Below are 115,343 nucleotides of genomic sequence, written 5' to 3' on the forward strand. Positions count from 1 at the left end.
ATCCAAAGTACGTATAAATTAAACAAAATACGATACTTAAACTTGTTGCGACTAAATCTAAAATGCGTTTATTTGATGGTTTTAATTTATCGTATAAAATATCTACTTGGATGTGCTGATTGTGACGAAGTGCTAAACCGAAGCCAAGAAACGTTCCCCAAATAATTGCGTAACGTGCTAATTCTTCTACCCACGCTTGAGGTTCGTTAAAAATATAACGCATCATTACACCGTAGAAGATTAGTGCAATACCAGCTACGAAAAAGAATCCAGCAAGAATTTCCTCTAAATAGCCCCATACTTTATGTAAAACATTCATCCTGATGCCTCCTTAAAATATAAGATGATAAGATTTTTCTCCTATAAAGTAAAACGGGATTGTAAGCGATTTACTTTAAGAAAAAGAGTGAGTGTCGATTACTTATCGACACTCAGTCTAAAGAACTTATTTCAAATCACGAATACCATTAATTAATTCTTCCGTAATAGCTTTACCGAACTCTTCGTAAACTGGCTCAAGCTCAGCTTTAATAGCGTCTTTTTGAGCAGATGTTAATTCAATCACTTCAATACCAGAGTTCTTAATGTTTTCAAACGATTTTGCGTTTTCTTCAGCAGCTAATTCCCATGCTAAAGTTGTAGCTTCAGCTAAAGAATCCTCAACTGCTTTCAATAAATCAGCAGGGATCTTTTCCCAGAATGGTTTGTTAACAAAGATTGCATAGTCAAGACGACCGTGTTCAGATACTGAGAAGTACTTTTGAACTTCTTGGTATTTTTGTGTATCGAAGTTGTTGAATGTGTTTTCTTGTCCATCAACTGTTCCTTGTTGAAGAGCGGCATATGTCTCACCGAATGAAATCGTAGCTGAGCCAGCATGTAAAGCTTTAAATTGTGCTTCAAGTACTTTACCTGCCTGTGCACGGAATTTTAAACCTTTAAAATCTTCAACATTGACAAGCGGATGTTTGTTATTTGAAAAATGTTTAAAGCCATTTTCCCAGAATACTAAACCTTTAATATCATTTGCTGCTAATTGATCTGATTCAAGAATTGTTTTTGCTACATCTGATTCAAAGAACTTGCGAGCATGCTCTTCATCTTCAAAAAGGTAAGGCATGTCCACGTACTGCCAACGAGGGTCAATTTTCACCATTTTTGTAACAGATGGTGCAATCATATGTACGTTTCCAGATACTAAAGCATCAAGCTCGTCATTATCACCATATAATTGAGATGATGGATAAACTTCAACTTTTACTTTACCTTCTGTTTTCTCATCCACTAATTTTGCAAAAGCTTCAGAAGCTTTCCCTTTAACACTATCGATTGATGTTACGTGAGAAAATTTAATAACAAGTGGTTTTTCTTTTGTATAGCCACCATCTCCATCAGCTGCTGGAGCAGAAGCTGCTTCTTTTTTATCGCCACTACATGCAGCTAATGCAAGCATAAGCACAGTTATAAGTGACATTAAAAGCCATTTTTTCAATTCAAATCCCCCTTAAAGTTTTGATTATAGTTAAAAGGATCCCCTTTAAACCCAAGTTAGTGACGTGATTGGTTTTTTGGCAGCGCAAGTATGTATTTCTTGCTATAACTTTTGGCGTAATAATCATAGACTGGTTCAAATGCTGACTCCCATTTCTTAACATCCTCATCCGTGAAATAATGAATATTGATGCAATTACAAGCTTCCATTTCTTGCAAACGTTCTGCTGTAAGATTTTCTGCAAGTTGCCATTCCCATTCCTGTACCTCTGCAAGTGTATCGATAAGCAATGTTTGAACATCCTTCGGTAAGGACTGCCAAAATTCATTGTTCATGAGTAGTAAATAACCTAAATAACCATGATTACTAATTGTTAAGTAGTCTTGTAGGGAATGTAGATTTTTACTAGTAATATTCGTGAGTGTATTTTCTTGTCCATCTACATTTCCTTTTTGTAATTGATGGAAAACGGTATTGAAATCTATTCTCTTTGGGTAGGCGCCAACACTAGAAAACTGCTCAGCTAAAATATCACTTGGCATAATACGCATGCGTAAGTTTTTCAAGTCAGTGATATCATGAATAGGGCGGATACTATTACTAAACTGTTTAAACCCGCTATCCCAAACTCCGATTGAAAACAGATTATGGTCATTTAATTTCTTCATTAAAGATTGACCAACATCACTATCAACGTATGTATGCACTTCTTCTGCATTTTTAAATGCATAGGGTAAGTCCATAACTGACCACTCAGGTACGAGCGTTGTAATTTTTGAAATAGCTGGTGCGATCATTTGAATATCTCCACGTAAAAGTGCATTCATTTCTTCACCGTCTTTATAAAGAACCCCATTTGGGAAGACCTGAATTTCTACATGACCGTTACTGCGCTGCTTAATAAGTTCGGCAAATTTGATTGCCGCCATTCCTTTTGGTGTGTTTTCACCAACTACATGTGAAAATCGAATGACAATTTGTTCTTCATGACTTAACTGCTCATTATCAGTAGGAAAATCTTGTTGCTGACAGGAAACTAACAGAACTGTCAGTAAAATGAGAACGCTAACAAATTGCTTGTTAATATGATTGCGCCACATACAAATTCACCTCTAATCTATTTAAGATGTGAACGCTTCTTATTCTATTGTAAATATTAAAATACACAATATTATGGTATTAATGAACATTTTGGTATTTATGGTATATAACAATTTATTATTTTGAAAAACTGTTACAAAACAGCTACATTGCTATTTTTGTAAATTCTAGTAGGGTTGCTTCTATATAAAAAAAGAATCTGCTAATCTTCTATGGGAAATGAAAGCAAGCAAGGTGTGATAGGCAAAGTGTATACAGATGCCTGTTGCTTTCCCGTGAAAAGTGAACAGATTCTTGGTATTTAGCTATTATTGGAATGGTCAACAAAATAGAGCGATAATATACCAATTCATTATTATTTAATAGAATAGTATTTAGTTGGCCGTCCTACAGTTCCGTATTTTAATTCAATATGCACAGTACCTTTTGTAGCTAAAAAGTCTAAATACTTTCGTACAGTTACTCTTGCCATACCAACATTTTGTGCAAGCTGTTCAGAAGTAATCGGTGCTTGATGTGTCGTTAAATAACCTAAAATTTGCTCCATTGTAATGTTATTTAAGCCTTTTGGAAGTTCTAATATTTCATGTTGAATACCTAACCATTGATCGATATCCTCTTGATTAATAGTAGCTGTACTTAATAAATTTTTTGTAGAGTTTTTATATTGTAGCAAAGCCCTCTCAAAGCGATCAAAACGAAATGGCTTTATAAGGTAATCGATTGCACCTAGTCGAAGGGATTCTTGTACAGTGGGTGCATCTCGAGCAGCTGTAATCATAATAATATCTGATGGAATACGTTGTGCTCGAATTTTTAAAAACAATTCCATTCCTGTCATATCTGGCAAGAACATATCAAGTAAAATAAGGTTTGGTTTTTGAATAATGATTTTTTCATATGCATCACGTCCATTGACCGACTCCCCTATGAGTTGAAAGCCGCTCATTTTATTCAAAAACCCTTTGTTTACCTCAAGCACCATTGGATCATCTTCTACGATAAAAACTGTGATTTTGCTCATTGTTCTTCTATCACCCCTATATTAATTGTAATTGTTGTACCCATATGAACAGTGGATTCTACTTGAATCGTGCCGTTGTTGGATTCGACAATTTGTTTGACAAGTGCAAGTCCAATGCCATGTCCTTCTTTTTGTTTCGTACTAAATCCGTAATCAAAAATTCGTTGGGGTATGCCTTCAATACCTTTACCACTGTCCTGTACTTCTATAATTAAATAATGCTTATCACCAATGATTGTTAAGTGAACATCTTTGTGTTCACATTCAAAGCAAGCTTCCATTGCATTGTCCAATAAGTTGCCAATGATTGTAATAATATCGCCACTCGATAAGCCACTCATAAAATCAACAAGATTAGATTCTTCATCAATTGTGAGTTCAACCCCTAGTTCCTTAGCACGTGAGTATTTGCCGAGTAATAAACCTTGAATTGAATAATCCTGAAATTTATCATGCAAGCTTTGAATTAGTTCTTCTTCATCCGTAATTTCATCGATAATGAGGCTTAAAGCATCATCATTGCGCTCCAATTGAATAAGCCCAGCAATACTATGGAGACGGTTCATGTATTCGTGTTGCTGTGCTCGCAAGGAATCGACGAGCATTTTAATACCTGTTAATTCTTCAGCAAGCATATTTGCCTCTTTTCTGTCAGTTAACATGATAAGATAGCCAGCATTTTGTTCCATAATACGAATGGGGAATGTCCGAACTAAATACATTTGCTCGTACATTAAAAGTGGTCGATAAATCTCATGCTGTTGAATGGTGTCTTCAGCAAGCCATGTGTCTTTAAACAAAGTTTTTCTAGAAACTTTATGTCCAAAGTAATGCGTATACTGACGGGCCAAACGGTTAATAAATGTTACGTTTCCACTTTCGTCTGTAGCTAAAATGCCTATATCCATCGCTTGAATAATACCTGAACGTTCTTCCACTAAACGAGCGATTTCGTAAGGTTCTAAGTTAAAGGTTTGACGCTTTAAATGGTTAGCAACCCAAACAGATCCACCTAACCCTATTACTAGACCCCCAAAAAGGGAGACTAATATATCAAATTGATATTCGTCTAGAAGGTCATACCATTTTGGTGCTAGTAGCCCAACGGTAATAACACCGACTTGCTTCGTGCCTTCCTCGTTCATAATTGGTACGAATGCTCGTATGGAATAACCAAGTACACCACGTGCCTTAGATATGTATTCGTGCTGTGAAAAAGCTTCTATTTCGTCGCCCCCTTCAAAAACGGTACCAAGCTTACTTTCAGAAGGATGCGAATAACGAATGCGTTTCATATCGATGATGACAATATAATCAACATCTGTTGTTAATCGAATGCGTTCAGCAATCGGCTGAATAATTTCAAATCCCTCTTTAGTACCTACGTTTTTTTGTACTTCTGTAAGCTGAGAAACAGTTCTTGCTATAGCTATTGCACGGGCTCCAAATTCCTTCTCTAAAGCACCAGCTAAATTATGAATCATAATTGCCCCACTCGTAGTGATAGAAAAAATAACGATAATGAACGAAAATATAAACATTTTGAGTCGTAATGATATGTTTTTCATAACAATGAAAAGGAATGCCAGATTAGCAGCCTTTTTTTAATTCATCACCTCTATCTTGTAATATTTCAATATGTAGGAAAATCCTATTTTAATGGAGAGAAGCAAAACCCATTTTACTAGCAATGAACTAGGACTATCATTCTATAATAAAGTACCATAAAAGAATAGCTTGTTGTAATACAATAACAGCTATAAAGTATCTGTTTTAATTGTGTACTATAACAATTTGTTTTCTAATATCACATTAGTATTAGGAAATAAATAGGAAGTGGTATAGAAGTTTATTTTTTTTCAAAATAAAAATTTATATTTGAATAATAAAAAATAATTGGCTATTTATCTTTAGAATGAGGTTATACAAGATAATTTTAAGAAATAATTTACATTTAAATAATATAATGGTTTAACTTACTTATGTTATAGATACTTCAATTTTTTTGCGCAAAGAAAATTTGCTTTGTTATCGTTTTAAAATTCTCTTTCGTTCTTAATATTTCTGTATGTCGATTATTTCTATTTTTACGTAACAAACTAATTCCTATTTTTTATCTAGCTGTCTTATAGTGAGAAGTATTATTTTCTATGTGAAATTATGCACATATTTAATTATTTTAAGATAGTTTATTTAAATCGATAAAGTACAGTAGAAAAGTAATAATAGCTAAAAAATGTTGATGTTATTGTCCGATAAACGTATTTTTTCTTAGAGGCTGTAGTGATTTCTGTATTATTAATATATGGTGAACGATAAAAAACTTTTTAGAGAAATAATATTTTTTAGAAAAACATCTTGCATTTGAATAATTATAAGTGGTAAATTGTTTTACATGGACGTTCATAGAATTTTCACAGGTAGCAAAAGAGGGGAGAAATGAGAATTTATGAATAAAAATAGATGGTTAATTGCATTATCTGCAATCGCTATTCACCTTTCAATTGGTGGAGCCTATGCATACAGTGTATACAAGCTGCCGATTGTCACAGAAATGGGATGGAGTGAAACGAAGGTTACGATTGCCTTTACAATTATGATGGGGCTTGCAGGTTTTTCAGCAGCGCTATTTGGTAGTTTAGTAGAAAAAATGGGTCCACGTAAATCTGCTATGGTAGCTGCAGTGCTGTTTGGAGCAGGACAAGCAGGAGCAGGTGTTGCGATTTCTATGGATTCTGTAACATTGTACTGGCTAACTTACGGCTTACTAAGCGGATTAGGTATGGGGATTGGTTATATCGCACCTGTATCAACTTTAGTTAAATGGTTCCCAGATCGCCGAGGTTTAGCAACAGGTATGGCTGTATTAGGGTTTGGTTCGGGTGCACTTATTACTGCACCAGTAGCAGCGAACTTAATGGAAGCAGTCGGCATTTCTACAACTTACTTTATTTTAGGGGCATGTTACTTCACGTTAATGATTTTAGGGGCTTCATATATAGCACCGCCAAAACCAGGTTATATGCCTGCGAATATGAAAGCGGCTGCAGAAAAAGGCAAGAAAGTAGTGAAAACGGACTTAGCTGTTATGTCAGCTCGTGAAGCTGTGAAAACAAAGCATTTCTGGATGTTATGGTCAATGCATTTAGTAAATGTAACAGCGGGTATTATGATGATTTCTGTAGCATCTCCGATGGCACAGGAAATTGTGGGCTTATCAGTTGCGGGTGCCGCAGCAATGGTAGGAGTAATGGGGTTATTCAATGGTGGTGGCCGATTAATTTGGGCTGCTGTGTCTGACTATATTGGTCGTCCAAACGTCTTTGTTATTTTCTTTACAGCACAACTTATTACATTTATCGTATTACCACATACGACAAACGTTATTATTTTCCAAGCACTTATTTTCTTAGTAGTTAGTTGTTATGGTGGTGGTTTCTCAAACCTACCTGCATTCGCAAGTGATCTATTTGGTACTAAACAACTTGGTGTCATCCATGGTTATTTACTGACAACTTGGTCATTAGGTGGCGTATTTGGTCCACTTCTAGTGAGTACTATTAGAAATGCTTATGACAGTTACATTCCTGTCTTTTATATATTTGCAGGATTGATTGCCATTTCATTCATTATTTCAATAACGTTGCGTGCTGATGTACGTAAACAAACAGCGTTAAAAGCAGCATCACAAAAAGTTGGAGACGTCTCCGCTACACGATAATTTTCACTTTCAATTCGCACTTGAAGGTATAGCCGTATTAGTGTCATATCGCATATGACACTGATGCGGTTTTTATTTGTAGCGATTGTTATACAACACTTGATTAATCTCCGTCTAACATATAACAGCTGTTTGTTGATGTCAACATTATTATGGTAAATAAAGTGATTTTGGTACTAAAAGAGAATTTTTGCAACGATATTCTTTTATTGATGACAGCACATTGCTGTAGAAATAATCAAAATTATCGTAAATGAAGGTGTTCGTTCCGTTTGTCTGTTGAAAGTAACAAGAGTAAGTGAATCTTTTCGTGACATGCAACGTATATAAGGTAATAAAGAGGAGGAGATGTACATGTGGAAGTATTCATTGAACGACTTCGTAAACACGACACAACAAAATGATCATGTAAACGAATATTTTGAATTAGAAACGGAACGTGTACTAGAGGTTAACTTAGATGGTGAGGTCTGGTCGAAAATGGGGGCTATGATTTCATACATAGGCGATATTAAGTTTGAGCGGGAACGTGTTTTAGAGCATGGTCTTTCAAAAATGTTTAAAAAGGCACTGACAGGCGAAGGAACGCAACTTATGAAAGCAAAAGGGAAGGGACGTCTCTATTTAGCTGATCAAGGGAAAAAAGTGACTATTTTTGATTTGAAAGACGAAAGCATTTGTGTAAACGGAAATGACTTACTGGCATTTGAACCAACTATCAATTGGGACATTCATTTAATGCGTAAAATGGCTGGTATTATGTCTGGTGGATTGTTTAATGTAACATTACAAGGAAGAGGTAAGGTAGCCATTACAACTCATTTTGAGCCTTTAACTTTATTAGTGAAGCCTGGTGAGACGGTTTATACAGATCCACATGCTACAGTAGCGTGGTCAGGCAATTTAACACCTGAATTTAAAACAGATATTAGCTTCCGTACGTTTATTGGACGTGGAAGTGGTGAATCGATTCAAATGGCTTTCTCTGGCGAAGGGTTTGTCATTATTCAGCCATATGAAGAGGTTTATTTGTCTGGTGAAAGTTAAAAGAAGCGCTACGGTATCAGTAATTCACAGGTTGCAAAGAAGCAGAGACATAAGTGAAAAAGTGTTAGATTGATTGCCATCAATCTAACACTTTTTTGCAATGCCGTTGTTGTCCGCTACGGCGGTTGCTTTCCGCGGGCACACCGTAAGCCGCAACCCTCGCTAACGCGCGGTTTGTTGCGTCTTACGCTGCGTGCGTTCCCGCAGGAGTCACCGCCTTTGCTACCATCAACTAGTGCATTCTTCTAACATATTTTAAAGTTTTGTCCTGGCACCTTTGTCGTTACCAATTGAATCGAGTTATTTATAATGCGGCGTTCATTCCTGCAATTCGCCCTGTTACTAGTGCAGACGTAATATTGTAGCCGCCTGTATAGCCATGAATATCCAAAATTTCACCACAGAAAAATAAACCTGACTTTTTCTTGGACGCCATCGTTTTCGGTTCGATTTCTTTTACAGATACGCCACCACCTGTAACAAATGCTTTGTCGAGAGATTGCGTACCACTAACAGTCATTGTGAAATTAACTAGTAGATGTGCTAGAGCGCGGAATTTTTCTTGAGATAATTCAGTGCCAGTCATTTGAACATCAATGTTTGCACGGTCACATAAGAATAATAGCCAGCGTTCTGGTGCGACACCTTTCCAAACGTTTTTCACAGCTTTTTTCGGTTCTTCTTTAATAAGTTTATTTAAATATTGCAAACATGTTTCTTCATTGTAGTCCACAAGTGTTTGAATTCGCATTGTGACAGGCTTGTAACCAGTTTTCATCAACTCTTTGACAACAAATTGACTACAGCGTAAAACGGCAGGACCGCTTAATCCAAAATGCGTAAAGAGCATGTCCATTTGATGTGTTACAAGTGGCTTGCCTTTTTTATTGAGAACTGAAACCGCAACATCTCGTAATGCTAGTCCTTGGAGCTCTCTTGTTTGAATAAACTCTTCCTTCGATAAGATGGGTACTTCAGTTGGAAATAGTGTTGTCACATTGTGGCCAGCTCTCTCTGCCCAAGGATAGCCGTCACCTGTAGAACCTGTTTGAGGGACTGCCTTTCCTCCCACTGCAACAACAACGGCCTCACATCGTACTTCTATACCGTCCGCTAAGCGCACACCAAGAATTTTTTCTTCATCCATTAGTAATTTGTTAACAGGAGTATTTAAGCGAACTTCAACATGTAGTCGTTGCAATTGACGAATAAGTGCATCGACGACATCTTGCGCACGATTTGACACAGGGAACATACGACCATGATCTTCTTCTTTTAATGCAACACCTAGGCCCTCGAAAAAGGCAATAATATCTTCATTGCTATAAACAGTGAATGGGCTATATAAAAAACGACCGTTACCAGGAATATGTTTAACAATTTCTTCAACAGGTAGTCTGTTCGTTACGTTACAACGCCCACCTCCAGAGATTGCGAGCTTTTTACCAAGCTTTGTCCCTTTTTCAAGTAGTAAAACTTTCTTTTTTCGTTCTCCAGCAGCGATAGCAGCCATTAATCCAGAAGGGCCGCCACCAATAACGATTACATCATACATATATGTGAACTCACTTTCTTTTCATTTTTAGGAACTTTTCCTATTATACATGAAGTCTATATAGAGGGCGGCTACTTTACATTGAAAATTATAATAAAGTGCATTATAATTTTTTATCTATAATGACTGCATGAAATGAACGGCTTTTCGTGCTATGATGGTAGAGGTTATGCACTAAATTATGAGGTGAAAAAATAGATGTGCGGATTTATTGGCTATATTAATGGAACAAATGTGATTGATCATCACCAAACAATTGAAAATATGATGAATACGATTATTCACCGTGGACCGGACAGTGGTGGTATTCATAGTGACGATAAAGTAACGTTAGGTTTCCGTCGTTTAAGTATTATTGACTTATCAGACGTGGCAAATCAACCTCTTTATAGCCCAGATGGCGACATCGTGCTTGTTTTCAATGGGGAGATATATAATTTCCAAGAGTTACGTGAAGACCTTCAAGCAAAGGGTCATACGTTTAAAACTAAATCAGATAGTGAAGTATTAATTTTCGGCTATATCCAGTACGGTGTAGAATTCGTCAAACAGCTTCGCGGGATGTTCGCATTCTGTATATGGGATAAAAAGAAAGATTTACAATTTATCGCACGTGATGGCTTCGGCATTAAACCGTTGTACTATACGGAAAACACAACGGATGGAACATTTATTTTTGGTTCAGAAATCAAATCTTTCATGCCACATCCAGCTTTTATTAAAGAATTAAACAAAAATGCATTACGTCCTTACTTAACATTCCAGTATTCTTCAATGGACGAAACATTCTTTAAAGGTGTGTACAAATTACCACCAGCGCACTATATGGTCATTCAAAATGGACAAAAACAAATTGTGCAATATTGGGATAAAAAATTCCATGCTAAAGAAGCGCCAATTGAAAAATATGTGGAAAATATTCGTTCAACAGTGAAAGAATCTGTAGACGCCCACCAAATTAGTGATGTAAAGGTTGGTTCTTTCTTATCTGGCGGTATTGACTCAAGTTATATTACATCATTATTACGCCCTGATAAGTCATTCTCTGTCGGTTTCTCTGACTATGAAGATATGTTCAATGAAACAAACTTAGCAAAAGATTTATCAGATACATTAAACATTCAAAACGAGCGTAAATATATTTCGGCGGATGAATGTTTTGAAGCATTACCAAAAATTCAGTGGCATATGGATGAGCCACAATCAAACCCATCTTCTGTACCGCTTTACTTCCTATCAGAGCTAGCGGCGAAGGATGTAACAGTAGTACTTTCAGGTGAAGGTGCGGATGAAATTTTCGGTGGCTATTCTTGGTACCAAAACTCAGGTAGAATGCAAAAATACGAGAAGGTGCCATTCGGTATTCGAAAAGCATTACGTGGTGTTGCAGAAGCGTTACCTAAAAACCAGTACACGCATTTCCTTGTAAAAGGCGGTCAAACCGTAGAAGAACGATTTATTGGGGAAGCGGTTGTTTGGGATGAGGAAGATGCTTTAAATGTTCTAAAACCTGACTACAAAAACGGTCCTTCTGTCAAAACGATTACAAAACGTATTTATGATGAAGTACCAGGTGATGATGATATTACAAAAATGCAGTATTTAGATTTGAATTTGTGGATGCCTGGAGATATTTTATTAAAGGCTGATAAAATGAGTATGGCGCATTCTATTGAATTGCGTGTACCGTTTTTAGACAAAGAAGTAATGGAACTTGCAAAAGACATTCCATCAAAATATCGAGTAAATGATATCGATACGAAATATGTGCTTCGTCAAGCAGCGCATCAAGAGTTACCAGAAGAATGGGCAAAGCGTCCAAAGCTTGGATTCCCAGTACCAATTCGCCACTGGTTGCGTGAAGAAAAGTATTACAATATGGTGAAGGACATGTTTACAACTGACTTTGCCAATGAGTTTTTTGATACAAAACAATTAGTTGGTTATTTAGATGAACATTATGAGGGCAAAGCAAATCGTGGTCGCTATATTTGGACAGCTTATGTGTTCTTAGTATGGTATAAACAATTCTTTGTTGATATGTAACATAGAAGTAGCAGTTCAAAGAATCTATCCGATTTTTTGAACCGCTATTTTTTTGGGAATGTGCTAATTATTTAACATCAAATTAATCGATTGAAGTTTGGGATGTTGCTTCGAAAATTTTTCAGCGTAATTATGCATCTGTTTTCTTTTAAATATGTTAAGATAACAGTTGGTTTACTTATTTATTGTTTCAAAAGTGATGACGTTTGATCACTTATAAAAGCTTGATTTTACTAATGAATGGATGGATACGATGTCCAATTTAATGAAAGGTACAGCGATATTAACTTTAGGGATGTTTTTATCCAAGGTGCTTGGATTAATTTATATTTTTCCCTTTTATGCGATTGTTGGGCAAGAAAATATCGCGCTGTATCAATATGCATATATTCCTTACTCAATTATGCTAGCAATAGCCATTTCAGGCGCACCCATTGCTGTTTCTAAGTTTGTTTCTAAATACAATGCAATGGGAGATTATCAATCAGGTCGCAAGCTGATGAAGTCAGGTATACTCATTATGATGATTACGGGTATTGCGTCATTTGCTGCCCTTTTTATACTTGCAACACCGATTGGTGAGCTCGTTATAAAAAGTGATGAACAGAAATTTACAGTTGAGCAAATTGCTTCTGTTATCCGCTGGGTAAGTTTTGCACTGATTGTTGTGCCATTTATGAGTTTGTGGCGTGGCTTCTTCCAAGGCTATGACAAAATGGAACCAACAGCAATCTCGCAGTTAGTGGAACAAATTGTTCGAATTGTCGTGTTATTAGGCGGTTCTTTCTTAGTAGTAGTTGTGTTTAATGGCAAACCTGAAACAGCAGTTTCTTTTGCCGTATTTGCAGCCTTTATCGGTGCAATTGGTGGTTTAATGGTGCTCTATTACTATTGGAAAAAATATCAACCTGAATTTAATTTATTGCGTAGTCAAAGTGTTACTTCAACACAGCTACCAATGTCGAATATTTATAAAGAAGTGATAACATATTCGATTCCTATGGTATTTGTAGGGGTTGCCAATCCATTATTTCAATTAGTGGATATGCTAACGTTTAATGGAGCGATGAGTTCAATTGGCTTAGCGAAAGTTACAGATGAATATTTATCGATGATCAACTTTACAACACATAAAGTTGTAATTATTCCAGTTATGCTAGCTACTGGCTTTTCGATGGCACTAGTACCGACAATAACAAAATATTATACACAAGGTGAGTATTTATCGCTACGTCATGCGATGGATAAAACATATCAAATATTGATTTTCATTACCTTACCTGCTGTTGTTGGTATTTCATTATTAGCAAATGAAATTTACTTTATGCTTTATTCAGAAAGTGAGATGGGCGCAGCTATTTTAGCACATTATGCACCAGTTGCGATTTTATTTGCGTTGTTCCAAGTTACTGCTGCACTGCTACAAGGCATCGACTTTCAAAAGTGGATTGTCTTCAGCTTACTATCAGGTATTTTAGTCAAACTAGCACTTAATATAACGTTCATTCGTTCGTTAGAAGCAGATGGAGCTATTTTGGCAACTGCGATTGGCTACAGTGTATCCATTATTATTAATATGTTAGTCCTTAGAAAAACGCTTAATTATAAATCAGAAATGGTATTACGTCGTGTAATGCTTATTACACTTTTAACAGCTGCGATGGCAGTAGGTGTATTAATTGTCCATAAGCTATTAGAACTTGTAATGGGACCAGTGGATGGCAAATTCTCTGCGCTCGTATACTCTGTTATTTGTGCGGCAGTGGGTATTGCTGTTTATGGATATTTGTCATTACGTCTAGGCTTAGCACAAAAATTACTTGGTGAGCGATTGACACGTATTACAAGTAAATTTGGATTTAAATAGGAGGAACTATGCGTTTAGATAAATTACTAGCGAATATGGGCTATGGCTCACGAAAGGAAGTTAAGCAACTCCTAAAACAAAAGGCAGTTTCCGTTGATGGCACATATGTGAAGGATGCAGCAATGCATGTTGACCCCGACCAACAAAATGTTGTCGTCTATGGTGAACGTGTTGTATATACAGAATTTGTGTACTATATGATGAATAAGCCTCCTGGTGTTATTTCTGCAACTGAAGATTTACGAGATGAAACGGTCATTGATTTATTGGATCCGCTACACCAGCATTTTCAACCATTTCCTGTTGGGCGTTTAGATAAAGATACAGAAGGCTTGTTACTGTTGACGAATGACGGTGTATTGGCACATAATTTATTATCTCCAAAAAAACATGTACCAAAAGTGTACTATGCCAAAATTGAGGGCATTGTTACGCAGGAAGACGGAGAAATATTTGCTCGTGGTGTTGAGTTAGATGATGGCTATGTAACAAAGCCAGGCGAGCTAGTCATTTTGAAATCTGCACCGCAATCAGAAATTGAATTGACGATACAAGAAGGTAAATTTCATCAAGTGAAACGTATGTTTGAAGCAGTTGGTAAACATGTTATCTACTTAAAACGCCTTTCTATGGGTAGCCTACTACTTGATGAAAGTTTAGCATTAGGTGAGTACCGTGAGTTAACGTCTGAAGAATTAGCAGGTTTACAAAATAGAGATTAAAAAAATCCTCGATGCTGTACTTTTAGTATCGAGGATTTTTTTATACATGTTTGTCCCAATAACTGTATAATATAATATATCAATAAAATATTATAGGGGATTATAGCGTACCGAAAATTTTATGTTCAAATAATGATAGTGAAGATGAGTAGAGGACATGTTAATGAAAAAACTACGAATTAAATTATTAATATCTTTAATTGCCTTTGCGTTAATACTTGTTGCTGTAATTTCTTCTGTAAATAGGCAAATACTTGTGGCAAATATTGAAGACCAAGAAGCTAGTAATCGAACATTAATTGAAAATCATATTCTAACGGATATGCAAACTGTAGACAATGCACACTTTTATTTTGATAAAAATATTTCGGAAGACATGGAACAAGAACTGCAAGCATTAGCTATTTATTATAAGGAAAATCCTAATCTTGCTACGTGGGATTTACAGCAAATGAAAAGCAACCATGGCATGGATATATACATATTAGATAAAACGAATACCGTCATTTATACAACATTTGAAAAAGATAGAGGGCTGAATTTTTCCCTTTGCTGTAAAAACTTTTCTGCTTTATTAGATGAAAGAAGAGCGAGTGGACAGTTTTATACAGATGGCATTGATATTTCGACAACTACAGGTGAGTATCGAAAATTTAGTTATTTGGCAACGCCTGATAAAAAATATTTATTAGAGCTTGGCTTGAAATTAAGTGAAGTGCCTGTTTTTCAAACGTTCAATTTTGGGAAAACCGCTGATTATTTAATTGATAAATATGCTGATTTGCTAGATTTACGAACGATTAATGCAGGGGGTATTTTTTTCTCAGACACAGATCCCAGTCGAACTACTGTAAAAAACCAATCAAAAAAATTTCAGGAGCATTTTAAGTTAGCTCTTCAAACGATGGAGCCAGCTGAATATCAACAAGAGTTAGGCAATGGTTATATAGAGACATATCGTTTTATACCATATGAGGCAGAGGCTATTCGAGGTGCATCTACAAAGCGAGTAGTGTATGTGAAATATGGTAACGATACGAAGCTGACTGCACTTGCCAATAATACGAAACAGTTTTGGTTTGTTCTGATGATTGCATTAGTAACATCATTTATTATGCTGATGGTTATTAATAGATTGTTATCTAAAACGATACAATTAGCAACGTATGACCCACTAACAAATGTATTCAATCGTGCTACATATATAAGTAAAATGGATAAGTTATTAAGAAAAAGAAAAGCCAATACGCCTGGTTTATTATTAATAGATTTAGATAACTTTAAGCAAGTAAATGATCAATTTGGTCATGCAGAAGGCGATAGAATTCTTATTAAAACAGCCAATATTTTAAATGAAGCCGTGAAAAACAATGGCTTTGTTGTAAGATTTGGCGGCGATGAATTTGCAATTGTTTTATATGATACGAACGATGAGCTTATGGTGCAGTTAGCAAATGCCATTTTAGCGAAAATACGAAGTTTAAAGAATGTCGATAATATGAAATGGTCTGTAATTTCTGTTAGCATGGGCGGGGTAATTTGTGAAAAACCAAATGAAACAGAATTAAGTTTATTTGAACGAGCTGATAAAGCATTATATCTGTCAAAGAAAGCAGGTAAAGACCAATACTCCAGTTATGATGAAGTTGCATCGACAGAAGAAAAGTGAAAAAGCACGAGACAAGTAGGAACAGGTAAACTGCTGACCTACGTGACTCGTGCTTTTTTAAGTGAAGGGCATTGTTAGGAAACACCTTGTGTTTTGGAACGATAGAACAGGGAACTACATAAAACAAGGACAGCTATTACAACAAACATTGCATCAATATAATGCGTTAAAAGCCATCCGCCAATTATAGGACCAATAAAACCACCTAAATTTTTAAACTGGGATGCGCCTAAATAGGTTGCCTTTTGTGTATCTGGCGCAATTTCATCAATCATAACATTCATCGTTGGGAAAGCAAATATTTCGCCAATCGTAAAAATGACCATTGCACAAATGAACAGTGGATATCCCGTAGATAAGCCAAATAACGTTAAACCAACCGCAAAGAACAGGATACCAATAAGAAGGATGGTTGATGATGAAAAACGCTCTGAAAAAATACTAATCGGTAATTGTAGTAAAAGTACAACCGCCGCATTTAACGAAATGAGTAAAGAATAGAGCTTAGCACCATCTTCGATTTTAAGCTCAATAAGTTGCGGAAGTGTTGAATCAAATTGGGAGTAGCCAATATTTATTAAAATTGCCCCAAAAATAAAGCTCAGTAATACTTTGTTTGTTAAAAGAATCGTAAAGGTTTGAAGCACTTTTGTTTGTGTTTTAGCTTTTTGTTGCTGCATTTCATAACGATTCAAAACGAAAAATAAAAATATTGCATAAATAATGTACATAGCACCTGTCAGCATAAACGGAATGCTAGGACTGGATAACTGGGCTATATATACACCAATAAGAGGCCCTATAACTGCGGCTATATTAATGGCTGTATAGCGCAATGAAAACAATCTTTTACGTTTTTCTGCCGGAGTGAAATCAATCATTAATGCTTGTGTGGAAGGCTCAAAGAACGAGCGACATAAACCGTTCAACGCATTTAGTACGACGAAGAACCAAATCGTATGTGCTGTAGCAAAGCCGAAGAAAACAATACTCCAAACGAGTATCGTAAGTAAAATGACACTTTTGCGACCAAAGCGATCTGTTAAGTAACCACCAAAAAAACCGCCTACTGTGGAAATTAATGGTGCAATACCAATGGTCAGCCCTATTTGTAAAGGGGAGGCATCAATTTCGTTATGTAAATATATAGCTAAAAAAGGCATTGCCATAAAGCTCGCAATACGTGTAAATATAGTACCACCTAAAATAATCCAAACGAGTGGGTGGAACATCTTGGATAGTTGCATAAAAATCCTCCTCTCAACATGTAGAATGTTTCGAGTGTAACGGATTGTGAAGAGACTGTAAATAGAAAAAAAGAATGACCCCGACGAAAGGTCATTCTTTTTTTCTTACAAAAATGCTTTACGCAACGTGCGCAAAAACTAAGACGTCAATTTTACTTTTTTACTCGTCGTTGTCCATTTGCCTCGACTTGGACTCATCACCAAATCGTTAAAGGCTAACACGTTCAAATCTCTTTGAACGGTGCGAGGAGTGATGCTAAACTCTTCGACTAAATCCTGTGTAGACACGGTTCCTTTGTCTAAAATAAACATGTACACGTCTTTAATACGATTAAGCATTCGATCAGTAGTTGGTTTCATAAATGAACCACTCCTTCATCTTAATTCACTTGGCATAGACTAGCGGACGACACTATGTGCGGAGTGCACTGAGGCTTTTTAAATAGCTGCCTTAGACATCCCCTTTTCTAATTTTATGTTCAGAACAACAATTCTGATAACTCTATTATATAGAAAAACGAAGCAATTTTCTAGTGAATGCAATAGAAATTTACAATATATACATAAAGAATTGGCTGTATTTTGTGGACATTCGTGTAAAAGATGCTATATGTGGTAGTGTAAAGGGAAGATAGGTAAATGATAGTTAGAAAGACGATTGTATTTTTCTAAGTAAAGAGTAGAATAATCTTATTATAAAATGGAGGAGGTACATAGTATGGATTGGTTACACGCTGCAAAGGAAAGACAAGATGAATTAATAAGAGAGTTGCAAGAGCTCGTGCAAATTAATAGTGTATTGGATGAAAAAACGATAACAGCAGATGTGCCGTTTGGTGATGGACCGTTAAAGGCGCTGGAATGGTTGTTAGCAAAAGGTGAAGCTGAAGAGCTACAAACGAAAAATGTTGATAATTATGCTGGACATATTGAAATGGGCCAAGGTGAAGAATTGCTCGGTATTTTATGTCATGTTGATGTTGTGCCTGAAGGTGATGAAACGAATTGGACGTATCCACCTTTTAGTGGCACTATTGCCGATGGGAAATTATTCGCCAGAGGTGCTATTGACGATAAGGGACCAACAGTTGCTGCATGGATGGCGATGAAGCTTGTGAAAGATGCAGGCATTCAATTAAACAAACGTGTACGAATGATTATCGGGACGGATGAAGAAACAGGCTTCCGCTGTGTCGACCATTATTTTAAAAATGAGGAAATGCCAACATTCGGTTTTGCACCAGATGCAGACTTCCCACTCATTAATGCCGAAAAGGGCATCGCTGAGCTTGTGTTCTCTCAAAATAAAACTGGGGATGCGACGAAAGAACAGCTACTACTATTTAATGCTGGTAAGCGTCCAAATATGGTACCAGATTTCGCAAAAGCGACAATTCAATTCGTATCTGGACAATTCGAACAGAATTTTCAAACATTTTTAAGCAAAAATCAGCTAGAAGGCTCTTTATTAATAGAGGGTTCTCACTATATAATAACTATCAAAGGAAAAGCAGCTCACGCAATGGAACCTGAGAAAGGTGTCAATGCAGCTGTTTACCTTGCAGCATTTTTACAGCAAGAGTTGACGACAGAAGGAAGTAAGCAATTTGTCGATTTTATCGCAGATGTATTCCATCAAGACCATTATGGCAACGCACTAGCATTACAATTTGAGGATGATATGTCTGGTAAAACGACATTAAATCCGGGTATTGTAACATATGATGTGGCGCAAGGTGGCAGTATGGTAATTAGTATGCGCTACTCTGTAACTTATCCATTTGATGAAAAAATTACAGAGGCTCAACGCTTAGCTGCTAATAAAGGATTTTCACTCGATATTCAAGATGATTCAAAACCGCATTATGTAAGCGAGGATGACCCATTAATCCAAGCGTTAGCCGGTGTTTACCGCCGTCAAACAGGTGATAACGAAACACCGCTCCTTTCTACTGGTGGTGGTACGTATGCACGCGTTATGAAAAAGGGTGTGGCATTCGGTATGTTATTCCCTGGTGAGCCAGATGTGGCACATCGTGCGGATGAATTCGTTGTCATTGAAAATTTAGTAAAAGCTGCGGCTATTTACGCAGAAGCAATTGTTGAACTTGCGGGAAAGTAAATGTAATCAGCAAGAGAGTGATGTCTTGACGCGCTTAGATAGACAAGCGCTACGTGCAACGCTCTTCACTGAATAAGTACTTTGATTTCCTATTTCTAGTCTTACTTTATTGTGTAATAGGAAACACCGCACTTGTAAATGCGAAAAACAACTCAAAAATGAAAAGGATGTATGAACATGGCATACTCATTATGGAATGATCAAATCGTTGAAGAAGGATCTATTACAGTTTCACCAGAAGACCGTGGTTACCAATTTGGTGACGGTATTTATGAAGTAATTAAAGTTTATAACGGAAATATGTTCACAGCACAAGAACACATTGATCGTTTCTATGCTAGTGCCGAAAAAATTCGTCTTGTCATTCCTTATACAAAAGACGTTTTACACAAATTACTGCATGATTTAATCGAAAAAAATAACTTAGAAACAGGTCATGTTTATTTTCAAATTACACGTGGTACGACATCTCGTAACCACATTTTCCCTGATGCAAGTGTACCAGCTGTCCTAACAGGTAATGTTAAAGCTGGTGAGCGTTCAATTGAAAATTTTGAAAAAGGTGTTAAGGCAACATTGGTAGAAGATGTTCGCTGGTTACGTTGTGATATCAAGTCTTTAAATTTACTTGGAGCAGTGCTTGCAAAGCAAGAGGCTTCTGAAAAAGGCTGCTATGAAGCAATTTTACACCGTGGTGATACTGTAACAGAATGTTCATCTGCTAATGTTTACGGTATTAAAGCCGGTAAACTTTATACACACCCAGCAAATAACTACATCTTAAATGGTATTACACGCCAAGTTATTTTGAAATGTGCAGCAGAAATTAATTTACCTGTTATTGAAGAGCCTATGACGAAAGGCGATTTATTAGCAATGGATGAAATTATCGTGTCTTCTGTTTCATCTGAAGTAACACCCGTTATTGATGTAGATGGTCGTCAAATTGGTGCAGGTGTTCCTGGAGAATGGACTCGTAAATTACAAAAAGCATTTGAGGCGAAATTACCACTTTCAATCAACGCTAAATAACAGTAAGTAATTAAAAAGAGCTACCTAAAACTTGGTTAATAGCCGAGCTGCTAGGCTAGCTCTTTTTTATAGAACAAAATATGCATGTATTCTCCTGAAACGTCATGTAAAATGAAAAGGATAGAGCCTTTAATTGGTATTAGTAAAAACCGCAATGAGGTAAAGTTGATATGGGGCAGTAAGATTGGAGTGACCTAAACATGGCACAATTAGTGAAAATACAAGATTATATTTCACGTTATCAAATTGATTTAGCTAGATATCCTACACAGTTTGTACGCTTAAAAAAAAGTCAATGGGAGCGTATTAAACGTCAATGGGAATTAGGAGAAGATATTACCGAATGGCAACATACTGAGAATGAAAAAGACAATGATTCATTTGATGAAAAGGAACGCTTCTCATTATTTAAAAAGATTTTTGCAGGGCGCCAAAAAGAAGAACTACAAGAAGATATTGAGCAAGTAGATATTACGAACGAATTTGCCAATGAGGAAGATATAATTCCGGAAGAAGAAACAACATTATCATTTGAACCTAATATTGTTTATGCACCTCAGTCCATCCATGAACTGAAGCGGATGTTTATTGACCAGTTTTTTCATTTTCAAATGAAATGGGCAAGCTCCACATTGCGAGAAAAATCGTATGTAGACCCTCGATTTATGCGTGATTCTTTGTTACGTACGTTGCTGCAAAACTTACCAGATAACTATTTAGTTTTTTACTATCCGATTTTACAGGTGAGAAAAGCACCAATCGAGTTAGATGTTGTGTTAATGTCACCGACAGAGTGTATTTGTATTACTGTGCTTGAAGCAGAGAATCAGGCGGTTTACGTAGGTGGCAGTGAACGCTTCTGGGTGAAAAAAGTTGGAACAAAGGATTCTAAAATACTGAACCCGATGATTAGCTTAAGCAGAATGGAATCTGTCTTAACACAATTATTTAAGCAAGATCAAATAGACATGCCGATTCGCAAGGTCATTTTAACACGTAACGGTTATTTTGATTACCCTGGTTCATCTTTTAGTGTTCGATTAGTCGATCGTCGTAATTATCATGAATGGATGCAATCATTGAAAAATGTTTCCTCTCCTATGAAACATATGCAAATTCGGGCAGCACAAACAATTTTAAATAACGTGCAAACGACGTCGTTTAATCGTGATATTTGGCAACAGACATCTTCAAAAGCTGAGGACTAACAAATGCGTGTATTATTTATTGTTAATGAGTGTGCAGGGAATGGAAAAGGTAAAATTGTTTGGAATAGACTACAGCAGCATTTAACCATTGACTATCAAGTCGTGCTCACACAATATGAAGGGCACGGTCAAGAAATTGCTAAGCAATGGGTGCAAAAAGACCAAACAAAAAAGTTAATCATAGTAGTTGGCGGGGATGGCACCGTTCATGAAGTTGTTAGTGGCATTGTACATAATAATTTAGTCGTTATTGCCGTTGTTAGTGCAGGCTCTGGTAATGATTTTGCACGTTATTTTCAAACATTTAAAAATGCGAATCAGATTGACACATATGTAAAAACTGAAATGCCTTCTACTATGATGGATATCGGAAAGCTGCAGCTAGGAGCTATTCAACACGAAGTGTTCGTCAATAATGCAGGCATCGGCTTTGATGCCTATGTCACAAGGCAAATAAATAAGTCACGTCTTAAATACTATTTCAATAAAATAGGACTAGGAAAGCTATCATATGCTGCTGCGGTTGTTAGAGGGCTATTTCGCTTTACTTGTTTCGATGTTACAGTTCTTGCGCAAAATGAAACGCTCCACTTTCAAAATGTCTGGTTTGTTGCTACGAGCAATCAACCGTATTTTGGCGGTGGTATGAAAATTTCACCTATGTCTAAAGCAGATGATGGCAAAATTGAGTTAACTATTGTTCACAATATTTCAAGAGTAAAGCTACTATTAATTTTCGCCACTGTTTTTTTTGAAAAGCATACTAAGTTTCGAGAAATATCTTTTTTACAAAGTGAACAATTTGAGATTATTGTGCATGCGAATAGCGTTGATTGTCATACTGATGGGAATTATATTGGCGCGATTGGGCATGATGCGGTTGTGCGATGTACAGTGCAACAACATGCGTGGAAATGTATAACATTGGAAAAACCGAAAAACGTCATTTCGCAATAATTTTATGCGAATGTGACGTTTTTACGTTATACTAATAAAAAATCAATAATTTAACTATTAAGAAATGAGGAAGAGAATTGAGATTAAGAAATAAGCCTTGGGCAGAGGAAATGATTACAAATCATCCAGAGGTGATTATTCCAAATCCTGAAGACTTTAAAGGAAATTGGCAAGCTGCTTTTGGTAACGATCACCCACTACACATTGAAGTAGGTACTGGGAAAGGTCAATTTGTAACTGGAATGGCCCTACAAAATCCAAATATCAATTATATCGGTATTGAGCTTTATGATAGCGTAATCGTTTGCGCATTAGAAAATATATTAGAAGCTAAATCTCCAGCGAATTTACGTTTGTTAAAAGTAAATGGCGCAGATTTATATAAATTTTTTGAAAAAAATGATGTAGACCGTGTGTATTTGAATTTCTCAGATCCTTGGCCGAAAATACGCCATGCAAAGCGTCGCTTAACGCACGAGGGTTTTTTGAAATTATATGAGTCGATTCTAGTGGATAATGGGGAAATCCATTTTAAAACGGATAACCGTGGTTTGTTTGAGTATTCGTTAATTAGTATGTCTGAATATGGTATGTTATTAAAGTATGTATCACTCGACCTACATGCAAATATGCCAGAAGATAATGTTATGACAGAATATGAGCAGAAATTTTCTGCAAAAGGACAGCCGATTTATCGTTTAGAATCGCAATTTATTAAAAAATAGTAAATAGTAGGGGGAGTATGGATGGATCAGTTACAGTTTCACAATATGTCATTATCATGGCTAAACGGGGGTGTCACTTGCCTTGATGGCGGTGCAATGTTTGGCGTAGTACCAAAACCACTTTGGTCACGCAAATATCCAGTAAACGAAAACAATCAAATCGAATTACCTACAGAGCCTATCTTAATTCAATATGATGGGAAAAACTATATTATTGATACGGGTGTTGGTTTTAACAAATTAAATGAGAAGCAATTGCGCAACTTTGGCGTAACAGAGGAATCGACTCTAGCTAATAGTTTGCAAGAGCTTGGCTTAACAACAGCTGATATCGATGCAATATTAATGACGCATTTACATTTCGATCATGCAGGTGGTCTTACGCAATGGGAAAATGAAGTGTTAGTCCCTACATTCCCTAATGCAAAAATTTATGTAACAAAAATTGAATGGGATGAAATGCGTGAGCCGAATATTCGCTCTAAGAATACGTATTGGAAAGAAAATTGGGAGCCTGTTCAGCATTTAGTAGAAACATATGAAGGTACGTTAGAGGTTGCTTCTGGCATTGAAATGATTCACACAGGTGGACATAGTGATGGACATGCTATTATTAAGTTAACACAAAATGGTGAAGTAATGTTGCACATGGCAGATATTATGCCAACACATGCACATCAAAATCCATTATGGGTTTTAGCATATGATGATTATCCGATGACGAGTGTATTTGCCAAGGAACGTCTTATGAAAGAAGCTTTAGCAAACGGCTACAGTTTTATTTTCTACCATGATGCATATTACCGTATGATTAAATGGAATGAGACTGGCAAGGAAATTGTTGATAAGTTAGAACGCAGTAGACAAGCTGTTATTACATTTTAAATGTTGGCTTAATGCGTAAGCACTTTTAAAGCCCGCATGACAGACTATAGGCAAGCCCCAACAATTTGGAGGCAAGTCTATAGTCTTTTTTATTTTAAATCGTATGAGTAAGACGCGTGCATCCGCAATAAAATTCTTTAATTAGTAACTACTGCTGTTGATTTCCGCTACGGACGGACGTTTTCAGCGGGCACACCGTAAGCCGCAATCCTCGCTTGCACGCGGTCAGTTACGTCCTACGTTTTGTGCTGTTCCCGCAGGAGTCGCCGCCCTTCGCTCCAACCAATAAGTATCGCTCTCTTTTCTGGACAGAAAAGGCAGTTTGCGTAAAGTCTGATTTTTTGTTAAAATTTCAAAATATTTTTTTGCATTATTCAGCTATTTGAAAACGACTACTTTCTTAGTGGTGGTATAATATGCTGTTTACCAATTTTAACATGTAATATTCTGAATATTACATATTGACTGATTAATCTAATATTAATATACTGAGATAACATCAAAGAGCGTTAGATTGACAGAAGGGAAATGAAATACAATGAAAAATTTTATCAATAATGTACTGACTGGTATGAGCATGGGGATAGTTGTTTGTTTAATTCCCAATGCATTAGTAGGTGAGATATTAAAACTAATAATCCCCTATGTGCCGCAGTTAGAAATCATTTTAAATACATCCGTATTAGCAATGAGTCTACTGCCAGTTATTATTGGGGTTATGACAGGAATTTGCTTTAAATTAACACCTGTCCAAACATGTAGCGTTGGACTAGCTGCTTTTGTCGGTAGCGGTGTATATACAATTGATTCTGAGGCGGGCATTACAATTGCCGGTATTGGTGTTGTTATTAATATTGGGATTACGACAGCTTTAGCTGTGTTATTTGTGCAATTTTTAGGTAATAAGCTGAAAGACTTTACACTTTTATTAATGCCTGCACTTGCTATGTTTGTTCCTGGGTTAATCGGGAACGCCCTTTTACCATATGTGCGAACAGGCTCAGGATATGTTGGTCTTATTATTGAGCATTTAACGACGTTACAGCCAGTGGTAATGGGCTCACTCATTGCTATGATTTTCTCAATATTAATTATTTCACCAATTTCTACAATAGGTGTAGCGACAGTAATTATGTTATCAGGTATCGGTGCGGGTGCAGCAAATCTCGGTGTTTGTGCATCTGGGGTAGGTATGTGTATTGCCAGTTATAAGGCTAATAATATTGGTACTGCCATTGCACATGTTGCATCTGCAAAAATTCAAATGCGTAATTTTTTCATGAAGCCAAAAATAGCATTTCCGATGATTATTACTGCGGGAATATTAGGCGCATTAGCAGGGCTCTTTGAAATTGTAGGTACACCATACAGCGCTGGTTTCGGTCTAGGAGGCTTTGTTGGCCCGTTGAAGTATTTAAGTTTAGTTGGTTGGACTCCCTATACGCTAACTATAGCAATTACGTTATTTATCGCTCTACCGATTCTATTAAATGTTGTCTTACTACGAATCTTCTCGATGAAACTGAAATGGATTACATCTGAAGACTATAAGGTGCATTATGAATAATTGAAAAGTCTCCGTTTGGGGGCTTTTTTTTTCGTGAACATTTTGGAAAATATGATACACTAAAAGCTATACTAAAACACAAAAGAGAGTTGAAATAGATTATGGTAACGGAGCAACCATTTTTACCAGTATTATTAGGATCAGATATGAATGCATACGGCATGGCACGAGCATTTTATGAGGCATATGGCATTAAGCCACTTGTTTTAGGACGTTCGCATTTAACAGCAACACAAGATAGCCATATTTTGGATTTTAAAGAAATTGATCGTTTAAATGAACAGGACGTATTTGCACCAGCACTTGCTCAAATCGCAAAACAATATGCTGATAAAAAATTACTGCTACTTGCTTGTGGCGATGATTATGCAAAGCTCATCATTAAAAACAAACCTGCACTACAGGAGCATTTTACAGTACCATATATTGATGAATCATTAATGGATGAAATTTTATTAAAAGAGAATTTCTATAAAATGTGTGAGAAGTACGACTTTAAATATCCGGGTACAACAACGGTGACAGCGAAAAACTATGAAAACTTCACACCACCGTTTAACTACCCAATAATTATAAAAGCATCGAATTCAGTAGAATATTGGGCATGTAAATTCCCAGGGAAGAAAAAGGTGTTCATTGCACATGATGAAGCGGAAAAAAGTGCAATTTTAAAAGCCATTTATAGTTCCACTTATCAAGATACAATGATTATTCAAGAATTCATCCCTGGTGATGATTCTTATATGCGTGTGTTAAATGCATATGTAGGAAAAGACGGAAAAGTGAAGCTAATGTGCCTAGGTAACCCGATTTTAGAGGAGCATTCGCCAGAAGGTATCGGAAGCTATGCAGCAATCGTAACGACATACGATAAAGAGCTTATGGACCAAGTACGCCACTTTTTAGAGGATATCGGCTATACAGGCTTTGCTAATTTCGATATGAAATACGACATTCGCGATAAACAATATAAGTTATTTGAAATTAATTTACGTAACGGTCGCTCAAGCTATTATGTAACGGCAAGCGGACATAATTTAATGAAATATGTAGCGGATGACCATATGTTAAATATCGAGCAACCGTTAACATATGTAGAGGATAAGCATTTATGGATGATTATTCCGAAAGGCGTGTTATTTAAATACGCATCAAACGAAAAGCTTAAGCTTGAAGCGCAAAAATTGATTCGTGAAGGGAAGTATACAAATTCTCTTTACTTCAATAAGGACATGAATGCGAAGCGTTGGGTAAAACTTACATTAAACAATTTAAATTATTATCGAAAATATAAAAAGTATTTTAATAATAAAGGTCTAGAAGAATAAGATTTATTAAAAGGAGGTATAACACATATACCTCCTTTTAAATTGTAGAAAAGTTTGAAGAACGATTCCTGCTATTGATTTTCGCTACGGGCAGGCGCTATTTTGCGGACACACCCTAAGCCTCGTTAATTGTTTGAGTGCCTGGCACTTAGCATAGATAGCTAACAAAATAGCTGCACCTAAATCGTAAAAATCCACTTCGCTTTCCACGGGCACAGTGTAAGCCACAACCCTCGCTGTCGCGCGGTTTGTTGCGTCTTACGTGCTGTGCTGTTCCCGTAGGAGTCTACGTGGATTTTTACTCGGACAGTCAAAAAATTCATGATTAGCAAAGTAAATTGTTTGAGTGCCTGTCACCCTCCCTCGTGGTTTACGCACAGAGCAAGGAGTGAATTCCGCGAAGCAAGGAGTGAATTCCGCGGAGCAAAGGGTGAATTCCGCGGAGCAAGGAGTGAATTCCGCGAAGTGAGGAGTGAATTCCGCGAAGCAATGGAAAATCCATGCCAGTAGCGAGTCCTTCGCTAATTTATGTAGTTATAAAAAAATAGCATGTGGAGACATCATAATGTCCACATGCTATTCTAACTTGTATTGTTTAGACTTCAGTCAATTCTACGACAACGCCAGAGCGTGCATCTGCAGCGAACTCGAATGTTTGCATTTCACCTTCGTGCATGCGTGAAATACCACCACGATAAACAGGAATAGTCATAAATCCGTTTGTGAAATTGTCAGTTTTCATAAAAATCCAAGAACCGTCTATTGGCGAATCTTTTTTAAATTCCTTTTTTATGTTTTCAAGTACTTGTCCTGCGGGTACATACGGAGAAACTTTTTCACTGGCTTCTTTAATAATGACTGCCGCGGCGAGGCCTGTTGCAACACCAATTAAAAAATCACGTAATTTCATGGGTAATTTCCTCCTTTTCCTATAGCTCTATTTTAGCATAGCACAAAGAAGGAAAGCACGTTCATTGTAAAGGACTTTCAAGAAATGTATCAATATTTCGACTTCTGAAATAATTATGATACAATAAGCAAGGAAGAAAATTCTACTTCGTGGGGAGAGAGTCATCATGAATGAGGAAACATTACAATTATTTAAAACATTAACTGAATTACCTGGCGCTCCAGGCAATGAGCATGCGGTGCGTGCATTTATGCGAACTGAGCTACAGAAGTACTCAGATGAGGTAATTCAAGATCATTTAGGTGGTATTTTTGGTGTAAAGCATAGTGCAGTATCAGATGCCCCTAAAATTCTAGTAGCTGGTCACATGGACGAAGTGGCTTTCATGGTTACATCGATTACTGATAATGGATTAATTCGTTTTCAAACACTAGGTGGCTGGTGGAACCAAGTTATGCTAGCACAACGTGTAGAAGTGTACACGAAAAATGGTGCAATTCCAGGTGTTATCTCGTCTATTCCACCGCATTTACTAACAGATGCTGAACGTGCAAAGCCAATGGAAATTAAAAATATGCTAATTGATGTTGGTGCAGACAACAAAGAGGATGCTATTGCACTTGGCGTTCGTCCAGGACAGTCAATCATTCCAGTATGTTCATTCACACCGATGGCAAACCCGAAAAAAATTATGGCAAAAGCATGGGATAACCGTTATGGCTGTGGACTTGCAATTGAATTAATGAAAGAAGTAAAAGATGAAAAATTAGCTTCTCATTTATATTCAGGCGCAAATGTAATGGAAGAGGTTGGACTTCGTGGTGCTCAAGTATCAGCTAATATGATAAAGCCAGATTTATTTTTCGCTTTAGATGCATCGCCAGCCAATGATATGTCTGGAGATAAAAATCAATTTGGTCAACTAGGTAAAGGGACATTATTACGAATTCTTGACCGTACAATGGTAACACATCGTGGTATGCGTGAGTTCGTGTTAGATACGGCAGAATCTAATCATATTCCTTATCAGTATTTTGTATCACAAGGTGGCACAGATGCTGGCCGTGTACATACATCTAATGACGGTATACCAAGTGCTGTAATTGGTGTTTGCTCACGTTATATCCATACATCAGCTTCTATCATTCATATTGATGATTATGCTGCAGCTAAAGCACTAATCGTAGAATTAGTGAAAAAAGCTGATCGTTCGACATTAGAAACGATTCGCGCTAATGTATAAGTAAAAGAAAAGGTGCCTATTAGGGCATCTTTTTCTATGCAAAGAAAGAGGGATTATAATGGAAATAGCGATTGGGACAACGAATAAAGCGAAAATCCAGTCAGTTCAAGCAATTGTTAATCAATATTTTGAAAAAGTAACTTTTACATATTTTAAGGCACCATCACAAGTTTCCAATCAACCAATAACTACAGAAGAAACAAGACTTGGTGCGATCAATCGTGCAAAAAATACATCGATTGCTACGGGTGCTATGCTTTCTTTTGGACTAGAAGGTGGCGTTACGGAAATAGATGGTGATATGTACGTCTGTAACTGGGGAGCTCTTACATTAGCTGATGGTACTACATATACAGCTGCAGGTGCACAAATTATATTGCCAGAAGAAATTGCCCAGGAAATAAGAGCAGGCAAGGAGCTGGGTCCGATAATGGAACAATACACTCAGCGATTAGATATTCGTCAAGGAGCAGGGGCGGTAGGTATTTTTACGCAAGGAATTGTGACTCGTCAGACGATGTTTGAGCATATTGTCTCGCTCCTTATTGGACAATATTTGTTCACATTAGCGCAAAAATAGTGTCTTTGAACTAGTGAGAATGGAGCAGTGATGTTGCAACTTATGTAGAATTTTTTTAAAATAGAAAAAAGTTAGCAATGAAAGGAAGATAGAAATGTCTCGTGTATGGCTACAAGCACTAGGATTAATGCTTTTACTATTGGGGCTTTCTGGCTGTAATCAATCGGTTGATGAACAAATTGCTAGTGGACTTCAAATAACGGAAACGGTATTTGCAGAAGAGCCAGAAGCATATACCGACAAAATTGGTCATGTACAATTGTTTTTACCGTCAAAATTTAAAATTGATGATAGTTCAGATGCTTATAATATTTTAATATCAAAAGGAATGGACTCTTATATTCTTTTCATCAATGATCGTGAAAAAGCCAATAGTAAACTCTATTATAATTTACTAAAAGAAGATAGCTCTAAAAAAGTCATCAATGAAACTACCTATGAAAAGGATGGTATTTTCGGTTTTGCTGCTGTTTCTAAAACGGATAATAAAGATGAATTTGAGTTAATTGTAAGCTGTGGTGGCGTAAAGATGACAACCATTTCACAAGTGAAAAATATTGAAAATAATCTTCATGAGATGACGAAAATCGTTCATTCGGTTAAGATTAAATAATTGCATAGTTTTGACCAAAGCGGTTCACAAAATTATGTGAGCCGTTTCATTATGAAGAAAGGACGTGAGCTAATTGAAACAAATAAAATCAGAGCAACTTGTGTCCCTATTAAAAAAGCAGTTAAGTGAGCAAAAATTTGATTTTCAATTTGACAAAAAGCAAGATAAACTACGCTTGAATCATAAAAAAATAGGCAAAGGGATGGAGCTCTCTTTACCAGGTATTTTAGCAAAATATAATGAAAAGCAAGAGGCAGCTGTTGAAGAAGTTGTTTATACAATTGAGCAAACTTTTTTGGCGATGGAGCAGGAGCAAGAGCGAGGCTTCAAAGAATCAGGGCAAATTTATCCGGTTATTCGCGCAACATCGTATCCGAAAGCTTCAAAAGAAGGACATGCATTTATCACTACAGAGCATACTGCAGAAACTCGTATTTTCTATGCGCTTGATTTGGGAAAAACGTATCGCTTTATTGATGAATCGATGTTAGAAGAACTAAAATTAACAGTGGAACAAATACGAGAGATGGCACGATTTTCTGTCAAGCAGCTACCAACTGTCTATAAAAAAGATGAAGTAGCAGGAAATGTCTTTTATTTTGTTAATGCAAATGACGGCTATGATGCCAGTCGTATTTTAAACGAAAACTTTTTAAAAGAAATGAAAGCAAAAATTGAAGGGGATATGACTGTATCTGTACCTCATCAAGATGTGTTAATACTAGGTGATATTCGTAATGAAACAGGGTATGATGTATTAGCACAGATGACGATGCATTTCTTTGCGGTAGGGACAGTACCGATTACGTCATTATCATTTATTTATGAAGATGGGGAGCTTGAACCAATCTTTATACTAGCAAAAAACAGAGTAAAAAAGGAGCAAGAAAAATAATGAATGTATTTTACAACAAAGAGCATGTAGGAGACGTATTATTAGTACAATTGGCAACAGAGGCGATTGTAAAAACAGAATTAGTACGCGCTGGGGATATCGCCATTTTAAAAGAAGCCCAAACTGGGGAAGTAAAAGCATTTAACTTATTTAATGCGAGCAAGTATGTTCAAGTAGAGGCGCGAGGGAATGTTGAGCTTACACCAGAGTTTGTAGCACAACTTGAAGCCGCTATTGAAAGTAATGGCGCTGCGATTAGCCTTGATGTAGATTTCACACCAAAATTCGTTGTAGGCTACGTAGAAACAAAAGAAAAGCATCCAAATGCTGATAAATTAAATATTTGTACTGTAAATGTAGGTGAACAAATACTTCAAATTGTATGTGGTGCACCGAATGTTGATGCTGGTCAAAAAGTAGTTGTTGCTAAAATTGGCGCTGTAATGCCTTCAGGAATGCTTATTAAAGAAGGGAATTTACGTGGTGTTGATTCATTTGGCATGTTATGCTCAGCGCGTGAATTAGCCATTCCTAATGCTCCATCTGAAAAAGGTATTTTAGTTTTACCTGAGGATGCAGTAGTAGGCAGCGCGTTTGAAACACCAACTCGATAATTATATAAATTGTAAAAGAATCGTTAGACTACCAATAGCTGGTGGTATAACGATTTTTTGTCTAGGTCGGGCCTATAAATACAAGTTTCTATATCATTTTTATGGTATGCTTTTTTATGTGGACATTGAACTTAGTTTTATTAGTCAATTATTGAAAACTAAAACAATGCTATAAATGAAGTGTAAGAGAAATGAGTGAAACAACGTGAATTGGTTTAAAAAGAAAATTGAAAAAATTTTAAATAGAGATGAATACGAATATGATGAATATTATGAGGAGTATGAAGAACAACCGGATCACCAACAGCCGTTAAATGAAACATCGGATACGAGACAAAAAACTTTCCGATTCCCTTTAATCGATGATAAAGAAGATATGCCTCAAGCTTCACAATCAAGAGACGTATTTGATCAAATGGATGACTCATATGGACAAATTGAAGATTTAACATTACCAAAACATTTAAATCATAAAATGGCAGATTCTCGTGTTTACGATATAGAGGTATCTGGTATTCGTGAATTATTAGAAAATCGTTCGAAGCGAACTGGCAGAACGACGACTACACGAAGTCAGCCTAAGCAACAGCAAGAATATCCAACTAAAGCAAGTATGGTTTTTCGCGATGCACAAGTTGAAGCTAAACCTGTTCAAAAAGAGCCAATTGTGAAACAGGAAAGTAAAGTAGAGGATATTTTACAACAGAATCGAAAACGCTTTGTGCCAACGGATGTCCCTTCACCAGTTTATGGCTTTGCAAAACCAAGCCCAATTGAGCAGTTATTAAATAAACGGAAGGAAGAACAGGAAGCCGAAATGCCTTCTGTGGCTAAGTTTGCAAAAGAAGCGACAACAAACGAGCCTATTGAAAATATACTAGAAGAAAAAGAGCCTATCAAAGCCTCCATTGATGTCCGTGAATTGCTTGAGATACCTCGCTCTATCGAAGCGCCATCAAAGCAACCACATGCAACTGAGGAAATTGAAGCAACTGAGCAAAGCCAATCAACGGATGAAGTGAATACGGAAGAACCTTCAAAGCAACTTATTACTTTTGAAGAAGTTGAAGTAGCTGAGCAAAGCCAATCAATGGATGAAGTATATATGGAAGCGCCATCGAAGCAACCGATTACATTTGAGGAAGTTGTAGCTGATGAGCAAAATCAAATAACAGATGACGATAATTTGGAGCTACCTGTACCACAAACGACATCATTTGCAGTGAATTTTGAAGAGCAAATTAAGGAAGCGGTACAGCAAGAACTTGCTGTCGAGCAACTTTCTGCTGATCAGTCTGAAATTCATGTGAAAGAAGTAGTTGTGGAACAATTACAAATTGAGAATTCTACGATTCATATTGGAGAAGTGACAGTAGTCCAGCCAACTAATGAAGAGGTCAATCAAGAAATAGTAGAGGAACCATCTGTAAAGCAAGAGAAGAGTCGCATTCCATTTAATGTTTTAATGTTAAAAACAGATAAAGAGAAATGGCGAATTTCACAGCAATTAAAATCGATATCAAAAACGACTACAGAAGAAAAGCAAATTGAGAGTGCGTTTATTCGCGATAATTATGAAGCTGTAGCGTTGTCAGAAGACAAATCAACACCTTCACCTCAACCTATTGTTGAAGTAGAGCAATCAAATCAAGAGCCATCACCGAGAGAGGCAGAGACAGAAAATATTTCTGTCATTACGATGTCACCTGTAGCAACAATGACACATGTGCCAACTAAAGAAAATATAGCGATTGAAGCCGAGGTAATGGAAGAAATTGCAGCAACAACGTTTGTAGATAATGTTTTACCACAAGAAGAAACTACAGGTATTGAAGTTGATTCAATTGAAGAAGAATCGACACCAATGATGTTTGTAGAAAATGTTCTGCCACAAGAAGAAACTCCAGTGATTGAAGCTGGAACGATTGAAAATAAGCCAGCAATAATGATTGAAGAAAATGCTTTACTACAAGCAGAAAATTCAATAATAGAAGCTGAGCTAATCGAAGAAAATACAAACCCAGCGTCTGTGAAAAATGATGTTGTACTTGCCGAGCAAACAGAAGAAACCATTGCAATTCAAAGCATTGAAGAATCTGAAATAGTCGAGGGGAATCTTACTGATACATTGGTCATTTCTGATGTTGAAGCTATAGAAAATGAAGTTAGTCCTCCAAAGCCTATTCATGTTTACCAAAAACCAACGGATGAATTTTTAGAGCCGCCTGAGGAAAAAACACAAGATACAGAGTGGATGGAGCAACAAGGGGACACACTAGTTGAAGCACTATCTTATTTCCAAGTGTCAGCACAAATTGAATCGATTATGCAAGGTCCAGCGGTAACTCAATTTGAAATTACAGTAAGTCATGGTACGAAGGTAAGTAAAATTCGTAACTTAGCAGATGATTTGAAACTTGCTTTAGCTGCAAAGGACATTCGAATTCAAGCACCGATTCCAGGAAAAAGCTCTATCGGAATAGAAATTCCTAACCGAGTATCTCGTGCTGTTCGTTTATCGGAAGTGACTAATAGCGCTTCTTTCCTCGACTCCGATTCACCACTAGAAGCTGCATTAGGTCTAGACTTAACAGGGAAGCCTGTGACGATTGATTTACGTAAAATGCCACATGGCTTAATTGCCGGGGCGACTGGTTCAGGTAAGTCTGTTTGTATCAATTCTATTTTGGTTAGTTTATTGTATAAAGCTGCACCACATGAATTAAAACTAATGCTGATTGATCCAAAAATGGTAGAGCTTGCTCCGTTCAATCATATTCCTCATTTAGTCAGTCCGGTCATTACGGATGTTAAGGCTGCAACAGCAGCGTTAAAATGGGCCGTAGAGGAAATGGAACGACGTTATCAGTTATTTGCTCATGCAGGTGCACGTGATATTACACGTTATAATGCTTTAGCAGATAAAAATAATGAGCATAGTTTAAAATTACCGTATATTTTAATTGTCATTGATGAGTTAGCAGATTTAATGATGATGTCGCCTGCTGATGTCGAGGAAGCGATTTGTCGTATTGCTCAAAAGGCACGTGCTTGTGGTATACATTTAATTGTTGCAACACAAAGACCTTCTGTAGATGTTATTACAGGTCTTATTAAATCCAATATCCCTACACGAATTGCCTTTGCGGTATCTTCACAAATCGATTCGCGTACAATATTAGATGGGCAAGGAGCGGAGCGATTATTGGGACGAGGCGATATGCTATATTTAGGTAATGGCATGTCTGCACCAGTACGTTTGCAAGGGACGTTTGTTACAGATGACGAAATCGAATCGATTATCGATCATGTTCGTGAGCAAGGCGAACCAGATTATATATTCGACCAAGAAGAACTTTTAAAGAAATCAGAAGTTTCGGCAGAGCAAGATGATCTGTTTGAGGATGTTTGCCGTTTTGTGTATGAGCAAGGTGGGGCCTCTACATCTCTTATTCAACGGAAGTATCATATTGGGTATAATCGTGCTGCACGATTAATTGATATGTTGGAATCGCATGGTTTTGTGTCGGAGGCAAGAGGCAGTAAACCACGTGAAAGCTATATTACCGAGCAAGATTTAATTGCTATGTTTGAATAAGAATTGCATTGTTTTCGTAAAGATTATCTTACTTTCGTCAAAATTAGTTTTTTTAGAAAAGTTGCACATTTATCCTTGTGCATAAATAGTGCTATAATAGACAAGATGTTTTAACATAGTACGTATTTTTCTGTACGTGTAAAGGTATTAATACCTAGTGCAAAATACGATACACCTAATAGATGATAGATGGGATTTTGTATTTCCCGGGGGGTTTAATTAATGACAGTTTTTCATTTCACAGGCATTAAAGGTTCTGGCATGAGTTCGCTTGCACAAATCTTATTTGATGCTGGTGAACAAGTACAGGGCTCAGATATTGATAAATATTTCTTTACGGAACAGCCGTTGCGTGAACGAAATATTCCAATTTTCACATTTAATGCGGATAATATTAAAGAAGGTATGACAGTAATTGCAGGGAATGCTTTTCCTGATGACCATCCTGAATTAGTTCGAGCACGAGAAATCGGTGTTGAAATTATTCGTTATCACAAATTTCTTGGTGAGTATATTGGCAATTACACATCGATTGCCATTACTGGCGCACATGGTAAAACTTCTACAACGGGCTTAATGGCAAATGTTGTAGGCGGCTATAAACCAACTTCTTATTTAATCGGGGATGGTACAGGTGCAGGCCATGAAAATGCTAACTTCTTTGTGATGGAAGCGTGTGAATATCGTCGACACTTTTTAGCGTATAATCCTGATTATGCGGTGATGACAAATATTGATTTTGACCATCCAGATTACTTTGCGAATATTGAAGATGTGTATGCAGCCTTCCAATCACTTGCATTACAAGTGAAAAAGGCGATTATCGCATGTGGCGATGATGAACATCTACAACGTATTCAAGCGAAAGTACCTGTTGTTTATTACGGGTTTGGAGCTGAAAATGACTTTGAGGCACGTAATGTTGAAAAAACAACTGAAGGCACAACATTTGATGTTTTTGTGCGCAATGAATTTTATAGTACTTTCTTTATCCCATTATTTGGCGACCATGCAGTGTTGAATACATTAGCTGTTATTACACTTTGCCAATATGAGGGTATTTCATCTGAAATTATTCAAGAACGTTTAAATACGTATAAAGGTGTAAAAAGACGTTTCACAGAATCGAATATTGGGGATCATGTTTTAATCGATGATTATGCGCACCATCCAACAGAAATTCGTGCAACGATTCAATCGGCTAGACAAAAATATCCTGATCGTGAATTAGTAGCGATATTCCAGCCTCATACATTCACGCGTACCCAAGCGTTTTTACAAGACTTTGCAGACAGCCTTAGTCTGGCTGATACAGCATACTTATGCGATATATTTGGTTCTGCAAGGGAAACACAAGGTGCACTTTCAATTCAAGATTTAGCTTCTCTTATTGACGGAAGCGCTGTAATTACTACAGAAGGTATTGATGTGTTAACAAAGCATAAAGATGCAGTATTTTTATTTATGGGTGCTGGCGATGTTCACAAGTTCCAAGATGCCTTTGAAGATGTACTTAAAAGCAACGAAACAGCTTAATCCGCAAGGAATAAGCTGTTTTTTCTAAAATATGAGAAGGATTTAAGTTTTATTTGTCGAAGATAAGGTAAGTAATAGTATACAGAGAGAAATTATTACTAGCAGGAGGTCTATTTATGGAAGTTATTTTGTATATTGCAGCAATAATAGCAGCGATCGGTTTTTTATTTTTATGTGTGAGCGTCGGTATGACGTTATTTTCACTCAAGTCAATTCTTAACAGTTTATCTGGCACATTAGCAGGCATTGAGAAACAAATGGAAGGGATTACACGCGAAACGACTTCTTTGTTAATTAAAACAAATAGCTTAGCCGAGGATATTCAACAAAAATCTGAACAGTTAAATACTGTTGTTCATGCGGTGAAAGGAATGGGTGACTCTGTAAATGGTTTAAATGCTTCAGTACAGCAAATTACGTCATCGATTTCAAAAAGTGTTGAACAGAATGAAGAAAAAATTGCGCAAGTTGTTCAATGGAGTAATGTCGCAATGGGCATTGCAGATAAATGGAAGAAGCGTAAAGTGATTGAGCAGGCACCAGGGATAATGCCTGAGGACGTATATAGTTTTGAGGAAGTTCAGGCGGACAAGCCGAAAAGAAAATGGGGTCGCAAAAAATAATTATTATTTAGCAGGTGCTTTCTTTATGCCAGCTGAATATAAATAAAGCCTTAGGCAATTTTTATTGTATGACACGTACAAGTGGAAATACATACGTCTAGGCGCATTAGATTATAAAATGGGAGGAATTGTCCATGACTACACAAAAGCCAAACTTTAACGAAGTGAAAGAACAACAACTAGAAAGTACATTGCCACAGCTTTATAATTCGCAGGATTCGATCTATGAAGAGGAGCGTGTAAATATGAAAGATTTCGTCATTGGCGCTTTAGTTGGGGGTATAGTGGGTGCAGCTGCAGGTTTACTATTAGCTCCGAAATCAGGGAAAGATTTACGTAGTGATGTGGCAGTGCAAGCTGTTAATTTAAAAGATAAAAGTGCTGATTTATCATCAACAGCTAAGGATAAAACAGTGCAATTATCTAAACAAATTCAAGAGCAATCTTCGCAATTGGTAGAAAAAGTTAAGACGCTTAAGACTGCAAAAGCACCAACTGTTTTTGATGATGGCACTGTCTCTTTCGAAGGGGAAGAGCCGCTTGAGGACTTTATTGATGATGCTAAATCAGAACAAGAAGAAGTTCCAGAAAAAACAGAACAAACTGATGAAGATAAAGCACAAGAGGTTCGTGCTTAAAGTAAAAAAGCTGTAACTAAAAGAAAAAGTGTTAGATTGATTACAATCAATCTAACACTTTTTTTCTATGCCGTTGTTTTACGACAATTGCTTTTCGTGGGCACATTACATTGTAAGCTACAACCCTCGGATTGCCTGCGTCTTACGCTGTGTACGTTCTGAGCAGGAGTTACCGCCTTCGCAACCAACAACTAGCGAAATACCTTTTTATAATGATAAAGATGCATCTTCAAGGACTATTTCAAGTTGGTCGCCACCGAAGATTTCTGTATCAAATGTTGCGAGTTGTCCATTACGCAGAATCGTAAAATTACCTTTAAATGTTGTAGGTAGTTGCCAATTTGAAAAGCGGAAAACATCCTGGTAAATCCAAGGACTTCGATCTTTTTCATGAATGGCAATTGTCGCACCGTTGGGAACGGTTGAGAGTGGTGAAACAACTGCCTGGTTAACAACCATTTCATTCGTTGTTTTTTTCAGCTCTAATAGCTCCTGTTGGAAATGTATGATGATTTTATCCTCAAGTAAAACATTCATATGGTCAGCTATTCGCTGTACAGTTGGTAACGACGGTTGCGAAAAGGTAATGATATCGTTATGTTGAACAGCAAATGACAGTTTACCAGGTTTACCGTTAATGAGTAGTTGTGCGGAACAAGCTGGTAAATATAATGGCTTTCCATCTACATGAACAACAAAAGATTCGAATTGCTTTAACAAATTATTATTGTTAGTAGATTTAAATATATCCTCTACCGTTTCAGCTATTTCAAACGCGATAATATCACGATCGTTTAACATAGTATCCATTGATACAGGGGAACCATTGACAGTAATTTTTGGTTCGATAACATACTTTGTTTCTTGAATTGTTACTGTTTTAGTTACCGCTTGATCCACAATATCTTTTACTGTAGCAGTGGCTGGATGACCATCTTGACCTTCTATTAACTGAATGGCATCGCCTGTTTTAATAATTGTTTTTGTAGAGGCTTGTTGACCATTTACTAAAATTTTTGCTGGTTGACCGTGACCTCCAGGTATGAAAATATCTTGTCCGTTAACACTAATAGATAATCCATGGCCTGGCTTGCCATATAATTGTTTAGCCCGAATATTTGCAGCTAAAAATGCATCTCCAACTGTCATTTCTTTTAATTCAAAAAGACGTACAATTTGTTCATTTACTGTTAAGCTCATATATTGTATCGGCATTTTCTTTGCAGCAATTGCGATGCCAATGGGTGTTACGAGCTCAGGAGATGCTTTAATATGCTCTTCCTTTGTTAAATTTTGAATGGCATCGACACCGCGTACGGCAATTCGGTTTGCTGGTAAATCCAGTACTAAGCCAATCTCCGTTGTAAGATTAGGTGTTAAACTACCACCACCAACGAGCATTACAGCTTTTGGGGCAGTCCGATTATTAAGGCGCAATATTTCTTCTCCAATAGCCTTCGCAAGTTGTTTAACAGCAGGCTCAATGGCTGTAAGTACTTCTGATTTTGGATAGTATTGGTCAAAGCCTAAAATATCTTGTATTAAAATTTCCTCAGCACAGTGCAGTTGACGTTTTGCTTCTTCAGCCACTGGGAAATCAAGTAAATAATGGTCGCTGAGCGCCTCTGTAATTTCATCACCTGCTGTTGGCACCATACCGTATGCAACTACTGTACTTTTATCGGTAATGGCAATATCTGACGTACCAGCTCCAATATCGACAAGTGCAACATTTAGACGGCGCATTGTAGGTGGTATTAGAACATTGATTGCAGCAATAGGCTCTAGTGTTAGAGCACCCATTTCTAAATTTGCACGTTTTAAGGCAGCGATAAGAGATTCAACTACAACACGTGGAAGGAAAGTTGCAATGACTTCAATTTGTGCTTCGTCACCTTGCTGATCAAGAAGGCTACCAATTTCTTCACCATCTAAACGATAATAAAGAACAGAATAGCCAACGCAATAATAGTGACTCGTTTTGGCATCCTCTTTATGCTGTAGGAGCTGTTGCTGTGCCTGTTGAACTGCCTGCAATTCTAAACGGCTAATATCTTCTTCAGTAAATATGGGGCGGTTACGAATATTAATGGTCACGCTTGCCTGCTCTGTTTTTAATGAACGACCTGCAGCAGCGACACTTACTTTTGATAAGGGCCCATGCTTGTCTTCGAGCTCTTGTTTAATTACATTAATTAATTCAGCCACATACATGACATTATGTATTTGACCATCTACCATGGCCCGTTCTTTGTGTTCTTTTACTAAAATATCTTGTACATGAAAATGATCATTATCTTCCTCTAAAATAATGCCAACAACAGAACGTGTACCGATATCAAGTGCAAATAATTTTGAACTCAATGTAATCGCTTCCTTCCTTGAAATAACTCAAAATAATTTAGCGAGTTGAAGCGCTAAATTAAAAATGCGTGACATTCTGAACAACATTGATTATAATGATGCTAATATCTAAAAATGTAACATACATTTCAGAGTTCTGAAAGTGTCTGTCATGGGGAGAGGAGCAAGAAGCATGAGCCAAAAAGATTTAGAAAGCTTACGTAGTCAGATTGACGGATTAAACTTAGAAATTCTTCGTCTAATTAACGAACGTGCAGCTGTAGTAGATGAAATCGGTAAAATTAAAGAAAAACAAGGTGTTAATCGCTATGATCCATTACGTGAACGACACATGCTTGATCTAATTAAAGAACACAATAACGGTCCGTTAAACCAAATGACGGTTGATTATATTTTTAAACAAATCTTTAAAACAGCTTTAAAACAACTTGAAGCTGATAAAAAGAAAGAATTACTAGTTTCACGTAAGAAGAAATCAGAAGATACTGTCATCAATATTAATGGTGAACTAATCGGCCAAGGAAAACCATCCTTCGTGTTTGGTCCATGTGCTGTTGAATCATACGAACAAGTAGCAGCAGTTGCTGCATCTATTAAAGCTAAAGGTGAAAAGTTAATCCGTGGCGGTGCTTACAAACCTCGTACTTCTCCTTATGACTTCCAAGGTCTTGGTTTAGAAGGGCTTAAAATTTTAAAGCGTGTATCTGAAGAATATGGTTTAGGTGTTATTACGGAAATTGTAACACCGGGTCATTTAGAAGAAGCACTTGATTATATTGATGTTATCCAAATCGGTGCTCGTAATATGCAAAACTTCGAGTTATTAAAAGCAGCGGGTGCAACGAACAAACCAGTATTATTAAAACGTGGTTTAGCAGCAACGATTGACGAGTTCATTCATGCAGCAGAATACATTATGTCTAAAGGGAATGAAAACATCATCCTTTGTGAGCGTGGTATTCGTACTTACGAAAAAGCAACGCGTAACACATTAGACATTTCAGCAGTACCAATTTTAAAACAAGAAACACATTTACCAGTATTCGTCGATGTAACACACTCAACAGGTCGACGCGACTTACTATTACCATGTGCGAAGGCAGCAATTGCAATCGGCGCAGATGGTGTAATGGCTGAGGTGCATCCAGATCCATCTGTAGCACTTTCAGATTCACAACAACAAATGGATATTCCAACATTTGATGCATTCTACGAAACGCTACAAAAATTCATGAAGAATCACGAAATTCACGCATAATATTTTCACACCGCTTGCGCAATAAGCAGGCGGTGTTTACTATATCGTGACAAAAAAATGTCTATAATAGTACTATTTGTACTTGGTATTTCATTTCATGTATGTACTCTTCTTGAAAATGGGGCGAAAATTATCGTATGATAAGGCTATAAAAGGAAAAAGGGAGGCACGTACGATGACTGTTACAATTTATGATGTTGCACGAGAAGCGAATGTTTCGATGGCAACCGTTTCTCGTGTAGTCAATGGTAACCAAAATGTAAAACCAGCAACACGAAAAAAAGTATTAGAAGTAATTGAACGATTAGAATATCGTCCGAACGCAGTAGCGCGAGGGTTAGCAAGTAAGAAAACTACAACAGTTGGCGTGATTATCCCAGATATTGCAAATAATGTTTACGCGGAGCTGGCACGTGGTGTAGAGGATATCGCTACAATGTATCGCTACAATATTATTCTTGCCAACTCAGATCAACATGAAGATAAAGAGCTACAGTTGCTAGATACAATGCTAGGTAAACAAGTGGACGGTATTGTGATGATGAGTGATGAAGTAACAGAGAAAATGCAACAAACGATGGATCATTCACCAGTACCAATTGTTCTTGCGGGTTCTGTAGATGAATCACAAACAATTGCCACTGTTAATATTGATTACTTTCAGGCAGCTTATGAAGCAATTTCGTTACTGATTCAAAACGGTCATACACGAATTGGCTTTGTAACAGGTCCTCTTACTTATACGATTAATGGTAAATTTAAGCTTGAAGCTTATAAAAAAGCACTGCAAGATGCAGGGTTAAGTATAGATGAATCACTAATTGCTGCAGAGGAATCTAGCTATGATATGGGCTTAGAGGCTTGGGAAATATTATCTGCCCTTGAAAACCCTCCAACGGCTTATTTTGCAGGAAGTGATGAACTTGCAATCGGTTTGATTCATGGTGCACAAGATGCTGGTAAAAATGTACCTGAGGATATCGAGGTCATCAGTTTTGAAAATTCTAAGTTAGCTCGTATGGTTCGCCCACAGCTTACAAGTGTAGCATTACCGCTATATGATATCGGGGCAGTAGCGATGCGATTATTGACGAAGCTTATGAATAAAGAGCCTGTAGAGGACGAAAAGGTAGCGGTTATATTACCACACCGTATTGAACATCGCCAATCAGTTAAAAGCAAATAAGAAAAAACACGTAAATCTAATTTTATGATTTGCGTGTTTTTTTATGTGAAAATGTGTGCTTCAGTAAAGGTTGTTGTCCGCTATGGCGAACGCTTTCCGCAAGGCACAAGAAGTAAGCCGCAACCGTCGCTGTCGCGTCTTACTTCTTGTGCTGTTCCTGTAGGTGTCTACGTGGATTAACTATACTAGTAATGCTATGAAAATTCAGAATTGTTTGCGTGCCTGGCACCGCTAAGCACCCGCTAGCTACGCTTTTCTGTGCGGATAATATGTAACGCTTTTTCTAACATTTGCGCGTTCTTTTCTTCAATTTCAGCTTTTCTAGGGATTGGCTCATAGAGTGGGTTAGGATCTTCCCATGTTGGGATAAAAGGAACGGGCGCTTCTGGCTGCCAACGGTCTAACCATGCTTGTGGTAAGGCACCTGTTGGTATTTTTTGATCTGTCATTTCTAGCCATAGCATTGACCATGCCCTTGGCACAACACGCCATATATCGTAACCACCACCACCAACTGCAATCCATTTTCCATCGCAATATTCGTGTGCAAGTTTATGTGCAAGCTTTGGAATTTCTCTATAAATATTCATTGTTCCGTATAAATGTGTTAATGGATCAAAATAATGTGCATCTGCACCGTTTTGAGTTAAAACAACATCTGGTTTGAAAAATTCAAAAACTTCACGCATAGCTTTTTCATATATTTCTAAGAAACTTTCATCCTCTGTAAATGCATCAATAGGAAAGTTAAAAGAAGTACCATAACCTTGCCCATTGCCGCGCTCTGTTATATTACCCGTCCCAGGGAATAAGTAGCGACCTGTTTCATGAATTGATAATGTACAAACATTCGGGTCTTCGTAGAAACTCCATTGTACACCGTCACCATGGTGTGCATCAGTATCAACATAGAGTACACGTGCATTGTACTTTTCCTGTAAATAGCGAATGGCAACGGTACTATCATTATATATACAAAAACCGGAAGCACGTCCGCGGAAACCGTGATGTAGTCCACCGCCAAGATTTAGTGCATGCTGAGCCTTTCCTTCCATTACACAATCAACAGCGGTTAATGTACCTCCGACAAGCTGCGCACTTGCTTCATGCATATTTTCAAAGATAGGTGTATCTTCTGTGCCTATACCATAGCTTGCACATTGTGCCTCGCTCAGCTTACCATGGCCTGCATTTTTTACGATTTCAATGTATTTCGGATCATGTGCAAGCAAAAGTTCTTCTTCCGTGGCAATGCGTGCAGGAATGATGTCGACATCATCGAGCGCTCCAATATTTTTAAGTAAATCCATCGTTAGCGTCAAGCGTTTGTGATTGAAAGGATGCGTATCTGAAAATTTATATCCGAGTTGCTCTGGCGAATAAACAAAGACAGCCTTTTTCATTATAAAGAAACACCTGGTAAATTAGGCCATAGCACGTCGAATCCTTCTTGACGAAGATCTTCAATGATAGCAAGTGGGTTTAATGTTTTTACTCGGACGCTTAAAATTTTATTTTGTGTATTTTCAGAATCAGGATATACTAGAACGCTTTGGACATTTGCATGATGGAGATTGAAAATTTTAGTAATTTCAAATAAGACTCCTGGTGTATCGCTAACTCGGATTTCAATTTTGGAGCCAGGTTCAGTGGCACCAGTTAGTTCTATATATGTGTAGAGTAAATCAGTTGTTGTTACAATGCCTACTAGTTTTCCACCAGAGACGATTGGTAAACAGCCTATCTTTGCTTCATAAAAAGTTAATGCTACTTCTTCTACAAAATCAAGTGGATGGCCAACAAGTGGGTTTTTAATCATTATTTCTTCTACCATCGCACTAAAGACTGGAGAATTAGGTTCGTCTTTCAATGAGGAAGGCAAAGCTTCTTTAATATCGCGCTCCGTAATAACACCTAGAACATGACGTTCATTATCGATGACAGGTAAATGACGAACTTTTTTCTCGCGCATCAATTTCAACGCTTCTAAAACAGTGTTTGTCGGAGCCAATGTGTAAGGCTCATCATTCATAATTTCTTCAACAATCATATACTCATCCCCTTTGTGTTGGTTTTAATACATGAAGCGATTTCTAAAACGAAGTCTGTCGAATCTTTCCATTGTTTCAGGGGGCACTCGTTTGCCCTCTCGTGCCATAAGGCAGTTAGCAGGATGAGATGTAATTTCCGGATCATCTGTAGCAAAATATTCGAAGCCAACTGAACTCATCATCCGCTCCATCATTTTGCGGTAATCCCATACATTTAATCCTGTACCTTTTAAGTCCCAATGCCAATAATATTCGGTTGTTATAACAAGGTAGTCCTCCATTTCATCCCCCATGAAGGACACAGCTAACAAGGCTTTACCAGCCCCTGTTCCGCGATAGTCTGGAATGACCTCAATAGCACCTAATTCAATCATATTGTCGATTCTGTCCTCTGCCCACCGTTCAAGCGGATCAGGATATAAATAGGTGACGTAGCCTACAATAATGTCGTTATTTCGGATAATAATAATACGGCCTTCAGGAAGCCCAGCGATTTCTAAGATGGCTTGCTGTTGTTGCTTAGGGGGTCTAAAGGCAACTAATCCCTCGTGGAATGAATATGTAGCTAATTTTTCTGGAGGAACAGGTCCTTCCACATAAACAGTACCATGCTTTGTCTCCTTTGTAACAGAAAAAAAAGTCTTTTTGTGTTCCATAATTACACCACCTGAGTTTAATAATTCCATTATAGCTGATTTAAAGCTGAAAAACGCTTAAATTTACGAAATATAACTACATTTTTGGAAAAATAAAAATATTGAGACATTCTGGTTAAATTCGTGTAAAATAGATTTATATTGCAACTGTTATTTAACAGATAAATGTTGATGTATTAAGCATTGTTCATATTACAACTACATAAACTGTTCTATAACAATTGCTACATAACGTATTTGTCTTTGGAGAAAGTGGCGAATTTTAATATCATTCAGTAGCTGTTTTATATGGCGAAATTGTTTCAATTGCCATTATTTCACTTAATTTTCCAAAAGGGGATGGATGCTCACTTTTTTATCCTTTATAGGGGGCTTCAAGAGAAGATTATTGCATAAGCAAAGTGGAACGAATTGGCAGGCAGCTACGATTACGTTGAGGCGTAATTGCGGGGGATATCGTGAGTACGATTTGAAATTTGCTTACGAATGTACTAAAGCCAAAAAAGGAAGGGGTAATTTCATGGGGATGAAAACAATGGAGAAATTAAAAGCAATACCAGGGCAGTACAACCTGCCAAATTATGAGGAGGTAGCAACAACTCATGATTGGGCAGAAACAGAAAAGGCATTTAGTTGGCATGAAACAGGATTAGTGAATATGGCTTATGAGGCTATTGATCGCCATACCGAAACATCTCGGAAAAATAAAGTAGCATTGTATTATAACGATGGAAAGCGCAAGGAAGCATACTCTTTTAATGAAATGAAAAGGTTGACGAACAAGGCAGCAAATGTTTTTAAATCAGCGACAAACATTGAAAAAGGAGATCGGTTATTTATTTTTATGCCTCGTTCACCAGAGCTTTACTTTTCTTTATTAGGTGCTTTAAAAATGGGCGTTATTGTAGGACCATTGTTTGAAGCATTCATGGAAGGGGCAGTGTATGATCGTCTTTCTGATAGCGATGCGAAAGTGCTAGTAACAACACCTGAATTACTAGAGCGAGTTCCATTAGATAAATTGCCAAACTTGCAACATGTATTTTTAGTAGGGTCCGATATAGAAGAAACGCCACAAATTTTAGATTTTAATAAGCGCTTGAAAGAGGCTTCTGCTAAGTTTGACATCGAGTGGATGGACCGCGAGGACGGTATGATATTACATTATACTTCAGGTTCGACAGGTGCTCCAAAAGGTGTTTTACATGTTCATAATGCAATGATTCAGCAATATCAGTCGACACAATGGGTACTTGATTTGGGTGAAAATGATATTTATTGGTGTACGGCTGATCCAGGTTGGGTAACGGGGACATCCTATGGAATTTTTGGCCCGTGGTTAAATGGTGTGACAATGCTTATTGTTGGTGGAAGATTTTCGCCACAAGCATGGTATCAAGCGATTGAGGATTATAGTGTAACAGTTTGGTATAGTGCGCCAACTGCATTCCGTATGTTAATGGGGGCTGGTAGTGGAATGCTGGAAAATTATGATTTGTCATCATTGCGTCATGTATTATCTGTTGGCGAGCCACTTAACCCTGAAGTTATCCGTTGGGGTAGTGAGGAGTTAGGACATCGCATTCATGATACTTGGTGGATGACCGAAACAGGTGCACATATGATTTGTAACTATCCGAGCATGGATATTAAGCCTGGATCAATGGGCAAGCCATTACCAGGTGTTCACGCGACAATTGTAGATGATGCGGGTAATGAAGTTCCTCCATTTACAATGGGTAACTTAGCTGTACGTCGTGGTTGGCCAGCCATGATGCGTCAAATTTGGGGTAATCCAGAGCGTTATGAATCATATTTCTTAAAAGGTGAGTGGTATGTGTCTGGTGACTCAGCTTATATGGATGATGAAGGTTATTTCTGGTTCCAAGGTCGAGTGGATGATGTCATTATGACAGCAGGTGAACGAGTTGGACCATTCGAGGTTGAAAGCAAGCTACTAGAACATCCAGACGTAATAGAGGCTGGGGTTATCGGGAAACCAGACCCTGTACGCGGTGAAATTATTAAAGCATTTGTATCTTTACGAGAAGGCGTGGAGCCATCGGATGCTTTAATTGAGGATATTCGCGAGTTTGTGAAAAGGGGCTTATCAGCTCATGCGGCACCGAGAGAAATTGAATTTAAGGAAAAGCTGCCGAAAACACGCAGCGGTAAAATTATGCGTCGCGTGTTAAAAGCATGGGAGTTAGATTTGCCAACTGGAGATCTTTCCACGATGGAAGACTAATGGCATTCAACGTGTAATTTATTTTTATTCAATATATGCATCTAAAGAAGGTAGGAATTCATTCGGTTATCGAAAGGGTTCCTACCTTCTTTTTCTTGATTTACAATAGAAACTATGGATTTTGAACAATTGTAAAAGAAGATTGAGAAAATAATATAAATAAATAAAAATTCAGTTGACTTAATAAATATGCAGACGTATACTATTTTTAACTTATTTTAGAGGTGAGTGTAATGAAAGTAGGAATTGTTGGAGCAACAGGATATGGAGGATTGGAGCTTATCCGCTTTTTACATAATCATCCGGCGGTGGAGCACATTGATCTTTTTACATCTTCTGAAGAAGGTGTCGTTTTTTCTACAAAGTTTGGACATTTAGTTACGATTACAGATTCGCCATTGCAAAAAATAGATTATGAAACATTATCGAAAATGGATGTAGTATTTGCTAGTACGCCTTCAGGTGTGACAAGTGAACTGTTACCACCTTTAGTTGGAAAAGGTCCGAGGTTAATTGATTTATCAGGGGATTTTCGATTAAAGAATCCAGTTAGCTATGAAGAGTGGTACGGAAAAAAGGCTGCTCCATTAGAAATTATTCAGCAAAGTGTGTATGGCTTAACTGAATGGAATGCTCATAATGTGAAAAATGCTTCACTGATTGCGAACCCAGGATGTTATCCAACAGCGGTTCTGCTTTCGTTATTACCTTTGTTAAAAGAGAGACTAATAGATTCTAATTATCTCGTGATTGATGCAAAAAGTGGCATTTCGGGAGCTGGCAATAAACCATCGCAAACAACACATTTTAGTGAAGTGAACGAAAGCTTCTCCATATATAAGACAAATACGCATCATCATATTCCAGAAATCGAGCAAGCTATTTCAATGTTTGCTGGTGTAGATACTGCTATTACATTTAATACACATTTAGTGCCGATGACACGTGGAATTTTATCCACTGCATATGCGCCATTAATGCCAGGTATTACAGAGCATCAATTAGTCGCTTGCTTACAAGCAACATACGAAAACCATCCGTTTGTACGGGTTGTAACCGATGTTAATAGCCTTGCTACAAACCGTGTGAAAGGCTCTAACTATTGTGATCTTTTCGTAAAAGTTGATCACCGTACAAACCGTGCAACGATTGTTGCTGTTATTGACAATTTAGTTAAAGGAGCAGCAGGGCAAGCGATACAAAATATGAATGTGCAATTGGATTTACCACAAACAACAGGCTTAGACGTCGTGCCGTTTTTTATTTAAGAACCCATTTAAGTGCCAGTCACCCAAACAATTTTGAATTTTCCTAATTGTTTTAGTGCCAGTCACTCTTATCCTGAGGAGGAATACGTTTATGACATTAACAGCATCAACGAACGTTATGAAAAAATTATCAAGTAAAAATATCGTTTCACCGAAAGGCTTTAAAGCAGCGGGTATCCATTGCGGATTAAAGCATAAGAAAAAAGATTTAGCTATTTTAGTTAGTGACGTACCAGCAAGTGTAGCTGGTGTATTTACAACAAATGCAGTTCAAGCAGCACCGTTAAAAGTAACGAAAGAAGTTGTCTACACAACAAAAAAAATACAAGCAATGATTGTAAACTCCGGTAATGCGAATGCATGTACTGGCAAGCAAGGTGTGAAAGATGCGCAAACAATGCAAGCTTTAGCAGCTGAAAAGTTAGGGATTTCTGCAAATTTAGTTGGTGTTTGCTCAACAGGTGTAATCGGAGAAATTATGAATATGGAGCCGGTTGCTAGCGGGATATCCCAATTAGAGCCGAAGGATAGCTTAGAGAGTGCAATCGATTTTGCGCAGGCAATTTTAACAACTGATACGGTTATGAAAAATACGAGCTATAGCACAATTATTGATGGTAAAGAAATTATTATTGCTGGTGTAGCAAAGGGATCAGGAATGATTGAACCTAATATGGCGACAATGCTAGGTTTTATTACGACAGATGCGAATATTGAATCGGATGTATTGCAAGAGGCGTTATCGGAAATTACAAACTTAACGTTTAATGCGATTACGGTAGATGGAGATACTTCGACAAACGATACGGTAGTGGTGATGGCAAATGGTGTAGCCGGCAATGAACTTTTAACATCTACGCATCCTGATTGGCATAACTTTTACTATACATTAAAAACTGTAGCAGAAGATTTAGCGAAAATGATTGCGAAAGATGGCGAAGGTGCAACGAAACTGATTGAGGTTGAAGTAGAAGGCGCCGTTTCAGATGATGAAGCACGTAAAATTGCGAAAACAGTTGTTGGTTCGCCACTTGTGAAAACAGCTGTATTTGGATGCGATGCGAACTGGGGACGAATTATTGCAGCGGTTGGTTATAGTGGCGCAACAGTTGACCCTGATAAAATTACAATTCAAATTGGTGGCGCAACAATGGTCGAAAATGGTGAACCGATTGCATTTTCTGAAGATGAGTTAATTCAAATTTTAAAAATGCATGAAGTAAAAATCTTTGTGTCACTTGGCATAGGCGAAGGCAAGGGGCATGCTTGGGGATGTGACTTAACGTATGACTACGTTCAAATCAATGCATCTTACCGCTCGTAAACGTATGGTTATTAAGCTCGGCGGCAGCACGCTTGAAGGCTTAAACGAGGCATTTTTTGAGAATTTTAAAAAACTACAAGATAGCGGAGTAGAACTGATTATTACGCATGGCGGGGGCCCTGCTATTAATCGCGAGCTTGCTGCAAGAAATATTGAATCACATGCATTAAATGGCATACGTGTAACAAGCGCGGCAGCTATTGACATTGTTCAGTCTACATTAATAGGGAATGTTAATCCTTCATTAGTGCATGAGTTAACAACAGCAGGAATTGCAGCAGTCGGGCTTAATGGCTTTGATGGTCAATTACTTGTAGCGGACTTTTTAGACAAGGAAACTTACGGCTTCGTAGGTGAGGTGCAATCAGTCAATACATCGTTGTTAGAAGCATTAATTACAGCTGGAATTGTCCCAGTAATAGCGTGTGTTGGGGCTAATCACACTGGGCAAGCGCTGAATATTAACGGAGATACAGTAGCGAGTGAAGTAGCGCTTGCTATTGGGGCAGAAAGTTTACTGCTTGTGACGGATGTTTCGGGTATCCGTATTCAAGATGAATATCAAACAGAAGTAACTCCGCCGTTAATAGCACAGTGGATAGAGGAAGGGCATATTTATGGTGGAATGATTCCCAAAGTACAAGGGGCAATCGAGTGTCTAAATGCAGGCATTCCATCCGTGCAAATTGTTGGAGACACATTAGTCGGCACAACGATTTTGCCGTAATGTAGTTATGTAATAAGTGGACGCCGTGCTGTGAAGGTGGTATCCATTAAAAATGAAGTTCAGGAGCTGATAATATGAGCGCTTTATTTGGAAACTATGGCAAACGTCGTGCCCAAATCGTTAAAGGGCAAGGGACTGTTGTGCAAGATAGTGATGGCAAAAAGTATTTAGACTTCACAAGTGGTATTGCCGTTGTTAGTCTTGGGCATGCGCACCCTGCTATCGTAAAGGCTATTCAAGAACAAAGTGAAACGCTTTGGCATATGTCGAATTTATTTGATATACCTGGGCAAGAGAAGGTAGCCCAAAAATTAGTTGCTAATACACATTTTACGTATGCCTTTTTCTGTAATAGTGGTGCGGAAGCTAATGAAGCGGCAATTAAGCTCGCTCGTAAGCATACAGGGAAACATCATATTATTACATTTGAAAAATCATTTCATGGTCGAACGTTTGGAGCAATGTCAGCAACTGGTCAAGGCAAGGTACATAACGGGTTCGGACCACTTGTTGATAAATTTACAATACTCCCATTCAATGACGTAAAGGCCCTTGAAGCAACGATAGACGATTCAGTTGCAGCCATTATGTTGGAAATGATTCAAGGTGAGGGCGGTGTTAATAGTGTATCGCCTGAATTTGCAGCAGCAATTGCAAAAATTTGTGAGGATAAAGGCATTTTATTGATTGTTGATGAAGTGCAAACAGGTATCGGTAGAACAGGAACGCGTTATGCATATGAACAAACAGTCTTGAAGCCGAATATCGTGACATTAGCAAAAGGTTTAGGTGGAGGGTTCCCAGTAGGAGGAATGTTAGGGACAGCTGAATTGTATGATACGTTTAGTCCGGGAACGCATGGTACTACTTTTGGTGGGAATCCTTTAGCAATGCGTGTTGCTGAAACGGTCCTTGATAACGTTTTTGAGCCAAGTTTTTTAGAAAATGTGCAAGAATTATCAACCTATTTTGTGAAGCAACTCCAAGCCAATTTACCGACAGGCTATACAGTACAAGGTCAAGGTTTATTACTTGGGATTGGTTGTGGCGATACGGAAGTAGCACCTTTCATTACAGCAGCGGAGGACAAAGGTTTACTTCTTGTAGGAGCAGGCCCAAATGTTATTCGACTTTTACCACCGCTTACGGTGTCTAAAACAGAGATTGACGAAGCAGTAGAAATTTTAAAAACGATTTTACAGTAGGTAGAATAAAAGAGTGTTACTAGAACCTAAAAAGAGAAAAAGTGTTAGATTGACTGCAATCAATCTAACACTTTTTTGTTGCCATTAATGTCCACTAAGGCGGTTGCTTTTTGCTCAGCGCACCGTAAGCCACAACTCTCGCTATTCTACGGAAATAATCTTTGTGCTGTTCTGAGCAGGAGTCACCGCCTCATAGCACACCTTTGTTCTCTTTCTGGCATTTTTTCGTTATGTCCCAGCCTAGTGTTACTAGGGTATAAGTTATTGTAGTTGTTTGACCAATTTGTTTACAAGGCTAGGAAGCCAAATGTTTAATTGACTAAATGTGAAGCCTGCTGCTTCTGCTTTTGCGTTTGACATATACCAATGATTTGGAACACCATAAGGCGATTGAGAATTTTCATCGCCGCCAATTAGCGAAACTTTTGCGAGTTTTCCTGTTTCCTTCTCAATTAATTCGAGTAACGCTTTCAATGAAATAGTACCAGATGCTGTCGCATTGTATGGCCCTTCAATTGGCGCAACGCCAGCAAAATATAAAAATGCTGCAGCTTCTTCATCCGAAATGAAACTCATTTTTGCATCAACATTCGGTAACGATATAGGTTGTTCATTTAAAATATGTTCTACGTGAAAATGTAAGCGACGCGTATAGTCGTGCTCACCAAGAACAATAGGGAAACGCACAGCGACAACAGGAAATGTTGCTTCTCTATAAAGGACAGCCTCTGCTTGACGTTTCCCTTCACCGTATGTGAAATCATTAATATCGCCCATACGAATCTCGTATTCATATGGATTAAAATCAGCTTCTGTTTTTATTTTTCCATCTGCATCATATGTAGCTAGTGTTGAGGTGAAGACTAGCTTTTTCGTCTTGTTCTTTAATATTTGCGCCATTTCATGTGCTTCATTTGGTGAATAACAAATATTATCGTAGACGACATCCCATGTTGTATCCGCTAATGCTTGTGTTAATGCGGGGACATCGTTGCGATCAACGGTAATTTGGTGAACTTGTTCTCCAAACGGGTTGCCACTTTGACCGCGAGTTAAAATTGTTACGTCATGTTTGTTTTGAAGGCAAAGCTCCACTAATTTTTTACCGAAAAAGCGCGTGCCACCTAAAACTAAAATTTTCATTTTACCTACCCCTTTGTTTAGTTGTCCTCTTAATAATGACAAAAAAATAGGCTTACTACAATTGAAATTTCATTGTAGTAAGCCTTGTATTATTCGGTTGATGGATCCGTTGGGGGTGTCGTACCTCCGTTATTGCCGGAACCATTGCCGTTATTAGAGCCGTTTCCATTATTTTCGGAACCATTGCCATTGTTAGAGCCGTTCCCATTATTGCCGGAACCATTGCCATTATTAGAGCCGTTCCCATTATTACCAGAGCCATTACCACCATTACCATTACCAGAGCCATTGCCGCCATTAGAACCGTTCCCATTATTGCCGGAGCCATTGCCGTTGTTAGACCCATTTCCGTTATTCCCATTTGCCGGTGGTATTGGAACAGTAGGTGTAGTTGGTTTTTCTTCATCGTCATCTTCTTCTGGTTTTGTATCACTGCCACCTGTTGAAACAACATTTGATTGTGGTGAAGTTAAACCTGTAATATCAACAGCAACGACTACATAAGCTTGTCCGCTAGCAACTGTCATACTTTGAGTAGCTTCTAGTACCGAAGAAACAAGCGTGTTCCCACCATTCGTTACATTATAAATTCGATAGCCAACTACATCGTTAGACGAGCCACTCCAAGATAGTGTATTGCCATTAATTGAAGCATTTACAGCTGCAGGCGCACTACCATCTGCTGGGAAATCGACTGCTGATACAGATGAATTGGATAGTGATGAATTTTTAGGTAGTAGACTTGCTGGATTCCCACCAAGTTTACCTAACATCCGTTTTATAAAGGCTTGGTTAATACCAGCACCACTAGCTTTTACAAACTCTGCTGGTGTATTTGGATGTGCATTATACGTTTTACCTTGAATTGTTACGACGCTTGATGAAGCTAAGCTGTCATCAGGTTGTGACGGTAAAAATACTTTCGCGTTAAATAAATCTGAGCGTACAAGTCCAGCACTAGCACAAGCCGCAGAAGGTGCAAGACCAGAAATACCACAAAACGAAGCAGTTACAACATTTTTTGGTGCCTTAAAGTTTGTAGGAGCATCAATTAATTTAGGATCTACATCGTACATAGAGTTCATTAATGTACCCCAAAGCTTGTTAATACGTACACTTGGCTGTAAATACGTATTATTAAATGCATAAAGTGAGCGTTGTTTATCGTAGCCCATCCATACACCAAGTGAAACATTTGGATTATAGCCAACTAACCACACATCATTATAGTTTTGTGAAGTACCTGTTTTAGCTGCAAAATCAGAAGAGAATTTTAACGTATTATTTGCAACTGTCCCTGTTCCTTTTGATAATACATCTCGCAACATATCTGTCACGATATAAGACGTTTCAGGGCTGAATACTTGTACAGGTTCAGCTTCATGTTGATAAATAAGATTTCCGTCTTGGTCTTCTATTTTTTCAATCATATAGGCATCAATAAATTGACCACCGTTAGCAAAAGTTGCAAATGCATTTGTATTTTCTTCAACAGTTGTCCCTTTTTGTAAAGCTCCAATACCTGTTGCAAGGTTTGTGTAATCTTCAGGTTTTAATTCTGAGAAGTCCATTTTTGCTAAATATTCAGCAGGACGTCTATTTAAAATATCGTTATATAAACGCAGTGCTGATATATTTTGTGAGTCAGCTAAAGCTTCTCGCGCAGGTATAAGACCACGTTCATCATTTGTAAGATAGTTGCTCGGACTCCAAGAACCAATTGAGAATTTTACGTCAACTAATGGACTACCTGCACCTATAACGCCATATTCAATCGCTGGCGCATATACGAGTAATGGTTTCATTGTAGAACCATTAGAACGGTAAGCTTTCGTAGCGTGGTTTAATTGATTCGTTTTAAAGTCACGACCACCTAGGAAACTTAAAATTCGTCCTGTGCTATTTTCTATTAAAATACTACCAACTTGTACAGGCATTTGAACATCAATTTCCTCACCCGTCACAGGGTCCTTGTCTTTGCCTGTATATGTTTGACCATAGTATTTAAAGTTATCAGCCGCTTTTTGCATGGCATCGAACATATCCTTGTTAATAGTGGAATAAATACGATAGCCTTTCGAACGAACGTCACGGTCCGCTAAAATTGAATACTTTTCTAGTAATTTTTCTTCTGTTTTTAAACGTTCTGGATCAACGCCATCTTCACTAGCTAGCTTTTCAGCAATAATTTGTTTCGCACGTTCTTCTAGCTCATACGTTAACCATGGATAACGATCTTCTGGACGTGCTTCTGGTGCACGGAAGTCGGCTGTTATATCGTAATTAAGCGCATCTTTATATTGTGTCTCGTTAATGTAGCCAGCTTCTTTCATACGATAGAGCACCGTTTTCATACGATCGATGCCTAATTGTAAAGCTTCTTCACTTTTTAGCACACCTGTATTAGTAAATGGTGTGTAAGTATAAGGTGCCTGTGGAATACCTGCTATGTAAGCGGCTTGAGGAAGCGTTAAATCCTTTGCTTTCACATTAAATATACCTTCAGCAGCTGTTTCAATACCTGCAATATTGCGTCCAGTTGAATTTCGACCGTAAGGAATAATATTTAAATATGCCTCTAATATTTCTTCCTTTGTCATAAAGTGCTCTAAACGCATTGCCAATAGCAATTCTTTTGCTTTTCGTTCATAGGAAACTTCATTTGTTAACACTTGGTTTTTAATAAGTTGTTGTGTTAATGTAGAGCCACCTGTTTGCGTAGCAGAGTTAGTTACGTCCTGTAGTAGCCCTCGAATAACGGCTTTAGGAACAATCCCATTATGCTCGCGGAAATATTCATCCTCTGTTGCGAGTACTGCATTAATTAAGTCTGGTGCAACAGCACTAAGAGATGTTTCACGACGTTCTAAATCAGTACGCAATTTCCCAATATAAATATTGTTGGCAAAATAAATTTCACTTGTTTCCTCATAGTTGAAAATAAGGTCTCTTAATTCTTCTTTAGAGCGCAATGGCTCCTCTTTTACAAGTGAGGCAAAATAGCCGGCGCCAACAGAACCAACAAATACTGTGCCTACCAATGCAAAGACTAAAAATAGTAAAAATAAGTTCCAGACTACGCTGCCTGAAATACGTAATGTCTTCATCCATTTTTGTTCGAGTAATTCATCGATCTTTGCATTGATTTTCTCAATCCAATCTTTCAAGGTATCGACCTCCTAAAATCTTGTTTATTATAGCATATAATGAATTGCCTCGAACATAGTTATTGACATTGAAAGAGAATCGTTTAGAATAATGCTTATAGTTTTCTAGTGATGAAGAGTTTGCAGTAGTGTCTATATTCCCTGTTTAGAGAGCCAGCGGTTGGTGAAAGCTGGTCATAATGTAGAGACGAATTACGTACTTGGAGCTTAGACGTGCGCGCCTGCGATAAAGGCGGTTGAATGAGAGGAAGATGGATGACATCTTCAAGCCGGGTGGTACCGCGTTAGTTATTAACGTCCCTGCATGCAATATTTTTGCGTGTAGGGACTTTTTTGTTTCTACTCGCTAAAGAAAAACATTTTAGGAGGAAGAAACAATGACAAACGAATTATTACAAGATTTAGAATGGCGTGGTTTGCTGTACCAACAAACTGACGCTGAAGGCATGGAAAAACTTTTAGCAGAACAGTCTGTTTCTCTTTACTGTGGTGTAGATCCAACAGCTGACTCTATGCACATCGGTCATATCGTGCCTTTACTAACGCTTCGTCGCTTCCAAAAAGCAGGCCACCGTCCAATTTTACTTGTTGGTGGTGCAACAGGAATGATTGGGGATCCATCTGGTCGCTCTGAAGAACGTCAACTTCAAACAGTGGAGCAAATTGACAAAAACGTGCAAGCTATTCGAGGCCAATTAGAACGCATTTTTGAATTTGCAGAGGATGGAAATGGAGCGCAACTTGTTAACAACCGTGACTGGATTGGAAATATTAGTACAATTGAATTTTTACGTGATTACGGGAAATTAATTAATGTTAATTACATGTTAGCAAAGGATACGATTGCTTCACGTCTTGATACAGGTATTTCATTTACAGAATTTGCTTACACATTAATTCAAGGTATTGATTACAATCATTTATACAACAACTACAACTGTCGCATTCAAGTGGGTGGTTCAGACCAATGGGGTAATATTACAACTGGTTTAGAAGTAATTCGTAAAACACATGAAGAAGAAACAAAAGCATTCGGTATTACGATTCCATTAGTAACAAAAGCAGATGGTACGAAATTCGGTAAAACTGCTGGTGGTGCAGTATGGTTAGATAGTAAGAAAACATCTCCTTACGAGTTCTACCAATTCTGGATTAACGCTGCTGATGCGGACGTTATTAAATATTTAAAAATCTTTACGTTCTTAACACGTGAAGAAATTGATGCGTTAGCTGCATCTGTCGAAGAAGAACCACATTTACGTAAGGCTCAAAAAGCTTTAGCGGAGGAAATGACACGCTTAATACATGGTCAGGAAGCATTAGATCAGGCTATTCGTATTACGGCTGCACTATTCTCTGGCGATTTAAAAGCTCTGTCAGCTGAGGAAATGAAGGATGCATTTAAAGATGTTCCTTCTATTGAAATGGGGAAAGAAGCGAAAAACATCGTGGATTTACTTGTGGAAGCTGGGATTTCATCTTCAAAACGTCAAGCTCGTGAAGATGTAACAAATGGTGCAATTAGCGTGAACGGTGAAAAAATTACGGATTTAGAATATATCGTTGATGAAAAAGATCGTTTAGAAGATGCATTTAGCATTGTGCGCCGCGGTAAGAAAAAATACCATATGGTGAAATTCGGATAGATTGGGTGCCAGTCACTCACACAATTCTCACACAATTCAACATCCCCTCGATATCGAGGGGATGTTTTCATTTTTAGCATTCTAAAAAGCTTGGCAGAGCTATATGCTGATAGCTTTGAGGGTGTAGAAGCTGAGCCAGTTTTAGTGCGCCCTCAACGAGACGAGGCGATGGACGACAGTACAACCATTCTTCCATTACGTGGACATGCTGTTTTTGAACTGCCTGAAGTTCGTTGGCATGTGGACGTTTCAATAAATGAGCTGGTTTAATGCGTGCAAAGGCAACACCGACCCATGCCATTAAAATATAATCAGGATTACGTCGTACGATTTCTTCCCAGTCTGTTTGGACATTTGCTAACTCGATATCGCGAAAAAGATTTTGTCCACCTGCAAGATTGCTAATTTCAGTTAACCAATTGACCTTTCCAGGCGTAAAAATAGGATTTGGCCACCATTCCCAATATAGTGTTGGTTTTTCTTGAATAGTTTGTGCAATCGTTTGAAGCTGTTCGATAAAGTGCAAATATTCCTCAGAAATCTTTTTAGCATGTTCCTCTACTCCACAAGCAACACCTAATGTTATGAGGTCCTGCGCAATTTCATTTAGCGAGTTGGCATTAAAGACGATGTGGGGAATGTTTCTTTCCTGTAATGCCTCTATATTTTTTTCCATGCCAGGTACACTTAACGAGGCAAGTACTAAGTCTGGCTTTAGTGCCTCTAGTGCATCCATATCAATCGATAAATCTGGGCCAAGCTTTGGCAATTCATGCACTGCTATAGGCCAATCTGAAAAATCATCAACACCTACAAGCTGATGGGTTAACCCTAGATAGGCAACAAGCTCAGTGTTGCTTGGGCAAATTGAGATTAATCGCATATGTTTCCCCCCATATCTTTTTAAGAAAAGTATAGCTGTCACTAGACGCACATACAATAAGCGATTGCTTTTTGCTCAAAAAAAGACGTGCCTCATTGAGACACGCCATTTTTATTAATGTTTTAAGAAAGTGCAACAGCTTCAAGGGATTGTGCTGTTTTTACTACAGGTCCCATTGCTGCTGTAATGATTTGTTTAATGTCCTCTAATGTAGCTTTGCGAGGATTCGTTGCAGCACAAACGTCTTGCATTGCATTTTTTGCTAAAATTTCGATATCCTCATCCTTAGCACCTAATTCACGGAAGCCACTAGGAATATTTAAGTCTTTAGACAGTTTTTCAATGGCAGTAATTGCTTTTTCAGCAGCGTCACGTTTACTGATGCCTTCAATATTTTCTCCTAACAATTCAGCGATACGAGCAAAACGCTCTGTACGTGCTGTCAAGTTGAAGCGGCAAACGTGTGGCAGTAAAATCGCATTACATACGCCATGCGGTAAGTTATAGAAGCCGCCTAATTGGTGAGCGATAGCATGTACATAGCCAAGTGAAGCGTTATTGAACGCCATACCTGCTAAAAATTGTGCATACACCATTTGCTCACGTGCTTCTAAATCAGCACCATTTGCGTATGCGCGTGGTAAAAACTCAGGTACTAGCTGAAGTACTTTTTCTCCACATGCATCAGTAATAGGCGTTGCGTCTGTCGATACAAATGATTCGATGGCATGTGTTAATGCATCTAAACCAGTTGCAGCTGTTAGAGCTGGAGGTAAACCAATCATTAACTCTGGATCATTAATTGAAACTAGCGGTGTAACGTGCTTGTCAACAATCGCCATTTTAACTTTCCGTTCAGTATCCGTGATGATTGTAAAACGTGTCATTTCACTCGCTGTACCAGCTGTTGTATTAATAGCGATTAATGGCACCAGTGGGTTTTCTGATTTGTCAACGCCTTCATAATCATGAATGCGCCCACCATTCGAAGCAATAAGTCCGATACCTTTTGCTGCATCATGTGCACTACCGCCTCCAAGAGATACGATTGAATCACAGTTTTCTGCATGATAGACAGCGATTCCATCTTCAACGTTTTGATCTGTTGGATTTGGTTCTGCTTTAGGGAAAATTGCAACATCAATTCCAGCTGCTGTTATGATGTTAGCAATTTGCTCTGAGAGACCTAATTTGTGTAAGCCCTCATCTGTTACGATCAATGTCTTCTTCACTTCTAAATCATTTAAACGTTTACCAACTTCTTGAATTGCTCCAGGTCCAAATAAGTTTGTTTTTGGCATTACAAATTGCTTTAGAACGTCTGACATATTTCCAACCCCTTTTAACAAATTATTATTGCTTGAATGATGGCTAACCACCTTCCGAAATCCATATTATTCTATTTTTTTTGAAAGTTCAAGACGAATTTTTATTAAAATTGTTAATTTTCTTCCTGTTATTATTTCACAAAAAAGTAACTGCAAAGATGATATTAAAGAAGTTAATAGGGAGTAAGATGGTTGATTTGAATACATTTTAAGAAATACTATCGTATAAAAGTAAAATATATTTTTTGGAAATTCGTTCTATTTATAAGGCTAGTTGAATAGTAAATAACTGATATACAGTTGTTAATATAATGATAGTGTTTATGTTGTTTGAAAAGTGGAGAATTGCTATTTTAATGTACAGAAAAATTTACAATTAATTTAAATGTTAATTTTGTCAATTTAAGACGAAAGGATTTTTTCTGAAAAGATAATAGCTCTTGGTTTATAGAAGAGATGCAAGTGTAATGGCGTTAAATGCAAAGGTTTTCGCTAATTTAATAAGTTGAAGTGGGGGAGCAGTGCTTATAGTAGTTATGCTAATGAGAGTAAGCAAGGAAGTTGAACACACTTGTACGGCGGTTAACCCAACAATAGGCGCTAATTAGTATGAAGAAGAGAACTGTTCAAGAGTACTAGAACATAGAGGCTCTATAGAAACGTTAACTTTTTACAATTAAATACGATTAAATTCGATATCCATCTCTATTATGAAAACAATAGTTATTTTTATAAGTTTAAAGAAAATAATAGACTTTTTAAAAAATAATGTTTAGTCATGTATAGACTGGGAATATAAACAGTGAGCTAGTCAATAGCTTAAAAAATTATTTAGGAGGAATTATAATGGCTAACATGCAAAACAATCGCAACAGAAACAACAATGAAAACATGACTGTAGAAGAAGCGGGTCGTAAAGGCGGAGAAGCTACCTCCAAAAATCATGATCATGATTTTTATGAAGAAATAGGACGTAAAGGTGGAGAAGCACGCAGCAACCAGCGTAGTAGCAACTCCAATGAAAACCAAAATCAACGTAATAAAAATAACAATAACAACAACAACAACAATTAATTAATATGAAGTAAAAGGCTTAACCAAGCAAAGAGGCGTTTGTAGTTTATAACTACAAACGCCTTTTTAATGGAAAAATTCTCATTTTCTCTGATTTAACAGGATAAATATGTTGAATTTCCCCTAAATGTAGTATATATTTAATCCGCTTGTAATAAATTATCATTAGCTTGTTTTCAGAGGAAATGAGGAAAGCGTTAATAATGACAACATTGCATAAAGAAAAAGAACTATATGATGTAATTAATTCCGTTATGCAAACTGTAGGGATAACGGTGGCGATAAAACAAGATCATTCTGGTATTAATATGAGTTATAACTTTATTGGGGATTATATAGGATTTGATGCGAACAGATTAATAGAAGCAAGAAATGAGCTAATGTTACAACTTCCACTTGAGGTTTATGTAAAAACCATTACTTTACATGAACTAGGTCATGCTATTGACCGTGAAGCGCTACAAGCATCACTTCCAAGAACAATTGAAATTTTTAAAATGAAAAAACAGCATGCAAAAAAAGAAATTTATCGAAATGAACGTCTTTTATCTATGATAATTGAAGAGCACGAAATGAATATTCAATTTGAGGAAACTGCATGGGATAATGCACGGACCCTTAATAATACACTTCAGCTAATAGATAAAAACGACTTTGACTATATAAAGCAACATAGCCTAGCGACATATAATCATTTATATGAACAAGATTTACTTGCATACCATAACCTTGTAAGCCAGCCTGTTTTACAGTTGGCTTAGTGTAAACGATCGTCAGCACTCTAAATTGTTTGAGTGCCTGGCACCTAAAGTCACTCATTTGAAAATAATGAGTGACTTTCTTTTATTCTTGACGTCTATGGGTGATTAATCCTATATGTATGAATTTTAAAAAAGGACACCTGTCCGTGTATTATTTTAATCACCCAAATGTCTAAAAATTGCTCCCCAAAACGCTCCCCCAAACCAAAACAAAATAATCTTAAATAATCGAATGCAATTTTATACACAAAAACCCCGCAAACACTTGAATAAACAAGGTTGCGGGGTTTAAGAAACGAAAACAATCTAACGTTAAAAAATTAACGAGAGTAGTACTCTACGATTTTATTAACCTAGTAATAACAAGGCTTCAAGCCACTTTTTGATGATGATGCCCCCAATTATGCCCCCAAACAGCTCAAAATCAGTCGATTTTCACCTAGAATTTTACAGCTTCTCCGAAGATTTCAACGACTTCTTTTTTAGCCTCATCAAGCACATGTGCATACGTTTCCCAAACAACTTTTGGTGTATTTCCTAATCGGTCAGCAACTACAGTTACATCTACTTTAGCAGAAAGTAATAAGAGGGTTGCGTGAGTATGTCGGAAAACGTGAGGAGTGAAAGGGGCTGTGATTCCAGAGCGAGCCTTCACACGTTCAAAAGCATAAAATAAACTATTGTCTGCAAAAGGTTCCCTTGTTTGATATGAAACAAAAACGAAATCCTCATCATCATTTAATTTTCTACCATCTTCAAGCATTAATTGTTTGCACCAAGTTCTATACTTTTTTAACATTGCAATTAAAAGTGGATCAATATCAATTGTACGGTAACTATTTTTTGTTTTTAATGGTCCCACTTCGTTTTTATTCCGTTGACGTTCAAAGATAACTTGATTATTATCAAAGTCCAAATCACGCCATTGCAATCCGAATGCCTCTCCACGCCGACAACCAGTATAAGCAAGAAAATGAAACAAAACGTTTATCGTTAGGGTTTCGTTCTTCTTTACATATTCCAACACGGTCTTTAACTCTTGTTTAGTTAGTACAGTTATATCATCTTCTCGGTCATCATCCTTAACTACAACTTTTGTAAAGCGATTACGCGAGATGATTTCGTTATCGACAGCAGCATTAATAGCTACTTTAAATACACGATGGAACAGTCGTACCGTTGAAGGTTTGTAATCCTTTAATAACATTTGGATGAACTGACGCTTATAAGTTTCCTTATCTAATGAAGAAAGTTTGTATTTTCCTAATAAAGGTTTGAATTGATCACGAATCATACTTGCTCGTTGTTTAATAGTATTTTTTCGCCAGGAGCCTTTATTAGATTCAAACCAAATATCAACCCATTCTGCTACTCTCATATTTTCATGTTCAACTTCGATACTGTTACCAGTTACTAATTTAGCACGCACTTCGCAAAGAGCTCTGTAAGCAGAACTTTCACTCGTAAATCCTTGTTGTTTCTTCTCACGACGTTTCCCAAGCACATCGTAATAACGGTGACGGTATAACCATCTTTTATTATTCTCTGCATCTAAATACCAAAATAACTCTTTATCACGGTTGCATTTATTTAAGGTTGGTTTCTTTGACATTTTTATCCCTCATTCACTATCGGGCAGATGTACGAAACGGGGAAGTTTAGAACCACCTCCTTTTGAAATAGAATGTATGTTCTTTTAGTGATTAAGAAAAAAGCGCTCATACGAACGCTATTTAAATTAAATTTTTAAGAGCTCTTTTTTCTTTTCTTCGAATTCTTCTGGTGTTAGAACACCCATATCCAACAGTTGTTTAAACTTTAATATTTCATCTGCAGCAGATGAAGAGTTTGCTTGTTGACTAGTTAATTCAGAAGAAGGCTGCTGTTGATTACAGATTAATTCTAAAACAGATAGACATTCATGAGCCATTTTATACGCATTCTTATATATAGTTCCATTTTTCTTCATATCCGTCTCAATAAAGTTTACGTATACTACAGGGTTATTAATATTTTTTAGAGTAATTTTTAATTTTAAACTACTACAAATACCTGTAGTTTTCTTTTTACCAGTTACTCCACCAACTATTGCGCCAGCACCGCCAAATAAAGCGCCTCCTACAAGTGCTCGGCCTAAGCCGCCAGAACTTACTGACTCACCATCTTCAAGTAATTCAAAATCAACTATATCACTATATTCATAAACAGTAGATTTATTGCGTTTCCCTAAAATTGAAGATAAAATAAGCCATTTTTTATTATTATCATCAAACTCCACATAGTTACCGATTCTTTTGGTAGGATTAAAAGAGTCCAGGTCTGATTTATTTACTTTTTGCGCAATAATTGCATTTCTAATATCCTCAACAGTCATTTGCTTAATCGGTTTAGTTATGTTATTAAGTTTGTCGAACCCAGCTTCTTTAAAGCAACTAGGACAAATACATTTTCCGTCTGCAATTCGTGTACGACTTAAACCAACGTCCTTTTCACATATGATACATACTTCTTTACTAAAAATGCCCATTTATATCCCATCCTTTTCAATAATTTTTTGTTAATATGTATTAAAAAAGCCCCTTAATTTTCAATTCCACTAATTCTACTGGGATATGATGTAAGGCAGCTATTTCGTATATCGTCATTCTTTCTGATATATATTTTCTTGCAAGCTCGTCAGGAATTAATAATTCAACTGCAAATATATTAGCCTGATGCTCTATCTTATCTATTGAGAAATAAGTGTTACTTCTCATAAACGGCGTGTTTACGTCCGGATGCAAAACTACATGCCCAAGTTCATGAACACTAACAAATTCTTTCTTATGTTTTGCGAGATTCGAATTTATAAAAATATATTTATTTCTTCTCACATAACGATAGAAACCATGTATTTCATCGTCTAAATCATACTCTATTATTTGAACATTCATTTGTTGAGTAATTACTGCAATATCATTTGTCTGATATGTATTGATCAAGTCTTGGACGATTTTCTTTATCCACATGCTTGTCACCCCTCAATGGTAATGGTTAATCATCTCTATATTTTTTAGGGATAAACTTTTTATTAGCAAGTGTGGCTAACCTTTCAGCATGTTCTAAGGCTTCTAAAAGAGATTCAATCGCTTCTTCGCTCATAGGCTCGCCCATGAAACTTAATGCATCATTGTTGTCATTACTGCTTCCTTCTAATAAGTCTTTTTTTATTTTCGCCATTCGTTTACCGATATCGCGTTCGTCTTTTTTTGATAAACCCGTTTCATTATTATTAATAATTTTATTTCCAACTAAATAATCAAGTGATACTTCATATAATTCGGCCATTTGTTTCAACATATTAGTATCTGGGTCTCTATAATTTCTTTCATAGCCTGATAAAGCGCCATTTGTTACTCCTAGTTTTTTTGCTGCTTCTATTTGAGTAAGGCCTTTGTCGTTTCTAGCTTTTTTTAATCTTTCTCCTAAAGCCATATCACTCACCTCTTTGCTTTAATATAACTTAATTAAACGTATGGTTAAACTTAATTAAACGATAAGTTTAATTTTTTTAAATTTTTAATTGACTTTAACGTATCGTTTAATTTATACTAAATTTAAGTTAAACGTTACGTTTAATAAAAATAGATTAAGGAGGTGCTAACATTGTCCTTTGTTTATCTGAAAATAGAAGAAATCAGAAAAAGGAAAGGGGTAACAAAATCTCACATAGCTAGATCTTGTGGTCATACTCCTCAATGGTATTCAAAAGTCTCGAAAGGTGAAATTGTATTAGATGTAAATAAATTAGAACTTATCGCCTCTATATTAGAAGAAGATGTAAAAAATTTTTTTGACAACAAATTAAGCGATACGCTTAATTTGAGTATAAAAAAACTAGCTTAATATCTCTATCTGTTCCAAGACTGAGCATAGTTCCTGGGTTAAAAGAGATTGTAGAACTCAAAATAAGAGGAGGATTTAACATGAATCAATTAACAAAAAATATTCCAAGTACGGAAGTAGCCGAAATGGTTGGTCGTGATCACAATGAAGTTTTGAAAGATGTGCGTCGAATCATTAATCAATTAGGAGAGGGGAATTTACCCCAGTCCTATTTCGTTGAATCTACTTACAGAAACAACCAAAACAAAGAGTTACCTTGCTTCTTATTTACTAAAAAAGGTTGCGAATTATACGGTACTCGAATGACTGGTGAAAAAGGTACACAATTCGCTGTGAAATACATCAATCGTTTTAACGAAATGGAAGAGCATATTCAACAACAACTACCAGGCGATCCAGTTGAGTTAGCACTTCAAACATCACTTAAAAACTACCAAGAAATCAAATCAATTAAAGGTGATGTTGAATATTTAAAAGATCATATGCGAATCGATGGCTCGCAGGAATTCGCACTTAATTCGCAAGGAAAAGCCAAAGTATTTGAAGTACTAGGTGGCTATGATTCATATGCATACAATGCTGTTGGTCGTAAAGTGTTTGCTGAATTATGGCGTGACTTTAAACGTCATTTCAAATTACCTAGATACAGTGAATTACCTAAAACAAAGTTTAATGATGCCGTTTATTTCATATCTAAATGGCGACCAAGTACTTCGCTTGAAATTGAAATAGAAAGTTATAACAAACAAACACAACTTAAATTAGTTAAATAAATCCGCCAGTAATTAGTAAGGAGGACTTCAATGCTTGCTCAATCTGAAAGCACCTTAATTCAAAGTATTTTAGAACTATCTGGAATCACACCTGAAAAAGTATCGGCAGAATTAGATAGAAAAATTGAAGATTATTCAAGAGCCAAAAAAATAGCGTGGACCATAGAAGAAATGTCTTGGTCAACAGGTATTAAAAAGGAATACCTTGATAAACACATTTTGAAAGATCATCGCATGAAAGTTTTTGAACGTAGACGCGGTAAAGGTTTACGCGTCTGGATGTATGACGGCAGCGCAGAAGCGCTTAAAGAAATTTTGGATGAATGGTATTAAAAAATACATCGGGCAGATGTACGAAAAACAGGAGAGGCCAGGGCAAATGGCCTCTGTCAAACTACCAATCTAGTAAGAGGTAGGGGCAAATCTACCTCTTATCACTATATTAAGTTAACTTGGAAGAAATTTGTATTCCACAATGGAATTTATTCTAATACAGAATATTTAGAAGGGCGATGAGCGAAATGTTTGATGCGATAGAGCATGGAAAGATGCTAAAAATCTTTCGTAAGAAAGCAAAAATGACGCAAGAGGATATTGCGGAAGAGTTAAATGTTACACAATCATGTGTTAGTAAATATGAAAGTGGTCGTAAGACTTTAGATTTATCAACTTTTTTAAGGTGGATTAATGTAACAGGTTCGGAAATACCAGCTGCAGCAATGCTATTCGGAATGGACACAGTGAACTTGGTAACTCAGTTAATGCCAGTAGTTCCAATGTTTATTGGAGGTATGTTCAGTTGGATATTGTAGAAAGATTAAAACTTGAAATAGCTAAGTTAGAGGCTTGCAATGAGGATTTATTAGTAGCGATTGGATTGCATAACAAACGTGGTGATTATCGGTTGTCTGCAGAATGTATGAAAAAAATTAAGCGAACATCACACGAAATTGAACGATTGAAAGCACATCTACAAGATCAACAAAACTTTCAGTGGGTAATCGATGATTTAACAAATAGAGGTTTGCTGGGAGAGGCGATGAAGAAATATGCGCATCAAGCCTAGAGCGTGGAGACACATGTCGTTAAAGCAGAGGTTAATATATGTACATTTCTTTTGTGACAAGAAAGTATTAGAAAAGTTAAATGTTAATAAAAAAGCTGCTTAATCGGATGCAACGATTAAACAGCGACAACTTATACAAGTTCATTATAACACAATAACAGACGTTTGAAATATAAAGTGCTGATGCACAAAGGGAGCCTAATTATGAAAAGAAAATTTGAGGTTGAAGTAGTAAGAACGGATAGATATGTAATCGAGTTAGACGAATCGGTGATGAATGACAGTTGGATGGAGGATTTCTATCATCATATGTATGAGTTTGAGAGTTTGGCTAAACATGCTGAACACATAGCTCAATACCGTGCTCGCTTCAATAACGGAAGTTACTACGGCGGCTTTATCGAAGGGTATGGAGAAATCGCATTAGAAGGAAAAGTTAAACAGGATGCAAGCTGGCACTTCCCAGCTGTAAACATTGTAAAAGCAGATGAAGATAATGACATTGAAGTTGATGTAACAGAAATCTAGTACCAGACGTTTGCGAGTCGAAACTCGCTTCCGTCAAGCAGCTTGTAAATGGTTGGTTAGCCGTTTCCTCTAAGGAATTTACAAGCTGCTTGATGGGAAAGGCCATCAAAAAAACCACTGCGACAACAGTGGCTTCAAAAACAAATAATTTACATCATCATACCACAGGAGGGCAAAAAAGATGAAGAAAATTGAGTTGGTAGTTTTGAAATTACGTGATTTCAAGGGCATTAAATCATTAGATATTCAATTAGACGGTGGAAATGCAGAGATTTTTGGCGATAACGAGGCAGGTAAAACTACAACATTTGATGCGTTCTTATGGCTGCTATTCGATAAGGATAGCAACAACAAAAAGGACTTTGCCATCAAGACTTTAAACGGTGACGGAACTGACCGCCACAACTTGGAGCATACGGTTGAAGGCTCATTCTTAATCGATGGGGTGCCAGTTACTTTAAAGAAAATTTACAAAGAGAAGTGGACGAAAAAACGTGGTCAAGCTGTAGCAGAGTTTACAGGGCATGTAGTTGAACATTTTGTAGATGATGTACCGATGTCCAAAAAAGACTATACGGCCAAGGTTGAAAGCATTGTAGATGAAGAAGTATTCAAGCTTCTAACATCACCCACTTACTTTAACGAACAGATGAAATGGCAAGATCGTCGTGCCTTACTTATTGAAATCTGCGGTGACATTTCAGATGAAGATGTAATTGTATCAAATCAATCGCTGGCTAAATTAAATGACCTTCTTAATGGCAAGTCGATGGAAGATATGAAGAAAATCATTGCTAGCCAAAAGAAACATATCAATGAGGAGCTTGAAAAGATTCCAGTACGCATTGATGAAATCAATAAAATGATGCCGGAAACTACTGTAGACATTGAAAAAATGCGTCAACAAGTGGAGCAAATCGAAGCTGAAATGGACGAGCTTCAACAACAGAAAATCCGTGTAAAAAATGGAGAGTCAATTCTTACAAAACAACGTCAGCTGCAAGAGTTAGAAATGAAGCAGAATGACCTTAAACGCTCGTTTGAATCTGATAGTTTGCAAGAAGTTCATAAGCTTCAAGTACGTTTGCAGGAAGCGAAAGGTAATGTGCAAATTATTCAATCTGAAATTCGCATGAATGAGGTTGAAAAGCAATCAATCGGTCGTGACATTCAAGCGTTTACTGGTCGTATTATGCAAAATGAAGCGTCTATGCAGAAGTTACGAGAGGAATTTGCTTCATTAAATGCATTGACTTTTGAGTATTCGGATGAATGCGAATGCCCTACTTGTAAACAGGCATTGCCAACAGAACAAGTTGAGGCTGTTCGCGCAGAGGCTTTAGCACAGTTTAATGAGCGCATTTCTAAGCGTAAGGCTGAAATTAAAGCAGAGGGACCAGTATTCGCCGATGAGAATACTCAAATTCAAGCGCAAATTCAAACAAAGAACGAGAAGCTCAATTCTGTTCTAATCCCTAAATCTAAGGAGTTAAACGAAAAATTAGCCGCAGCAGAAAAAGAGCTTGCAAAGTTTAATGAAAAATTACAGCAAGCACAGGCATCTGTTCCAGACGTTACAACAACAGATACTTACCAAGCAATTGTGTCACAAAAACAGGCGCTGCAAGCTGAAATTCAACAGCTTAATGAGCATGCAAATGAAGCTATTGCTGGTATTGACCAAGAAATATTGGGCAAGCGTGGTATTATCGGCAACTTAAATTCTGAAATCGCTCAACATGCAAACATCGAAGCGAGTAAAGAACGTATTATCGAGCTCGAAGATCAACAAGTGAAACTTGCTCAAGAGTACGAAAAGTTAGAGCAAACAACATTCTTGATTGAGGAATTTATCCGAACAAAAGTAAACATGCTCACTGAACGCATTAACAGCAAGTTCAAATACGCACGATTTAAGCTATTTGATACACAAGTAAATGGTGGATTAAACGAAGTATGTGAAACGACATATAAAGGCGTTCCATACGGCACAGGTCTTAATAATGCAGCAAAAATTAATGTCGGCTTAGACATCATCAATACACTATCAGCTCATTATGGCATCCTAGCACCTATTTTCGTGGATAATGCCGAGGCTGTAACCAAGTTTATAGATGTGGAAACTCAACTTATTAGCTTAGTAGTTTCTGAAAAGGACAAGCAGTTACGTGTTGAATTAGAACCAATTGAATACAAGGAGGCAATTTAGTATGGCTATTAAAACAGTACAAATTGACGGCGCAACATTTGTCCCGACAGACGATTGCATCGTATTACGTTCATTAAATGGTTATTCATTAATTGAAATAGCTTTCCCTTTCCATGAAGATACACCGAATTTCCGACTAACAATTTCACAAGCGTTGCATTTAAGAGATGCTCTTAATGAATTAACTAAAGTCCAATTTTTAGAAGTGCCGAAGGAGGATGTTATGTAATGACAAATCAAGTAGCACAACAACAACCAATAACACCAGAAGCTCAAAAAGAAAAACAAAATGCATTTGTAATGGTAGTTGCGAAAAAAATTGAAGATATGAAACAACAAGGTCAAATTAACTTACCAGATAACTATTCTGCAGTTAATGCCTTACAAGCAGCTTATTTTACGCTGACAGCAGTAGATTTCGGCAGTAGCAAAGCGTTGATTGATAAAGTAACTCCTGAATCAGTAGCCTTTGCTCTACAAGACATGGCAATCCAAGGGTTATCTGTAGCTAAAAAGCAAGGTTATTTCGTGCCATACGGTGACAAATTGCAGTTCCTACGTTCTTATCACGGTACTCAAGCAGTCCTTAAAAGATTGAACGGTGTAAAAGATATTTGGGCAAATGTTATCTGGAAAGGCGAAGAGTTCGAGGTCGAATACAACGAACGTGGTCAATTAGCCTTTAAAGCTCACAAAGTAAATTGGAAAGCAGCCACAGGAAAAAAAGAGGACATTGAAGGTGCTTATTGCATTATTGAGCGCGAGGATGGCAATCAGTTCTTAACGATTATGACAATGGATGAAATTGCAACAGCATGGTCAACCGCTAAAACGCAAAATGTCCAAAATAAATATCCGCAAGAAATGGCGAAACGCACAGTTATCAACCGTGCTTCAAAAGCCTTTATTAATACATCCGATGATAGTGATCTATTAATAGAATCTGTTAATCGATCAACAGAAAATGAGTTTGAGCCAACGGTGAAAGACATGGGTGACATTGAAGAAGTGAAGCGAGAAATTGAACAAAACGCTAACTCTGAAATAATTGATTTTTCTAATGAACCTGCTGAAAAAGTAGAGGCAACAGTAGTTGTTGAAACTAAAAAGCCCGTACAACAACAGCAAGCATCATTCACTGATGGACCAGGTTTCTAATGATTGAAATCAAAACTCTAGCAACAGGAAGTAAGGGGAATTGCTATCACATTACAGACGGTAGCACTCCTCTACTCCTAGAGTGTGGTATCAGTTTCAAACAGATACAGCAGGGCGTTAATTTTGAGACTTCTAACCTTGGTGGTGTACTTGTTACCCATGAGCACAAAGACCACTGTAAAGGCGTGGAATCGGTGTTAAATCGAGGGTTAGATGTTTACATGTCAAAAGGTACTCAAGAGGCGTTACAGCTACAGCATCACCGTATAAATCCAGTTGAAAGTAAGAAGCAATTCAGAATCGGTACATGGACGATATTACCGTTTGATGTGCAGCACGATGTTAACGAGCCGTTAGGGTTCCTGTTACAAAGCGACAACGGCGGAAAGCTGTTATTCGCAACGGATACTTACTATGTGAAATACCGATTCACTGGTCTAACTCACATCATGATTGAGTGTAATTACGACCAAGAAACATTGGATGACAACGTAGCAAGTGGCCGTATTCATCCAGCGATGCGAAAACGTGTTATGCGATCACATTTTAGCTTAGAAAACCTATTAGAGTTCTTTAAAGCTAACGACTTATCAAAGGTCGAAGAAATACATTTACTGCATTTATCAGATGGCAACAGCAACATGGAGCGCATCTTTAAGTTAGTAGCAAGGGCAACGGGCAAGATGATTTTTATTCCGTAGGAGGAGTTAAATATGGATTATATCGAAAAGGCAAAAAATGAAATTCGTAATCATTGGTTTGAAAACCATGTAATTAAATCCATCTTAGGTGAGGAGGGCTTCCAAGAGATTATTTGGGGCAGACCTGGAACTGGCATGTACCAAATTAGGTATGTACTTACAGGAAATATGGTTTACCTAAGTGGAGATTTAGGTGTAGCTGCTTATTCGCTAACAGGACCTGCAACTTTAAAAGAATTAGGTCAATACGATTTAAGTTATTTCTCCGGAAAGTTAGTTGCTTCACAAAGAGCAAAGTATGAATTTGATGATAAATTGGCCAAGAAACAAATTAAGGAATATTTCTTAGAATGGTGCGATGTTGAGTATATTTCGAAATTAAACTCAGACGATGAAGAATTATATGATGATTTGATTAGTGCAACAAATGAATGGAGTGTACCAGAACATTTCAACACAGCGGTTTATCACATCTACCAAAGTACGACCTCAGAATGGTTTGACAGTGAAATGGCATCAAGTATAGCTAATTTAGGACAACGATTGTCATACAGTTTAATCTCTTACTGGGTAGGGTTACAAATGATAATTGAGCAATTGAAAGTAAAAGAGCTTCAAACAGCTTAATAAGTCTGTGATTAAAAATTTGAATATTGCGACATAAGGAGAGGCGAGGGCAAATGACTGAAATCACTTGGATTAAGCTTAAAACAGATATGTTCGATAACGACAAAATCAAGCTAATTGAAGCGTTGCCGGATGCAGATACAATCATTGTAATTTGGGTGAAGTTATTGGCTGCTGCGGGCAAAGCTAACAGCAATGGCTACATCATGTTAACGGAAAATATCCCCATGAACGAAGAGGAAATGGCAACAATTTTCAATAGGCCACTTAATACAGTTCGTTTGGCGATGCAAACTTTCAAACGTTACGGAATGATTGAGGTCGATGATGAAGCATTTCGGATTAAAAATTGGGAGATGCATCAAAACGTTGATGGAATGGAGAAAATCAGACTTCAAACGGCTGCTAGAGTTGCAAAGCATCGTGAAAAACAGAAGTTAGAAAAGGCTTTACCATTACCTAAAAACGAAGATAACGCTACATGTAACGTTACAGTAACGCAAGGTAACGAAACAGAACAGACTAAGACAAGACTAGATAAAGACTTAGATATAGATAAAGACAAAGACATACAACAGACAGTTAGTCAGTCGTCCGTTGCTTCTCAAAAATTATTTACTTTCTTTACAACAAGATTAAATCGTTTCGCTAGTGAACAACTAAGGGAGGACATCAGTTTCTACTTAGAAACTTACTATGATGCAGATTTAATTATCGAAGCGTTTAACAGATCACTAGCAGATGGACGTGTAAAAGCTAAAGAAAAATATGCATTAGGTACATTACGAAATTGGAAGCATGAAGGCATTACATCTACCGAACTATTAGCTAAAAAGGAGGCACAGCAACTTGGAAGCAATCAGCGCAGTAATGCAACAGATGATACAAAAAAATCCGCGATTAGAGCAGAGAATGAAAGACGTGCAAAACTCGCTGGGTTCTAGAGGAATTGAGTGCACAACAACTCCTAGTGAAGCATGTCCTAAAAAGAAATGTGATGGAAGTGGATTCCTATGGTTTATCGACTATCACAAGAAAATGCATCCAGAAAAGGTTGCTGAGGATATTAAAAAGCACAGAGAGCTATACGCAATTGCTCACCAAGCGAAGGACGAACCTGAAATGAATCGCATAGACGCAATCATCGAGGACTTGAAGAAGGAATCCGAGTGGTGGGAAAAATGCGAATGCTATACACAAAAGCAAAAGGAAAAGGAGATTGCCAAAAAGCTAGATTTGTCAGGCATTCCAGATATTTTTAAGGGTTCTAGGTTAAATGATTTTAGAACTGACATTTATCAAAAGGAAGAAGATCGTACATCAGCAAAACTTGCTAGGAAAAGTGCTGCTAACTATGTAGCGAACTACGAGCAAATGAAAGCAGCTGGCAAGGGTCTTTACTTCTACAGCGATGTTAAAGGTTCAGGTAAGACCCGTATTGCTTCAAGTATTGCTAATGCATTAATCAGCTTGTATGAAGTGAATGTGGTCTTTATAAAAGCTGCAGATATTTCACTGCAGGTGCGAAAAACATTTAAGAAGAATACGGAATCTTCTGAGGATGAAGTACTCCGAGCTTTTAGAGAAGTGGATGTACTAGTTATTGATGACTTTGCAGTTGAAAATAATTCAGATTACATGGAGGAACTGCTAACCAAGATCCTTGATTATCGTATGGAACAAAAGAATATCACCTTGATTACATCGAACATCATGCAGGATGACATCGACAATTTGTATAAGGCTGGTCGGGTAAGTAGTCGTGTGAAAAAGATGTGCTATGAGGTCATCATGCCGGAAGAATCGATACGTGATGAAGAAGCAAAACGAGAAAACGAATCATTGGAACGTATTTTATTTGGATAAAGAGGGGCGCACAGCCCCTTGATTGGAGGGTGAAGGGATGGATAGAAAATATCAATACTTTGTATCGTACTTTTACACAAATGGTTTTGCGAACGCGGAAATTAGACGCGATTGGCCTATAACAAGTATCGCTGACATTGTTGAGGTGTCTAAGGATATTGAAAAAAATAACTCATTTGCTGATGGATCAGTTGTAATCATTGCTTATCAATTATTCGAATGAAACGAGGGTGAAGGGATGAAGACATGTGCACGTTGCGATCAAGAAAAAGAGTCATTCCCACTAGGCGATGATGTATGTGAGGATTGTTGCAACAATTTACTTTTTGGAAGTTCTTCACCTTTTGATTGGAGCCAAGTTGATTTTGAAAAGGGGGATTAAAAATGAACGTAGAACAGTTACAAGTCATTAAGGAACGTGTGGCAAAGGCTACACCAGGGCCATGGGAAAGCGAAGAGACAACAGAAGGGCATATCGATATATTCAATCCTAATCAAGACTATGCCATTTGCCAAACAGGTAATGAAACATACGATTGCTTAAATGATGGTGATACAGAATTTATTAAACATGCTATTACAGATGTACCATCACTTGTTGCTGAGGTTGAACGATTAAAAATTGAACTTGATGCTGCGTGTATTGCGAATAACACTTTAAAAAGCGAAAAGGAAGCACTTGAATTTCAACTGAAAGTATCTATACGGCATGCTGAGGAACTAGATGAAGAACTAGAAGCCGAGGTTGCTGAAAACGAACTGTTACGTGAAGCACTTGAATTTTATACAAATGTTGATTTGTACCCTGATGAAGATTTAAGTGTAATTGCTCGGATAGCATTAGCAGGTGGTGAAGCAAATTGAATCCAATATTCTTAGGTTTTGAAGTAACACCGTATGCGGTCATCATTTGGCGTGATGGGGATGGGGCTAAGTCAAAAACAATATGCTTCGATGAACTTGAATTACAAGTGGCACTGGCAATGCATGATAATCCTAAGGGCTTTTATCACCAGTATGAGCCAAAGGTTTACTATCCGGAACAGAGAAAGGAAATGATTGCATGAGTAGAGAGATTAAGTTTAGAAGTTTCATAGAACATACCGATTCAACGGGTGGTCCAAACAATTATTCTTATATGAATTTTGAATTAGATTTTCATGGTAGCGTGAATGAAATTTTTGCTCAAAGTGGCATTAAACCTTTAAATGCACTTCATAACAGAATTACTTATATGCAATACACAGGCTTAAAGGACAAGAGCGGCAAGGAGATTTATGAAGGTGATATATTAACCGATCACGGAGACGAAGGTCCTTTGTATATCGAATATTCAACAGTACATGCTGCATTTGTTTTTGTAGATAAATTTGATCCACCAGGAACGACTCTTTATACAACAACTTGTATCAGCTATGGAGGTTTCGAAATCATAGGCAACATTTACGAAAATCCAGAACTACTGGAGGCAACAGTGTGACACTAACTGAACAACTGGCATTTCATTTTGAAGATGATGAGATTTGGAAACCTGTTGTTGGTTATGAAGGGCTGTATGAAGTTAGTAATAAAGGGCGAGTTCGATCTTTTTACAGCAAGGAAGGACGGATATTGAAACTGTCTAAAACAACAACTGGATATTGGAAGGTTGAATTAAGGAAAGATAGATTCAAAAAGAGCTTTAAAGTGCATCGCTTAGTTGCTTTTGCTTTCATTGTTGAAATACCTGGAAAAACTCTAATAAATCATATTGACGGGAATCCTTTGAACAATAACGTAGAAAACTTGGAATGGTGTACCCAATCGGAAAACATGAAACATGCTGCAGAAATGCAATTAATACCTAACAACTTCAATTTATACAAAGAAGAAATCGTCAAAGAATATAAGGTTGGAATTCTAAATGTAGCTCAACTTTCACGTAAGTATGGGTGCTCTGATAAAACAATACGAGAGTATTTCAAATCAAATAATATCAAAATACGTGGTGTTTCTGAGGTTCAAGATAAGTATCGCATTAACAAAATGGTACTGATACAAGATTTTGAAAGTGGCATGAGAAATGTAGACATCGCGAGGAAACATAAAACTAATCGACATCTAATTGGTGTATATAAACACAAGTATAAAAAAGGAGAACTACTATGAGTTTGAACCGAGTAATTTTAGTTGGCCGACTTACAAAAGATCCTGAGCTTCGATATACTCCAAACGGCATTGCATCATGTCGCTTCACAGTAGCTGTTAACCGTACATTCAAAGGGCAGAATGGTGAACCAGAAGCTGACTTCATTAGTTGCGTAGCTTGGCGCAAACAGGCCGAGAACCTAGCAAACTTCATGAAGAAAGGTAATTTAATTGGTTTGGAAGGGCGAATCCAAACAGGTAGCTATGAGGGGCAGGATGGCAAGCGTGTATATACTACTGACGTTGTAGCCGACAGCATCCAATTCTTAGAGCCAAGAAACAGCACAGGAAGCTCACAGAGCACGCCAAACTATCAATCTAGTACAAATACAGGTGGAACGAATCAAACACCACCACAGGGCAATTATGGCGGTAATAAAAACCAGCCAAGTTATATGGGAGTGGATGAAGATCCATTTGCTAATAGTAAGGGGCCGATTGAGGTGTCAGAAGATGATCTTCCGTTCTAAGGGGTGACTTATATGTCAAATACACAGAAACGAAAAATTTTGTATGGCAGAACACTGAGAGAATTACAAAAGCAAATTAAATTTCAAGAGCATGCAGCTTATGTACCAATAAGCACGGTTAAGTTTTATGAAAATGAAAAATATCCATATCAAATTTTAGTAGAGAAAAAGTGGCTAGCAAAGGAGCGTAAAAATGAACTTAACAAAATTATTTGATACACAGGCAGTATTGGACGAGCACATCATGCAGAAGCATCCAGAGTTACGAGGGCAGAATAATCTTGACTGGAAGCTGTTAGCGCTACAGGTTGAGCTAGGTGAATGTGCTAACGAGTGGCGTGGGTTTAAGAAGTGGAGCAAGGACCAGGAGCCGAGGATTTACAAAAAAGAAACACATTATGTTGATGTACCAACTGATAATCCCAATTGGATTGAAAGGAAAGACATTGGCCAAGTAAGGAACCCACTTCTCGAAGAATATGTTGACTGCTTGCATTTCATTTTGAGTATTGGGTTGGAAATCAAGTGTACACCAGGTACTTGTGATACAGCATTGACAGTACCTAATTCGGATATTACGAATCAATTTATTTGCCTGATGGATGAAGCATTTAAAATCCAACATAATTTGCGATAAAAGGATATTCAAAAAGGGGCTTTGGACGCAGCATTTTCTAATTATCTTAGAGTGTTAGGTATCTTTAAAGGACTAGGTGAAATGCTTGGCTTCACATGGGAACAGGTCGAAGAAGGTTACTACGCTAAGAACAAGGTCAACCATGAGCGTCAAAACGCTGGGTATTGAGGTGCCACATGAAAGAATATGCACTCTTTAAAGGTGAACAAATGGTAGCCATAGGAACGGTTGAGGAAATTGCAGAGGAACGTGGCGTTAAGCCTAGAACGATTCATTTTTACATGTCTAGGGCTTATCAAAGACGCGCTAAAAGTGAAGTAAATAATAGATTACAGCTCATTAAACTTGAGGATTAAATAGGGTGCTAACAGGAGGGCAAACATGAACGTACTCAAAATTGAAATACCAGGTGATGTGCAGGCACAACAACGACCGAAGTTTAGTCGTTACGGAAATAACGTGTCTGTACGTGATCCGAAAGAATCCAAAGATTATAAATCATTCGTTAGATTGGTAGCCTCACAGGTTGCACCAGATACACTTATTACCGAGGAAATAAGGCTACGAATTGATGTGTATCGCAAGATTCCTAAATCATTTAGCAAAAAGAAGCATCAGCAAGCCGTAGATGGAGAGTTACGACCAACAACCAAGCCAGACATCGACAACTTAGCAAAGGGCATAAAAGACGGACTTAGTAAGGTTGTATGGCATGACGATAGCCAAGTGACGGAGTTGTTTGTTCGAAAGATGTATTCGGATAACCCAAGGGCAGAGGTGACGATTGAGTGGGGCGAAAAGTAAAGGGAAGATACATTTTATTCTCACAACCAGAACATGAAATGTTGCAACTGGATTTCACGCATGAACAGATCGAAAAATTCATTGGTATGTGGGAAGCTGATTTCTCTATTAATTTGATTTATCGCAAGTTGAATATTCATAAGGTCAGTGCAGCTCTTATAGCAATAGATTTGGAGTTGTTAGGAGTAATTAAGCCAAGGAAGCATGGTTTAATCGGCAAAAGGTTAGATGGGGATTATGATGATTGGTTTGTAGAGTTTAAAAGGAAAAAAGAGCTAGCGTTGTGTAGTAGTTGAAAGATATTGTTCAGTTGAAAAATAAAACATTTGGAGGGGTATTTATTATGATGAGTCAAGAAAAATTGGATATTTTAAATAGCATGAAAATTATCGATGAGGATTACGGTGGAGGAGAACTGGTGTATGTACATGTTGAGTACAGCGAGGAAAATATAGAAAAGTTATCGAAGGTTGTACCAGATATTAATGAATATCTAAAGAATGTCGGTGATCCAGATGGAACCAAAGAAGGTATTGATATTTCCATTGCAGCATTTGAGCATGCTGGTGCAGATTATTATTTTAAAAGTGAGTTTGTGGTCTTAACTAAAGAACAGTTAGTTGAAATGTATGAAGAAGAAAAAGGTAAACGTTTAAAAGTTGAAAACGAATTAAAGAGTTTTACTTTACAATTTAAGTTTGTGAAGGAACATATTCAAAAAACATTAAATGCTCTAAGTTAATGCAAGCTTTAAGAGAAAACAATCAACAGGGGGCTGTTAAATGAAAACAGAATACGCTTATAAAGTATTGCCAGAAGCTAAATTAGCACATGATGACGAAGGTAATGATACTGTAGCTTTTCTAAAAATAGCTTTAGATGTAAAAGCAGAATATGCAACGACAAAGTATGATGTAGCACATAAGGAATTGATACCTTTTGTAGCCGAACAATCAATGATAGATGAATGTCACATACAACCTATTTCGATGGAAGAGTATGAGGCAGAACACGAGGATGAATAATTAAGCAATTTTAAAAATAAGAAAAAGCCGCAGCGTTTGCACACGCTACAGCTCGAATTGGTTTATGCCCTTTGATGGCTTAGTCATACAAGCATTATATCATAGGGGGCAAAACTATGTTAAAAGAGAGAACAGAATTAAATCGCTACCAACTAGACAAGGCAATCAAGAAGTACCACGACAACATGTGTAAATACATGAGAATGAAGGATGAGCTTGATTCATTAACTGCTGCTGCATCTACAGCCCAATACGGAATTGAAGCAACAATGCCAAAAGCAGTTGGTGGCACAAGTGATCCAGTACATGCACATGTACAAATTAGAGCAGCGCGCGAAGTACGAATTAACAAGATTAAAGACGAACTACTTATGGTTCAAAATTTAACAAGCAAGGTAGCTGGCGACATAGAGCAAGAAGTTCTTTATTGGTTGCTAGAGGGCATGCCTTTCCGTTGGATTGGTGCAAAGTTAAATATGAGCCATACAAGCGTGCAACGAGTGCGAGAACGAGTTATTGATCTGATGATGAAGTGACCTTCGGGTTGCTTCATATCATCTAATAATCAACGAGTACAAGCCACTTTCAAGTCTAATTAAATCATCATAGTTAGTTGCATGATAACGTTTTCGAGCATTAGCGCAACATCTATACCTAATATGGTTTCCTATAGTACCTTTTTTAAATCCTGTACCTTGTACGTTCATAAAATTCACAACTTCCTTGATGGAGAATTCATTCTTCGCTTTAGAGGATATTAAATTACGAACAGCACTTAAAAGTTCATCTCTACAAGTTTTCTTTTCAGTTAGCATTTTCATCACCTCGTAATGTATTTGTGATTAATCTAACAGATTATTAAGGAATGCGTAAGTAATTGAAGAGGTGTGATTTGTGTGGTGTGATTAGAAGTATAGGTGTTACAGATGTTACAAATGTGCCAAGTGTTACAAATGTTCCAGATGTTCCAAACGTATCATTTTCGGTAAGTTCCGATGTAAACTAAAGGGGAGGTCGGACAGGTAAATGTTTCTTCTCTTGGTATTTATGAAAACCTAAATATTAGGGAAAGACAGACCGACGACCGACCAGCGCCTCATGAATTTGTTCGAGGCACGACATACATGGCCGGCCCATATTTTTTAAGAGATTAGGTATCTTAATTAATATAAAGGGCTAAAAATCGGAATAAGGAGTGGTTATCATGTGAACTTCGTCCACTTTCCATTTTAATCAGTCAAACTTACTAAACGTGCACGGAAATGCACGAACACAATACGATTACAATAATAACGTGGTGCAGCTCTACCACGGTTCTAGAAGTGAGCTAACTCGACAGTTTTATCACAATAGAATAATAGACGAATGCAAAACCCCTTGAGCGGATTCGAGGGGTTTTTATTATGGAGGGAGATTATTATGGATCCAAAACTCGAAAACAACTTTATGTACCACGCTCCGAAAGAAGGGCAACCAGAAAAGTACGAGGTAATTCGTGAAAAAGCGAAAGAGCTTGCTTACTCGATTGAAGAAATGTGTCCGAACAGCCGTGAAAAATCAGTTGCTATGACTAATCTTGAAACTTCTGTTATGTGGGCTAATGCCTCAATTGCACGTAATTAAGAGCCCTACAAGGGCTTTTCTTTTGCTTTGAAAACTGCATCAAACAGCCAAAACGCTTTGTGTCGAGAGGGTAGAGTTTGGTGTGGTTTTGAGAGCAAAAAGTTATGACATATATTTCTTTTCCTGGTTTATGATTAAAGGAGAGGTGATTATATGTTATTAACCGAAAGATTAGATGAAAAGCGTACTTATTTTTTTGTGAAATTTATGCCTAAAGAGTTTGTTGATAGATTTAGAAAAGGTTTTATACACATGAAGAATCTAAAAGCGTATGTGGATATGGAAAAAGAATCAAGGGAAAAAGGGATTGGCGATAAGCATGAGGCATCCTTAGTGATAAGTAACACAAAATTAGACTTCTTCGATGAAGAAACAAATGAATTAGTATTTACGTTAGATACAGATAAATTGAGTTTGAGTAATAACCAAGACTTAATGCATCCGGTATTTTGCTCGTATATTATTGATTCAGACAGTTTGGAAATCTTTGAAGAAACAGAGGATGAAGTTCGTGTGAAAATTCGAGCAAGGGAAGATGAGCTTGAAAGAATTTTAAAAGATTTCGGATTAACCGCCGTATTGATTGAGGCCCATAGCTTTTTAGAAAGATTTACTGTGGCTTGCAAGGAACAGGAACTTGTAGCAAATGCGTCTAAGGTTAGCTACTATGATTATTCTGTAAATCAAAAAGAAAGAATGGATATTTTTCTTGATAAAAATTCGACAAAAAGAGTTTTCGTGAAAAGTGATTACTTTAAGCATCAGAATGAACATAGATTTGTATTGTTAAACAAACAAATAGAAGAACCGATGGACTTGTTTATCGGGGATATTTCTGATATAACTCACGTGCTAGATACAAGAAAATTATTCGCAAATACTTATATTAAATTCGGGAAAAATACCAAATAAGGTGTTTTTCTTTTTTATTTCAATAAGCAACTAGCATAATGGGGTGATGCCATTGATTGAACATAAATTAACAGTAAAGCAACAAGCGTTTGCTGATTTCTATATAGAGCTAGGAAATGCCACAGATGCATATCTGAAGGCGTATCCGAATGTTAAGAAGGAAGCGACAGCGAGAGCAGCAGGAAGTCGAATGTTAACAAATGTTAGCGTGAAATCTTATATAGACAATCGCATGGCGGAATTAAAAACAGAGCGAGTAGCAGATCAACAAGAAATATTAGAATTGCTAACGGCTATTGCAAGGGGCGAGACAACTTCGGCAACTTTACGTGGTATTGGTGAAGGTGCTCAAACAATAGATGAAGATATGCCTCCTACTACTGCCGAACGTATTAAAGCTGCTGAATTACTTGGCAAACGTTACTGTATGTGGACCGACAAACAACAGGTTGATGTCAATGGTTCCGTTACTACTAAAGTAGATTTCAGCGGATTAACCACAGAGGAGTTGAGAGCAATTGCCAACTCTAAGCAAAGAGAAGATTGATGCCTTAGCTATAGAAGCTAGAAAAGAGCTTGCTCGTCGCTCTTATCATGATTATGTGGAATATGTACATCATGGTCATTATCAGCATTATCCTCACACAAAAATCGTTTGTGATGAATTACAGAGAATAGCTGATGGGAAGCAAAAGTTTATTCTAATCGAAATGCCACCTCGTCATGGCAAGTCAATGACAGTAACTGAATCTTTCCCAAGCTACTATATCGGTCGAAACCCAGATAAACGCGTTATTACTGCTGCATATTCCGATGGATTAGCTACTAAATTCGGGCGGATGAATCGTAATAAGTTCAATGAATTTGCTCCAGAATTGTTTGACATTAAATTATCCGAAGCGAATGCAGCTAATAAAGATTGGGGCGTATCCGAACGACGCGGCGGAATGATTAGTACAGGTATTGGAGGTTCTATCACAGGTCAAGGTGCTGACTTAATGATAATTGATGACCCCATCAAAAACATGAAGGAAGCAAGTTCGCAGTTAATCAGAGACAACATATGGGATGAATGGGAAGCGACACTTTCTACACGTTTACATGATGGAGCATCGGTTATTGTAATTATGACGCGCTGGCATGAAGATGATTTAATCGGTCGTTTGCTTGCACGTAGCCCTCGTAATTGGGTTCGGTTACGTTTGCCAGCAATCGCAGAAGATGAAGATGATTTGCTAGGACGTGCTCCTGGCGAACCATTATGTCGGGAACTAGGTTTTGATGAGCAATGGGCTGCGGATAAAAAAGCAGAGGTTGGTAGTCGTACATGGAATGCTTTATACCAACAAAGACCTTCACCAGCAGGCGGTTCCATCTTTAAACGTGAATGGATTCGTTATTACGTTCGTACAGAGGAACAAAAGCGAGAATGGGGCTTAAGTGATGATGTAGCAGTATTGCCAGTTCATTTCGATAAGATGGCACAATCATGGGATTGTACTTTCAAAGGTACTGATACAAGCGACTTTGTAGCTGGTGGCGTTTGGGCAAGGAAGAAAGCTCAATACTTCTTACTGGATATTGACCACAGGCGCATGGGCTTTGCTGATACGATGAAAGCTATTCGCGCAATGTCTGACAAGTGGCCTAATGCACGAAGTAAATATATTGAGGATAAAGCAAACGGTTCAGCTATTATCGAAATGCTAAAAGATGAGATTAGTGGAATCGTACCAGTTGATCCTGAAGGTGGCAAGGAGGCACGCGCAAATGCGGTGTCTCCTTTATTTGAGGCTGGGAATGTTTATCTACCTCATCCAAATATGTATTCTTGGGTTGAGGACTTAGAAGAGGAACTTGTTTCCTTCCCTAACGCTGCACATGATGACTTAGTGGATATGACAACACAAGCATTGAATCAGCTTTATACAAATAACGCTAATCCTTTAGATCGTTATCAAAGGTTATTAGGAAGGTAGGTGAGAATATGAAATCACTAGACAGAGCAAAGGCAATGCGCAATGACTTCATGCAAGGTAATGGTAAAGGAAACTCTAAAGATAAGCTAACCCGACAGGTTGCTGGCGTTGGTCGCAAGCTAACGCATGATGAAATAACAAACTTATATGGTGATAGCCGTATTGTGCAAAACATCATTGATATACCAGCGGAGGACATGACACGTAACTGGTTTACGCTCCGCATGAAAGATGAACAATTAGCGCGAAACATCATGAGTAAATTAGCAGATTTAAAAGCGAAGAAAGCATTTAAAGAAATGTTTACCTATGACCGTCTCCGTGGAGATGGTTTTATTTCGTTAGGGGTAACACAAGGTACTGATTTCAAGTTAAGTGATGAACTCCCTTTAGATACGTTATATAAAGTGGATTACCTGCATGCATTCAGTTCAATGAAGGTTAACGAGTTTCTTATCAACGAAGATGTATTTGATATTAAATACGGCCAGTTAGAGCAATTACGAATTAATCGCGCATCTAGTCATGGTACTCAGACTCAGATATCAGAAGAGTCCGTTCATATCTCTCGTTTGCTCCACAGCCAAACAAGGCGCATGGAAGGGGAAGCGCAAGGGCGGTCACTCTTAGAGCCGTTATATGACATTCTGACGGTTTTTGACACGTCTGTATGGTCAGTTGGTCAAATACTTCACGATTTTACTTTTAAAGTCTACAAATCGAAGGATATTGATAATCTATCAGACAAAGATAAACAACAACTGTCCATGATTATGGATTATATGTTTAGAACCGAAGCACTTGCCATGATTTCTAATGATGAGGAACTGAAAAAGGAAACAACGTCAATCGGTGGTATCAACTATCTGCTGGATTTTGTTTGGGATCTATTAGCTGGTGCTGCACGTATGCCGAAAACGGTAATTAAAGGTCAAGAATCAGGTACTATAGCAGGCGCGCAGTATGATGTGATGAACTATTATTCTCGCATTGTAGCCGACCAAGAGAACGAAATGAAGCCTCATTTAGAAAAGCTTATTCGTATGTTGTTAATGGCTGAAAAAGAGCTAGGAGGTCGTATTGACCCCGAATCATTGGAATGGGAGATTCAATTCAATCCTTTATGGAACGTGGATGCCAAAACAGATGCAGAAATACGTAAGTTAGTTGCTGAAACAGATCAAATTTATTTACTCAATAATATTGTTACAGAGGATGAACTACGTGAAGCACGTTTTGGTCAGTTTGGATTGTCTGACACACTTAAATTTAGCGGTGATGAAGCATACTTGAAAGAATTAGCCGAAAAAGTGTATAAAGGTAGGCTTGGTGAGAATGGCTAAGAAAGTACTTATTACACGGTTTCCAGACGCTGCAACAGTCAGTTATAGTCGGGCTATCGAAAAGATGATTAATTCGCTTGGCGCAGAAACAATAAAGCTATTTGATAAGCACGTTGCACCTCAATTAACAACGAGGCAAGACGCTGATTATATAGAGGATGGCATTTTTGATGGCATTAAGAAGATGTTACATGCGGTGAAAAGTAAGGTGAATATGATTTTTACCACTATAAAAAGTGAGCGTGCTGCATCTTCATTCGTAAACAACATCAACCGTTTCAACCGACACAACATTGAGCAGCAAATGAAGGTGAAGGGAATTACTCTAGTAGCCAATGAACCATGGTTAAAGGATTTCCTACACTCGAAGGTGAATGACAATGTTGGTTATATCAAAACAATCCACGAGGACTATTTTGAGCGCATTGAGAACATCGTTAATGACGGTGTAAAGAATGGAACATCCATTAAACAAATACGTGAGCAGCTCATGGATGAAGTCGATATTTCTAGAAACAAGGCACAGTTTATTGCAGTTGACCAAGCTGGTTCTATCTTAGGACAAATGACTGCTCAACGTCATCAAAATATAGGGATTGAAAAATTCACTTGGTATGATGCCGCTGATGAACGTGTACGTGATTCACATAGAAGGCTTAGCGGAAAGGTATTTTCTTATGATGACCCACCGACTGTAAATGGTCGTGTCGTTTTGCCTGGTGAGGATTATCGCTGTAGGTGTGTAGCAATTCCTGTTTTTGATGATGATGAAGAGTAAAAGAAACGAGGGAAAGAAATGAAAATACAAAATGATGCTAATCAGGAAGGTATTACGATTCTACCTTCTGAATTACAAGCTGGTCATGTTCGGTTTACTCAAACAACTTATGTAGGCGACCTTTCGAAAGACACTGTGATTGAAGGTAGTACAGATGATGTTTTAAGAGTTTTAGAAGCTGCTCAATCCAAAAACTTTACAACAGAAATTACTTTTAACATTGCCCCGAGTGTAAACGTCGAAGAAGTTGTTAATTCCATCAAGAGTGCACTAACGAATGTTGCAACTGAGTGACACAGGCGTATTAGGAAGGAGGTGAAACATTGAAACTACAACGCTACGACACAACTTATATAAAAGACTACAGAGAAACACCAGAAGGCTATTTAACGGTTACCGTACCGATTACTCGCCCTGGTGTTTTTCCGTATCAACGACAAGATGGAACGGTGCAAATGGAAGCAAAGTTACCAGAAGAAATCTTTAGTGACCGTACCATTTATTCTGCACGTTCTAAGCCGGTTACTGACGGCCATCCTAATGAACCAGTGACAATTGATAATTATCAAACCTATGCGAAAGGTATGAGTCATACAGATTCACGTGTAGAGGACTTCAAACTTTATATTTCACTTACCGTAACGGATAAAGCACTCATTGAAAAAATACATGAGGGATACAACGAAATAAGCATTGGTTTCTTATCAGATGTAGTTGCTGAAAGTGGGACATATAACGGCGATCAGTATGAGTACACACAACGTAATGTCGAAATTAATCACATTGCAATCGTAGAAAAAGGGCGAGCAGGTCCAGAAGTTGCTATTCGTGCTGATTCAGACGCATGGCAAATTGATGAAAAGGGAGGAAACACCAAAATGGTAAAAATCAAAATTGAGGGTACAGATTACGAGGTAGACCCAGCAGTAAAAGCACATATCGATGCTTTGAAAGCTCAAAAAGAAACAGCGAAGGTCAAAGGTGATAGCGCTGATGCATTGCAAGGGCGACTTGATGCTTTAGATTTAACAATCCAAGCAAAGGACCAAGAAATTGCTAGTCTAAAGGAAAAAGTGCTTTCTGCTGATGAATTAGATAAGCAGGTAGAAGTGCGTGTGAAGCTGATTGATGCATCTAAATCGCTGTTAGGTGATTCATTTGACTTCACTGGTAAAACAGATCGCGAAATTAAAGAGGCGGTTATCTCTACAACTAAACAGGATTTTAAAGGCGATGGTAAATCTGACGATTATATCAACGCCTTTTTTGATGCAACAGTTGAGCAAGTGCAGTCTAACGGCTTCTCAAGCACAGGGGCCAATAGTGCATACACAGGTGATGCTGGTGGAAACAAAGATTTAGATGAATTGAAAAATCAACGCTTAAACATGCGTAAATAAGGGGGAATTCATATGCCTATTACAAACTATCCAGATTACATGCAACCAGCAGGCAAAGCTGGTCAATTATCAAGCTACCAAGACTATACAGCGGACACATACGCTGTAGAAGCAAAGGTTCCATTTGGTGCACCAGTACAACTAAATACAACCGGAACAGCGATTAAGCCAATCACAACAGGCGGCACAGTTATCGGTATTGCTCTAGCGCAAAACATTCACGATTATGTAGAGAAAAAAGACGACCAGAACTATCCGGTTGGTGAACCTGCAGCAATCGTTAAACGAGGGCGTATCTTCGTAGTTGCTGGAGGCGATGTGATTAACGGCCAAGCTGTCAAAGTAGATCCTACGACACAAAAGTTCGTTGCATCCGGTGCTTCGGCAATCGATGTATCAAATGCTGTTTTCAAAAGTAATGCTACAGCAGACCAATTAGTAGAAATCGAAATTAACTTACCTTAAGGAGGTATTTTTATATGTCATTAATCCGTCCACAAGACTTAAACGCTATTGATAAACGTATTTACGAACCACACGCTTCGGAATTAAAAGCGCGTTCTATTTTTGCATTAAAAACCGATATTCCGGCAGGGGCGAAAACATATAGTTATGACGTTATGACACGCTCTGGCGCAGCTAAAATCTTAGCTCCTGGTGCAACTGATGTGCCTTTAGTAGATGCAGATTTAACAGAAGAAACAGTTAAAATTTATTCAATCGCTGCAGCATTCAATATATCCGTACAGGAAGTACGTGAGTCTCAAATGGCAAACCGCCCTATTGATGTCACTAAAGCTGATACAGTACGTAAAGCTATTGCTGAAAAGGAAAATCAAGTTGCCTTTTCTGGTGATAAAACTCACGGCATAAAAGGATTAACGGATGCAGTAGGTATTCAAATTTACGCAACACCAAACAATGAGGCTGGTTCTTCAACGAAATGGAAGGATAAGACTGGTAAAGAAATCGTTGCGGATATTCGTAAGGCAAAAAATATGATTAATAAATTAAATGGTCATGAAGCTGATACGTTACTATTAACGCCAGATTCAAACGAAGAACTTGAGAAAACATTTAATGAATTTACTCAGCAATCTGTGTTGGAATACATTAAATCTCAAAACTGGTTTAAACGCATCGAAACAGTAAACGATCTAGCTAAAAAAGGTTTGGCAAATTCAGAATGCTTTGTAGTGCTGGATTCTTCACCATCTGTATTAGAGCTAGGTATCCCAATGGATGTTACACGCCATCCACAAGAGTACGCTTTCCCAAATACAAAAGTGCCATTTGAGGAGCGTACAATAGGTTTAATTATCCGTTATCCAATGGCTATTTGCCGTGCGGACGGAATTTAAGGGGGGCTATCCATGTTAGTACAAAACAAAGGTAATCATTCATATACAGCCAATGGGTTAACACTTAACCCTGGTACAAATAAAGTGGACGAGAAGGACTTCGACCAATTTCTTACTCATCCACTGATGAAACACCTTAATGACAAAGGCGAATTTACCTATGAAGGTGAGAAAGCAAAGCCATCTGCGAAGGATGCTATTGCAATGATTGAAGATGCGTTTGATGTTGATATGCTAGAAGGCTTGAAAGCAGAAGAAAATCGTAAATCTGTACTGGATGCTATAGATAAACGAATCGAAGAGTTAACAAATCCCGAAAAATAGGAGGGATATACATGTTATTAACCTCATTAGAGCGTATTCGTATGTTAAGTGATGAATTTACTTTAATCGCTGATGAACGGCTTACTATGTACATTGAGGATGCTTCGCTCGAAGTGTCCTCTTTAAATGTTCCTGAGCTATACCAAGAGCGATTAACACGTTATTTAGCTGCTCATTTAGCTATTTTAAGCATTACTAAAGATCAAACGGTTATTCGTGAAAAAGTGGATGTTATTGAACGTCAATACAGTGATCCAAGTAAAAACATTGGGCTATTAGCTTCAAAATACGGCCAAGAATACCAACGTATTTTAGAAGAGCTAGAAGAACAAATAAAACCAAAGAAGTCTATTAATTTGGTGGTGTTGTAATGTCTAATGTTCGAATAAGTGGAACAAATCGAATACCACAGCTTATTAGTGCATTACGTGAACTAAGCGAATACGGAATTGAAGTAGGTCTTGTAGGTAGTGATGATTCTGAATACATCATGATTGCCAGTGTACACGAATTTGGCATTACAATTCGTAAAAAGAAAGGCTCAATTAATATTCCTGAACGTTCCTTTTTACGGTCAACGTTTGATGAGAAAAGTGGTAAATGGTTTGATTTCGTTAATAAGCAAATTCCGAAGCTGTTAAACGGTAGCATGAATGCTCGCACTATTTGCGAAAGACTTGGCGCTAAGATGGTTGGTGATGTTCAGAAGAAATTAACTGAATTAAGTGATCCGGCAAATGCTCCGTCTACGATTGCACAAAAAGGTTCAAGTAATCCTTTGATTGACACAGGTGGATTAAGAGCCCGCATTACTTATAAGGTGGTGAGAAAATAATGCCTGAAAAAATGCTGTTTAGCTCGGTTATCGAGTCTCAAGGTGTACCATTTATTGCTCATATTACAGGTGAAAGTGGCTATGAAGATGGGGAATGGGTTGAGGGAAAAGAAGAACCAAAAGGTATGACAGGTATTATTCTCCCGCTAAGTAGTGACGACTTAAAATATCTTGAAAACGGCAAGTACACCGAGAAAGAAAAGAAATTGTTAACAGTGGACCAGATACCTGAAGGAACCAAGGTAGAATACAAGGGCCAACTATTTACTGTTCAAGCATTCAAGGATTATTCAGATTACACCGATGTCAATATCTACTTGATGAGGTGGCGAGCTAAATGAATTTAGTTAAATCAATTCGAAAACAACTCGCAGCCGATACGGCTATTACGATTATTAGGGCAGACCAACTAGGTGATGTACCTAAGTTACCCTACGCTACATATAAGGTGATAAGTGACCGAAAAGGTGTAGGGCAAGAAGATGTTTCGCATGTTGATAACGTGGCTGAATTAGTGGAAGCACGAACGCAGGAACGAAATTCAACCTTATCATTTAACATATATGGAACTTCGCATGATAACGCCTATGAAGTAGCAACACAACTTCGTAAGTGGTTTGAGTGGCGAGGTTCTTTGTTTTTAGACGAGTTAAATGTTGCCGTAGCCAATCTAACTGATGTGACCAATCGTACAACATTTTTGTTAGAATCCTATGATGAAAAATGGGGTTTTGATGCAATTATTCGATACCAAGAAATTGATGAACACGAAATAGACTACTTCGACAAAGTGGAAGTAGAAATGAAATTAGGAAGGTGATTAAATGCGCTATGTTGACGTGCAAATTTCAAGGGAAACAAAGCCGATTTCAGAAAAGGGCTTTGGTTTACCTTTGTTACTAGCAACAAGTAAGGTACTAGATTACAAGGAATATACCGGCATTGAGGATGTAGCTGCTGATTTTGACGTAAGTACCAAAGAATATAAAATACTTTCTCGAATGTTTGGACAGTCTTTAAGGCCTGCTCAAATAGCTGTGTACGGAATTGTTTATAATTCAGCGTCTGATGATGTGGCAACACTTGCTACAAAGCTAAATGAATTAATTAAAACGCATAACGATTTTTATTATGTTGTCAGTCCTGAACAAGGTGATAAGGAAATTACAGCACTTGCAGAATGGACTAATACGCAGGATAAACTTTATGGAGTCACGACTGATAGTGTCGAACTAGCAGAAACACTAAAAGGTCAGTACGATAACACATTTATCCTTGTGCACGATCAACCAGATACGTATGTAGCAGAAGGTTTAATTGGAGCTTGCGCGCCAAAGAAAATCGGTGCTTATACCTGGACATTCAAAAATGTTCAAGGTGTACCTGCAGTAAAGTACGACAACACAACGATTAATCGTATTCATGATGCAAATGCATCGACTTATATCAACGAGGCAGGCCTGTTATTAAACTCTAAAGGGGTTGCAACTAGCGGGGAATACATTGATGTAATTCAATCAACACATTATCTAAAAGCTCGTTTGGCTGAAAGTGTATTCCGGTTGCTTGCGTTAAGAGATAAAGTGCCTGGTACTGATACTGGTATCGGTTTGGTTGTTGCTGAGGTGGAAGGTGTGTTGGCTTCTGTAGTAGAAAATACAACAACTGGTGAAGGTATTATTGCTCGTGACGATGCAGGCAATCCAATGTACACAATAACCTTCCCAAGAAGAAAAGATATCCCTAAAAATACATTAGCTCAACGTATTTTACCGGATATTCAATGGACTGCAACTATTGCAGGAGCATTCGAAAAAGTCCAGATTCGTGGCGTACTAACGGTTTAAGGAGGGGTTTAAATGGCTGAAACTTTTAATTTTAAAGATACAGTAGCGATTGTAGGCGGCATAATTCTCACTGGATTTATGGATGGTACTCCTATCGAGGCTGAGAAAAATGAAGATACATTTAGTCAACATGTTGGAGCTGATGGATCAGTTACTTATAACGAATCAGCAGACGAGACAGGAACATTTACATTTACATTGAAACAAGATTCCAGTGTAGTTCCTATGTTAGACGCTTTATTGAAATCTAAGGAATCTTTTAATGTTTCTCTTAATGATTCAAAACGCAAGAAACGTGTAAATGGTTTGGATTGTCGTTTTGCGAAAAACCCAAACTTTTCACGCGGAGCTGAAATTGAAGCTGTTGAATATACAATCTTAGCAGCACAATATAAGGAGGATTAATTAAATGGCATTTACAGCAAAAACAAAAGAATACACTTCGGAGGCTGGTAATCAATATACATTCCAAAACGTGCCGAACTCTAAGCAAGCTGAAATTATGGACAAGGGTACTGGTTTATATGGAAAAGTTCTAAATTCAAACATGATGCCTCTAATGTTAGAAAATGTTGTTGTTGTACCAAACGGATTAACTATGGATGAATTTGAAACTTGGGAGGAGTTAGAGGAGGTCACTAACGCTGCCTTTAACTTTCTTCGAACAGGAAAGTAATAAACTCAAAAATCTGTCAGGGGTGCAAAGCATCCCTTCTTTTTATGAAAAGGAAGCTAGTAAAAAGTGGTGGAAATACGTTATTGGTTTCCACTATAAAATTGATCCTCATTCTGTTGAGCAATGGGATAACGATACTATTTTAGAAACAGTCGCATCTTTAAAACTGCTAGGGGTGATTAAATGAGTAGTATGCGCGATATGTTCGTAGGCATCTATTTCAGAGATGAAGCAACGAGGGTTCTGCAAAACCTAGATAGACAAATGGATGCCGTAGAAGATGCAGTGACTGGTGTTGGTAGACGACTTGGTATTTCAGAAAGAAATATCAACCGATTTGGTAACGTGGGGTTAAGTGCTACTAGGGATGTAGAGCGTGGATTTGAAGATGCAGACGATGGCGCTAGAGAGTTTTATAACGGTGTTAACAAGGCGATCAATGGCGTTCATAGTTTGAAAAAAACTATGAAAAACATGGTCGGTATTGTTGCCGGAGTTTTTGCGGTAGATAAAATCAAAGAGTTTGGTTTAAGCGCAATCGAAACAGCGGCCAACTTTAAAGCTATGGATGCACAATTTGAACAGGTATTTAAAGGTATGGAGAGTGAATCGGCCAATAGTTTAAATGCTATTGCTGAAAAAACAGGGATGATACCAGAAAGATTGAAAGGTAGTTTTACAAAAATAGCTGCTTTCGCTAAAACGACTGGTGTTGATACTGCATCGGCATTGGGTTTAACTGAGCGGGCTACATTAGCTGCAGCAGATAGCGCAGCCTTTTATGATCGTTCGATTGAGGAAGTTGCGGAAAATTTACAATCGTTTTTAAAAGGTAACTACGAAAATGATGCAGCTCTAGGTATTTCAGCTACAGAGTTCACTCGAAATACAGCTGCTATGGCTAAATTCGGGAAAAAATTTAATGATTTAACGGAATACCAAAAGCAGGACACTTTAATGCAAATGGTTGAAGATGGGAATAAACTTACTGGTGCTTTAAATCAAGCTGCAAATGAGGCTGATGCATATGAAAACCAGATAGGTAATATGAAAATGGCATGGACCAAATTTAAAGCAAAAATTGGTGGTCCATTACTACAACCGTTTGTAGACTCAATGCAGTCAGCATCACAATGGATGGAAAATCTTGATACTGACAAATTAGTCAGTAAAATAGATCGGGTTGTAGGTTTTGTTGGAACAGTAAAAGAAACTATCATGTCCTTGGTGTACGACACTGGAGAAGTATCGGACTTGTGGCAAAACTTTGGTTTTCCTAAAGAAACAAGCGACCAAATCGCTTCTTTTGCAGATACCATGAAAAATACAGTTGTAGGTGGTATAGATATAGCAGTAACTGCTTTCAATGGTTTTAAGACTGGTGTGAGTTGGGTTATTGATAATAAGGAGTTAGTTATTGCTGGATTAGCAGGAATAGCTGGTGGATTTGCAGCTTTGAAAGCTATAACATTTGTGAAAACGGCACTGGATTTATATAAAAATAGCACTATTGTTTCTACAATCGCTACACAAGGTTTCAATGGAGCTTTAAAGGCAAATCCGATTGGTATGGTAGTAACTGCTGTTGGTTTACTCGTAGCTGGCGGTGTAGCGCTATACCGAAATTGGGATACAGTTAAAACTAAAGCTGTAGCATTATGGCAAGTGATAGATAACAACCCTATTCTCTCATTTTTATCGGGACCTATTGGTTTATTAATAAAAGCTGGAGTTACGATTTATAAAAACTGGGACAAGATAACCAATAACTTCAATAAATTTAAAAATGCAATAACTAATTTCAAAGTGCCAGAATGGGTATCATCCATTGGTAGTACTATTGGCAAGGCCGCAGGGGCAGTTGGCAATTTTATTAGCGGTTCCCATGCTACAGGACTTGAACGTGTACCATATGATGGCTATGTAGCTGAATTGCATAAAGATGAGTCGGTCTTAACGGCAAGTCAATCAAATACATTACGCCGCGCAGGTATTTTAAGCCAAGGTAGTTCTGGCACACCTGAATTGAATCTAGATAATAATTCGAGTTCGACATCGTCAATACCTCAACCATTAAGCAGTGGAAACAGTACCACTAATAATAGTGGCGGAAATCAATTTATCTTTCAAATATCGGGTAATAATCCAATCGATATTGCTAAGGAAGTGCGTGCAGTTATTAGCGATATCGTTGATACAGAAATGCAAACGATATAGGTGGTGATAGGAGTGCCATATATTAAAGATGTTTTAATCGACGTAATAACAAAGGTGTCAATGCCAGAAACGTCTACAACAACGGATCATGCGCTTGAAGATGGTGAACAGATTACGGACCATGTGATAAGCAATCCTATTACCATCTCTATTACAGGGATAATTCTTGATGAAACCGGGGAAAAGGTATTAAAGCTACGTGGGTACAGAGAAAAAGGTGAAATCATTGATTTTGATTATATGACATCTTTGAAACACGTTGTTATTATTGATTTTAGCCGTGATTATGAGGCAAAAATAAAAGATGGCTATGCTTTCACGATGACGCTTAAACAAATAAAGGTAGCAACTGTAGCGAAGTACGTAAGCGTTTCTGTTCCGGTTAAACAACAGACCAAAGCTGTCACCAAAAAAGGACGGCAACAAACGAAGAAAACTCAAACATCATCAACTAAGACAACAAAACAGAAATACAATCCACCAGCAAAAACTAAAGAAATCAGAAAAGGGGGCTCGATACCGATATGATGGATTTCGAAGAATATATTGATGTAAATAAGGACGAAATACCTTATTCAATGGAAATTGATTTAGGTGGGGAAGTATTTGAAATAGAATTCAATTACAATCGAGCTTACGATTTCTTTACAGTTGACCTTTTTAAAGAGGGCGAAGTACTTGTGATTGGTGAAAAACTAATATTAAACCGTCCGTTATTCCGGAATCGCGTTAATTTAGATTTACCAAAAGTAAATATTATACCGATAGACCGTGCAGGAGTTGCTGATAGAATTTCTTTCAACAACTTGAATGAAACGGTCTTTTTATATGTAGGTGAATTAATTGAGTAATTTATACATGCGTAAAACCACTTTTTTAGTTGGCGGTCGTGAAATTACAGATCCACTAACTATCAAATTTAGCGTACCTTTTGGGGATAACGAAAAGGTAGATACAATCGACATTCAGGTATACAACTTAAAAGATGAAACAATCAATGCCATTACTACTAATAAAGCAGCTATTTTAAGCGCTGGTTATATTGATGATAACGGTGTTATATTCAGTGGCACCCTAAAGAAAAAGGAAACAAAGTGGGAAGGTCTAGACAAAATTACGACATTTAAAAGCATAGATTGCACTTTAGACTATACCCAAGGCGTCATTAAAAGGACATACGGAAGGAATACACCTGCGTCTCTAATATTAAGGGAGCTTGCTCTTGATGCTGGACTTGCGATAGGAGATATTGATTTACCCGTTGATTTTATTTATCGTTCTGGTAAAGCGCTTAACGGAAAAATTAAGATTCAAATTGCTGAAATTGCAAAGGATTGTAAGGCGAAACAGTACATAAATAAAAATCGACTTTATGTACGGGATCGAGCCAAAGGGGATAAATTAGGACTAGATATATCAAAGGAAACAGGTCTAATAGATGAACCAGAGGAAATCGAAGAGGAAGTGAAGGATGAGAAAAAGTCCAAAACATCTGCTTCTAAGAAAAAGCTAAAAGGCTACAAAATAAAAATGCTATTAAATCATAAAATCACCACAGATGTCATTATTAAACTAACCTCAAGAAAGGTTAATGGGGTGTTCCGTGTATCAAAAGGTGAACACAAAGGGGATACATCAGGAACAGAGTATTACACAGAATGTGAGGTGGTGCCAGTATGACCAAAACATCAATAACACAATTCGTAAGCGAAAATATTCAAGAAAGTTTAGAGAATATCAACACATGTTTAATTTGCGAAATACTCGAAGTTGATATGAACTCATTGAAAGCTGATGTTCAACCATTAAATGATTCAGAAGCTACACCTATTTTAGATGTACCAATAGCATTTCATCAAACAGAGCAATTCATAATTCAAGTGCCATATAAAAAAGGTGATACCGTTTTAGTAGCATGTTCCCAAGCAGATATTGATCCATTGATGTTTGGCGGTGGCGATGCTGCGAGTCGAGCATTTAGTGCGAATGATGCGCTAATCATCGGAGGCATTAACTATTTCACTAAGCCTATACAAAATGAACATCCTGATGATTTAGTTATCGGTACAAAGGACTTTACTACAAAAATTGTTATTAATGAAGCTGGTGAAGTAAGTATAAAATCATCGAAATTTAAAGTGGAAGCCGATGACATCGAATTAATTGGTAAAACGATAACCGCTAACGGTGAGGATTTAACTGTAGATTTAGTGTAGGGGGTAAGAGATGCATACACTTAAATATAATGACAACGGTGATTGGGTATTAAATGAATTAGTTTATGGAGATGACCAACTAATTCAGAATCTAACACAATTGTTACGTACTAGGGTAGGTGAATGGATGTTTGATGATAACCACGGTTTTCGTAGGTCTGTAATTGAGCAAAAACTACCGAAAAAAAAACAAATTATACAGGCTATGCACGATTGTTTATATCAAGAGCCGCGTGTTGCTGAGGTATTGAGTGTGGAATACGATTTCAATCGAATTAAACGCCATTTAACCATTTATTTTAAAGCTCGCACGACAGGTGGTAGCGAAATAGGGGGTGAAACTGTTGTTAACCAGATTTGGGTTTAAACGCAAACGAACAGTAGACTATTTGCCCGAAATCCAAGAAATGGCCCGCGAATTATTTGGTGAGGATGTGGATTTAACCGATAATACGCCCCTTGGAAAAATGATTTATTTACAGGCACAGCAACGAGCAGAAGATAACGAGGAACTTGAGCAAGTTTATAACGCACGATTTGTTGATACTAGTGAAGGTGCTTCATTAGAAACCAATGTTATAAGGGTAATTACTCGTAAACGTTGGCTAAAATCAAGTGGAGAAGTAATTCTGAATTTAACTAAGGGCACAAAGGTTAATACAGGTGATTTATTTAAAACACCGTATAATATTTATTTTAAAGCTCTAGAGGAAGTTCAAGCTGTAGAAGATGGTAATTATCGTACTACAGTAGAAGCACTTGAATATGGAGCGATAGGTAACGTAGAGCCTGGTGATATATCAATAATTGTGAATCCTCAAAGTGGCATCAATTCGGTAACGAATCCAGATGCTTTTTTTAATGGTCAAGATGAAGAAACTGACGAAGAATTACAGAATCGTTATTACGAATCTTTAGGTAAAGTAGGAGCACGTCGAGTTGAATCGATAGAGGCTAATGTCCTTGATGAAGTAGAAGGGGTTCGTGCTGCTATAGCTATTGAAAATGATACAAATGAAGTAGATGCAGAAGGGCGCCCTCCACATTCTGTAGAAACTGTCGTATTAGGTGGTTTAGATGAAGATGTGGCTATGGCCATCTTTAGAAAAAAAGGTGGTGGTATTCGTGCTCATGGATCTACAGTATACACATTTACAGATAATAGAGGAATTGTGCATGAAATTGGATTTACACGCGCTACAACTGTCTCTGTCTATGTAAAAGTAAAGGTTAAAAAGAACAAACAATTTCCTCTGAATGGTGATGACTTAGTTATTGCTCAAATTGTTAAATACATTGGTGGTACATATAACGGCACGCTCTATAACGGTGTAGGTATGAGTTCTGACGTTGTATGTGCTAAAGCAGAAGCACGCGTGTTATCTGTAGAGGGCATTGATGATGTAAGTGTAGAATTTTCAACAGATGGAGTAAGTTACGAATCAAAAAATGTATTAATCGCATTTCCGGAAGTTGCTGAAACAGATGATTCCAAAATCGAGGTGATAAACCTTGTCTAATAAACGATTGCAAACACTCCTGGACCGTATGCCACGACAGTATGCTAGGAATGAGGATAGTAACAACTATAAGTTACTAAAAATCATTGCTGAAAATGGTGTTGAAAATTTAGCTATACAGCAAACCATTTTAAAATATTGGGATATAGATCAAGCAGAAGGCTATGGCTTAGATAGATTAGGCAAAGATGAAGGAATTGCACGCGGTGGTTGGGACGATGATGAATATCGAAAAATGATTAAAGTGCAATGCATTCTTAACCTATCTGAAGGAGATATAGAAACGATGAATCAGATTATGGATGCCTATATGGGTTCAGGTTTCATCGGATTCGAGGAAGGTTGGAGAGAGTTTGAGCCTGCAACATTACTTATAAATATACGTGCATCAGCTAAAAGCATTCCGGATGAATTAATTAAAAGAATAAAGACGGCTGGTGTAGGAATTTATATTTTTTTAAATGAAATCAATGAATTTCTAATAATTCATGCTGGCACCTATGTATGGCCTATTAATTACAAGATATGTGGCCGTTTTAAAACTACAGAAACGCATGGAGCTTTAGGGAAAGGAATTTTAGCTGTGTCGGATGAAATTTATGGCTTCGTTACGAACAATCGTATATGTGGTCAATTTAGAGCAGGGGGTGTGAGTCATTGAATGAAATACAACCACTAATGATTGATTTAACACAACAGTTTTTAAGCAATCTTACTGTAAGCGCGAAGGTAACTATAGACGGCGTTGTTTATGACAAAGATATCTATCATACTAGCACAAAGTTTGGGCTTAGGAAGTACGTGAAGTTGTCGACTGAACAAGGCTTTGTAACACGTGCTGCTTTAGTCGATAATTATGGGCGTGAATTGTATGTAAAAACAATGAGCTATCAGAAAGGCTCGCAGGGATATGTTATAGCATTTCCTCTCCAACTTGAAGCAAAGGAAGTGAAAGTAAATGAGTAACCATATGAATGGTGAAATACCTCTGAATTTTAAGAAAAACCCTTATGAGCGTACTGAATGGCACGATGATGTCACGGATCCAGTGACTGGGGAAGTTATCGAAGATGGTACGCCTTATATGTCAGAATTCGCAAATAATTTCGAGTGGGGAATTTATAACTCGTATCGCTATTTAATTGAGATGTACCGACAATTAGAACGCATGCGTATACAAATGGAACTAGACGGCCGTGTACCAGGTAATAGCGGAACATTTGCTGATACACTCGATGGCAGCACAAATAAAATCAAAATGGACACAGCTATGACCGATATTATCGAGGCTGTCATTATAGGAACAACTACTTTAAAAGTGGCTAGTGTTGATGGGTTTACACCATTTACACAAGTCACTATTTTTGATGATGTAGCAAGTGAGGACGTTGTGATTACTGCGGTAGGTGCAGATACAATTACGGTTTCATCATTAACTAATGCGTACAAAAAAGGCGCTAAAGTGGCTCGTAGTAATGTTCAAATTGATATGGTTAACGCTGAGATGGGTGTCGGGGATTGGAAGTTATTCAATGTTAAGTTAGTGGAGGTGGTTTAAGTATGGCTACGTATCGTTTAAGTATTACAAAAGATGCTGAAGTGCGTTCTGCACTTCCTAACAATAATTATGGAAGTAGCAACACATTCTCAATAGGTGCGGTCGAAGGGAATAATCTATCGGCGTATCTAGGATTCACATTACCTGAGGCACTGAAAGGAAAAAAAATCAAGAGTGCTTCGTTAGTAATGACGCCGGGCGGGATGGTTTCAGGTGCGAATACTACGAGTGCAATTAACACGTATTCTTACAATTTAGCTAACGATTTTGTTGAAACAAGCATTACCTACGCAACACGACCTGCAAATGTTGGTAACATCTCAATAGGTATTATACCCAAATATGATACTTCACCCACTAGTGTCAACTTAAAGGAATGTATTCAATACATTGCCGATAATGCGAACGCAATACCAGGAATATTAGTTACAGGTGGAGGAAACGCATACGCTGCAAATGGGCGTAATATAACTGGCAATCCACCGTATATTTTAGTAGAAACAAACGAGGCGCCTGTTTGGTCGACCGTTCCAACACAAACAGTACGCAAAGGTAAGCTGGCAACAGTAAACCTTGCAAATTATGTAAGTGATGCCAATGGCGACGCCTTAACTTATGGAGTTGCGTCTAACAGTGATACGTCAGTTGTGACAGCTAGTGTTAATAGTGGGAATATACTTACACTAGCAGGGGTAGCTACTGGTACTGCGGCGGTTACTGTCACAGCAAATGACGGTACAACAAAGGTAGCTACCACAGTAAATGTGAATGTAATAAATATAGAACCAACGGTTACATTAACTTTACCGACAAACAACGTCACGTTGTACGAAAAGGATATTTTAAGTATCATAGGTACTGCTTACGATGAAGATCCGGACCAATCTGTTACAGCGTACTATCAAATAAACAGCGAACCACGCAAGGTACTAGCAACCAATCTAAGTCAGACACAAATAGCTTTATCAAAGCAGCTAACCTTCAAAGGTGGCAAAATATATGATGGTGAAACAGTACTCACAGGAACACTTACTGATGGAATAGCACACACGTTAAAAGTATGGGCCGAGGATAGCGAGAAGGCATCGTCTGTGATTGTTGAACGTACTTTTTATGTTGTACCTAACCGAGCGCCTTTGTTATCTGTAGAAGCTGTTGCGCCATCTGGTGTAATTGATGCGGACAATTTTAAAATTAGTGGTACAGCCTCAGACCAGGATGCCAATTCAACCGTTAAAGTGACAATACGAATTAATGCAGGAAATGCTATTGAAATCTACAGTGGAGCAGGTGGAGCTTGGGAATTTGTTTTAGCTCTTTCGCAACTTGTGGTTGGTCAAAACACGATAGTTATTGAGGTAATTGATAACTACGGTGCAAAGACTAGCAAGACGGTAACACTAAATAAAAAAGAAATGAAAACACCTATTCTGCAATCTGTCGCTCGTTATAAAATCGAGCCACCGAAGGGTTCTGCGAAGGGTGTTTTATTATTTATACAACGTGATGAGGAATTGGATATTAAGGTTGAACTATCCATGACTTTAAATGGTGAGCAAGAACAGTATGAAACGTTGACGCCTGCTAACACAGCGCCGGTCCAACAAGGTGTTGTGGAGGATACCTTTGAATACGAGGGCTTAGAAGCAAAGCAAAATATTATCCTTAAAATCACGCCATCACGTACAGATTTATCTTTTAATCACAAAATACATTTAATTTCTGGGGCGGTGGACTAATGGCATTTCAATATAAAGTACGAAACTCAGACGGTACATTAGGCGATAGGAAGAAATTCGGACTCGAAGATACTCCGGAAGAGAAAACGGAACGATTAGAAGCTACAAATGCTCAATTGGCCTATGAATCGGTTATGAAGGATTTAAGGATTGAAGAGTTAAATAGTAATCAAGCAGATTTAACTTATCAGTTAATGATGAAAGGGGTACTGTAAAATGGACTGGTTAAAAATGATTAATGGCTTTTACCCTAAATACTGGACGAAAGAAATGGTTGGCGATGCTGTTGAGGCTGGGAAAATAACAACAGGACAGTATAAAGAGATTACTGGCGATAAATATTCAACAGTAAAAACGCAAGCGTAGGCTTAGCGTTATTTTTTATGCGCTGTGAGAGTAATCGAGATGGGCAATGGTACAAGTTACTGATTCTCGATGACTCTCAAGGCTTTTATATTAATTGAATAGGGCAAAGGATTGGTGATGGAATGGATCCAATAACAACAGTAACAACAGTAAGCCAAGTAGCAAATTCGCAAGTCGTCTGGTCAATTCTATGTATTAGTTTAGTTGTATTTGTTTTCTGGAGTTCTTATAAGCGTGAAGAGAGACTTCTAAAAAACTTAGATACATTAACTGCTGCACAAGGTGAACAAGCGAGTGCAATGCGTGAAATAAGTAAAAGTCTATCGTCACTTGAAGGACGCATGGACCGCATGGAAAAACATATCTTTTAGGAGGAATTATTACTATGAAAATCAATTGGAAAGTACGTTTAAAACACAAACCGTTTTTAGTATCATTATTTGCATTTGTTTTATTACTAGCTCAACAAGTAACAGCAGCATTTGGATACAGTTTACCCGAAGCAGTTGGCGAACAAGCCACTGCTATTTTTAATACTATTTTAAGCATTTTGATTTTAATTGGCATTGTAATCGATCCAACTACAAGTGATGTCGGCGATAGTGAACAATCGTTAAAATATCGAAATCCAAAGGAGGATAAATGATGACTTACGTTTTTAAACAAAACCTTTTACCTTCTGTTAAATACCCAATAAAAGCGCCTTACACCATGACTCCTCAGTATATTACCGTTCATAATACGGCCAATGATGCTTCTGCAGCCAACGAAATTAAATACATGATTACTAACGACAACCAGGTGTCGTATCATATTGCCGTTGATGATAAAGAAGTTATTCAGGCAATCTCATTTAACCGCAACGGCTGGCATTGCGGTGATGGTCAAGGTAACGGTAATCGTAAATCAATAGGTGTAGAAATTTGCTACAGCAAAAGTGGAGGAGCGCGTTATACTGCTGCTGAGGAAAATGCAGTGCAGTATATAGCCTCGTTACTAAAACAATATGGATGGGGCATAGAACGCGTAAAAAAACATCAAGATTGGAATGGGAAATATTGTCCGCATCGAATTTTAAGTGAAAACCGATGGAATAGCTTCTTAAAACGAATCGAAGAAGCTATGAAACCGAAAACAACTATCCAACAAAAGGAGGAAACACCAGTGCCAAACACACTTACATCAACTGCTAAAGAGGATTTGAAAGGATTGTTAAAAGAGACTTATCAAAAAGGTATTTTAAAAGTGGACCATAGTGAAAGAGTTTGTTCAATGACAGATGGTGAAGCTTTAGGGTTATTAATTTCAGTTGTAAAGCGCACTTTATAAACAACGATACCAGGTACTCATAGATTTATGGGAACCTGGTATTTTTTTATTGCCAAAAAGAGAACTAATGTTCTATAATAAAACAAACAAATGTTCTTATTGGGAGAGTTGATATAGTGGCTGCTAAAACAAAAACACCAACAAAAAAGAAAGAACCTAAACATCTAGATCGTGATGAATTCGACCTTGAAGAAATCGCATATACCCTAACAGAATCGATGAAAGAAAATAAGGTTTGTGCATACACAATATACAAACATGATGAGCTATTAGAGGGTACAGTTGTAAAAATGGATGCAAACACTAAATTAATCCACATAAAAGACAGGTATATGGGCATCCATAAGATACATTTTCTAGATATTTTAAAAGTATCTGACGTTGATTAATTGTGGAGAGTGATTGTAATGATAAATGACCGTGGAAATATGAAATGGACATCATTGATGCTACCTGAACATTTAGTTAAGTTAAAGGAATGGAAAAAAGAGCAATTTTACGATAAAAAGCGCGAGTTGACTGAATGGGAGCTAGAAGAGATAGAGCAAACAATTCAGCGAGCTTTCAAAATGAAAAAGCAAATTAAGCTCACACTTTGGAAAAGCCAAAAATTATATGATGAAATTGGAATCATTACGGGGACAAATATTTATAATAAGGAGTTACTTTTAGAAACTGTTATATCAATCAAGCGTATTACCTTCGATATGATACAAAAAGCTTCATTGGTAGACACGGATGATTAAGCCAGAAGAGCGAAGAAATGTACATGAATTTATCTTATTGGATATGGCAGTAAAATCGTTGCAGAATGATTACGATAAACTAGGAAATCTAAAAATGTCAGTGGTATATGTCAAAATAGTTGATGACCTATTGAAAGATTTAAGAAGTGATTATTTTAATAAAAAACGAATGTTAGCTAAACAAAAAATCGAGGTAGTGAAGTGGATCCATGTAGACGAATATTTTAGTGACGTTGTTTTGAAAACTCCTGGAGAAGATGTAGAACTGCGGTACGCTAAGCAAGCTCTAAAGACAAAAGTGGAAGCATTAATATTAAGATACTTAGGGAGAGAGTGACATGGCTGTTGTATATAATTTTTCTAACAAAACGTTTCGAGATATAACAAAAGAAAGAATTGATGTAGCGAAAGTAGCATTAGGTTTTATGGGAAGTGCAGTAAAAGTCTATGAACGTAAAGGAACGGTAATAATTCATAGTGAAAATAAAAGTTCTAGTCATGCAAGCGTTTCAAATGAGCGTGGTCAAGTTAAAGAATGGGAAATTAGATATGCAATAGATCACATTTTAAAAAGAGATCTTATAGATGTGAACATACGAGTTAGTGAAACTGGTGTTGTTCATATACGGACAAAGTAGGAAAAAATACTTAATAATAGTAAAAGTCACTCAACAATATCAGATGAGTGACTTTTATTTTTAAATTTATAATTCATTGGTTAAAAATACATCTACCCGATTTTATTATTAAAAATACGATGCCCCCAAGGCGCCCCCAATTTAAATCAAGAATAATTAAAAATTGTTGTAGCTTATATTCATATTAAATATAGTAAAAACCCCGAAACAAAAGGGTTTACCTTGTTTCGGGGTTTTATAAAATCGTTGTTTGACGAAGCAAAAAAATTAACGAGAGTAGTACTCTACGATGAATGCTTCGTTGATTTCAGCAGATAGTTCAGAACGTTCTGGAAGGCGAGTGAATGTACCTTCTTTTTTGTCTGCATCAAAAGTTAAGTAGTCAGGTACGAAGTTGTTTACTTCGATAGCTTCTGTTACTACAGCAAGGTTTTGAGATTTTTCACGAAGAGAAATCGTTTGACCTGGTTTAACGCTGAATGATGGAATATCAACGCGTTTGCCATCTACTAAGATATGACCGTGGTTTACTAATTGACGAGAACCACGACGAGTGCGAGCTAAACCTAAACGGTAAACTAAGTTGTCAAGGCGAGTTTCAAGAAGGATCATGAAGTTTTCACCGTGAACACCTTTCATTTTACCAGCGCGGTCAAATAGAGTACGGAATTGACGTTCAGTCATACCATACATATGACGAAGTTTTTGTTTTTCTTGAAGTTGTAAACCGTATTCTGATAATTTTTTACGTTGGTTCGGGCCGTGTTGACCTGGTGCGTAAGGGCGTTTTTCGATTTCTTTACCAGTACCGCTTAGTGAGATACCAAGACGACGTGATAATTTCCAAGATGGACCTGTATAACGAGACATATTGTTGTCTCCTCCTTTAAATTTGGTTTTTTTGTTGTAAAACAAAAACCAGTAGTACCCATTCTTATACGTATTTTATTTTCATGTATTTTCGCCTATGCAGCCTTTAGGTTACATAATACACCATCAATTTGTATCTGAGAGACTTTGAGAAGTAATACTCAGTAAAATTGAGGAATAAAATACAGTAATAAGCTCATACCACTGCTGCGTTTATTTTACACAAACTTCATTGTAACTGCTTATAGCGTAGACGTCAATTATTAGTATTGCTTTTTTCAAAAAGGTCTATAGTAGGAATTTCCTTGAAAGTCATTTTACACTACTACGAAATGGTTAATGATACGGTATTAAATGTAAATTGTAAAAGTAAGGCAGAATTAAATAGTCAAAATGACACAAATTATGTATAATACATTATAAGTTAATAGTAATTGATTTGTACGTTATATAGAAAAGGTGATTTCATGACAGACCATTTACAAACGCTGAAATATATAAAATCTGATGTTTTGAGCATTTGGGTGAGTTCGAATGGAGGACTAATTAGTTTTAATGAGTATTTTTATTCATTTAAACAGTGTCTAAAGAAGCACTTGAAAATTGAAAATGCGGCATTTCTTAGCTTTGAAGGTAATAGTTTAATACCTGTGGAAGAATTAGCTAATTTGACGATTGAAACAAAACTAAATGCTGTGTCATGGCTAATGATAGAAGCCAGCTTTTACCAACAGAAAGTGGTGAAGCTTCCTTATATATTAAAAGAAAAACCAGCCTATAATATGATGACAGATATGGTGCTTTTCCAGGCGGAGGGCAAAGATCCTATTGGTGTGTTGCTTGTAGAAGCCACTGATACTTGGACGGACTTTATGACTTCGGATTATGGTGAAGAGTGTGTAGAAACGCTTACGAAAGTTTTACAACTACTTATTGAAAACCTAGAAGTAAAATTGAATGAAGACCAATATAGAAAACTTTATAATATGACGGACTTATTTCATTCAACAATGGATATTGATTTGATTTTAGAAAACGTTTTAAAAAATATTCGAGATAATTTCCCGGAATTTAATGTGGAGCTTATTTTATCCAACGATCAAGATCGCCATACGACAATCGATATAAAGCTTTTTGATTACTTATCGGAAAGACCTGCTACAATTGAAGCTTTTGTATCAGGTGAGTTGACAACTGAACTAGCTGGAGACTTAAATTGTCGATTATTAAACGCTCCTATAAAAGGGAGACAAGCCATTTATGGGATTTTACAAGTTAATGCACCAACCACATACCTTTTTTCAGCAACTGAAAAAGATTTTGTGCGCATGCTCGCACAAGCATCTGGCAATGCACTAGAAAATGCCAAATTATATCATCAATCGCATCGCCTCGTAAGTGACTTACAACTTATCAATGAAACATCGCATCGATTAAATATGCGAATTGATATTAATGAAATGTTACTTTTCCTACAAAAACAATTAATGAAGTCTTTCCAACCAATGGAAGTTTGTTTCGCTTTTAAAGATAATGCTACCTATGTAGTGAAAGATGCTAGTACATCCTTATTTAAATCAGACGAAGGCAAGACTTATATAAATCATGTTGAACAACATTTTGAGCATACAAATGATCCACTGTTTATTGCCGATTTTAGCAGGTTAACCCCAAATCAAATAGAATATCGTTCAATTATGGCGATTCCTATCTTAATGGAGGAAAAAATTAATGGCTTTAGTATCGTATTACACAAAGAGCCGTATTTCTTTTCATTTGATAGTTTTAAGCTAATGCAATCGTTAATCCATCATTCTTCATTAGCGATAGCAAACTCTATTTTACGAAATCAGCTACAAGAAATGGTTGATCGAGATCATTTAACAAAATTATATGCACGTAGTTATTTAGACCAATTTGTAGAAAAATCACTGAAAACAGATCAATCAGGAATGTTCTTACTGATTGATATTGATAATTTTAAACGCATCAATGATACCTATGGTCATCAAATAGGTGATAAAATTCTCGTGCAGATTGCCGTGCAATTAGAGGAAACAATAGGTGCCAGTGGAATTTGTGCTCGCTGGGGTGGAGAGGAAATGTCGGTGTATGTGCCTAATGTTGATGAGCAAGAAGCTATCGAGCTAGCATCAACAATAGTAGAAGTAATTCCGAATGCAACAGATCCTCAAGTAACAATTTCAGCAGGTCTTATTACATGGGATCAATTCTATAGACCAGCCTTTCAATCTGTTTTCCTACATGCTGATACAGCTTTATATGAAGCGAAAAATAATGGGAAAAATAGATTCTGTATTCATGATCGAACGTTACAAACAAATGCATAAATTATGTTTTACAATAAATTTGCCCCGAAATGATATATTTATAATCCATTTCAGGGCATTTTTTAGTGGCTACTTGTGGACGTCTTTTAAATATGAAGCAGCAATGTTTTTACAAAATGTTCTAAGCCGATTTGATCATCAGCAGAAAAGCGATTTTTGATAGGACTATCAATATCAAGCACGCCAATTACCTTGTCTTGTTGAATTAGAGGAATGACAATTTCAGATTGAGAGGCAGCATCGCATGCAATATGTCCTGGAAATGCGTGAACATCATCTACGACAAGCGTTTCTTTTGTTGACACAGCTGATCCACAAACGCCACGCCCAACTGGAATTCTCACGCATGCAGGTAAGCCTTGGAATGGTCCTAATACTAGCTCTTCCTCTTGTAATATGTAAAAGCCAACCCAGTTAATGTCAGGGAGGAATTGATTAAGCAATGCAGACGCGTTGCTTAAATTAGCAATACGATCTGTTTCTCCAGTGAGTAGTGCATCTAATTGCTTTGCTAATGTATTGTATTGATCGACGATGGATCCTTCATAATTAATTTGTGTAAACATAATAGCACCTCGTTTAAAAGTTATATAATTGGAAATAAAGTTTTATAATGCTGATGTAGATCAACAGCGGTATGCGCATCAGAACCGAAAACGACAGGTAATCCGATCGTTTTACTATAATCGATAAAGGCAAATGGTGGATATGGCTCTTGACAGTATGTTTTACTTAAACCAGCACTATTTAAATCTAACTCATATCCTTTTTGCTGCATAGTAGTTAATACTTCTTGAATGCGGACAGTATCATCAATTTTCGTATTATGGGCTAGTTGAAACTTATGAACAAGTGTTGGATGTCCGATGCGCTTCGGTTTGTATTGACCTAAATCTGCATCTATAGATTGTAGGACAGTATCATAATATAAGTGATAAACTTGTTCAATAGAACCTACCTTTTTAGCAAAAGCTATAAAACTATCAGCAGAAAAATCAATACATTCATATGTGTTTTGCCATTGTAAAAAATGCACTGATAAAATAGAGTCATCTAAAAAATGCCCATATGTATCAAGGAATTTACGCGTTTCTTGCTCAAAGCCTTGAATATAGTCTATCTCTAAACCGATACGAATGCGAATATCTTGTGCGTACTGCTTTTGGAGCTGCTGTAAGTCCTCGAAATACGGCATTAAAAAATCTGGTTGCATTCCACTATCCTGTTCGGGTGTTGGGTCGCTAAAATTAGAGGGCAATGGTGCATGTTCTGTAAATGTAATATCCGTAAAGTTTTCAGCAATAGCTTTTTCAATATATTGTGTAAATGAATCAGATGTCCCATGTGGGCAATAGGGGCTATGGATATGGCCGTCTCTTTTCATACATATTACACTCCTTTATCTAGTAAAATGATAATTACATATTTAAGCTCTATGTTCAATGACATAGGCGGAACTGTCAATATGTAGGTCGTGAATACACTTTTCTGAAAATCACTCAAATTTTAGTACAAAAGGCGAAAACATAGTATATAATGTATACAACTAGCCAATTCGTTTATTGTAGAATAGGAGGCTTACGATGGAGTATATCATCATTCCAATTATCCTACTATTAATTTTAGCCATAGTAGGATTAATGATGCGAAGAAAACATACAACAATCATTTCACAACTTGAAAATGAAAAATTACAAATACAAAACAATCCCATAAATGAGGAAATTTCCAAAGTTAAATCTTTAAACATGAATGGTGAAACAGAGGAAATGTTTGAACGGTGGCGTAATAGTTGGGATGAAGTCATCGATGTACATATGACAAAAATTGATTCGCTTCTATTCGACGCTGAAGATCAAATCAATCGTCTTCGTTTTAAAAAAGCAACGTTGATAGAACGTGAAATAGAAGATTATATTCTTAAGTGTGAAAAAGATAAAGATAAAATCTTAGAAGAACTTAATGAATTAATTGGCAGCGAAGAAAAAAACCGTATTGAAATTGAACAGCTTAAAGAATATTATCGATCTGCACGTAAAACATTGCTTGCGCATCAACACTCATTTGGTGTAGCTTTACCAGCACTTGAACAAAAATTAGAAGTGTTTATTCAAAAATTTGAAGAATTTGATGTACTCACAAGCGAAGGAAATTATTTGCAGGCGCGTGAAATTGTCATTAGCTTGAATCAAGAATCACAGCAGACATTTGAATACATTAATGATGTTCCAACTATTTTGACGGAACTACAAGTAAAGTTACCAGGTGCGGTTCAAGAATTGCGCAATGGTCAACGTGAAATGGAAGAACAATCATACTACTTGCATCATTTAGAGCTAACAGACGCGTTGGACAAACTGGAAGTTGAATTTGCTACGTTAAAAGGTGAACTTGCGGAGCTGAATTTAACAGCTATTAAACCTCGTGTTGCTGAAATAAATGAAGAAATTGACCGTTTCTATGATTTACTTGAAAAAGAAGTAATTGCTAAAAATTATGTAGATCAAAATTGTGAGCGATTATTAGGATCCATTACTAACGTTATTAGCTCTACTCGATTAGTTAGTGATGAAGCAACATTTGTTCAGCAAAGTTACCATTTGAATGAAAAAGATGCTGAAATTCCAAAGGCTGCTTTAAAACAATTAGAAGCACTTCAACGCCGCTATGATTTATTGGCAATGCGTGTTTCAGAGGAAAAATCGGCTTATTCAAGTCTACAAGAGGAATTAATTGAAATTAGCGAAGAGCTAGAGCGTATCCACGAAGAGCAAGGGCATTTATCGAATACAATGAAAAAGCTTCGCATTGATGAAAATAAAGCTCGTACACAAGTGGAAAACTTGAAAAAAACACTACAAGAAACAGATCGCCTGTTAAATAAGGCAAATATTCCTGGTATTCCAGAAGAGATGGATGCTCGTTTAGATGAGGCTGCTGAGCATATTTATATTGTCATGCAAAGTCTACAAGAAGTTCCACTCAACATGGGAACAATCCATAATAACTTGAATGCAGCGACTCTTTGTGTTGAGGATGTGCATTCGAAGGCCCATGAATTGATTGAGAATGTTATGCTTATCGAACGTATCATTCAATATGGCAATCGTCACCGTGCAACGAATCCAAAATTAAATGCTCGTTTAAAAGAAGCCGAACAAGCATTCCATCAATACCGTTATGCGAAAGCTTTAGAAGAAGCTGGGACTGCAGTAGAGGAAATGGAGCCAGGTGCATTAAAGCGTATAGAAGCAATAGTTGCAGAAGAGACGCTAACAAAGTCTTAAGTAGTTCGAAGTGAATAAAAGAAAATAAACTAAAGAAACAGCTACCTAAAAAGTGACGTAATGAACTTTTTAGGTAGCTATTTTATTTATTGCTACTAACGTTAGCAATGGTCAAAAAAAGTAAATTTATTCGTGCTATTCTATGGTCAAAATAAATTAAAATGGGTAGTTTTTTTCATTATATAGGTCATCAAAAAGGGACGATAAATGACTAAATCAGAATAATTAGTAGTCAATCGCCACAGATTGCGTTATGATAAATACCGTTAAATCAACGTTTTGAAAGTGTGTGAAAAATAATGAAAGTTAATACAATTTATCTTGATAATAGTGCTACAACAAAGCCTTATAAAGAAGTAATGCAGACGTTTATGGCAGTGAATGAACAGTATTATGCGAACCCTGCATCGATTCATGCCATGGGTGTAGAATCAAATGAATTATTAATGCGTGCGCGTGAGCAAGTAGCAGATATTTTGAAGACTGAAGCAAAAAATGTGCTATTTACTTCAGGTGGTACCGAATCAAATAACACAGCAATTATTGGTTTAGCACGTGGCAACACACATAAGGGTAAACATATTTTAACTACGGAAATAGAGCATCCTTCTGTTTTAGAATCAGTCAAACAGCTTGAAAAAGAAGGCTTTGAAATAGAGTATTTACATGTAAATGCACAAGGTGTAATTTCATTAGATGAGCTAAAGGCAAAAATACGCAAAGATACGATTTTAGTTAGTATGATGCATGTAAATAATGAAATGGGTGCTATTCAACCTGTTTTTGAAGCTGCTACAATCGTCCATGCAGAAAGTCGAGCGGCATTCCATATCGATGCAGTGCAAAGCTTCGGAAAATTACCTTTAACATTTAACGGTGAGGAAGGTCCTGATTGTATTACAATCTCTGGACATAAAATTCATGGATTTAAAGGCTCAGGTGTCTTAGCATTCCGAAAAAAAATGCAATGGCAGCCATATGCTTTAGGCGGAGGACAGGAATTTGGTTTACGTAGTGGCACAGTTGCTGTTCCGCAAGCAGTAGCACTGTCGAAAGCAGCTCGTATTGCAGTAGAAACAATGAATGAACGCGCGGAAAAATACCGTAAATGGCAGCAGGAAATCCGTGCTGAGCTAGAGCAATTTGGTGACGTTGTGCATATTTTATCTACCCCAGAAAGTGCAGCTCATATTTTATCATTTAGTATTCGTGATTTAAAAGGTGAGGTAATTATAAATGCCTTACAAAAATATGGTGTCATTGTATCTACATCAAGTGCTTGTTCGTCAAAGCAAACAAAAACGAGCCATGTTGTAGAAGCATTAAATATTGATGAACATTTTAAAAAAGGTGTTATTCGTGTGAGTTTTGGCGCACATGTAACTTCTGAAGACATAGCACAATTTATACTAGCTATCAAAAAAGTATTGATGGAACTAAAAGGAGAACTTTTATTATGATTTGGAAAGAAATGTTAATTCGTTATGGCGAACTATCGACAAAAGGACGCAACAAAATGGATTTTATCCGTCGTTTACGTGAGAATATTCGCTATGCGTTTGCAGATTTAGGGCATTTACACATTCGTACAGAACGTGATCGTATGTTTATCGCCATTCAAGATGAGGCACAAATGAATGTTTTAGTAGAAGGATTACCGAAAATTTTTGGGATTCAATCATTCAGTCCTGTTGCTGCTTGTGACAAAGATATGGATGCCATGAAACAGCTTGCAATTACGATTATGGATACGTTTAAACATGAACAATTAACTTTTAAAGTTGAAGTTAAACGTACAGATAAAACATTCCCATTAGATTCTCACGGTATTCAGCGTGAAATTGGCGCTCATGTTTTACCTCAATATCAAAATTTATCTGTAAAAGTGAAACATCCAGATGTAGAGCTACGCGTGGAAGTGCGACACGATTCAACTTATATGATGGCGCAAGTTATTCCTGGCGCAGGTGGTATGCCTGTTGGTTCTAACGGAAAATCATTATTAATGCTTTCAGGTGGGATTGATAGTCCTGTTGCAGGCTACTTAATGATGAAACGTGGTGTGCGTTTAGAGGCAATTCATTTCTTTAGCCCACCATATACAAGTCAAAATTCATTAGAAAAAGTAAAAGTGTTAGCAAATGAGCTAACAAAATTCGGCGCAAGTATTCGATTACATGTTATTCCGTTTACAGAAATCCAAGTGCTTATTAAAGAAAAAGTGCCATCTAATGTGTCTATGACTACAACACGTCGTATGATGTTAAAAGTTGCAGATAAAGTACGTGAAGAAATTAACGCACTTGCCATAGTAACAGGTGAAAGTCTTGGACAAGTAGCAAGTCAGACGCTTGAAAGTTTGACTGCTATTAACGCTGTAACGAATACACCGATTTTACGTCCGCTTATATCGAATGATAAATTAGACATTATTGAAATTGCGGAGAAAATCGGCACATATGAAACGTCGATTCAGCCATTTGAAGATTGCTGTACAATTTTCACACCTGCTAGTCCGAAAACGAAACCAAAGCTTGAAAAAGTAGAGCATTATGAAAGCTTTTCTGATTTCGATGACCTAATTGAACGTGCTGTGACCAACCGTGAAGTTTACATTTTCCCGAAAAAAGAGCAGCCA

Annotated in this window: 126 protein-coding genes, 2 pseudogenes and 1 other annotated feature (2 of these 129 cut by a window edge); of the genes and pseudogenes, 103 read left to right on the forward strand and 25 right to left on the reverse strand. The window is 37.3% G+C overall.

Annotated features, from left to right (window positions below; genetic code table 11):
* The 5 genes from ACIQXW_RS14860 to ACIQXW_RS14880 all read right to left on the reverse strand — a co-directional run.
* Window positions 1-319: the 5' portion of a TRAP transporter small permease gene (locus tag ACIQXW_RS14860; RefSeq protein WP_402763305.1), read on the reverse strand. The gene continues 179 nt to the left of window position 1, outside the view; 319 of the gene's 498 nt are visible here — the first part of the coding sequence; the start codon lies at window positions 317-319; its stop codon lies off the left edge, out of view.
* A gap of 126 nt (window positions 320-445) precedes the next feature.
* Entirely contained in the window at window positions 446-1,492 is a 1,047-nt protein-coding gene (locus ACIQXW_RS14865; protein WP_401020795.1) for a DctP family TRAP transporter solute-binding subunit, read from the reverse strand.
* Window positions 1,493-1,548: 56 nt separating this feature from the next.
* A complete protein-coding gene (locus tag ACIQXW_RS14870; RefSeq protein WP_340822964.1) occupies window positions 1,549-2,592 on the reverse strand; it encodes a DctP family TRAP transporter solute-binding subunit in 1,044 nt (347 codons plus the stop codon).
* 356 nt (window positions 2,593-2,948) lie between these two features.
* A complete protein-coding gene (locus tag ACIQXW_RS14875) occupies window positions 2,949-3,617 on the reverse strand; it encodes a response regulator (RefSeq protein ID WP_340822966.1) in 669 nt (222 codons plus the stop codon).
* A complete protein-coding gene (locus ACIQXW_RS14880) occupies window positions 3,614-5,101 on the reverse strand; it encodes an ATP-binding protein (protein WP_401020792.1) in 1,488 nt (495 codons plus the stop codon). Before ACIQXW_RS14880 ends, ACIQXW_RS14875 begins: the two co-directional genes overlap by 4 nt.
* A 965-nt stretch (window positions 5,102-6,066) precedes the next feature.
* Here ACIQXW_RS14880 and ACIQXW_RS14885 point away from each other — a divergent pair.
* Both ACIQXW_RS14885 and ACIQXW_RS14890 read left to right on the forward strand, forming a co-directional pair.
* Window positions 6,067-7,338: an L-lactate MFS transporter gene (locus ACIQXW_RS14885; RefSeq protein WP_340822969.1), complete on the forward strand. Its 1,272-nt coding sequence runs from the start codon at window positions 6,067-6,069 to the stop codon at window positions 7,336-7,338.
* Window positions 7,339-7,692: 354 nt separating this feature from the next.
* Window positions 7,693-8,385, forward strand: coding sequence for an AIM24 family protein (locus ACIQXW_RS14890; RefSeq protein WP_402763311.1), 693 nt, complete (start codon window positions 7,693-7,695; stop codon window positions 8,383-8,385).
* A 304-nt stretch (window positions 8,386-8,689) separates the two neighbouring features.
* Here the strand turns inward: ACIQXW_RS14890 and ACIQXW_RS14895 are convergent, their stop codons facing one another.
* Window positions 8,690-9,940 carry a BaiN/RdsA family NAD(P)/FAD-dependent oxidoreductase gene (locus ACIQXW_RS14895; protein WP_402763314.1) on the reverse strand — a complete coding sequence of 417 codons (1,251 nt, stop codon included), beginning with the start codon at window positions 9,938-9,940 and terminating at the stop codon, window positions 8,690-8,692.
* Between the two features lie 198 nt (window positions 9,941-10,138).
* Between ACIQXW_RS14895 and asnB the strand changes: the two genes are divergently transcribed.
* The 4 genes from asnB to ACIQXW_RS14915 all read left to right on the forward strand — a co-directional run bounded on the left by asnB (window position 10,139) and on the right by ACIQXW_RS14915 (window position 16,244).
* The gene (gene asnB / locus ACIQXW_RS14900; RefSeq protein ID WP_340822972.1) at window positions 10,139-11,986 is read left to right on the forward strand and encodes an asparagine synthase (glutamine-hydrolyzing); all 1,848 of its coding nucleotides are present in this window, start codon (window positions 10,139-10,141) and stop codon (window positions 11,984-11,986) included.
* A 253-nt stretch (window positions 11,987-12,239) separates the two neighbouring features.
* Entirely contained in the window at window positions 12,240-13,853 is a 1,614-nt protein-coding gene (locus ACIQXW_RS14905) for a putative polysaccharide biosynthesis protein (protein WP_402763317.1), read from the forward strand.
* Between the two features lie 8 nt (window positions 13,854-13,861).
* A complete protein-coding gene (locus ACIQXW_RS14910; protein WP_402763320.1) occupies window positions 13,862-14,575 on the forward strand; it encodes a pseudouridine synthase in 714 nt (237 codons plus the stop codon).
* A gap of 163 nt (window positions 14,576-14,738) precedes the next feature.
* Window positions 14,739-16,244 (forward strand): GGDEF domain-containing protein, encoded by a 1,506-nt coding sequence (locus tag ACIQXW_RS14915; RefSeq protein WP_402763323.1) that lies wholly within the window; start codon window positions 14,739-14,741, stop codon window positions 16,242-16,244.
* A gap of 74 nt (window positions 16,245-16,318) precedes the next feature.
* Here ACIQXW_RS14915 and ACIQXW_RS14920 read toward each other — a convergent pair whose 3' ends face one another.
* Together ACIQXW_RS14920 and ACIQXW_RS14925 are read right to left on the reverse strand one after the other, a co-directional pair.
* A complete protein-coding gene (locus tag ACIQXW_RS14920) occupies window positions 16,319-17,491 on the reverse strand; it encodes an MDR family MFS transporter (protein ID WP_402763326.1) in 1,173 nt (390 codons plus the stop codon).
* Between the two features lie 138 nt (window positions 17,492-17,629).
* Complete coding sequence (locus tag ACIQXW_RS14925; RefSeq protein WP_025220342.1) at window positions 17,630-17,851, reverse strand: DeoR family transcriptional regulator; 222 nt, start codon at window positions 17,849-17,851, stop codon at window positions 17,630-17,632.
* A 358-nt stretch (window positions 17,852-18,209) separates the two neighbouring features.
* On the opposite strand from ACIQXW_RS14925, the gene pepV reads away from it, so the two are divergent.
* The 8 genes from pepV (at window position 18,210) to ACIQXW_RS14965 (ending at window position 27,315) form a co-directional block, all read left to right on the forward strand.
* On the forward strand, window positions 18,210-19,613 hold the full coding sequence (gene pepV, locus ACIQXW_RS14930; RefSeq protein ID WP_340822986.1) for a dipeptidase PepV: 1,404 nt from the start codon (window positions 18,210-18,212) through the stop codon (window positions 19,611-19,613).
* 177 nt (window positions 19,614-19,790) lie between these two features.
* Window positions 19,791-20,645 carry a D-amino-acid transaminase gene (gene dat, locus ACIQXW_RS14935; protein ID WP_401020778.1) on the forward strand — a complete coding sequence of 285 codons (855 nt, stop codon included), beginning with the start codon at window positions 19,791-19,793 and terminating at the stop codon, window positions 20,643-20,645.
* Between the two features lie 200 nt (window positions 20,646-20,845).
* Window positions 20,846-21,853, forward strand: a complete 1,008-nt coding sequence (locus ACIQXW_RS14940) for a nuclease-related domain-containing protein (protein WP_402763331.1) — start codon at window positions 20,846-20,848, stop codon at window positions 21,851-21,853.
* Window positions 21,854-21,856: 3 nt separating this feature from the next.
* Entirely contained in the window at window positions 21,857-22,810 is a 954-nt protein-coding gene (locus ACIQXW_RS14945) for a diacylglycerol/lipid kinase family protein (RefSeq protein ID WP_402763334.1), read from the forward strand.
* A gap of 77 nt (window positions 22,811-22,887) precedes the next feature.
* Window positions 22,888-23,535: a tRNA (guanosine(46)-N7)-methyltransferase TrmB gene (gene trmB / locus ACIQXW_RS14950; protein WP_340822991.1), complete on the forward strand. Its 648-nt coding sequence runs from the start codon at window positions 22,888-22,890 to the stop codon at window positions 23,533-23,535.
* A 21-nt stretch (window positions 23,536-23,556) separates the two neighbouring features.
* Window positions 23,557-24,420: a YtnP family quorum-quenching lactonase gene (locus ACIQXW_RS14955; RefSeq protein ID WP_340822992.1), complete on the forward strand. Its 864-nt coding sequence runs from the start codon at window positions 23,557-23,559 to the stop codon at window positions 24,418-24,420.
* Window positions 24,421-24,958: 538 nt separating this feature from the next.
* A complete protein-coding gene (locus tag ACIQXW_RS14960; protein ID WP_340822993.1) occupies window positions 24,959-25,987 on the forward strand; it encodes a PTS sugar transporter subunit IIC in 1,029 nt (342 codons plus the stop codon).
* Window positions 25,988-26,088: 101 nt separating this feature from the next.
* Window positions 26,089-27,315 (forward strand): carboxylate--amine ligase, encoded by a 1,227-nt coding sequence (locus ACIQXW_RS14965; protein ID WP_401020770.1) that lies wholly within the window; start codon window positions 26,089-26,091, stop codon window positions 27,313-27,315.
* Between the two features lie 595 nt (window positions 27,316-27,910).
* On the opposite strand, the gene ACIQXW_RS14970 is transcribed toward ACIQXW_RS14965, so the two are convergent.
* On the reverse strand, window positions 27,911-28,225 hold the full coding sequence (locus ACIQXW_RS14970) for a hypothetical protein (protein WP_173477578.1): 315 nt from the start codon (window positions 28,223-28,225) through the stop codon (window positions 27,911-27,913).
* Window positions 28,226-28,391: 166 nt separating this feature from the next.
* Between ACIQXW_RS14970 and ACIQXW_RS14975 the strand changes: the two genes are divergently transcribed.
* The 9 genes from ACIQXW_RS14975 (at window position 28,392) to ACIQXW_RS15015 (ending at window position 38,565) form a co-directional block, all read left to right on the forward strand.
* Window positions 28,392-29,468 carry a M42 family metallopeptidase gene (locus ACIQXW_RS14975; protein ID WP_401020767.1) on the forward strand — a complete coding sequence of 359 codons (1,077 nt, stop codon included), beginning with the start codon at window positions 28,392-28,394 and terminating at the stop codon, window positions 29,466-29,468.
* A gap of 58 nt (window positions 29,469-29,526) precedes the next feature.
* Window positions 29,527-30,048 (forward strand): DUF84 family protein, encoded by a 522-nt coding sequence (locus ACIQXW_RS14980; protein WP_340822999.1) that lies wholly within the window; start codon window positions 29,527-29,529, stop codon window positions 30,046-30,048.
* A gap of 94 nt (window positions 30,049-30,142) precedes the next feature.
* Window positions 30,143-30,661: a hypothetical protein gene (locus ACIQXW_RS14985; protein ID WP_340823001.1), complete on the forward strand. Its 519-nt coding sequence runs from the start codon at window positions 30,143-30,145 to the stop codon at window positions 30,659-30,661.
* Between the two features lie 73 nt (window positions 30,662-30,734).
* Entirely contained in the window at window positions 30,735-31,556 is an 822-nt protein-coding gene (locus tag ACIQXW_RS14990) for a DUF1444 domain-containing protein (protein ID WP_340823003.1), read from the forward strand.
* Window positions 31,556-32,170, forward strand: coding sequence for a YtpR family tRNA-binding protein (ytpR, locus tag ACIQXW_RS14995; RefSeq protein WP_402763341.1), 615 nt, complete (start codon window positions 31,556-31,558; stop codon window positions 32,168-32,170). The genes ACIQXW_RS14990 and ytpR overlap by 1 nt, the downstream gene beginning before the upstream one ends.
* Before the next feature lie 205 nt (window positions 32,171-32,375).
* Window positions 32,376-35,768, forward strand: a complete 3,393-nt coding sequence (locus tag ACIQXW_RS15000) for a DNA translocase FtsK (protein ID WP_402763344.1) — start codon at window positions 32,376-32,378, stop codon at window positions 35,766-35,768.
* A 222-nt stretch (window positions 35,769-35,990) separates the two neighbouring features.
* Window positions 35,991-37,304, forward strand: a complete 1,314-nt coding sequence (gene murC / locus ACIQXW_RS15005; RefSeq protein WP_402763347.1) for a UDP-N-acetylmuramate--L-alanine ligase — start codon at window positions 35,991-35,993, stop codon at window positions 37,302-37,304.
* A gap of 116 nt (window positions 37,305-37,420) precedes the next feature.
* Window positions 37,421-37,927 (forward strand): DUF948 domain-containing protein, encoded by a 507-nt coding sequence (locus ACIQXW_RS15010; protein ID WP_340823007.1) that lies wholly within the window; start codon window positions 37,421-37,423, stop codon window positions 37,925-37,927.
* Between the two features lie 134 nt (window positions 37,928-38,061).
* Entirely contained in the window at window positions 38,062-38,565 is a 504-nt protein-coding gene (locus ACIQXW_RS15015; protein WP_340823008.1) for a YtxH domain-containing protein, read from the forward strand.
* Window positions 38,566-38,772: 207 nt separating this feature from the next.
* On the opposite strand, the gene ACIQXW_RS15020 is transcribed toward ACIQXW_RS15015, so the two are convergent.
* Window positions 38,773-40,929, reverse strand: a complete 2,157-nt coding sequence (locus tag ACIQXW_RS15020; protein WP_402763351.1) for a cell division protein FtsA — start codon at window positions 40,927-40,929, stop codon at window positions 38,773-38,775.
* 172 nt (window positions 40,930-41,101) lie between these two features.
* On the opposite strand from ACIQXW_RS15020, the gene ACIQXW_RS15025 reads away from it, so the two are divergent.
* Window positions 41,102-42,187: a bifunctional 3-deoxy-7-phosphoheptulonate synthase/chorismate mutase gene (locus ACIQXW_RS15025; RefSeq protein ID WP_340823011.1), complete on the forward strand. Its 1,086-nt coding sequence runs from the start codon at window positions 41,102-41,104 to the stop codon at window positions 42,185-42,187.
* A gap of 175 nt (window positions 42,188-42,362) precedes the next feature.
* Window positions 42,363-43,373: a catabolite control protein A gene (gene ccpA, locus ACIQXW_RS15030; protein ID WP_340823014.1), complete on the forward strand. Its 1,011-nt coding sequence runs from the start codon at window positions 42,363-42,365 to the stop codon at window positions 43,371-43,373.
* Between the two features lie 242 nt (window positions 43,374-43,615).
* Here the strand turns inward: ccpA and ACIQXW_RS15035 are convergent, their stop codons facing one another.
* From ACIQXW_RS15035 to ACIQXW_RS15045, 3 genes are read right to left on the reverse strand one after another with little or no spacing between them, the layout of a single operon-like run.
* Window positions 43,616-44,776: an acetoin utilization protein AcuC gene (locus ACIQXW_RS15035; protein ID WP_402763355.1), complete on the reverse strand. Its 1,161-nt coding sequence runs from the start codon at window positions 44,774-44,776 to the stop codon at window positions 43,616-43,618.
* Window positions 44,776-45,423: an acetoin utilization AcuB family protein gene (locus tag ACIQXW_RS15040; protein WP_401020754.1), complete on the reverse strand. Its 648-nt coding sequence runs from the start codon at window positions 45,421-45,423 to the stop codon at window positions 44,776-44,778. The genes ACIQXW_RS15035 and ACIQXW_RS15040 overlap by 1 nt, the downstream gene beginning before the upstream one ends.
* 24 nt (window positions 45,424-45,447) lie before the next feature.
* Window positions 45,448-46,080: a GNAT family N-acetyltransferase gene (locus ACIQXW_RS15045; protein WP_340823020.1), complete on the reverse strand. Its 633-nt coding sequence runs from the start codon at window positions 46,078-46,080 to the stop codon at window positions 45,448-45,450.
* A 520-nt stretch (window positions 46,081-46,600) separates the two neighbouring features.
* Here ACIQXW_RS15045 and acsA point away from each other — a divergent pair.
* The 5 genes from acsA (at window position 46,601) to ACIQXW_RS15070 (ending at window position 52,852) form a co-directional block, all read left to right on the forward strand.
* Entirely contained in the window at window positions 46,601-48,328 is a 1,728-nt protein-coding gene (gene acsA, locus ACIQXW_RS15050; protein ID WP_401020751.1) for an acetate--CoA ligase, read from the forward strand.
* A gap of 233 nt (window positions 48,329-48,561) precedes the next feature.
* Complete coding sequence (gene argC / locus ACIQXW_RS15055) at window positions 48,562-49,596, forward strand: N-acetyl-gamma-glutamyl-phosphate reductase (protein WP_402763360.1); 1,035 nt, start codon at window positions 48,562-48,564, stop codon at window positions 49,594-49,596.
* Window positions 49,597-49,687: 91 nt separating this feature from the next.
* Window positions 49,688-50,920, forward strand: coding sequence for a bifunctional glutamate N-acetyltransferase/amino-acid acetyltransferase ArgJ (gene argJ, locus ACIQXW_RS15060; protein WP_402763363.1), 1,233 nt, complete (start codon window positions 49,688-49,690; stop codon window positions 50,918-50,920).
* A complete protein-coding gene (gene argB, locus ACIQXW_RS15065; RefSeq protein ID WP_340823024.1) occupies window positions 50,883-51,647 on the forward strand; it encodes an acetylglutamate kinase in 765 nt (254 codons plus the stop codon). Before argJ ends, argB begins: the two co-directional genes overlap by 38 nt.
* Before the next feature lie 74 nt (window positions 51,648-51,721).
* Window positions 51,722-52,852 carry an acetylornithine transaminase gene (locus tag ACIQXW_RS15070; RefSeq protein ID WP_401020742.1) on the forward strand — a complete coding sequence of 377 codons (1,131 nt, stop codon included), beginning with the start codon at window positions 51,722-51,724 and terminating at the stop codon, window positions 52,850-52,852.
* A 261-nt stretch (window positions 52,853-53,113) separates the two neighbouring features.
* Here ACIQXW_RS15070 and ACIQXW_RS15075 read toward each other — a convergent pair whose 3' ends face one another.
* Together ACIQXW_RS15075 and ACIQXW_RS15080 are read right to left on the reverse strand one after the other, a co-directional pair.
* A complete protein-coding gene (locus ACIQXW_RS15075) occupies window positions 53,114-53,995 on the reverse strand; it encodes an NAD-dependent epimerase/dehydratase family protein (protein WP_402763367.1) in 882 nt (293 codons plus the stop codon).
* 89 nt (window positions 53,996-54,084) lie between these two features.
* A complete protein-coding gene (locus ACIQXW_RS15080; protein WP_340823029.1) occupies window positions 54,085-57,162 on the reverse strand; it encodes a transglycosylase domain-containing protein in 3,078 nt (1,025 codons plus the stop codon).
* A 102-nt stretch (window positions 57,163-57,264) separates the two neighbouring features.
* Window positions 57,265-57,467: a binding site (T-box leader), on the forward strand.
* A gap of 72 nt (window positions 57,468-57,539) precedes the next feature.
* Between ACIQXW_RS15080 and tyrS the strand changes: the two genes are divergently transcribed.
* Entirely contained in the window at window positions 57,540-58,808 is a 1,269-nt protein-coding gene (tyrS, locus tag ACIQXW_RS15085) for a tyrosine--tRNA ligase (protein WP_402763370.1), read from the forward strand.
* A 73-nt stretch (window positions 58,809-58,881) separates the two neighbouring features.
* Here the strand turns inward: tyrS and ACIQXW_RS15090 are convergent, their stop codons facing one another.
* On the reverse strand, window positions 58,882-59,691 hold the full coding sequence (locus ACIQXW_RS15090; protein ID WP_401020734.1) for a cobalamin-binding protein: 810 nt from the start codon (window positions 59,689-59,691) through the stop codon (window positions 58,882-58,884).
* A gap of 122 nt (window positions 59,692-59,813) precedes the next feature.
* Window positions 59,814-61,019 (reverse strand): iron-containing alcohol dehydrogenase, encoded by a 1,206-nt coding sequence (locus ACIQXW_RS15095; protein WP_340823033.1) that lies wholly within the window; start codon window positions 61,017-61,019, stop codon window positions 59,814-59,816.
* An 891-nt stretch (window positions 61,020-61,910) separates the two neighbouring features.
* Here ACIQXW_RS15095 and ACIQXW_RS15100 point away from each other — a divergent pair.
* Window positions 61,911-62,016, forward strand: a pseudogene (locus ACIQXW_RS15100) (KGG domain-containing protein); the annotation flags it as partial.
* 280 nt (window positions 62,017-62,296) lie between these two features.
* Window positions 62,297-62,854 (forward strand): integrase, encoded by a 558-nt coding sequence (locus ACIQXW_RS15105; protein WP_401020728.1) that lies wholly within the window; start codon window positions 62,297-62,299, stop codon window positions 62,852-62,854.
* Window positions 62,855-63,293: 439 nt separating this feature from the next.
* On the opposite strand, the gene ACIQXW_RS15110 is transcribed toward ACIQXW_RS15105, so the two are convergent.
* The 4 genes from ACIQXW_RS15110 to ACIQXW_RS15125 form a co-directional block, all read right to left on the reverse strand.
* Complete coding sequence (locus ACIQXW_RS15110) at window positions 63,294-64,466, reverse strand: tyrosine-type recombinase/integrase (RefSeq protein WP_402763375.1); 1,173 nt, start codon at window positions 64,464-64,466, stop codon at window positions 63,294-63,296.
* A gap of 126 nt (window positions 64,467-64,592) precedes the next feature.
* Window positions 64,593-65,381 carry an SHOCT domain-containing protein gene (locus ACIQXW_RS15115; RefSeq protein WP_402763378.1) on the reverse strand — a complete coding sequence of 263 codons (789 nt, stop codon included), beginning with the start codon at window positions 65,379-65,381 and terminating at the stop codon, window positions 64,593-64,595.
* Window positions 65,382-65,421: 40 nt separating this feature from the next.
* Window positions 65,422-65,862, reverse strand: coding sequence for an ImmA/IrrE family metallo-endopeptidase (locus tag ACIQXW_RS15120; protein WP_402763381.1), 441 nt, complete (start codon window positions 65,860-65,862; stop codon window positions 65,422-65,424).
* A gap of 25 nt (window positions 65,863-65,887) precedes the next feature.
* Complete coding sequence (locus tag ACIQXW_RS15125; protein WP_402763384.1) at window positions 65,888-66,328, reverse strand: helix-turn-helix domain-containing protein; 441 nt, start codon at window positions 66,326-66,328, stop codon at window positions 65,888-65,890.
* A 171-nt stretch (window positions 66,329-66,499) separates the two neighbouring features.
* Here ACIQXW_RS15125 and ACIQXW_RS15130 point away from each other — a divergent pair, with 171 nt between their 5' ends.
* The 28 genes and pseudogenes from ACIQXW_RS15130 to ACIQXW_RS15265 all read left to right on the forward strand — a co-directional run bounded on the left by ACIQXW_RS15130 (window position 66,500) and on the right by ACIQXW_RS15265 (window position 81,326).
* Window positions 66,500-66,739 carry a helix-turn-helix domain-containing protein gene (locus ACIQXW_RS15130; protein ID WP_402763387.1) on the forward strand — a complete coding sequence of 80 codons (240 nt, stop codon included), beginning with the start codon at window positions 66,500-66,502 and terminating at the stop codon, window positions 66,737-66,739.
* Window positions 66,740-66,819: 80 nt separating this feature from the next.
* Window positions 66,820-67,512, forward strand: a complete 693-nt coding sequence (locus ACIQXW_RS15135; RefSeq protein ID WP_402763390.1) for a Rha family transcriptional regulator — start codon at window positions 66,820-66,822, stop codon at window positions 67,510-67,512.
* Between the two features lie 30 nt (window positions 67,513-67,542).
* The gene (locus tag ACIQXW_RS15140; protein WP_402763393.1) at window positions 67,543-67,845 is read left to right on the forward strand and encodes a hypothetical protein; all 303 of its coding nucleotides are present in this window, start codon (window positions 67,543-67,545) and stop codon (window positions 67,843-67,845) included.
* 188 nt (window positions 67,846-68,033) lie between these two features.
* The gene (locus ACIQXW_RS15145; protein WP_402763396.1) at window positions 68,034-68,324 is read left to right on the forward strand and encodes a helix-turn-helix domain-containing protein; all 291 of its coding nucleotides are present in this window, start codon (window positions 68,034-68,036) and stop codon (window positions 68,322-68,324) included.
* The gene (locus ACIQXW_RS15150) at window positions 68,312-68,578 is read left to right on the forward strand and encodes a hypothetical protein (RefSeq protein ID WP_402763399.1); all 267 of its coding nucleotides are present in this window, start codon (window positions 68,312-68,314) and stop codon (window positions 68,576-68,578) included. The genes ACIQXW_RS15145 and ACIQXW_RS15150 overlap by 13 nt, the downstream gene beginning before the upstream one ends.
* 204 nt (window positions 68,579-68,782) lie before the next feature.
* Window positions 68,783-69,106, forward strand: a complete 324-nt coding sequence (locus ACIQXW_RS15155; RefSeq protein WP_402763401.1) for a hypothetical protein — start codon at window positions 68,783-68,785, stop codon at window positions 69,104-69,106.
* Between the two features lie 181 nt (window positions 69,107-69,287).
* A complete protein-coding gene (locus ACIQXW_RS15160) occupies window positions 69,288-71,315 on the forward strand; it encodes an AAA family ATPase (RefSeq protein WP_402763404.1) in 2,028 nt (675 codons plus the stop codon).
* Between the two features lies 1 nt (window position 71,316).
* The gene (locus ACIQXW_RS15165; RefSeq protein ID WP_402763407.1) at window positions 71,317-71,544 is read left to right on the forward strand and encodes a hypothetical protein; all 228 of its coding nucleotides are present in this window, start codon (window positions 71,317-71,319) and stop codon (window positions 71,542-71,544) included.
* A complete protein-coding gene (locus ACIQXW_RS15170; RefSeq protein ID WP_402763410.1) occupies window positions 71,544-72,473 on the forward strand; it encodes a recombinase RecT in 930 nt (309 codons plus the stop codon). The genes ACIQXW_RS15165 and ACIQXW_RS15170 overlap by 1 nt, the downstream gene beginning before the upstream one ends.
* Window positions 72,473-73,174, forward strand: a complete 702-nt coding sequence (locus ACIQXW_RS15175; RefSeq protein ID WP_402763413.1) for an MBL fold metallo-hydrolase — start codon at window positions 72,473-72,475, stop codon at window positions 73,172-73,174. The genes ACIQXW_RS15170 and ACIQXW_RS15175 overlap by 1 nt, the downstream gene beginning before the upstream one ends.
* A 12-nt stretch (window positions 73,175-73,186) precedes the next feature.
* Window positions 73,187-73,801: a hypothetical protein gene (locus ACIQXW_RS15180; RefSeq protein WP_402763416.1), complete on the forward strand. Its 615-nt coding sequence runs from the start codon at window positions 73,187-73,189 to the stop codon at window positions 73,799-73,801.
* A 53-nt stretch (window positions 73,802-73,854) separates the two neighbouring features.
* The gene (locus ACIQXW_RS15185; protein WP_402763419.1) at window positions 73,855-74,745 is read left to right on the forward strand and encodes a phage replisome organizer N-terminal domain-containing protein; all 891 of its coding nucleotides are present in this window, start codon (window positions 73,855-73,857) and stop codon (window positions 74,743-74,745) included.
* A complete protein-coding gene (locus tag ACIQXW_RS15190) occupies window positions 74,651-75,667 on the forward strand; it encodes a DnaA ATPase domain-containing protein (protein ID WP_402763422.1) in 1,017 nt (338 codons plus the stop codon). Before ACIQXW_RS15185 ends, ACIQXW_RS15190 begins: the two co-directional genes overlap by 95 nt.
* Before the next feature lie 37 nt (window positions 75,668-75,704).
* On the forward strand, window positions 75,705-75,890 hold the full coding sequence (locus ACIQXW_RS15195) for a hypothetical protein (protein WP_402763425.1): 186 nt from the start codon (window positions 75,705-75,707) through the stop codon (window positions 75,888-75,890).
* Between the two features lie 15 nt (window positions 75,891-75,905).
* Window positions 75,906-76,049 carry a hypothetical protein gene (locus tag ACIQXW_RS15200; RefSeq protein WP_402763428.1) on the forward strand — a complete coding sequence of 48 codons (144 nt, stop codon included), beginning with the start codon at window positions 75,906-75,908 and terminating at the stop codon, window positions 76,047-76,049.
* A 2-nt stretch (window positions 76,050-76,051) separates the two neighbouring features.
* Complete coding sequence (locus ACIQXW_RS15205; RefSeq protein WP_402763431.1) at window positions 76,052-76,531, forward strand: hypothetical protein; 480 nt, start codon at window positions 76,052-76,054, stop codon at window positions 76,529-76,531.
* Window positions 76,528-76,734 (forward strand): hypothetical protein, encoded by a 207-nt coding sequence (locus tag ACIQXW_RS15210; RefSeq protein ID WP_402763434.1) that lies wholly within the window; start codon window positions 76,528-76,530, stop codon window positions 76,732-76,734. The genes ACIQXW_RS15205 and ACIQXW_RS15210 overlap by 4 nt, the downstream gene beginning before the upstream one ends.
* The gene (locus tag ACIQXW_RS15215; RefSeq protein WP_402763437.1) at window positions 76,731-77,147 is read left to right on the forward strand and encodes a YopX family protein; all 417 of its coding nucleotides are present in this window, start codon (window positions 76,731-76,733) and stop codon (window positions 77,145-77,147) included. The genes ACIQXW_RS15210 and ACIQXW_RS15215 overlap by 4 nt, the downstream gene beginning before the upstream one ends.
* Window positions 77,144-77,815 (forward strand): NUMOD4 motif-containing HNH endonuclease, encoded by a 672-nt coding sequence (locus ACIQXW_RS15220; protein ID WP_402763440.1) that lies wholly within the window; start codon window positions 77,144-77,146, stop codon window positions 77,813-77,815. The genes ACIQXW_RS15215 and ACIQXW_RS15220 overlap by 4 nt, the downstream gene beginning before the upstream one ends.
* Window positions 77,812-78,324 (forward strand): single-stranded DNA-binding protein, encoded by a 513-nt coding sequence (gene ssb / locus ACIQXW_RS15225; protein ID WP_402763443.1) that lies wholly within the window; start codon window positions 77,812-77,814, stop codon window positions 78,322-78,324. Before ACIQXW_RS15220 ends, ssb begins: the two co-directional genes overlap by 4 nt.
* A gap of 12 nt (window positions 78,325-78,336) precedes the next feature.
* On the forward strand, window positions 78,337-78,540 hold the full coding sequence (locus ACIQXW_RS15230) for a hypothetical protein (protein ID WP_402763445.1): 204 nt from the start codon (window positions 78,337-78,339) through the stop codon (window positions 78,538-78,540).
* Window positions 78,518-79,129 (forward strand): annotated as a pseudogene (locus ACIQXW_RS15235) (dUTP diphosphatase). The gene ACIQXW_RS15230 and the pseudogene ACIQXW_RS15235 overlap by 23 nt, the downstream one beginning before the upstream one ends.
* 8 nt (window positions 79,130-79,137) lie before the next feature.
* The gene (locus ACIQXW_RS15240) at window positions 79,138-79,317 is read left to right on the forward strand and encodes a hypothetical protein (protein WP_402763448.1); all 180 of its coding nucleotides are present in this window, start codon (window positions 79,138-79,140) and stop codon (window positions 79,315-79,317) included.
* Window positions 79,318-79,342: 25 nt separating this feature from the next.
* Window positions 79,343-79,765 (forward strand): RusA family crossover junction endodeoxyribonuclease, encoded by a 423-nt coding sequence (locus ACIQXW_RS15245; RefSeq protein ID WP_402763451.1) that lies wholly within the window; start codon window positions 79,343-79,345, stop codon window positions 79,763-79,765.
* On the forward strand, window positions 79,750-80,061 hold the full coding sequence (locus tag ACIQXW_RS15250; protein ID WP_402763454.1) for a hypothetical protein: 312 nt from the start codon (window positions 79,750-79,752) through the stop codon (window positions 80,059-80,061). Before ACIQXW_RS15245 ends, ACIQXW_RS15250 begins: the two co-directional genes overlap by 16 nt.
* A gap of 47 nt (window positions 80,062-80,108) precedes the next feature.
* Window positions 80,109-80,507 (forward strand): hypothetical protein, encoded by a 399-nt coding sequence (locus tag ACIQXW_RS15255; protein ID WP_402763457.1) that lies wholly within the window; start codon window positions 80,109-80,111, stop codon window positions 80,505-80,507.
* Window positions 80,508-80,547: 40 nt separating this feature from the next.
* Window positions 80,548-80,790 carry a hypothetical protein gene (locus ACIQXW_RS15260; protein ID WP_402763460.1) on the forward strand — a complete coding sequence of 81 codons (243 nt, stop codon included), beginning with the start codon at window positions 80,548-80,550 and terminating at the stop codon, window positions 80,788-80,790.
* A gap of 116 nt (window positions 80,791-80,906) precedes the next feature.
* Entirely contained in the window at window positions 80,907-81,326 is a 420-nt protein-coding gene (locus ACIQXW_RS15265; RefSeq protein ID WP_228134379.1) for a hypothetical protein, read from the forward strand.
* An 18-nt stretch (window positions 81,327-81,344) separates the two neighbouring features.
* Here the strand turns inward: ACIQXW_RS15265 and ACIQXW_RS15270 are convergent, their stop codons facing one another.
* Window positions 81,345-81,605, reverse strand: a complete 261-nt coding sequence (locus tag ACIQXW_RS15270; protein WP_402763463.1) for a DUF7669 domain-containing protein — start codon at window positions 81,603-81,605, stop codon at window positions 81,345-81,347.
* Between the two features lie 604 nt (window positions 81,606-82,209).
* On the opposite strand from ACIQXW_RS15270, the gene ACIQXW_RS15275 reads away from it, so the two are divergent.
* The 38 genes from ACIQXW_RS15275 (at window position 82,210) to ACIQXW_RS15460 (ending at window position 106,197) form a co-directional block, all read left to right on the forward strand.
* Window positions 82,210-82,413: an Acb2/Tad1 domain-containing protein gene (locus ACIQXW_RS15275; RefSeq protein WP_402763466.1), complete on the forward strand. Its 204-nt coding sequence runs from the start codon at window positions 82,210-82,212 to the stop codon at window positions 82,411-82,413.
* A gap of 153 nt (window positions 82,414-82,566) precedes the next feature.
* Window positions 82,567-83,325, forward strand: a complete 759-nt coding sequence (locus tag ACIQXW_RS15280) for a hypothetical protein (RefSeq protein WP_402763469.1) — start codon at window positions 82,567-82,569, stop codon at window positions 83,323-83,325.
* Between the two features lie 52 nt (window positions 83,326-83,377).
* Complete coding sequence (locus ACIQXW_RS15285; RefSeq protein ID WP_402763472.1) at window positions 83,378-83,872, forward strand: terminase small subunit; 495 nt, start codon at window positions 83,378-83,380, stop codon at window positions 83,870-83,872.
* Complete coding sequence (terL, locus tag ACIQXW_RS15290; RefSeq protein ID WP_402763475.1) at window positions 83,844-85,304, forward strand: phage terminase large subunit; 1,461 nt, start codon at window positions 83,844-83,846, stop codon at window positions 85,302-85,304. Before ACIQXW_RS15285 ends, terL begins: the two co-directional genes overlap by 29 nt.
* A gap of 8 nt (window positions 85,305-85,312) precedes the next feature.
* Window positions 85,313-86,647, forward strand: coding sequence for an anti-CBASS protein Acb1 family protein (locus tag ACIQXW_RS15295; RefSeq protein ID WP_402763478.1), 1,335 nt, complete (start codon window positions 85,313-85,315; stop codon window positions 86,645-86,647).
* Complete coding sequence (locus ACIQXW_RS15300; RefSeq protein WP_402763481.1) at window positions 86,640-87,425, forward strand: minor capsid protein; 786 nt, start codon at window positions 86,640-86,642, stop codon at window positions 87,423-87,425. Before ACIQXW_RS15295 ends, ACIQXW_RS15300 begins: the two co-directional genes overlap by 8 nt.
* Before the next feature lie 18 nt (window positions 87,426-87,443).
* Window positions 87,444-87,719 carry a hypothetical protein gene (locus ACIQXW_RS15305; RefSeq protein ID WP_402763484.1) on the forward strand — a complete coding sequence of 92 codons (276 nt, stop codon included), beginning with the start codon at window positions 87,444-87,446 and terminating at the stop codon, window positions 87,717-87,719.
* Window positions 87,720-87,748: 29 nt separating this feature from the next.
* The gene (locus ACIQXW_RS15310) at window positions 87,749-88,825 is read left to right on the forward strand and encodes a DUF2213 domain-containing protein (RefSeq protein WP_402763487.1); all 1,077 of its coding nucleotides are present in this window, start codon (window positions 87,749-87,751) and stop codon (window positions 88,823-88,825) included.
* A gap of 12 nt (window positions 88,826-88,837) precedes the next feature.
* On the forward strand, window positions 88,838-89,290 hold the full coding sequence (locus ACIQXW_RS15315; protein ID WP_402763489.1) for a structural cement protein Gp24: 453 nt from the start codon (window positions 88,838-88,840) through the stop codon (window positions 89,288-89,290).
* Between the two features lie 14 nt (window positions 89,291-89,304).
* Window positions 89,305-90,186, forward strand: a complete 882-nt coding sequence (locus ACIQXW_RS15320) for a DUF2184 domain-containing protein (protein WP_402763492.1) — start codon at window positions 89,305-89,307, stop codon at window positions 90,184-90,186.
* Window positions 90,187-90,198: 12 nt separating this feature from the next.
* Window positions 90,199-90,510 (forward strand): hypothetical protein, encoded by a 312-nt coding sequence (locus ACIQXW_RS15325; protein ID WP_402763495.1) that lies wholly within the window; start codon window positions 90,199-90,201, stop codon window positions 90,508-90,510.
* 11 nt (window positions 90,511-90,521) lie between these two features.
* Window positions 90,522-90,881: a DUF4054 domain-containing protein gene (locus tag ACIQXW_RS15330; RefSeq protein WP_402763498.1), complete on the forward strand. Its 360-nt coding sequence runs from the start codon at window positions 90,522-90,524 to the stop codon at window positions 90,879-90,881.
* Entirely contained in the window at window positions 90,881-91,345 is a 465-nt protein-coding gene (locus ACIQXW_RS15335; protein WP_402763501.1) for a phage virion morphogenesis protein, read from the forward strand. Before ACIQXW_RS15330 ends, ACIQXW_RS15335 begins: the two co-directional genes overlap by 1 nt.
* Complete coding sequence (locus tag ACIQXW_RS15340; RefSeq protein ID WP_402763504.1) at window positions 91,345-91,686, forward strand: hypothetical protein; 342 nt, start codon at window positions 91,345-91,347, stop codon at window positions 91,684-91,686. Before ACIQXW_RS15335 ends, ACIQXW_RS15340 begins: the two co-directional genes overlap by 1 nt.
* Window positions 91,683-92,165, forward strand: a complete 483-nt coding sequence (locus tag ACIQXW_RS15345) for a phage neck terminator protein (protein ID WP_402763507.1) — start codon at window positions 91,683-91,685, stop codon at window positions 92,163-92,165. The genes ACIQXW_RS15340 and ACIQXW_RS15345 overlap by 4 nt, the downstream gene beginning before the upstream one ends.
* Before the next feature lie 4 nt (window positions 92,166-92,169).
* Window positions 92,170-93,192, forward strand: a complete 1,023-nt coding sequence (locus tag ACIQXW_RS15350; protein WP_402763510.1) for a DUF3383 family protein — start codon at window positions 92,170-92,172, stop codon at window positions 93,190-93,192.
* A gap of 12 nt (window positions 93,193-93,204) precedes the next feature.
* On the forward strand, window positions 93,205-93,597 hold the full coding sequence (locus ACIQXW_RS15355) for a phage structural protein (protein WP_402763513.1): 393 nt from the start codon (window positions 93,205-93,207) through the stop codon (window positions 93,595-93,597).
* Window positions 93,598-93,601: 4 nt separating this feature from the next.
* Complete coding sequence (locus tag ACIQXW_RS15360; RefSeq protein ID WP_402763516.1) at window positions 93,602-93,868, forward strand: hypothetical protein; 267 nt, start codon at window positions 93,602-93,604, stop codon at window positions 93,866-93,868.
* Window positions 93,869-94,051: 183 nt separating this feature from the next.
* The gene (locus tag ACIQXW_RS15365; RefSeq protein WP_402763519.1) at window positions 94,052-96,085 is read left to right on the forward strand and encodes a phage tail tape measure protein; all 2,034 of its coding nucleotides are present in this window, start codon (window positions 94,052-94,054) and stop codon (window positions 96,083-96,085) included.
* Between the two features lie 12 nt (window positions 96,086-96,097).
* Complete coding sequence (locus ACIQXW_RS15370) at window positions 96,098-96,613, forward strand: phage baseplate protein (protein ID WP_402763522.1); 516 nt, start codon at window positions 96,098-96,100, stop codon at window positions 96,611-96,613.
* A complete protein-coding gene (locus tag ACIQXW_RS15375) occupies window positions 96,610-96,936 on the forward strand; it encodes a phage baseplate plug family protein (protein WP_402763524.1) in 327 nt (108 codons plus the stop codon). The genes ACIQXW_RS15370 and ACIQXW_RS15375 overlap by 4 nt, the downstream gene beginning before the upstream one ends.
* Window positions 96,929-97,765 (forward strand): phage protein, encoded by an 837-nt coding sequence (locus ACIQXW_RS15380; protein ID WP_402763526.1) that lies wholly within the window; start codon window positions 96,929-96,931, stop codon window positions 97,763-97,765. The genes ACIQXW_RS15375 and ACIQXW_RS15380 overlap by 8 nt, the downstream gene beginning before the upstream one ends.
* Window positions 97,762-98,301, forward strand: coding sequence for a Gp138 family membrane-puncturing spike protein (locus ACIQXW_RS15385; RefSeq protein ID WP_402763528.1), 540 nt, complete (start codon window positions 97,762-97,764; stop codon window positions 98,299-98,301). Before ACIQXW_RS15380 ends, ACIQXW_RS15385 begins: the two co-directional genes overlap by 4 nt.
* A gap of 10 nt (window positions 98,302-98,311) precedes the next feature.
* The gene (locus ACIQXW_RS15390) at window positions 98,312-98,668 is read left to right on the forward strand and encodes a contractile injection system sheath initiator (protein WP_402763531.1); all 357 of its coding nucleotides are present in this window, start codon (window positions 98,312-98,314) and stop codon (window positions 98,666-98,668) included.
* Window positions 98,646-99,821, forward strand: coding sequence for a baseplate J/gp47 family protein (locus ACIQXW_RS15395; RefSeq protein WP_402763534.1), 1,176 nt, complete (start codon window positions 98,646-98,648; stop codon window positions 99,819-99,821). Before ACIQXW_RS15390 ends, ACIQXW_RS15395 begins: the two co-directional genes overlap by 23 nt.
* Window positions 99,814-100,482, forward strand: a complete 669-nt coding sequence (locus ACIQXW_RS15400) for a hypothetical protein (RefSeq protein ID WP_402763537.1) — start codon at window positions 99,814-99,816, stop codon at window positions 100,480-100,482. Before ACIQXW_RS15395 ends, ACIQXW_RS15400 begins: the two co-directional genes overlap by 8 nt.
* Window positions 100,479-100,787: a hypothetical protein gene (locus tag ACIQXW_RS15405; RefSeq protein WP_402763539.1), complete on the forward strand. Its 309-nt coding sequence runs from the start codon at window positions 100,479-100,481 to the stop codon at window positions 100,785-100,787. Before ACIQXW_RS15400 ends, ACIQXW_RS15405 begins: the two co-directional genes overlap by 4 nt.
* Window positions 100,780-101,379, forward strand: a complete 600-nt coding sequence (locus tag ACIQXW_RS15410) for a hypothetical protein (protein ID WP_402763542.1) — start codon at window positions 100,780-100,782, stop codon at window positions 101,377-101,379. The genes ACIQXW_RS15405 and ACIQXW_RS15410 overlap by 8 nt, the downstream gene beginning before the upstream one ends.
* Before the next feature lie 2 nt (window positions 101,380-101,381).
* Entirely contained in the window at window positions 101,382-103,118 is a 1,737-nt protein-coding gene (locus tag ACIQXW_RS15415; RefSeq protein WP_402763545.1) for a DNRLRE domain-containing protein, read from the forward strand.
* On the forward strand, window positions 103,118-103,333 hold the full coding sequence (locus ACIQXW_RS15420) for a hypothetical protein (RefSeq protein WP_402763547.1): 216 nt from the start codon (window positions 103,118-103,120) through the stop codon (window positions 103,331-103,333). Before ACIQXW_RS15415 ends, ACIQXW_RS15420 begins: the two co-directional genes overlap by 1 nt.
* Before the next feature lies 1 nt (window position 103,334).
* Window positions 103,335-103,484, forward strand: coding sequence for an XkdX family protein (locus tag ACIQXW_RS15425; RefSeq protein WP_402763550.1), 150 nt, complete (start codon window positions 103,335-103,337; stop codon window positions 103,482-103,484).
* Between the two features lie 122 nt (window positions 103,485-103,606).
* Complete coding sequence (locus tag ACIQXW_RS15430) at window positions 103,607-103,855, forward strand: hypothetical protein (protein WP_402763553.1); 249 nt, start codon at window positions 103,607-103,609, stop codon at window positions 103,853-103,855.
* 14 nt (window positions 103,856-103,869) lie between these two features.
* On the forward strand, window positions 103,870-104,130 hold the full coding sequence (locus ACIQXW_RS15435) for a phage holin (RefSeq protein WP_402763556.1): 261 nt from the start codon (window positions 103,870-103,872) through the stop codon (window positions 104,128-104,130).
* A complete protein-coding gene (locus ACIQXW_RS15440; protein WP_402763559.1) occupies window positions 104,127-104,813 on the forward strand; it encodes a peptidoglycan recognition protein family protein in 687 nt (228 codons plus the stop codon). The genes ACIQXW_RS15435 and ACIQXW_RS15440 overlap by 4 nt, the downstream gene beginning before the upstream one ends.
* 116 nt (window positions 104,814-104,929) lie before the next feature.
* Window positions 104,930-105,202: a YolD-like family protein gene (locus ACIQXW_RS15445; protein WP_402763562.1), complete on the forward strand. Its 273-nt coding sequence runs from the start codon at window positions 104,930-104,932 to the stop codon at window positions 105,200-105,202.
* Window positions 105,203-105,220: 18 nt separating this feature from the next.
* Window positions 105,221-105,559 carry a YolD-like family protein gene (locus ACIQXW_RS15450; protein ID WP_402763565.1) on the forward strand — a complete coding sequence of 113 codons (339 nt, stop codon included), beginning with the start codon at window positions 105,221-105,223 and terminating at the stop codon, window positions 105,557-105,559.
* Complete coding sequence (locus tag ACIQXW_RS15455) at window positions 105,552-105,896, forward strand: YhjD family protein (RefSeq protein WP_402763568.1); 345 nt, start codon at window positions 105,552-105,554, stop codon at window positions 105,894-105,896. The genes ACIQXW_RS15450 and ACIQXW_RS15455 overlap by 8 nt, the downstream gene beginning before the upstream one ends.
* 1 nt (window position 105,897) lies before the next feature.
* Complete coding sequence (locus ACIQXW_RS15460) at window positions 105,898-106,197, forward strand: hypothetical protein (RefSeq protein ID WP_402763570.1); 300 nt, start codon at window positions 105,898-105,900, stop codon at window positions 106,195-106,197.
* Window positions 106,198-106,464: 267 nt separating this feature from the next.
* On the opposite strand, the gene rpsD is transcribed toward ACIQXW_RS15460, so the two are convergent.
* The gene (gene rpsD, locus ACIQXW_RS15465; protein ID WP_173477557.1) at window positions 106,465-107,067 is read right to left on the reverse strand and encodes a 30S ribosomal protein S4; all 603 of its coding nucleotides are present in this window, start codon (window positions 107,065-107,067) and stop codon (window positions 106,465-106,467) included.
* A gap of 467 nt (window positions 107,068-107,534) precedes the next feature.
* On the opposite strand from rpsD, the gene ACIQXW_RS15470 reads away from it, so the two are divergent.
* Complete coding sequence (locus ACIQXW_RS15470; protein WP_340823036.1) at window positions 107,535-109,418, forward strand: sensor domain-containing diguanylate cyclase; 1,884 nt, start codon at window positions 107,535-107,537, stop codon at window positions 109,416-109,418.
* Window positions 109,419-109,504: 86 nt separating this feature from the next.
* Here ACIQXW_RS15470 and ACIQXW_RS15475 read toward each other — a convergent pair whose 3' ends face one another.
* Together ACIQXW_RS15475 and hisJ are read right to left on the reverse strand one after the other, a co-directional pair.
* Window positions 109,505-109,984: a GAF domain-containing protein gene (locus ACIQXW_RS15475; protein WP_401020724.1), complete on the reverse strand. Its 480-nt coding sequence runs from the start codon at window positions 109,982-109,984 to the stop codon at window positions 109,505-109,507.
* A gap of 20 nt (window positions 109,985-110,004) precedes the next feature.
* A complete protein-coding gene (gene hisJ / locus ACIQXW_RS15480; RefSeq protein ID WP_402763575.1) occupies window positions 110,005-110,802 on the reverse strand; it encodes a histidinol-phosphatase HisJ in 798 nt (265 codons plus the stop codon).
* A 199-nt stretch (window positions 110,803-111,001) separates the two neighbouring features.
* Here hisJ and ezrA point away from each other — a divergent pair, with 199 nt between their 5' ends.
* The 3 genes from ezrA to thiI all read left to right on the forward strand — a co-directional run.
* Window positions 111,002-112,705 carry a septation ring formation regulator EzrA gene (ezrA, locus tag ACIQXW_RS15485; RefSeq protein ID WP_402763578.1) on the forward strand — a complete coding sequence of 568 codons (1,704 nt, stop codon included), beginning with the start codon at window positions 111,002-111,004 and terminating at the stop codon, window positions 112,703-112,705.
* Between the two features lie 299 nt (window positions 112,706-113,004).
* Window positions 113,005-114,165: a cysteine desulfurase family protein gene (locus ACIQXW_RS15490; protein WP_402763581.1), complete on the forward strand. Its 1,161-nt coding sequence runs from the start codon at window positions 113,005-113,007 to the stop codon at window positions 114,163-114,165.
* A protein-coding gene (thiI, locus tag ACIQXW_RS15495) for a tRNA uracil 4-sulfurtransferase ThiI (RefSeq protein ID WP_402763584.1) crosses the window boundary here: on the forward strand, window positions 114,162-115,343 show its 5' portion. It continues 27 nt past the right edge of the window; 1,182 of the gene's 1,209 nt are visible here — the first part of the coding sequence; its start codon is at window positions 114,162-114,164; its stop codon lies off the right edge, out of view. The genes ACIQXW_RS15490 and thiI overlap by 4 nt, the downstream gene beginning before the upstream one ends.

This window comes from Lysinibacillus sp. NPDC097162 (genome assembly GCF_044762185.1).
In the GTDB taxonomy this organism is placed as follows: Bacteria; Bacillota; Bacilli; order Bacillales_A; family Planococcaceae; genus Lysinibacillus.

What these genes read in the sequence shown, in the direction of transcription:
- ACIQXW_RS14870 (WP_340822964.1), bottom strand. Translation starts at nt 2,592, where the DNA reads ATGTGGCGCAATCATATTAACAAGCAATTTGTTAGCGTTCTCATTTTA.
- ACIQXW_RS14875 (WP_340822966.1), bottom strand. Translation starts at nt 3,617, where the DNA reads ATGAGCAAAATCACAGTTTTTATCGTAGAAGATGATCCAATGGTGCTT.
- ACIQXW_RS14880 (WP_401020792.1), bottom strand. Translation starts at nt 5,101, where the DNA reads ATGATTCATAATTTAGCTGGTGCTTTAGAGAAGGAATTTGGAGCCCGT.
- ACIQXW_RS14885 (WP_340822969.1), top strand. Translation starts at nt 6,067, where the DNA reads ATGAATAAAAATAGATGGTTAATTGCATTATCTGCAATCGCTATTCAC.
- ACIQXW_RS14890 (WP_402763311.1), top strand. Translation starts at nt 7,693, where the DNA reads ATGTGGAAGTATTCATTGAACGACTTCGTAAACACGACACAACAAAAT.
- ACIQXW_RS14895 (WP_402763314.1), bottom strand. Translation starts at nt 9,940, where the DNA reads ATGTATGATGTAATCGTTATTGGTGGCGGCCCTTCTGGATTAATGGCT.
- asnB (WP_340822972.1), top strand. Translation starts at nt 10,139, where the DNA reads ATGTGCGGATTTATTGGCTATATTAATGGAACAAATGTGATTGATCAT.
- ACIQXW_RS14905 (WP_402763317.1), top strand. Translation starts at nt 12,240, where the DNA reads ATGTCCAATTTAATGAAAGGTACAGCGATATTAACTTTAGGGATGTTT.
- ACIQXW_RS14910 (WP_402763320.1), top strand. Translation starts at nt 13,862, where the DNA reads ATGCGTTTAGATAAATTACTAGCGAATATGGGCTATGGCTCACGAAAG.
- ACIQXW_RS14915 (WP_402763323.1), top strand. Translation starts at nt 14,739, where the DNA reads ATGAAAAAACTACGAATTAAATTATTAATATCTTTAATTGCCTTTGCG.
- ACIQXW_RS14920 (WP_402763326.1), bottom strand. Translation starts at nt 17,491, where the DNA reads ATGCAACTATCCAAGATGTTCCACCCACTCGTTTGGATTATTTTAGGT.
- ACIQXW_RS14925 (WP_025220342.1), bottom strand. Translation starts at nt 17,851, where the DNA reads ATGAAACCAACTACTGATCGAATGCTTAATCGTATTAAAGACGTGTAC.
- pepV (WP_340822986.1), top strand. Translation starts at nt 18,210, where the DNA reads ATGGATTGGTTACACGCTGCAAAGGAAAGACAAGATGAATTAATAAGA.
- dat (WP_401020778.1), top strand. Translation starts at nt 19,791, where the DNA reads ATGGCATACTCATTATGGAATGATCAAATCGTTGAAGAAGGATCTATT.
- ACIQXW_RS14940 (WP_402763331.1), top strand. Translation starts at nt 20,846, where the DNA reads ATGGCACAATTAGTGAAAATACAAGATTATATTTCACGTTATCAAATT.
- ACIQXW_RS14945 (WP_402763334.1), top strand. Translation starts at nt 21,857, where the DNA reads ATGCGTGTATTATTTATTGTTAATGAGTGTGCAGGGAATGGAAAAGGT.
- ACIQXW_RS14955 (WP_340822992.1), top strand. Translation starts at nt 23,557, where the DNA reads ATGGATCAGTTACAGTTTCACAATATGTCATTATCATGGCTAAACGGG.
- ACIQXW_RS14960 (WP_340822993.1), top strand. Translation starts at nt 24,959, where the DNA reads ATGAAAAATTTTATCAATAATGTACTGACTGGTATGAGCATGGGGATA.
- ACIQXW_RS14965 (WP_401020770.1), top strand. Translation starts at nt 26,089, where the DNA reads ATGGTAACGGAGCAACCATTTTTACCAGTATTATTAGGATCAGATATG.
- ACIQXW_RS14970 (WP_173477578.1), bottom strand. Translation starts at nt 28,225, where the DNA reads ATGAAATTACGTGATTTTTTAATTGGTGTTGCAACAGGCCTCGCCGCG.
- ACIQXW_RS14975 (WP_401020767.1), top strand. Translation starts at nt 28,392, where the DNA reads ATGAATGAGGAAACATTACAATTATTTAAAACATTAACTGAATTACCT.
- ACIQXW_RS14980 (WP_340822999.1), top strand. Translation starts at nt 29,527, where the DNA reads ATGGAAATAGCGATTGGGACAACGAATAAAGCGAAAATCCAGTCAGTT.
- ACIQXW_RS14985 (WP_340823001.1), top strand. Translation starts at nt 30,143, where the DNA reads ATGTCTCGTGTATGGCTACAAGCACTAGGATTAATGCTTTTACTATTG.
- ytpR (WP_402763341.1), top strand. Translation starts at nt 31,556, where the DNA reads ATGAATGTATTTTACAACAAAGAGCATGTAGGAGACGTATTATTAGTA.
- murC (WP_402763347.1), top strand. Translation starts at nt 35,991, where the DNA reads ATGACAGTTTTTCATTTCACAGGCATTAAAGGTTCTGGCATGAGTTCG.
- ACIQXW_RS15010 (WP_340823007.1), top strand. Translation starts at nt 37,421, where the DNA reads ATGGAAGTTATTTTGTATATTGCAGCAATAATAGCAGCGATCGGTTTT.
- ACIQXW_RS15015 (WP_340823008.1), top strand. Translation starts at nt 38,062, where the DNA reads ATGACTACACAAAAGCCAAACTTTAACGAAGTGAAAGAACAACAACTA.
- ACIQXW_RS15025 (WP_340823011.1), top strand. Translation starts at nt 41,102, where the DNA reads ATGAGCCAAAAAGATTTAGAAAGCTTACGTAGTCAGATTGACGGATTA.
- ccpA (WP_340823014.1), top strand. Translation starts at nt 42,363, where the DNA reads ATGACTGTTACAATTTATGATGTTGCACGAGAAGCGAATGTTTCGATG.
- ACIQXW_RS15035 (WP_402763355.1), bottom strand. Translation starts at nt 44,776, where the DNA reads ATGAAAAAGGCTGTCTTTGTTTATTCGCCAGAGCAACTCGGATATAAA.
- ACIQXW_RS15040 (WP_401020754.1), bottom strand. Translation starts at nt 45,423, where the DNA reads ATGATTGTTGAAGAAATTATGAATGATGAGCCTTACACATTGGCTCCG.
- ACIQXW_RS15045 (WP_340823020.1), bottom strand. Translation starts at nt 46,080, where the DNA reads ATGGAACACAAAAAGACTTTTTTTTCTGTTACAAAGGAGACAAAGCAT.
- acsA (WP_401020751.1), top strand. Translation starts at nt 46,601, where the DNA reads ATGGGGATGAAAACAATGGAGAAATTAAAAGCAATACCAGGGCAGTAC.
- argC (WP_402763360.1), top strand. Translation starts at nt 48,562, where the DNA reads ATGAAAGTAGGAATTGTTGGAGCAACAGGATATGGAGGATTGGAGCTT.
- argJ (WP_402763363.1), top strand. Translation starts at nt 49,688, where the DNA reads ATGACATTAACAGCATCAACGAACGTTATGAAAAAATTATCAAGTAAA.
- argB (WP_340823024.1), top strand. Translation starts at nt 50,883, where the DNA reads ATGACTACGTTCAAATCAATGCATCTTACCGCTCGTAAACGTATGGTT.
- ACIQXW_RS15070 (WP_401020742.1), top strand. Translation starts at nt 51,722, where the DNA reads ATGAGCGCTTTATTTGGAAACTATGGCAAACGTCGTGCCCAAATCGTT.
- ACIQXW_RS15075 (WP_402763367.1), bottom strand. Translation starts at nt 53,995, where the DNA reads ATGAAAATTTTAGTTTTAGGTGGCACGCGCTTTTTCGGTAAAAAATTA.
- tyrS (WP_402763370.1), top strand. Translation starts at nt 57,540, where the DNA reads ATGACAAACGAATTATTACAAGATTTAGAATGGCGTGGTTTGCTGTAC.
- ACIQXW_RS15090 (WP_401020734.1), bottom strand. Translation starts at nt 59,691, where the DNA reads ATGCGATTAATCTCAATTTGCCCAAGCAACACTGAGCTTGTTGCCTAT.
- ACIQXW_RS15095 (WP_340823033.1), bottom strand. Translation starts at nt 61,019, where the DNA reads ATGTCAGACGTTCTAAAGCAATTTGTAATGCCAAAAACAAACTTATTT.
- ACIQXW_RS15105 (WP_401020728.1), top strand. Translation starts at nt 62,297, where the DNA reads ATGACAACATTGCATAAAGAAAAAGAACTATATGATGTAATTAATTCC.
- ACIQXW_RS15110 (WP_402763375.1), bottom strand. Translation starts at nt 64,466, where the DNA reads ATGTCAAAGAAACCAACCTTAAATAAATGCAACCGTGATAAAGAGTTA.
- ACIQXW_RS15115 (WP_402763378.1), bottom strand. Translation starts at nt 65,381, where the DNA reads ATGGGCATTTTTAGTAAAGAAGTATGTATCATATGTGAAAAGGACGTT.
- ACIQXW_RS15120 (WP_402763381.1), bottom strand. Translation starts at nt 65,862, where the DNA reads ATGTGGATAAAGAAAATCGTCCAAGACTTGATCAATACATATCAGACA.
- ACIQXW_RS15125 (WP_402763384.1), bottom strand. Translation starts at nt 66,328, where the DNA reads ATGGCTTTAGGAGAAAGATTAAAAAAAGCTAGAAACGACAAAGGCCTT.
- ACIQXW_RS15135 (WP_402763390.1), top strand. Translation starts at nt 66,820, where the DNA reads ATGAATCAATTAACAAAAAATATTCCAAGTACGGAAGTAGCCGAAATG.
- ACIQXW_RS15140 (WP_402763393.1), top strand. Translation starts at nt 67,543, where the DNA reads ATGCTTGCTCAATCTGAAAGCACCTTAATTCAAAGTATTTTAGAACTA.
- ACIQXW_RS15145 (WP_402763396.1), top strand. Translation starts at nt 68,034, where the DNA reads ATGTTTGATGCGATAGAGCATGGAAAGATGCTAAAAATCTTTCGTAAG.
- ACIQXW_RS15155 (WP_402763401.1), top strand. Translation starts at nt 68,783, where the DNA reads ATGAAAAGAAAATTTGAGGTTGAAGTAGTAAGAACGGATAGATATGTA.
- ACIQXW_RS15160 (WP_402763404.1), top strand. Translation starts at nt 69,288, where the DNA reads ATGAAGAAAATTGAGTTGGTAGTTTTGAAATTACGTGATTTCAAGGGC.
- ACIQXW_RS15165 (WP_402763407.1), top strand. Translation starts at nt 71,317, where the DNA reads ATGGCTATTAAAACAGTACAAATTGACGGCGCAACATTTGTCCCGACA.
- ACIQXW_RS15170 (WP_402763410.1), top strand. Translation starts at nt 71,544, where the DNA reads ATGACAAATCAAGTAGCACAACAACAACCAATAACACCAGAAGCTCAA.
- ACIQXW_RS15175 (WP_402763413.1), top strand. Translation starts at nt 72,473, where the DNA reads ATGATTGAAATCAAAACTCTAGCAACAGGAAGTAAGGGGAATTGCTAT.
- ACIQXW_RS15180 (WP_402763416.1), top strand. Translation starts at nt 73,187, where the DNA reads ATGGATTATATCGAAAAGGCAAAAAATGAAATTCGTAATCATTGGTTT.
- ACIQXW_RS15185 (WP_402763419.1), top strand. Translation starts at nt 73,855, where the DNA reads ATGACTGAAATCACTTGGATTAAGCTTAAAACAGATATGTTCGATAAC.
- ACIQXW_RS15195 (WP_402763425.1), top strand. Translation starts at nt 75,705, where the DNA reads ATGGATAGAAAATATCAATACTTTGTATCGTACTTTTACACAAATGGT.
- ACIQXW_RS15200 (WP_402763428.1), top strand. Translation starts at nt 75,906, where the DNA reads ATGAAGACATGTGCACGTTGCGATCAAGAAAAAGAGTCATTCCCACTA.
- ACIQXW_RS15205 (WP_402763431.1), top strand. Translation starts at nt 76,052, where the DNA reads ATGAACGTAGAACAGTTACAAGTCATTAAGGAACGTGTGGCAAAGGCT.
- ACIQXW_RS15215 (WP_402763437.1), top strand. Translation starts at nt 76,731, where the DNA reads ATGAGTAGAGAGATTAAGTTTAGAAGTTTCATAGAACATACCGATTCA.
- ssb (WP_402763443.1), top strand. Translation starts at nt 77,812, where the DNA reads ATGAGTTTGAACCGAGTAATTTTAGTTGGCCGACTTACAAAAGATCCT.
- ACIQXW_RS15230 (WP_402763445.1), top strand. Translation starts at nt 78,337, where the DNA reads ATGTCAAATACACAGAAACGAAAAATTTTGTATGGCAGAACACTGAGA.
- ACIQXW_RS15240 (WP_402763448.1), top strand. Translation starts at nt 79,138, where the DNA reads ATGAAAGAATATGCACTCTTTAAAGGTGAACAAATGGTAGCCATAGGA.
- ACIQXW_RS15245 (WP_402763451.1), top strand. Translation starts at nt 79,343, where the DNA reads ATGAACGTACTCAAAATTGAAATACCAGGTGATGTGCAGGCACAACAA.
- ACIQXW_RS15255 (WP_402763457.1), top strand. Translation starts at nt 80,109, where the DNA reads ATGATGAGTCAAGAAAAATTGGATATTTTAAATAGCATGAAAATTATC.
- ACIQXW_RS15260 (WP_402763460.1), top strand. Translation starts at nt 80,548, where the DNA reads ATGAAAACAGAATACGCTTATAAAGTATTGCCAGAAGCTAAATTAGCA.
- ACIQXW_RS15265 (WP_228134379.1), top strand. Translation starts at nt 80,907, where the DNA reads ATGTTAAAAGAGAGAACAGAATTAAATCGCTACCAACTAGACAAGGCA.
- ACIQXW_RS15270 (WP_402763463.1), bottom strand. Translation starts at nt 81,605, where the DNA reads ATGCTAACTGAAAAGAAAACTTGTAGAGATGAACTTTTAAGTGCTGTT.
- ACIQXW_RS15275 (WP_402763466.1), top strand. Translation starts at nt 82,210, where the DNA reads ATGGATCCAAAACTCGAAAACAACTTTATGTACCACGCTCCGAAAGAA.
- ACIQXW_RS15280 (WP_402763469.1), top strand. Translation starts at nt 82,567, where the DNA reads ATGTTATTAACCGAAAGATTAGATGAAAAGCGTACTTATTTTTTTGTG.
- ACIQXW_RS15295 (WP_402763478.1), top strand. Translation starts at nt 85,313, where the DNA reads ATGAAATCACTAGACAGAGCAAAGGCAATGCGCAATGACTTCATGCAA.
- ACIQXW_RS15300 (WP_402763481.1), top strand. Translation starts at nt 86,640, where the DNA reads ATGGCTAAGAAAGTACTTATTACACGGTTTCCAGACGCTGCAACAGTC.
- ACIQXW_RS15305 (WP_402763484.1), top strand. Translation starts at nt 87,444, where the DNA reads ATGAAAATACAAAATGATGCTAATCAGGAAGGTATTACGATTCTACCT.
- ACIQXW_RS15315 (WP_402763489.1), top strand. Translation starts at nt 88,838, where the DNA reads ATGCCTATTACAAACTATCCAGATTACATGCAACCAGCAGGCAAAGCT.
- ACIQXW_RS15320 (WP_402763492.1), top strand. Translation starts at nt 89,305, where the DNA reads ATGTCATTAATCCGTCCACAAGACTTAAACGCTATTGATAAACGTATT.
- ACIQXW_RS15325 (WP_402763495.1), top strand. Translation starts at nt 90,199, where the DNA reads ATGTTAGTACAAAACAAAGGTAATCATTCATATACAGCCAATGGGTTA.
- ACIQXW_RS15330 (WP_402763498.1), top strand. Translation starts at nt 90,522, where the DNA reads ATGTTATTAACCTCATTAGAGCGTATTCGTATGTTAAGTGATGAATTT.
- ACIQXW_RS15335 (WP_402763501.1), top strand. Translation starts at nt 90,881, where the DNA reads ATGTCTAATGTTCGAATAAGTGGAACAAATCGAATACCACAGCTTATT.
- ACIQXW_RS15340 (WP_402763504.1), top strand. Translation starts at nt 91,345, where the DNA reads ATGCCTGAAAAAATGCTGTTTAGCTCGGTTATCGAGTCTCAAGGTGTA.
- ACIQXW_RS15345 (WP_402763507.1), top strand. Translation starts at nt 91,683, where the DNA reads ATGAATTTAGTTAAATCAATTCGAAAACAACTCGCAGCCGATACGGCT.
- ACIQXW_RS15350 (WP_402763510.1), top strand. Translation starts at nt 92,170, where the DNA reads ATGCGCTATGTTGACGTGCAAATTTCAAGGGAAACAAAGCCGATTTCA.
- ACIQXW_RS15355 (WP_402763513.1), top strand. Translation starts at nt 93,205, where the DNA reads ATGGCTGAAACTTTTAATTTTAAAGATACAGTAGCGATTGTAGGCGGC.
- ACIQXW_RS15360 (WP_402763516.1), top strand. Translation starts at nt 93,602, where the DNA reads ATGGCATTTACAGCAAAAACAAAAGAATACACTTCGGAGGCTGGTAAT.
- ACIQXW_RS15365 (WP_402763519.1), top strand. Translation starts at nt 94,052, where the DNA reads ATGAGTAGTATGCGCGATATGTTCGTAGGCATCTATTTCAGAGATGAA.
- ACIQXW_RS15375 (WP_402763524.1), top strand. Translation starts at nt 96,610, where the DNA reads ATGATGGATTTCGAAGAATATATTGATGTAAATAAGGACGAAATACCT.
- ACIQXW_RS15385 (WP_402763528.1), top strand. Translation starts at nt 97,762, where the DNA reads ATGACCAAAACATCAATAACACAATTCGTAAGCGAAAATATTCAAGAA.
- ACIQXW_RS15390 (WP_402763531.1), top strand. Translation starts at nt 98,312, where the DNA reads ATGCATACACTTAAATATAATGACAACGGTGATTGGGTATTAAATGAA.
- ACIQXW_RS15410 (WP_402763542.1), top strand. Translation starts at nt 100,780, where the DNA reads ATGAGTAACCATATGAATGGTGAAATACCTCTGAATTTTAAGAAAAAC.
- ACIQXW_RS15415 (WP_402763545.1), top strand. Translation starts at nt 101,382, where the DNA reads ATGGCTACGTATCGTTTAAGTATTACAAAAGATGCTGAAGTGCGTTCT.
- ACIQXW_RS15420 (WP_402763547.1), top strand. Translation starts at nt 103,118, where the DNA reads ATGGCATTTCAATATAAAGTACGAAACTCAGACGGTACATTAGGCGAT.
- ACIQXW_RS15425 (WP_402763550.1), top strand. Translation starts at nt 103,335, where the DNA reads ATGGACTGGTTAAAAATGATTAATGGCTTTTACCCTAAATACTGGACG.
- ACIQXW_RS15430 (WP_402763553.1), top strand. Translation starts at nt 103,607, where the DNA reads ATGGATCCAATAACAACAGTAACAACAGTAAGCCAAGTAGCAAATTCG.
- ACIQXW_RS15435 (WP_402763556.1), top strand. Translation starts at nt 103,870, where the DNA reads ATGAAAATCAATTGGAAAGTACGTTTAAAACACAAACCGTTTTTAGTA.
- ACIQXW_RS15440 (WP_402763559.1), top strand. Translation starts at nt 104,127, where the DNA reads ATGATGACTTACGTTTTTAAACAAAACCTTTTACCTTCTGTTAAATAC.
- ACIQXW_RS15450 (WP_402763565.1), top strand. Translation starts at nt 105,221, where the DNA reads ATGATAAATGACCGTGGAAATATGAAATGGACATCATTGATGCTACCT.
- ACIQXW_RS15455 (WP_402763568.1), top strand. Translation starts at nt 105,552, where the DNA reads ATGATTAAGCCAGAAGAGCGAAGAAATGTACATGAATTTATCTTATTG.
- ACIQXW_RS15460 (WP_402763570.1), top strand. Translation starts at nt 105,898, where the DNA reads ATGGCTGTTGTATATAATTTTTCTAACAAAACGTTTCGAGATATAACA.
- rpsD (WP_173477557.1), bottom strand. Translation starts at nt 107,067, where the DNA reads ATGTCTCGTTATACAGGTCCATCTTGGAAATTATCACGTCGTCTTGGT.
- ACIQXW_RS15470 (WP_340823036.1), top strand. Translation starts at nt 107,535, where the DNA reads ATGACAGACCATTTACAAACGCTGAAATATATAAAATCTGATGTTTTG.
- ACIQXW_RS15475 (WP_401020724.1), bottom strand. Translation starts at nt 109,984, where the DNA reads ATGTTTACACAAATTAATTATGAAGGATCCATCGTCGATCAATACAAT.
- hisJ (WP_402763575.1), bottom strand. Translation starts at nt 110,802, where the DNA reads ATGAAAAGAGACGGCCATATCCATAGCCCCTATTGCCCACATGGGACA.
- ezrA (WP_402763578.1), top strand. Translation starts at nt 111,002, where the DNA reads ATGGAGTATATCATCATTCCAATTATCCTACTATTAATTTTAGCCATA.
- ACIQXW_RS15490 (WP_402763581.1), top strand. Translation starts at nt 113,005, where the DNA reads ATGAAAGTTAATACAATTTATCTTGATAATAGTGCTACAACAAAGCCT.